Annotated in this window: 107 protein-coding genes and 1 riboswitch (2 of these 108 running past the window's edge); of the genes, 54 read left to right on the top strand and 53 right to left on the bottom strand. The window is 45.2% G+C overall.

Annotated features, from left to right (window positions below; genetic code table 11):
* Together ACUM5Y_RS09080 and ACUM5Y_RS09075 are read left to right on the top strand one after the other, a co-directional pair.
* Window positions 1-706, top strand: the 3' portion of a protein-coding gene (locus ACUM5Y_RS09080) for a BRO-N domain-containing protein (protein ID WP_445976556.1). Its footprint begins 107 nt before the window's first position; only the last 706 of its 813 coding nucleotides appear in the window; its start codon lies off the left edge, out of view; the stop codon is at window positions 704-706.
* Between the two features lie 35 nt (window positions 707-741).
* A complete protein-coding gene (locus tag ACUM5Y_RS09075; RefSeq protein WP_445976555.1) occupies window positions 742-1,122 on the top strand; it encodes a DUF8453 domain-containing protein in 381 nt (126 codons plus the stop codon).
* Between the two features lie 282 nt (window positions 1,123-1,404).
* Here the strand turns inward: ACUM5Y_RS09075 and ACUM5Y_RS09070 are convergent, their stop codons facing one another.
* Window positions 1,405-2,718: an ATP-binding protein gene (locus tag ACUM5Y_RS09070; RefSeq protein WP_445976554.1), complete on the bottom strand. Its 1,314-nt coding sequence runs from the start codon at window positions 2,716-2,718 to the stop codon at window positions 1,405-1,407.
* 208 nt (window positions 2,719-2,926) lie between these two features.
* On the opposite strand from ACUM5Y_RS09070, the gene mtgA reads away from it, so the two are divergent.
* The 3 genes from mtgA (at window position 2,927) to ACUM5Y_RS09055 (ending at window position 7,410) form a co-directional block, all read left to right on the top strand.
* Window positions 2,927-3,607 carry a monofunctional biosynthetic peptidoglycan transglycosylase gene (gene mtgA / locus ACUM5Y_RS09065; protein ID WP_445976553.1) on the top strand — a complete coding sequence of 227 codons (681 nt, stop codon included), beginning with the start codon at window positions 2,927-2,929 and terminating at the stop codon, window positions 3,605-3,607.
* A gap of 68 nt (window positions 3,608-3,675) precedes the next feature.
* The gene (locus ACUM5Y_RS09060; RefSeq protein ID WP_445976552.1) at window positions 3,676-5,604 is read left to right on the top strand and encodes a B12-binding domain-containing radical SAM protein; all 1,929 of its coding nucleotides are present in this window, start codon (window positions 3,676-3,678) and stop codon (window positions 5,602-5,604) included.
* A 186-nt stretch (window positions 5,605-5,790) separates the two neighbouring features.
* Window positions 5,791-7,410, top strand: coding sequence for a methyl-accepting chemotaxis protein (locus tag ACUM5Y_RS09055; RefSeq protein ID WP_445976551.1), 1,620 nt, complete (start codon window positions 5,791-5,793; stop codon window positions 7,408-7,410).
* Between the two features lie 27 nt (window positions 7,411-7,437).
* Here the strand turns inward: ACUM5Y_RS09055 and ACUM5Y_RS09050 are convergent, their stop codons facing one another.
* Complete coding sequence (locus tag ACUM5Y_RS09050) at window positions 7,438-9,066, bottom strand: sensor domain-containing diguanylate cyclase (protein WP_445976550.1); 1,629 nt, start codon at window positions 9,064-9,066, stop codon at window positions 7,438-7,440.
* Between the two features lie 319 nt (window positions 9,067-9,385).
* Here ACUM5Y_RS09050 and ACUM5Y_RS09045 point away from each other — a divergent pair, with 319 nt between their 5' ends.
* The 8 genes from ACUM5Y_RS09045 to ACUM5Y_RS09010 all read left to right on the top strand — a co-directional run bounded on the left by ACUM5Y_RS09045 (window position 9,386) and on the right by ACUM5Y_RS09010 (window position 16,841).
* On the top strand, window positions 9,386-10,888 hold the full coding sequence (locus ACUM5Y_RS09045) for a sensor domain-containing diguanylate cyclase (RefSeq protein ID WP_445976549.1): 1,503 nt from the start codon (window positions 9,386-9,388) through the stop codon (window positions 10,886-10,888).
* A 25-nt stretch (window positions 10,889-10,913) separates the two neighbouring features.
* Complete coding sequence (locus tag ACUM5Y_RS09040) at window positions 10,914-11,321, top strand: GFA family protein (protein WP_445976548.1); 408 nt, start codon at window positions 10,914-10,916, stop codon at window positions 11,319-11,321.
* A 384-nt stretch (window positions 11,322-11,705) separates the two neighbouring features.
* Complete coding sequence (locus ACUM5Y_RS09035; protein WP_445976547.1) at window positions 11,706-12,938, top strand: DEAD/DEAH box helicase; 1,233 nt, start codon at window positions 11,706-11,708, stop codon at window positions 12,936-12,938.
* Window positions 12,939-13,071: 133 nt separating this feature from the next.
* Window positions 13,072-14,181: a GGDEF domain-containing protein gene (locus tag ACUM5Y_RS09030; RefSeq protein ID WP_445976546.1), complete on the top strand. Its 1,110-nt coding sequence runs from the start codon at window positions 13,072-13,074 to the stop codon at window positions 14,179-14,181.
* A gap of 41 nt (window positions 14,182-14,222) precedes the next feature.
* On the top strand, window positions 14,223-14,603 hold the full coding sequence (sdhC, locus tag ACUM5Y_RS09025; protein ID WP_445976545.1) for a succinate dehydrogenase, cytochrome b556 subunit: 381 nt from the start codon (window positions 14,223-14,225) through the stop codon (window positions 14,601-14,603).
* Window positions 14,594-14,938, top strand: coding sequence for a succinate dehydrogenase, hydrophobic membrane anchor protein (sdhD, locus tag ACUM5Y_RS09020; protein WP_445976544.1), 345 nt, complete (start codon window positions 14,594-14,596; stop codon window positions 14,936-14,938). Before sdhC ends, sdhD begins: the two co-directional genes overlap by 10 nt.
* Window positions 14,939-15,143: 205 nt before the next feature.
* Window positions 15,144-15,998 carry a PA4780 family RIO1-like protein kinase gene (locus ACUM5Y_RS09015; RefSeq protein WP_445976543.1) on the top strand — a complete coding sequence of 285 codons (855 nt, stop codon included), beginning with the start codon at window positions 15,144-15,146 and terminating at the stop codon, window positions 15,996-15,998.
* Window positions 15,999-16,169: 171 nt separating this feature from the next.
* A complete protein-coding gene (locus tag ACUM5Y_RS09010; RefSeq protein WP_445976542.1) occupies window positions 16,170-16,841 on the top strand; it encodes a 7-cyano-7-deazaguanine/7-aminomethyl-7-deazaguanine transporter in 672 nt (223 codons plus the stop codon).
* A gap of 65 nt (window positions 16,842-16,906) precedes the next feature.
* Here ACUM5Y_RS09010 and ACUM5Y_RS09005 read toward each other — a convergent pair whose 3' ends face one another.
* The 14 genes from ACUM5Y_RS09005 to ACUM5Y_RS08940 all read right to left on the bottom strand — a co-directional run bounded on the left by ACUM5Y_RS09005 (window position 16,907) and on the right by ACUM5Y_RS08940 (window position 30,670).
* Complete coding sequence (locus ACUM5Y_RS09005; protein ID WP_445976541.1) at window positions 16,907-17,437, bottom strand: M48 metallopeptidase family protein; 531 nt, start codon at window positions 17,435-17,437, stop codon at window positions 16,907-16,909.
* A gap of 13 nt (window positions 17,438-17,450) precedes the next feature.
* A complete protein-coding gene (locus tag ACUM5Y_RS09000) occupies window positions 17,451-18,875 on the bottom strand; it encodes a sensor domain-containing diguanylate cyclase (protein ID WP_445976540.1) in 1,425 nt (474 codons plus the stop codon).
* 109 nt (window positions 18,876-18,984) lie between these two features.
* Complete coding sequence (locus tag ACUM5Y_RS08995) at window positions 18,985-20,730, bottom strand: bifunctional lysophospholipid acyltransferase family protein/GNAT family N-acetyltransferase (RefSeq protein WP_445976539.1); 1,746 nt, start codon at window positions 20,728-20,730, stop codon at window positions 18,985-18,987.
* Window positions 20,730-21,185 carry a hypothetical protein gene (locus tag ACUM5Y_RS08990; protein WP_445976538.1) on the bottom strand — a complete coding sequence of 152 codons (456 nt, stop codon included), beginning with the start codon at window positions 21,183-21,185 and terminating at the stop codon, window positions 20,730-20,732. The genes ACUM5Y_RS08995 and ACUM5Y_RS08990 overlap by 1 nt, the downstream gene beginning before the upstream one ends.
* The gene (locus ACUM5Y_RS08985; RefSeq protein ID WP_445976537.1) at window positions 21,185-21,628 is read right to left on the bottom strand and encodes a YHS domain-containing (seleno)protein; all 444 of its coding nucleotides are present in this window, start codon (window positions 21,626-21,628) and stop codon (window positions 21,185-21,187) included. Before ACUM5Y_RS08985 ends, ACUM5Y_RS08990 begins: the two co-directional genes overlap by 1 nt.
* Window positions 21,629-21,657: 29 nt before the next feature.
* Window positions 21,658-22,398: a hypothetical protein gene (locus tag ACUM5Y_RS08980; RefSeq protein ID WP_445976536.1), complete on the bottom strand. Its 741-nt coding sequence runs from the start codon at window positions 22,396-22,398 to the stop codon at window positions 21,658-21,660.
* Window positions 22,399-22,400: 2 nt separating this feature from the next.
* The gene (locus tag ACUM5Y_RS08975; protein WP_445976535.1) at window positions 22,401-22,961 is read right to left on the bottom strand and encodes a DinB family protein; all 561 of its coding nucleotides are present in this window, start codon (window positions 22,959-22,961) and stop codon (window positions 22,401-22,403) included.
* A gap of 47 nt (window positions 22,962-23,008) precedes the next feature.
* Window positions 23,009-24,145, bottom strand: a complete 1,137-nt coding sequence (locus ACUM5Y_RS08970; RefSeq protein WP_445976534.1) for a D-alanine--D-alanine ligase — start codon at window positions 24,143-24,145, stop codon at window positions 23,009-23,011.
* A complete protein-coding gene (locus tag ACUM5Y_RS08965; protein ID WP_445976533.1) occupies window positions 24,142-24,723 on the bottom strand; it encodes a DedA family protein in 582 nt (193 codons plus the stop codon). The genes ACUM5Y_RS08970 and ACUM5Y_RS08965 overlap by 4 nt, the downstream gene beginning before the upstream one ends.
* A 28-nt stretch (window positions 24,724-24,751) precedes the next feature.
* A complete protein-coding gene (locus tag ACUM5Y_RS08960; protein ID WP_445976532.1) occupies window positions 24,752-25,552 on the bottom strand; it encodes a DUF547 domain-containing protein in 801 nt (266 codons plus the stop codon).
* A gap of 4 nt (window positions 25,553-25,556) precedes the next feature.
* Entirely contained in the window at window positions 25,557-27,707 is a 2,151-nt protein-coding gene (locus ACUM5Y_RS08955) for a dihydrolipoyl dehydrogenase family protein (protein WP_445976531.1), read from the bottom strand.
* Window positions 27,708-27,958: 251 nt separating this feature from the next.
* Entirely contained in the window at window positions 27,959-28,831 is an 873-nt protein-coding gene (locus ACUM5Y_RS08950; RefSeq protein WP_445976530.1) for an NAD(P)-dependent oxidoreductase, read from the bottom strand.
* Between the two features lie 40 nt (window positions 28,832-28,871).
* Window positions 28,872-29,798: a DMT family transporter gene (locus ACUM5Y_RS08945; RefSeq protein ID WP_445976529.1), complete on the bottom strand. Its 927-nt coding sequence runs from the start codon at window positions 29,796-29,798 to the stop codon at window positions 28,872-28,874.
* A gap of 143 nt (window positions 29,799-29,941) precedes the next feature.
* A riboswitch (FMN riboswitch) is annotated at window positions 29,942-30,119 on the bottom strand.
* Between the two features lie 83 nt (window positions 30,120-30,202).
* Window positions 30,203-30,670, bottom strand: a complete 468-nt coding sequence (locus ACUM5Y_RS08940; RefSeq protein ID WP_445976528.1) for a hypothetical protein — start codon at window positions 30,668-30,670, stop codon at window positions 30,203-30,205.
* A gap of 234 nt (window positions 30,671-30,904) precedes the next feature.
* Here ACUM5Y_RS08940 and ACUM5Y_RS08935 point away from each other — a divergent pair, with 234 nt between their 5' ends.
* A complete protein-coding gene (locus tag ACUM5Y_RS08935) occupies window positions 30,905-33,220 on the top strand; it encodes a putative bifunctional diguanylate cyclase/phosphodiesterase (RefSeq protein WP_445976527.1) in 2,316 nt (771 codons plus the stop codon).
* A 6-nt stretch (window positions 33,221-33,226) separates the two neighbouring features.
* On the opposite strand, the gene ACUM5Y_RS08930 is transcribed toward ACUM5Y_RS08935, so the two are convergent.
* Window positions 33,227-33,460 (bottom strand): DUF1272 domain-containing protein, encoded by a 234-nt coding sequence (locus ACUM5Y_RS08930; protein WP_445976526.1) that lies wholly within the window; start codon window positions 33,458-33,460, stop codon window positions 33,227-33,229.
* A gap of 101 nt (window positions 33,461-33,561) precedes the next feature.
* Here ACUM5Y_RS08930 and ACUM5Y_RS08925 point away from each other — a divergent pair, with 101 nt between their 5' ends.
* From ACUM5Y_RS08925 to ACUM5Y_RS08900, 6 genes are all read left to right on the top strand, one after another.
* Complete coding sequence (locus tag ACUM5Y_RS08925; protein ID WP_445976525.1) at window positions 33,562-34,161, top strand: DNA-3-methyladenine glycosylase I; 600 nt, start codon at window positions 33,562-33,564, stop codon at window positions 34,159-34,161.
* A gap of 170 nt (window positions 34,162-34,331) precedes the next feature.
* Window positions 34,332-35,360, top strand: a complete 1,029-nt coding sequence (locus ACUM5Y_RS08920) for a LacI family DNA-binding transcriptional regulator (RefSeq protein WP_445976524.1) — start codon at window positions 34,332-34,334, stop codon at window positions 35,358-35,360.
* A 21-nt stretch (window positions 35,361-35,381) separates the two neighbouring features.
* Window positions 35,382-36,737 (top strand): ABC transporter substrate-binding protein, encoded by a 1,356-nt coding sequence (locus tag ACUM5Y_RS08915; RefSeq protein WP_445976523.1) that lies wholly within the window; start codon window positions 35,382-35,384, stop codon window positions 36,735-36,737.
* 139 nt (window positions 36,738-36,876) lie between these two features.
* Entirely contained in the window at window positions 36,877-37,743 is an 867-nt protein-coding gene (locus ACUM5Y_RS08910) for a carbohydrate ABC transporter permease (RefSeq protein ID WP_445976522.1), read from the top strand.
* A gap of 37 nt (window positions 37,744-37,780) precedes the next feature.
* Window positions 37,781-38,743 (top strand): carbohydrate ABC transporter permease, encoded by a 963-nt coding sequence (locus tag ACUM5Y_RS08905; protein WP_445976521.1) that lies wholly within the window; start codon window positions 37,781-37,783, stop codon window positions 38,741-38,743.
* 24 nt (window positions 38,744-38,767) lie between these two features.
* Window positions 38,768-39,880, top strand: a complete 1,113-nt coding sequence (locus ACUM5Y_RS08900; RefSeq protein ID WP_445976520.1) for an ABC transporter ATP-binding protein — start codon at window positions 38,768-38,770, stop codon at window positions 39,878-39,880.
* Between the two features lie 55 nt (window positions 39,881-39,935).
* Here ACUM5Y_RS08900 and ACUM5Y_RS08895 read toward each other — a convergent pair whose 3' ends face one another.
* Window positions 39,936-40,697, bottom strand: a complete 762-nt coding sequence (locus ACUM5Y_RS08895) for a sulfite exporter TauE/SafE family protein (RefSeq protein WP_445976881.1) — start codon at window positions 40,695-40,697, stop codon at window positions 39,936-39,938.
* A gap of 199 nt (window positions 40,698-40,896) precedes the next feature.
* Here ACUM5Y_RS08895 and ACUM5Y_RS08890 point away from each other — a divergent pair, with 199 nt between their 5' ends.
* Together ACUM5Y_RS08890 and ACUM5Y_RS08885 are read left to right on the top strand one after the other, a co-directional pair.
* Complete coding sequence (locus ACUM5Y_RS08890; protein WP_445976519.1) at window positions 40,897-42,849, top strand: methyl-accepting chemotaxis protein; 1,953 nt, start codon at window positions 40,897-40,899, stop codon at window positions 42,847-42,849.
* 183 nt (window positions 42,850-43,032) lie between these two features.
* Window positions 43,033-44,085, top strand: a complete 1,053-nt coding sequence (locus tag ACUM5Y_RS08885) for a bifunctional transcriptional activator/DNA repair enzyme AdaA (RefSeq protein WP_445976518.1) — start codon at window positions 43,033-43,035, stop codon at window positions 44,083-44,085.
* An 80-nt stretch (window positions 44,086-44,165) separates the two neighbouring features.
* On the opposite strand, the gene ACUM5Y_RS08880 is transcribed toward ACUM5Y_RS08885, so the two are convergent.
* From ACUM5Y_RS08880 to ACUM5Y_RS08855, 6 genes are read right to left on the bottom strand one after another with little or no spacing between them, the layout of a single operon-like run.
* Complete coding sequence (locus ACUM5Y_RS08880; protein WP_445976517.1) at window positions 44,166-44,645, bottom strand: phosphatase domain-containing protein; 480 nt, start codon at window positions 44,643-44,645, stop codon at window positions 44,166-44,168.
* On the bottom strand, window positions 44,642-45,205 hold the full coding sequence (locus tag ACUM5Y_RS08875) for a histidine phosphatase family protein (RefSeq protein ID WP_445976516.1): 564 nt from the start codon (window positions 45,203-45,205) through the stop codon (window positions 44,642-44,644). Before ACUM5Y_RS08875 ends, ACUM5Y_RS08880 begins: the two co-directional genes overlap by 4 nt.
* A gap of 12 nt (window positions 45,206-45,217) precedes the next feature.
* Window positions 45,218-46,291, bottom strand: a complete 1,074-nt coding sequence (locus tag ACUM5Y_RS08870; RefSeq protein WP_445976515.1) for an MBL fold metallo-hydrolase — start codon at window positions 46,289-46,291, stop codon at window positions 45,218-45,220.
* On the bottom strand, window positions 46,288-47,331 hold the full coding sequence (locus ACUM5Y_RS08865) for an ABC transporter ATP-binding protein (RefSeq protein ID WP_445976514.1): 1,044 nt from the start codon (window positions 47,329-47,331) through the stop codon (window positions 46,288-46,290). The genes ACUM5Y_RS08870 and ACUM5Y_RS08865 overlap by 4 nt, the downstream gene beginning before the upstream one ends.
* Window positions 47,319-49,001 (bottom strand): ABC transporter permease, encoded by a 1,683-nt coding sequence (locus ACUM5Y_RS08860; protein WP_445976880.1) that lies wholly within the window; start codon window positions 48,999-49,001, stop codon window positions 47,319-47,321. The genes ACUM5Y_RS08865 and ACUM5Y_RS08860 overlap by 13 nt, the downstream gene beginning before the upstream one ends.
* 51 nt (window positions 49,002-49,052) lie before the next feature.
* Window positions 49,053-50,030 carry an ABC transporter substrate-binding protein gene (locus ACUM5Y_RS08855; protein ID WP_445976513.1) on the bottom strand — a complete coding sequence of 326 codons (978 nt, stop codon included), beginning with the start codon at window positions 50,028-50,030 and terminating at the stop codon, window positions 49,053-49,055.
* Between the two features lie 155 nt (window positions 50,031-50,185).
* Between ACUM5Y_RS08855 and ACUM5Y_RS08850 the strand changes: the two genes are divergently transcribed.
* Window positions 50,186-50,935, top strand: a complete 750-nt coding sequence (locus ACUM5Y_RS08850; protein ID WP_445976512.1) for a DeoR/GlpR family DNA-binding transcription regulator — start codon at window positions 50,186-50,188, stop codon at window positions 50,933-50,935.
* 9 nt (window positions 50,936-50,944) lie between these two features.
* On the opposite strand, the gene ACUM5Y_RS08845 is transcribed toward ACUM5Y_RS08850, so the two are convergent.
* Window positions 50,945-52,360, bottom strand: a complete 1,416-nt coding sequence (locus ACUM5Y_RS08845) for a coniferyl aldehyde dehydrogenase (protein ID WP_445976511.1) — start codon at window positions 52,358-52,360, stop codon at window positions 50,945-50,947.
* A 110-nt stretch (window positions 52,361-52,470) separates the two neighbouring features.
* Here ACUM5Y_RS08845 and ACUM5Y_RS08840 point away from each other — a divergent pair, with 110 nt between their 5' ends.
* Entirely contained in the window at window positions 52,471-53,091 is a 621-nt protein-coding gene (locus ACUM5Y_RS08840) for an SGNH/GDSL hydrolase family protein (RefSeq protein ID WP_445976510.1), read from the top strand.
* 324 nt (window positions 53,092-53,415) lie between these two features.
* On the opposite strand, the gene ACUM5Y_RS08835 is transcribed toward ACUM5Y_RS08840, so the two are convergent.
* Window positions 53,416-53,874 (bottom strand): YehS family protein, encoded by a 459-nt coding sequence (locus ACUM5Y_RS08835; RefSeq protein ID WP_445976509.1) that lies wholly within the window; start codon window positions 53,872-53,874, stop codon window positions 53,416-53,418.
* A 301-nt stretch (window positions 53,875-54,175) separates the two neighbouring features.
* Here ACUM5Y_RS08835 and ACUM5Y_RS08830 point away from each other — a divergent pair, with 301 nt between their 5' ends.
* Window positions 54,176-55,585: an alanine/glycine:cation symporter family protein gene (locus ACUM5Y_RS08830; RefSeq protein WP_445976508.1), complete on the top strand. Its 1,410-nt coding sequence runs from the start codon at window positions 54,176-54,178 to the stop codon at window positions 55,583-55,585.
* Between the two features lie 67 nt (window positions 55,586-55,652).
* On the opposite strand, the gene ACUM5Y_RS08825 is transcribed toward ACUM5Y_RS08830, so the two are convergent.
* The 3 genes from ACUM5Y_RS08825 to ACUM5Y_RS08815 all read right to left on the bottom strand — a co-directional run bounded on the left by ACUM5Y_RS08825 (window position 55,653) and on the right by ACUM5Y_RS08815 (window position 59,050).
* Window positions 55,653-56,714 (bottom strand): class I SAM-dependent methyltransferase, encoded by a 1,062-nt coding sequence (locus ACUM5Y_RS08825; RefSeq protein ID WP_445976507.1) that lies wholly within the window; start codon window positions 56,712-56,714, stop codon window positions 55,653-55,655.
* A complete protein-coding gene (locus ACUM5Y_RS08820; RefSeq protein WP_445976506.1) occupies window positions 56,704-57,312 on the bottom strand; it encodes a gamma-glutamylcyclotransferase family protein in 609 nt (202 codons plus the stop codon). The genes ACUM5Y_RS08825 and ACUM5Y_RS08820 overlap by 11 nt, the downstream gene beginning before the upstream one ends.
* Window positions 57,313-57,388: 76 nt before the next feature.
* Window positions 57,389-59,050: a tannase/feruloyl esterase family alpha/beta hydrolase gene (locus tag ACUM5Y_RS08815; protein ID WP_445976505.1), complete on the bottom strand. Its 1,662-nt coding sequence runs from the start codon at window positions 59,048-59,050 to the stop codon at window positions 57,389-57,391.
* Window positions 59,051-59,270: 220 nt separating this feature from the next.
* On the opposite strand from ACUM5Y_RS08815, the gene ACUM5Y_RS08810 reads away from it, so the two are divergent.
* Window positions 59,271-59,756: a TlpA family protein disulfide reductase gene (locus tag ACUM5Y_RS08810; protein WP_445976504.1), complete on the top strand. Its 486-nt coding sequence runs from the start codon at window positions 59,271-59,273 to the stop codon at window positions 59,754-59,756.
* 3 nt (window positions 59,757-59,759) lie between these two features.
* Here ACUM5Y_RS08810 and ACUM5Y_RS08805 read toward each other — a convergent pair whose 3' ends face one another.
* From ACUM5Y_RS08805 to pdxR, 9 genes are all read right to left on the bottom strand, one after another.
* On the bottom strand, window positions 59,760-60,188 hold the full coding sequence (locus ACUM5Y_RS08805) for a copper chaperone PCu(A)C (RefSeq protein ID WP_445976503.1): 429 nt from the start codon (window positions 60,186-60,188) through the stop codon (window positions 59,760-59,762).
* A gap of 11 nt (window positions 60,189-60,199) precedes the next feature.
* On the bottom strand, window positions 60,200-60,712 hold the full coding sequence (locus ACUM5Y_RS08800; RefSeq protein WP_445976502.1) for a hypothetical protein: 513 nt from the start codon (window positions 60,710-60,712) through the stop codon (window positions 60,200-60,202).
* 39 nt (window positions 60,713-60,751) lie between these two features.
* Complete coding sequence (locus ACUM5Y_RS08795) at window positions 60,752-61,375, bottom strand: SCO family protein (protein ID WP_445976501.1); 624 nt, start codon at window positions 61,373-61,375, stop codon at window positions 60,752-60,754.
* A 2-nt stretch (window positions 61,376-61,377) separates the two neighbouring features.
* A complete protein-coding gene (cyoE, locus tag ACUM5Y_RS08790; protein WP_445976500.1) occupies window positions 61,378-62,283 on the bottom strand; it encodes a heme o synthase in 906 nt (301 codons plus the stop codon).
* 16 nt (window positions 62,284-62,299) lie between these two features.
* Complete coding sequence (cyoD, locus tag ACUM5Y_RS08785) at window positions 62,300-62,635, bottom strand: cytochrome o ubiquinol oxidase subunit IV (protein ID WP_445976499.1); 336 nt, start codon at window positions 62,633-62,635, stop codon at window positions 62,300-62,302.
* The gene (gene cyoC / locus ACUM5Y_RS08780) at window positions 62,635-63,255 is read right to left on the bottom strand and encodes a cytochrome o ubiquinol oxidase subunit III (protein ID WP_445976498.1); all 621 of its coding nucleotides are present in this window, start codon (window positions 63,253-63,255) and stop codon (window positions 62,635-62,637) included. The genes cyoD and cyoC overlap by 1 nt, the downstream gene beginning before the upstream one ends.
* A gap of 69 nt (window positions 63,256-63,324) precedes the next feature.
* Window positions 63,325-65,427, bottom strand: a complete 2,103-nt coding sequence (locus ACUM5Y_RS08775; RefSeq protein WP_445976497.1) for a cbb3-type cytochrome c oxidase subunit I — start codon at window positions 65,425-65,427, stop codon at window positions 63,325-63,327.
* On the bottom strand, window positions 65,414-66,265 hold the full coding sequence (gene cyoA, locus ACUM5Y_RS08770; protein WP_445976496.1) for a ubiquinol oxidase subunit II: 852 nt from the start codon (window positions 66,263-66,265) through the stop codon (window positions 65,414-65,416). Before cyoA ends, ACUM5Y_RS08775 begins: the two co-directional genes overlap by 14 nt.
* Window positions 66,266-66,805: 540 nt before the next feature.
* Complete coding sequence (gene pdxR / locus ACUM5Y_RS08765; RefSeq protein ID WP_445976495.1) at window positions 66,806-68,278, bottom strand: MocR-like pyridoxine biosynthesis transcription factor PdxR; 1,473 nt, start codon at window positions 68,276-68,278, stop codon at window positions 66,806-66,808.
* 106 nt (window positions 68,279-68,384) lie between these two features.
* On the opposite strand from pdxR, the gene ACUM5Y_RS08760 reads away from it, so the two are divergent.
* Complete coding sequence (locus ACUM5Y_RS08760) at window positions 68,385-69,032, top strand: pyridoxamine 5'-phosphate oxidase family protein (RefSeq protein WP_445976494.1); 648 nt, start codon at window positions 68,385-68,387, stop codon at window positions 69,030-69,032.
* 67 nt (window positions 69,033-69,099) lie between these two features.
* Here the strand turns inward: ACUM5Y_RS08760 and ACUM5Y_RS08755 are convergent, their stop codons facing one another.
* Window positions 69,100-69,315, bottom strand: coding sequence for a DUF2798 domain-containing protein (locus ACUM5Y_RS08755; RefSeq protein WP_445976493.1), 216 nt, complete (start codon window positions 69,313-69,315; stop codon window positions 69,100-69,102).
* A 125-nt stretch (window positions 69,316-69,440) separates the two neighbouring features.
* Between ACUM5Y_RS08755 and ACUM5Y_RS08750 the strand changes: the two genes are divergently transcribed.
* Window positions 69,441-70,250: a TSUP family transporter gene (locus tag ACUM5Y_RS08750; RefSeq protein WP_445976492.1), complete on the top strand. Its 810-nt coding sequence runs from the start codon at window positions 69,441-69,443 to the stop codon at window positions 70,248-70,250.
* Between the two features lie 261 nt (window positions 70,251-70,511).
* Here ACUM5Y_RS08750 and ACUM5Y_RS08745 read toward each other — a convergent pair whose 3' ends face one another.
* Window positions 70,512-73,358, bottom strand: a complete 2,847-nt coding sequence (locus ACUM5Y_RS08745) for an FAD-binding and (Fe-S)-binding domain-containing protein (protein WP_445976491.1) — start codon at window positions 73,356-73,358, stop codon at window positions 70,512-70,514.
* A gap of 286 nt (window positions 73,359-73,644) precedes the next feature.
* Between ACUM5Y_RS08745 and ACUM5Y_RS08740 the strand changes: the two genes are divergently transcribed.
* Window positions 73,645-74,412: a GntR family transcriptional regulator gene (locus ACUM5Y_RS08740; RefSeq protein ID WP_445976490.1), complete on the top strand. Its 768-nt coding sequence runs from the start codon at window positions 73,645-73,647 to the stop codon at window positions 74,410-74,412.
* An 11-nt stretch (window positions 74,413-74,423) separates the two neighbouring features.
* Here ACUM5Y_RS08740 and ACUM5Y_RS08735 read toward each other — a convergent pair whose 3' ends face one another.
* Window positions 74,424-75,707, bottom strand: a complete 1,284-nt coding sequence (locus tag ACUM5Y_RS08735; RefSeq protein WP_445976879.1) for an MATE family efflux transporter — start codon at window positions 75,705-75,707, stop codon at window positions 74,424-74,426.
* A 404-nt stretch (window positions 75,708-76,111) separates the two neighbouring features.
* Here ACUM5Y_RS08735 and ACUM5Y_RS08730 point away from each other — a divergent pair, with 404 nt between their 5' ends.
* The 3 genes from ACUM5Y_RS08730 to ACUM5Y_RS08720 are packed head-to-tail and all read left to right on the top strand — an operon-like array spanning window position 76,112 to window position 77,679.
* Complete coding sequence (locus ACUM5Y_RS08730) at window positions 76,112-76,315, top strand: hypothetical protein (RefSeq protein WP_445976489.1); 204 nt, start codon at window positions 76,112-76,114, stop codon at window positions 76,313-76,315.
* A gap of 2 nt (window positions 76,316-76,317) precedes the next feature.
* Entirely contained in the window at window positions 76,318-76,746 is a 429-nt protein-coding gene (locus tag ACUM5Y_RS08725; RefSeq protein WP_445976488.1) for a group II truncated hemoglobin, read from the top strand.
* A gap of 45 nt (window positions 76,747-76,791) precedes the next feature.
* Window positions 76,792-77,679 carry a DMT family transporter gene (locus ACUM5Y_RS08720; RefSeq protein ID WP_445976487.1) on the top strand — a complete coding sequence of 296 codons (888 nt, stop codon included), beginning with the start codon at window positions 76,792-76,794 and terminating at the stop codon, window positions 77,677-77,679.
* Between the two features lie 5 nt (window positions 77,680-77,684).
* Here ACUM5Y_RS08720 and norR read toward each other — a convergent pair whose 3' ends face one another.
* Window positions 77,685-79,265 (bottom strand): nitric oxide reductase transcriptional regulator NorR, encoded by a 1,581-nt coding sequence (gene norR / locus ACUM5Y_RS08715; protein ID WP_445976486.1) that lies wholly within the window; start codon window positions 79,263-79,265, stop codon window positions 77,685-77,687.
* 234 nt (window positions 79,266-79,499) lie between these two features.
* On the opposite strand from norR, the gene hmpA reads away from it, so the two are divergent.
* Entirely contained in the window at window positions 79,500-80,690 is a 1,191-nt protein-coding gene (gene hmpA, locus ACUM5Y_RS08710; protein ID WP_445976485.1) for an NO-inducible flavohemoprotein, read from the top strand.
* On the opposite strand, the gene ACUM5Y_RS08705 is transcribed toward hmpA, so the two are convergent.
* The 4 genes from ACUM5Y_RS08705 to lpxM are packed head-to-tail and all read right to left on the bottom strand — an operon-like array spanning window position 80,687 to window position 84,648.
* Window positions 80,687-81,835: a GNAT family N-acetyltransferase gene (locus ACUM5Y_RS08705; protein WP_445976484.1), complete on the bottom strand. Its 1,149-nt coding sequence runs from the start codon at window positions 81,833-81,835 to the stop codon at window positions 80,687-80,689. The genes hmpA and ACUM5Y_RS08705 overlap by 4 nt on opposite strands.
* 4 nt (window positions 81,836-81,839) lie before the next feature.
* Complete coding sequence (gene aroE, locus ACUM5Y_RS08700; protein ID WP_445976483.1) at window positions 81,840-82,643, bottom strand: shikimate dehydrogenase; 804 nt, start codon at window positions 82,641-82,643, stop codon at window positions 81,840-81,842.
* 31 nt (window positions 82,644-82,674) lie between these two features.
* On the bottom strand, window positions 82,675-83,619 hold the full coding sequence (hemF, locus tag ACUM5Y_RS08695; RefSeq protein WP_445976482.1) for an oxygen-dependent coproporphyrinogen oxidase: 945 nt from the start codon (window positions 83,617-83,619) through the stop codon (window positions 82,675-82,677).
* 12 nt (window positions 83,620-83,631) lie between these two features.
* Window positions 83,632-84,648, bottom strand: coding sequence for a lauroyl-Kdo(2)-lipid IV(A) myristoyltransferase (gene lpxM / locus ACUM5Y_RS08690; RefSeq protein ID WP_445976481.1), 1,017 nt, complete (start codon window positions 84,646-84,648; stop codon window positions 83,632-83,634).
* A 221-nt stretch (window positions 84,649-84,869) separates the two neighbouring features.
* Here lpxM and ACUM5Y_RS08685 point away from each other — a divergent pair, with 221 nt between their 5' ends.
* Window positions 84,870-86,336 (top strand): NAD-dependent succinate-semialdehyde dehydrogenase, encoded by a 1,467-nt coding sequence (locus tag ACUM5Y_RS08685; RefSeq protein ID WP_445976480.1) that lies wholly within the window; start codon window positions 84,870-84,872, stop codon window positions 86,334-86,336.
* Between the two features lie 47 nt (window positions 86,337-86,383).
* The gene (gene gabT, locus ACUM5Y_RS08680; protein ID WP_445976479.1) at window positions 86,384-87,661 is read left to right on the top strand and encodes a 4-aminobutyrate--2-oxoglutarate transaminase; all 1,278 of its coding nucleotides are present in this window, start codon (window positions 86,384-86,386) and stop codon (window positions 87,659-87,661) included.
* Window positions 87,662-87,753: 92 nt separating this feature from the next.
* Here gabT and ACUM5Y_RS08675 read toward each other — a convergent pair whose 3' ends face one another.
* Window positions 87,754-88,692: a LysR family transcriptional regulator gene (locus tag ACUM5Y_RS08675; RefSeq protein WP_445976478.1), complete on the bottom strand. Its 939-nt coding sequence runs from the start codon at window positions 88,690-88,692 to the stop codon at window positions 87,754-87,756.
* Window positions 88,693-88,810: 118 nt separating this feature from the next.
* Complete coding sequence (locus ACUM5Y_RS08670; protein ID WP_445976477.1) at window positions 88,811-89,374, bottom strand: TetR/AcrR family transcriptional regulator; 564 nt, start codon at window positions 89,372-89,374, stop codon at window positions 88,811-88,813.
* 136 nt (window positions 89,375-89,510) lie between these two features.
* Between ACUM5Y_RS08670 and lpdA the strand changes: the two genes are divergently transcribed.
* Window positions 89,511-90,917, top strand: a complete 1,407-nt coding sequence (gene lpdA, locus ACUM5Y_RS08665) for a dihydrolipoyl dehydrogenase (RefSeq protein WP_445976476.1) — start codon at window positions 89,511-89,513, stop codon at window positions 90,915-90,917.
* A 177-nt stretch (window positions 90,918-91,094) separates the two neighbouring features.
* Here the strand turns inward: lpdA and ACUM5Y_RS08660 are convergent, their stop codons facing one another.
* The gene (locus ACUM5Y_RS08660; RefSeq protein WP_445976475.1) at window positions 91,095-91,292 is read right to left on the bottom strand and encodes a hypothetical protein; all 198 of its coding nucleotides are present in this window, start codon (window positions 91,290-91,292) and stop codon (window positions 91,095-91,097) included.
* A 117-nt stretch (window positions 91,293-91,409) separates the two neighbouring features.
* Here ACUM5Y_RS08660 and ACUM5Y_RS08655 point away from each other — a divergent pair, with 117 nt between their 5' ends.
* Window positions 91,410-92,303 carry a LysR substrate-binding domain-containing protein gene (locus ACUM5Y_RS08655; protein ID WP_445976474.1) on the top strand — a complete coding sequence of 298 codons (894 nt, stop codon included), beginning with the start codon at window positions 91,410-91,412 and terminating at the stop codon, window positions 92,301-92,303.
* 55 nt (window positions 92,304-92,358) lie between these two features.
* Here ACUM5Y_RS08655 and fabF read toward each other — a convergent pair whose 3' ends face one another.
* Entirely contained in the window at window positions 92,359-93,630 is a 1,272-nt protein-coding gene (fabF, locus tag ACUM5Y_RS08650) for a beta-ketoacyl-ACP synthase II (RefSeq protein ID WP_445976473.1), read from the bottom strand.
* Window positions 93,631-93,766: 136 nt separating this feature from the next.
* Between fabF and ACUM5Y_RS08645 the strand changes: the two genes are divergently transcribed.
* Window positions 93,767-94,360, top strand: a complete 594-nt coding sequence (locus ACUM5Y_RS08645) for a TetR/AcrR family transcriptional regulator (RefSeq protein WP_445976472.1) — start codon at window positions 93,767-93,769, stop codon at window positions 94,358-94,360.
* Window positions 94,361-94,483: 123 nt separating this feature from the next.
* Here the strand turns inward: ACUM5Y_RS08645 and cysQ are convergent, their stop codons facing one another.
* Entirely contained in the window at window positions 94,484-95,323 is an 840-nt protein-coding gene (cysQ, locus tag ACUM5Y_RS08640) for a 3'(2'),5'-bisphosphate nucleotidase CysQ (RefSeq protein WP_445976471.1), read from the bottom strand.
* Between the two features lie 55 nt (window positions 95,324-95,378).
* On the opposite strand from cysQ, the gene ACUM5Y_RS08635 reads away from it, so the two are divergent.
* On the top strand, window positions 95,379-95,798 hold the full coding sequence (locus tag ACUM5Y_RS08635) for an Hsp15 family ribosome-associated heat shock protein (RefSeq protein WP_445976470.1): 420 nt from the start codon (window positions 95,379-95,381) through the stop codon (window positions 95,796-95,798).
* A 22-nt stretch (window positions 95,799-95,820) separates the two neighbouring features.
* On the opposite strand, the gene dprA is transcribed toward ACUM5Y_RS08635, so the two are convergent.
* Window positions 95,821-97,065, bottom strand: coding sequence for a DNA-processing protein DprA (gene dprA / locus ACUM5Y_RS08630; protein ID WP_445976469.1), 1,245 nt, complete (start codon window positions 97,063-97,065; stop codon window positions 95,821-95,823).
* A gap of 249 nt (window positions 97,066-97,314) precedes the next feature.
* On the opposite strand from dprA, the gene def reads away from it, so the two are divergent.
* The 15 genes from def (at window position 97,315) to ACUM5Y_RS08555 (ending at window position 113,726) form a co-directional block, all read left to right on the top strand.
* Window positions 97,315-97,833, top strand: a complete 519-nt coding sequence (gene def, locus ACUM5Y_RS08625; RefSeq protein WP_445976468.1) for a peptide deformylase — start codon at window positions 97,315-97,317, stop codon at window positions 97,831-97,833.
* A gap of 71 nt (window positions 97,834-97,904) precedes the next feature.
* Window positions 97,905-98,894 carry a methionyl-tRNA formyltransferase gene (gene fmt, locus ACUM5Y_RS08620; protein ID WP_445976467.1) on the top strand — a complete coding sequence of 330 codons (990 nt, stop codon included), beginning with the start codon at window positions 97,905-97,907 and terminating at the stop codon, window positions 98,892-98,894.
* Window positions 98,891-100,240 carry a 16S rRNA (cytosine(967)-C(5))-methyltransferase RsmB gene (gene rsmB, locus ACUM5Y_RS08615; RefSeq protein WP_445976466.1) on the top strand — a complete coding sequence of 450 codons (1,350 nt, stop codon included), beginning with the start codon at window positions 98,891-98,893 and terminating at the stop codon, window positions 100,238-100,240. The genes fmt and rsmB overlap by 4 nt, the downstream gene beginning before the upstream one ends.
* Window positions 100,241-100,606: 366 nt before the next feature.
* Entirely contained in the window at window positions 100,607-101,980 is a 1,374-nt protein-coding gene (trkA, locus tag ACUM5Y_RS08610; protein ID WP_445976465.1) for a Trk system potassium transporter TrkA, read from the top strand.
* Between the two features lie 43 nt (window positions 101,981-102,023).
* A complete protein-coding gene (locus ACUM5Y_RS08605; protein ID WP_445976464.1) occupies window positions 102,024-103,472 on the top strand; it encodes a TrkH family potassium uptake protein in 1,449 nt (482 codons plus the stop codon).
* 42 nt (window positions 103,473-103,514) lie between these two features.
* Complete coding sequence (gene ybaK / locus ACUM5Y_RS08600; RefSeq protein ID WP_445976463.1) at window positions 103,515-103,988, top strand: Cys-tRNA(Pro) deacylase; 474 nt, start codon at window positions 103,515-103,517, stop codon at window positions 103,986-103,988.
* A 21-nt stretch (window positions 103,989-104,009) separates the two neighbouring features.
* Window positions 104,010-104,567 (top strand): D-glycero-beta-D-manno-heptose 1,7-bisphosphate 7-phosphatase, encoded by a 558-nt coding sequence (gene gmhB / locus ACUM5Y_RS08595; RefSeq protein WP_445976462.1) that lies wholly within the window; start codon window positions 104,010-104,012, stop codon window positions 104,565-104,567.
* Window positions 104,568-104,735: 168 nt separating this feature from the next.
* Window positions 104,736-105,635, top strand: coding sequence for a GyrI-like domain-containing protein (locus tag ACUM5Y_RS08590; RefSeq protein WP_445976461.1), 900 nt, complete (start codon window positions 104,736-104,738; stop codon window positions 105,633-105,635).
* Window positions 105,636-105,726: 91 nt separating this feature from the next.
* Window positions 105,727-107,847 (top strand): TonB-dependent siderophore receptor, encoded by a 2,121-nt coding sequence (locus ACUM5Y_RS08585; RefSeq protein WP_445976460.1) that lies wholly within the window; start codon window positions 105,727-105,729, stop codon window positions 107,845-107,847.
* Window positions 107,848-107,867: 20 nt separating this feature from the next.
* The gene (locus ACUM5Y_RS08580; protein ID WP_445976459.1) at window positions 107,868-108,590 is read left to right on the top strand and encodes a siderophore ferric iron reductase; all 723 of its coding nucleotides are present in this window, start codon (window positions 107,868-107,870) and stop codon (window positions 108,588-108,590) included.
* Entirely contained in the window at window positions 108,578-109,345 is a 768-nt protein-coding gene (locus ACUM5Y_RS08575; protein ID WP_445976458.1) for an ABC transporter ATP-binding protein, read from the top strand. The genes ACUM5Y_RS08580 and ACUM5Y_RS08575 overlap by 13 nt, the downstream gene beginning before the upstream one ends.
* The gene (locus ACUM5Y_RS08570) at window positions 109,339-110,274 is read left to right on the top strand and encodes an iron-siderophore ABC transporter substrate-binding protein (RefSeq protein ID WP_445976457.1); all 936 of its coding nucleotides are present in this window, start codon (window positions 109,339-109,341) and stop codon (window positions 110,272-110,274) included. The genes ACUM5Y_RS08575 and ACUM5Y_RS08570 overlap by 7 nt, the downstream gene beginning before the upstream one ends.
* Window positions 110,275-110,279: 5 nt before the next feature.
* Window positions 110,280-112,247 carry a Fe(3+)-hydroxamate ABC transporter permease FhuB gene (gene fhuB / locus ACUM5Y_RS08565; RefSeq protein WP_445976456.1) on the top strand — a complete coding sequence of 656 codons (1,968 nt, stop codon included), beginning with the start codon at window positions 110,280-110,282 and terminating at the stop codon, window positions 112,245-112,247.
* Window positions 112,248-112,477: 230 nt separating this feature from the next.
* A complete protein-coding gene (locus ACUM5Y_RS08560) occupies window positions 112,478-112,966 on the top strand; it encodes a RidA family protein (protein ID WP_445976455.1) in 489 nt (162 codons plus the stop codon).
* A gap of 187 nt (window positions 112,967-113,153) precedes the next feature.
* Entirely contained in the window at window positions 113,154-113,726 is a 573-nt protein-coding gene (locus ACUM5Y_RS08555) for a histidine phosphatase family protein (protein ID WP_445976454.1), read from the top strand.
* A gap of 146 nt (window positions 113,727-113,872) precedes the next feature.
* Here ACUM5Y_RS08555 and ACUM5Y_RS08550 read toward each other — a convergent pair whose 3' ends face one another.
* Window positions 113,873-115,343, bottom strand: partial view of an amidohydrolase gene (locus ACUM5Y_RS08550; protein ID WP_445976453.1) — the 3' portion only. Its footprint extends 134 nt past the window's final position; the window shows 1,471 of its 1,605 coding nt (coding positions 135-1,605); the start codon falls outside the window, past its right edge; the stop codon is at window positions 113,873-113,875.

Raw genomic sequence — 115,343 nt, 5'->3', positions numbered from 1 at the left:
CACTGCTCTTAACTTAGAAAATAGAGCTTTAAATGAAAGGAATACCAAAAAATTATATACAACCGTAGTTCAAGGAATAATTCGTGACCTTGATCAAGACGAATTTTTACAGCTAGATAATTCTCCCAGCTCTCAAGATGGTGAAATATTTCTAACTCAGCCTGGTCTTTATCGAGTTTTATCTAATGATAAAACTGAAGCAGGTAAAAAATTCCAACGTTGGCTTTTTCATGAAGCTCTACCGGCCATAATAAAGTATGGTGAGTACCCTGCCCCTTTAACAACTACAAGTAATAACATAGAAGCCTCTATTTTGGCTCAAGCTGAAATACTACAAAAAACAATGAAACTGGCTTTTGAGAACTTTAAAAACATCCAGTTACACCAAAATAAAATTGACTCTCAGGACAAGAAACTGGAAGTGTTTGACCAAAAACTTGATTCTCTACATCAAGCTGTAAATGATTTTAAAGAACAGCAAGAAGAGTTCTACTCAGTAAAAGAGTACTTCTTAAAAAACAACTTTGATCGAAACGATATTCTAGAAAAGTATGTACAAGGAATGGCTTTATATTTATCAAATGAGTTCAGTAAAAGTGTTAAGCATAGTTTTCAAGATGGGGTTCAAACCCCAAAATTTCCAGAGTGGTTGATAGCTAAAGCAATTGATATAGAAAGAAAAAGGTTAGACTCGAAGAAGGCTTAGATATCTAATATTTTTTAATATATGGAGGGGTAGAAATGGAAAATAACTTTCAGGAAATAAACGCGTTTTTACAGATTATATTCTTCATAGTAAGCCCGATTATAACATTCTCGGCAGTAGCGATTGCTTATCATGCCCTATATAGACAAGCTAAACCTTCAGTAGCAATTTACTATAAACCTAATCCATATTTTAGCTCGATTATTGATTTAGTCATCAAAAATACAGGAGGATCTGCGGCTAAAAAACTGACTTTTTCTAGCCCGATCCCAATCAAGAGATTTGGTATGGAAGCCTACGGCCTAAAAGGAAATGGAAATTTCGATTGTACAATCCGTCATTTAACTACCGGAAGTGTGTCCAATTACTTGAATGTCATGATGACTGGTGAGTCTAATACCAAAGGTACAAAATAAGAGTGGTAAGGACTTTCCGTATCCATTGTTTATTAATGCCTTTCATGGCTGTAGAAGTGAAAAAACCGACACTAGGCCGGCTTATTCGTCCAACTCCAGGGGTCTGTATGTCGCCACGCGTGGAAGAAGGATAAGTTGTGTCTGTAAAATAGCCAATAATGGTTTACATTACAATATCTATACGATGTCTATTATCTTAAAAATTCACAATGAGCCGTAAGAATGCATTTCTCTAAAAAGACTCGTTCTCTTGAAGCAAGAGAACCTGTTTAACCACAACATCTACCATTTCTCTATTAAATACATCGCGTAATAAAGCGGCATGACGATGTTGGTTTGTTCTAGTTCAGATGAGCCTTGTGTTCCTGTGAGTTTGAATGTTTTATGTGGTTGGCATTTGGTTATGTAGGATTGAAGCGATTTGGCTCGTGTACGCTTTCCACTTTTCACCTCTACGGGAATGATTTTCCCTTCTTCGTTGGTTAATAAAAATTCTATTTCTGCACGAGCGTCGTTCCATGAATAGCTTGGATCGATTCCTAGTGTGGTGAGTTCTTGCTGTACAAAATTCTCTGCAATGTAGCCTTTGTATTCATAGCTTTGCTGTTTGAGCTCTTGGTACTGGGTGCCGAGCATGTGGTTTAGTAAACCAACATCAAACAAGAATAGTTTGACTAGGTTATCTTTTTTGTAAGCGGCGAGTGGTGATCTTGGTCGACCTTCTATTGGGTAGCTGAGTAAAGCAAGTCGACAACGGCTCAACCAATGTATGGCGCTTTCAAAATCACTGTAGCGTGATTTACGTTCAACAATGTTTTTAAATTTAAACCGCTTAACCGATTCATCCATCACGGAGGATAATTGAGCAGGAATACTATTAAATACCGACTCAATCAGTTGTGCATTCACCTTCCCTGAGTATTTACCAAAGTCCCGTCGATAGCCTTCAATTAGGTCTGCTTGTACTTTCGACACTTTTTCAATGCGCGCTAAGATGCTGTCATTTTTGTTAGCAAACCAAGTCGCTACAGCTTCTGGCATACCGCCGGTAAAGTAGTAATCGGTCAGTTTATCGAAGAGTTTCGAGTGAGCCGCAGGCGAGTTAGTTTGTGCTTCAAAGGCTTTTATTAAGGCTTTTTCTTCAGAGGCGTATAAAAACTCTAAAAAGCTGAGTGGTCGTAAATTGTGTTGCTCTACTTTACCAACTGGAAAGCTATTTAATAAGCCAATGTTGGAGCCACTGGCCGCGATGTAATAAGTGGGCGCTTTCTCGGCAAAATATTTGAGTGATGTGACAGCGGATTCACATTCACCGATTTCATCTAAAATGAGCAGATCTGTTTCGGGGTTAAAGGTTTGTCCCGTGATCAGCTCTATGTTCATCAGAATATCATCTGGGTGTAACGAGCCATTAAAAGCGTCTTTTAAATTAGGCGTTTCCAGAAAATCGATGCGTAGGCTATTTGGAAAAGTCTGGCCGAAGAGCTCTTGTAACAGAAAGGTTTTGCCTGTCTGCCTTGCGCCGTCAATAAGTATCGGTTTTCTCGTGGTTTGTTTTTTCCAATGGATAAGCTTATCAAGTAACGTACGCTTCATTATGGAGTATCTCCAGCGATTGAGATTGAAGAACCCATAAAGAATAACACTTTTATGCGCATTAAAAAGTAAAAATCCACACTTTTATGCGCTTAAAAATGTAGATTTGTTTAATTTTCAGCATGTTCTTCCTATACCGTAACTTTCATGAACAGCACGACGTCCAGCTTGCTATACTTAGCAGCCGTTATTCAATAAGAGACTCTAAATGGCAAAGCGCAAACAGAGTATGTTCAATAAAGCATGGGCTATCCTGTGGCGTACTTTAGTTGTGTTTACCTTGATTCTCTTGTTGTTCCGCTTTGTACCACCCCCAACTACGGCGTTCATGCTGCAAAGTGATTATCCTGTCACTTACCATTGGATCAGTATTGATAAGCTGCCACCTCAGGTTCCGTTAGCGATTATTGGTTCCGAAGATCAGCGTTTTCCTCAGCATTTCGGAGTCGATTTTGTTGCTATCACTAAAGCCCTCAGTCAATACGATGATGGCGAAGGCCTGCGTGGTGCCAGTACGATTACTCAACAAACGGCAAAGAACCTTTTCCTCTGGCCGGGGCGAAGTTTTATTCGCAAAGGGTTAGAGGCGGGGTTAGCCATGAGCCTTGAGGTCATTTGGGGCAAAAAACGTATTTTAGAAGTGTATTTGAACGTGGCGGAATTCGGTCAAGGCATTTATGGTATCGATGCTGCGAGCCAGTATTATTTTGGCCGCTCTGCCCGTCATCTAACAGGCAATCAAGCTGCGAGATTAGCCGTGTTATTGCCCAGCCCTCGAACACGCGATCCAAACAATTTAACACCAAACCTGCGTCAAAGGGTCGATTGGGTAGAGCGTCAGATGCAGCAACTAGGCAGTGGTTACCTTACCCCTATACTAGATAATTAGCAGGCTATGGCCTCTCTTTACTGCTAGAATGCCTATTATTTTTCAGTTGTTACGCTTAAAGGCAGGCTATGACCGTTCTTCTAATGACTCCCCCCATGACGCAACTCAATACGCCCTATCCAGCAACGGCGTATTTAACGGGCTTTTTACGCTCACGGGGTTATGAGGCGACACAAAGAGACCCTGCCATTGAGCTTTTCTTGGAGATGATGACAGCGCCTGCACTGGACATTATTCGCCAGCACGTTGAAGCCAATTTTGAAGCCTTCGCGGATGAAGAGTTGCCAGATGTCATCTTCAATTTTTTGGCCGAATTCGACCGCTATCGTCTTTGTGTTGAGCCTGTCATTCGTTTTTTACAGGGCAAGGACTCAAGCCTTGCCCTGCGCATTGTCTCACGACGCTTTTTACCGGAAGGCCCCGCCTTTGACACCATAGGGCAAATGGAAGCCGTGTCTGGAGACATTTTAAAAACTGCCTTTGGTAATCTGGGCATTCAAGACCAAGCCAAGTATTTGGCCACCTTATTCATCAATGATTTGTCGGCAGTCATTAGCCAAGGGGTCGATCCGGACTTTCAAGTCAGTAGCTACGGGGAGCGTTTAGCCGCCGCCAACCCAAGCTTTGATGACCTTTATAACACCTTGCTAGATGAACCAAGTTTTAGTGCAGAGATACTCGAGCAATTAGTTGAGCAGTATTTACAAGAAACCCAACCTAGTGTGGTGGCGCTCACCGTGCCTTTTCCCGGCAATATGCTTGGGGCTCTGCGTATTGCGCAAACTTGTAAAACCATTAATCCAGACTTGCCGGTGGTATTAGGTGGTGGCTTTGTAAATACCGAGCTACGCGCCCTAAAAGACCCTCGTGTGTTTGAGTTCGTGGACTTTATTTGCCTTGATGATGGGGAGCGCCCCTTCATGACTTTATTAGAATACTTTGCTGGTGAGCGCCAGTTAGACGAATTAGTACGTACTTATTTTCTTGCCGAAGACGAGCAGGGGCAGGTCTATGTGCATTTGAACGACAACAAAGAGCTGCATGATATTCCTCAGTCAGACGTAGGCACTCCAATCTACGATGGTTTGCCTTTGAGTGAATATTTATCCTTATGTGACATGCTTAACCCTATGCACCGTATTTGGAGTGATGGCCGTTGGAATAAGCTCACCATTGCCCATGGTTGTTACTGGCGTAAGTGTAGCTTTTGTGATGTCAGCCTAGATTATATTGACCGTTATGATGCCGCTGGGGCCGATTTACTGGTTGATCGTATTGAAGAGCTTATCGAGGAAACCGGCCAAACTGGCTTTCACTTTGTCGATGAAGCCGCGCCCCCAAAAGCTTTGTTTGCCTTAGCTAATCGACTTATTGAGCGCGGTGTGGTGATCAGCTGGTGGGGCAATATTCGTTTTGAAAAAACCTTCACACCAGAGCGCTGTCAGTTACTGGCAGACTCAGGCTGTATCGCAGTTAGTGGCGGCTTAGAAGTCGCCTCGGACCGATTGTTAAAGTTAATGAAGAAAGGCGTCAGTGTCGAACAGGTCGCGAGAGTCACCAAGGCCTTCAGCGATGCAGATGTTTTGGTACACGCCTACTTGATGTATGGCTTCCCAACTCAAACCGATCAAGAAACTGTCGATTCACTGGAGATGGTGCGACAAATGATGGCCCAAGGTTGTTTTCAATCCGCCTATTGGCATCGCTTTGCGGCAACCGTACACAGCCCAATCGGCATACGCCCACAAGATTATGGCATTACATTAAAGCCCCATTCCAACATCCAATTTGCCGAGAATGATGTTGATTTTACAGACCCCACCGGCACAGACCATGACATGCTCGGCAAGGGTCTTCGTAAAGCCTTGTATAACTACATGCACGGCATAGGCTTTGAGCAGCCAATGAGCTTCTGGTTTGAGCAAGCTGTACCACCAACTCAGGTAAATAAAAACCTAATTTCACAAGCTGTTTTCAATACAATTGCCACGCATTAACTCTTTGAGCCTTATGCTAAAGTACCAATTTGTTGTCTAAAAACTTCTCTTAATACAACAAATTGGCTATCTTTATCATAGCTTTTATTTGTTTGCTCTCCTTGTGTGGATAGCCCACACTACACCTCGATAATTTACGGCTACACTTAGCTCAACTCGAACCATATTGCCTTTAGGATCTCCTCCATGACGATTAATACCCGCCTTATTATAGGTTTTGGCATCACCATCATTATGATGTTAGTGCTCACTGTAATTAGTGTTCATCGTGTTAACTTCATTGATGACACCATTACGCAGATTAACGACGTAAATTCCATCAAACAACGTCATGCCATTAACTTCCGTGGCAGTGTTCATGATAGAGCGATTGCGATTCGAGACGTTGTATTGTCACGCAATGCTGAAGAATTAACTAAGTCCGTCACCATGATCGAAGAGCTGGATAGTTTCTATCAGGAGTCGGTCAAGCTGATGGCGTCACCTAAACTCACCATGACACAGCAAGAAAGCGCTTTGTACAAAAAGATTCAAGCTGTCGAGAGCAAAACCTCACCCTTGATTAAACAGATCATTCAGGCCAAACAAGGCCAAAATCTTGAGCAAGCTCAAAACTTACTGCTCAATCAAGCGAAACCCGCCTTTACGGAGTGGTTAGCCGTCATCAATGAGTTCATCAATCTAGAAGAGTCTGCCAACCAGTTAGCAACGGATGAAACCAGAGCGGTCACAGGTAACTTCCAAAATTGGATGATAGGCCTAACAAGCTTAGCAACCATTATTGCAGTGTATGTTGCTTACTTAATCAGCGTTAGAATCCGTAACTCTGTTGGTGGCGAGCCTCACGAAGCAGCCCTTGTTATCGCAGAAATCGCCAAAGGGGATTTGCGAGGCAAAGTTTCTTCATGTTGTGATGACAGCATGATGTCTTCAGTGGAAATCATGCAAAAGCAGCTGGTTTTCACCGTCAACAGCATTGTCACCTCAGCAAATGAGCTCTCTCAGCGTTCCGCTGTGGTTGCCACAGGCACTCAGCAATCACTTGTTGCGGCAGACACACAACTGGAATACACCAACTCTGCTGTTAATAAGCTTAATCAAATGAAGTTAAGCATTAACGATATTGCAGAAAAGGTTAAGCAAACAGCCAATAACTCTGACATAGCGGCTGATCTGTCTAAACAGGGTAAAGAAGCGGTACAAAAAGTCGCTAACGAAATCGAAAAAGTGGCCGGTACAGTGAACAACACGGTAGGCCAGGTGAATCGTTTGCAAGAACGCACTCGTGACATTGGCGATATTATCAACGTGATCCGTGAAATCGCTGATCAAACAAATCTATTGGCGCTTAACGCAGCTATTGAAGCCGCCCGTGCGGGTGAAACTGGTCGTGGCTTTGCTGTGGTTGCTGATGAAGTAAGACACCTCGCACAGCGTACAGGTGAAGCAACTGGGGATATCGAAAAAATGATTACCCAAGTACAAGAAGATACGTTAGCAGCTGTGAAAGCGATGGAGACCACTGTGCCGCAAGTCGAGAATGGCTTAGCACTCACCCATGAAGCCAGTGAGTTGCTAACCAATATTCAGGAGCAATCGAAAGACTCTTTGCAGCGGGTATTGGAAATTGTTGAAGCAACCTCGGAGCAAGTTTCTACTGTGGTGAATATCAACGAAGAAATTCAAGAAATTGCCAATATGTCCAAAGAAAGCAGCCTCTCTCTTAAAGCCAGCAGCCAAGAAACGTTAGCCTTAGATCAGCTATCGACTAAGCTAACCAAGGATATTAATTACTTTAAGATCTAAAGATGAGAGCGCCAAGTACGCAAAGTTTTATTGGCTTACTTGGCGCTTTGATAGTTTATGCTCGTACATGCTTTGATCCGCATAAGCTAAACACTCAAACTGATCATTGGCTTCTTCATTGGTCGAGATCCCATAACTCAAACCCGCCTCTGGCCAGCGCACCCGTAGCTTTCTATTAATCTGATGAACGATATCTTCTATCTCTGTCGCCTGCTCAGTGCTTATGGCTTCGTCGGAGACGACTAGCCAAACAAACTCATCGCCGCCCGAGCGATAAACACTACCATAGGGCCCCAAGGCGCTTTTCATCAAGTTCGCTACTTCGATAAGAAAGGTATCGCCAGCTTCATGGCCCATACTGTCGTTGATCTGCTTCATGCCATCTAAATCGATGAAGACAACCAAGTATTTTTTGTTGTCTAACGTGGCGAGCTTTTCATCCAATGAAAAGCGGTTACCCACTTTCGTAAGAGAATCTATTCGCGCTTCAAATAAGATTTGTTGGTACTCATTTTGGCGCAATTTAAGCCACTCGGATAAAGACAAAACAATACAAACACAATCAATCGCTAGAGCAACTAAAACCACCAGCTCTGGGTAGACTAAACCCTGAATAATATGGGTATGCGAAGCAAGGAAATAAAACAGTGACGCACCATAAAGCAGGTTCCCTACCAGATAATATTTCGCTCTAAAATCTCGCTTGGACAAACGGTGAAAGCCCACATACAAACTAAGAGGCACCCAAATCATAGCGATAACATGGGATAAGTAAAACGCCCACTGAAAAGGAGTAAACAGCATAAATACACCAGTACCTAGGCACATTTTAGTGAATAGCATAAGGTGTTTCGCTAAACGAGGGGCAGTCTCCTGTGTATCAAACAACTTACGAGTAAATAGCGCCGCAAAAGCAATCGCGAGTGGGAATAAATACATACCACCATAAGCTAAATTGATCGGTAAAGGCCCTAATAGGCTGCCCATTAAGCCAGCCGCCATCGCCCAACCAATACCATGTAGGCCTACATAACCAGCACATAAAATGGACAAACTTTGTTTGGTTCTCATGCCAAATGCCAGCGAGATTAATGCCAAGGTTAACATGACAGTCACAGCACCACTGGTTACAGTATTGACGATAAACTGGTAATGATAAAAGCTTTGCGCTGAATGAATGACAATGGGCGCAGGTGTTGGGTAATGCTTAGCTTTAATACGTATCCATAACCTACCGCTTTCATTTGCCTGAAGAGCCAGAGGGAAGCTTTGTACATGCATGGCTTTTGGGATGGAGAAGGCATCCAGTTGAGAGAAGTTCGCGATGTATTTCAGTTTGCCGTTTTCTGGCTGCCAATAAGCATCCCCTTCATCCATAAAATTAGCCGTTAATACCACATACCAGGTTTGCGTACGACTAGAGGTAATCGGTATATCCGTCACATAGACACCTGAATGACCCACAATCGATGCATTAGCAGTGTTTGACGTGTCGTTTTCCCAAGGAGGAAGTAAGGAGCCATTAGACGTACCATCAAGGGAACGCCATAAGCCGCTATCTTCAAATTCGATAGATTTGCCAGATAAGTTTACAGGCTCCTGCCCTACACTCTGATGGGAAAAGAGAAACACCAAGAAAAAAATTAAAAAGCGCATGGGAAAAACAAAAAACGGCATATTTTATCGAGCGAAAGCAAATGTGAAGGTACAACTTTAGTATAAAAAACAGGCAATAAATAGCCTAATCTATCGTCTTAGATTCAGTTGTTATCAAATATTGATTCAATTTCCCCAACAAACCGCTAGACTATTAAGCATAAAATAATAAAAGCGTCACCCTGCATAACTTTTATCATGACAAGGGATGAGCAGAATTATGCCTCTACGACTCGATATAAGGTATTCAAAAAAGTCCTTCTTATGCCTCAGTGCAATCATATTGCTACTCGACATTTGCTTTGTCTCGTTAAACTATATGAATGCCCGAAAAACCCTACACTCAGATATTCAACACCATGCTGAAGACCATCATAGAGCCTTCGATGTTGCCATAAAGATGTCTTACCAAAGCATGCTACAACTCGCTACTTTTATTAGTCAGCAAGAAGAGTGGAATCAAATACTATTAACGGGGAAAAAAGCCCTAGAGCAAACAGGCAATAGTAACAAAATAAAGGCAATGCAAGCTCGGCAGGCCCTTCTAAACAAGCTACAACCAGCTTGGGAGAAAATGAACCAAGCCTTCCAAGTTCGTCAATTACACTACCATCTAGCGCCAGACAATATGAGTTTTTTACGCGTCCATAAACCCGACCTGTTCGGTGATAAAATGGAGCATTTACAATGTGCCGTGGTCGATACCAATGCGGAAAGGCGCCCTCAATTTGGTTTTGAAACAGGCAAAATATACAGCGGCCTAAAAGGAGTTGCACCTATCTGGGCAAAAGACCCAGAAAGCCAACAAAAGGTATATGTTGGTGCAGTGGAAGTAGGTACCTCGTTCGATCAAATGCTACCTGTGTTAGCAAATAACTTTGATTTTGATGCCGCAGTTTTCCTTTCAAAACCCTATTTAGAAGCAAGAATGCAAAAAGAGTATTTGCAAGCTAGGTTTAACCGGTACCCTGATGCCCCCTACTACCTTGAGGCCTCATCCACGACCACAAAAATCACACAACAAGTATTCAACCAAATAACCATTAATCAGAGCTTTAACGCCCCCGAAGCACATGTGGTTCAAAATGGTCAGAAGTTTTTATCCAGCGCTTATTTTCCACTCTATGACTACCAAGGCTCTAAAAAAGCCGATTCGACTCCTGCAGGGTTTATTCTTATATGGAGCGATGTTTCGGATATGGTCTTGGCTTTTCGCAGCACCTTCGCCATGAATATCCTATACGGCATACTAGGCTTTATTATCATTGAACTTTGCCTCATCTGGGCATTAAGAAAAGAACACCAGCTTGTTAAGGCCGAACACAGTGCTACCATCGACAGTCTGACCGGGCTTTTTAACCGACGTTATTACGACATGATTTTTCAACGGGAGCTCAGTCGGATTGAACGAACCAAAGAGCCTCTATCCCTTATTATCTGCGACATAGATAAATTCAAAAATTTTAATGATTTTTATGGTCACACAGCGGGTGATGACTGTTTGAAGCGGGTGGCTCAAACATTAGAACAGCAGGCCAAACGCAGCTGTGATGTTGTCGCACGATATGGTGGCGAGGAGTTTGCCATTATTTTGCCCTCAACAGACTTAGAAGCGGCCGTTATTATTGCTGAAAATATGAGAGAAGCAGTGTTTGGTCTCAATATGACCATGGACCAGCCACTTGAAAAGCACCCACTAACGGTTTCTCTGGGTGTCGCCTGTAGTCACAATTTAGAGCCTGGTGTGAGTTTATTTGAATTAGCAGATCAGCACTTATATAGTGCTAAAAGTGCTGGGCGAAATCGTACTCAGAGTGATTAATTTATGACAAAAAAGGTATCTTAAAATGAGTAAGACCTATACTGGTTCGTGCTTATGCGGCACAGCTAATTTCGAACTGAAGGGCGAGTTTAAGAAGTTTTTCTTGTGCCATTGTAGTCGTTGCCAAAAAACATCGGGGAGTGCCCATTGCGCTAATTTGTTTGCTCCTGGGGCACAGCTTAACTGGTTGAGTGGTGCAGAAAACCTACAGTTTTATCAGCATCCAGAAACAAACTTTAGCTTAACCTTCTGTCGCAGCTGCGGTTCAAACCTGCCAACAGATCTCCCCGCTCGCGGTTTAGTAAAAGTGCCTGCCGGGAGTTTAAATACGCCTGTGGAAATTAGCCCGCAAGCTCATATTTTCACCGACAGTCGCGGTAACTGGGACCAAGGTTTCGTAGACGTACCTAGCTTTGAGAAGATGCCGAGTTAAACACACGTATTTCTTGTAACCTCTGAGAGAGTCCTTCAAACTAAGGCTCTTTCAGGTTATTAAGTGTTAATTAGGTTGTTCCCATGAAATGTCCCAACTGCCAGACAAAACTCCCCTTTTCCTCGCTTAAAAAAAGCTTACGTAGAGTGCAACCATGCCATGCATGTGATGAAGGCTTCTTAGTCACACTCAGCATGAAACGCATGCTACTGCTGATCATTCCGGTGGCGTTTAGTCTGGTGATGATCCGCCCTATTAGCCTACATTGGGGTCTTCCACCCTCCATGTTCACCGCGCTAATCATTGTTCTTTACGGACTCTCTTGTTTAACCCTGGTAAAACGATCTCCTCGTTAACCCTTCCTTCTGTAAAAGAGCATTAAAGATGAGTTTTTCAGCACTTGGCCTGCATCCCACGTTATTGGCAACATTAGAAAGTTTGCAATACCAACAGCCGACCGATATTCAACGTGAGGCCATTCCAGAAGTGTTGGCGAATCATGATGTTATGGCAGGTGCACAAACAGGCACGGGTAAGACAGCTAGTTTTGTTTTACCCCTCATACACCGTTTACTATCTGCGCCACTAGAAAACCAGATTCATGGCTTAATTCTCACCCCCACTCGGGAGTTGGCCCAACAGGTCCATCAGAGCGTCTTGAGGTATGCCCAAGATACAGAAGTAAAATCCGTTGTTGCCTACGGTGGTGCCAGCATTAACCCACAGTTAAGCGCTCTACAGGCGGGTTGCCATATTCTCGTAGCAACCCCAGGACGATTATTAGAGCTGCTAATGAAAGGTTTAATTGATGTTAGCCAGCTGCACACTCTGGTGCTAGACGAAGCAGATCGCATGCTGGATATGGGTTTTATCATTGATATACAACGTATTTTAAAAAAGCTACCCAATGAAAAACAGACCCTTTTCTTTTCTGCCACCTTTAATGACGAAGTCTTCACCCTAAGTAAGAGCCTACTTAGGCAGCCCAAGCTGATTGAAGTTAGCCAGAGAAATACTCGTGTCGATAAAATAGAACAGCGCATTTATAGCCTAGATAAGGACAAGAAAAGTGCCTTTATCTCCTATTTAATTGGTTCAAAGAATTGGCAACAAGTGCTCATTTTTACGCGCACCAAGCAAGGTGCGGACGAACTTGCCAAAGAGATGCTCAAAGACGGTATCAAGGCGCAAGCTATTCACGGCGACAAATCTCAAGGTGCACGAGACAAAGCGTTGCAAGCCTTTAAAAATGGTGAGGTACGCGCCTTGGTAGCAACAGATGTTGCAGCCCGTGGCCTTGATATCGAAGCCTTAGGTTATGTCATTAACCATGAGCTTCCCTATAATGCGGAGGATTATATCCATCGCATTGGCCGTACTGGCCGTGCAGGGGAAGCTGGGCTCGCTATTTCACTTGTGTGTGAAAAAGAACGTTACTTGTTAACGGACATTGAGAAGCTATTAGATGAGTCATTTATTTGCCAGTGGTATCCAGGCTTTGAACCTCGGCAAGATCAGCAAACAGGTAAGCCTAGCCGAGCCCCCTCTAAAAAGACTTTGCGCGCCAAAGCTCTAGGGCAAAGCCGAGGCAACAAACACAAGAATAGGCGTCGATAGTAGACGCTTATATACCCTGAGTAAAAACACTCTTATCTGTATTTCTAATGCTCAAAAAGCGCTCAACTGGTGAAAATCCTGTATAATGCTGCGCAGTTTCGCCTCTTCAGTACACGATAATAAGAATTTACTCATGCACAAACAGATAGATACTGATCTGCAAAATACCACCACCCTTAATCCGACGCTGTTTCGTCGCTTATTGCTACTCGCTATTTTTTGCTTTTCAACTATCTGGGCAGTGGATTCAAACAGCGCCATGATCGCTACATTTGATGCCCATGCTTACCCTCTGTGTATTGCGGCCTTTGTGTTTGTGTATCTTCTTAGCCTGCTTAGTAAGATGAGCCAAGAGCGCTTATTTTTATTCACCTACTTTATCGTCGCCAGTTACCTTTTAAGTTCGAGTATTTGGCATCATGCAGGCGAGGGTGGCTTGTATTCCAATGCCGCTCAATGGCTGGGGCTAAATTATGTTATCGCCTACTTATTCTTAGAAGTGAGAAGAGCCGCAACCATAACCATCATCGTCTTTGTCTTCACAGTGCTAGGGCATTATTTGGCTCTTATCCAGCATCATAATGTGTCTGACTCGATAAGCGTTGTGATGAACATAGCCGTTGCCCAGTTTGCTTACATTGTTCTGCTCTGGACAGTCGTCAAATTACGCATCAAGGCACTTCAGGTTGTTGAGAAAGTAAACATATTAGAAGACCTTGCTTATATCGACCTGGTCACTCGCATACTCAACAGACGTGGCATCGAAAATATTTTCCAAAAGCTGCAACTAGATGAAAATCATGATCAGAGCAATTACGCTATTTTGCTCATTGATATTGATCATTTTAAACAGGTAAACGACCAGCATGGCCATCTCGTGGGTGATGCGGTATTAACTAGCGTTGCTGCCAAGTTGCGTCGTATTATTCATAACACAGATGTGATTGGTCGATGGGGCGGGGAAGAGTTTTTGGTATTAACCTTGGATCGTACCACAGAGCAAACTCTTGCTCTGGCTGAGAAAATCCGCGCTGAGATCGAAAGTTTTGAACTGCCTCCTTGTTCAGGGGTTACCGTCAGTATTGGCATTGCGTTCTCATCGCAAGCCAGTTCAACCACTGAGGTATTTACTGTTGCTGACAAGAATTTATATGTTGCCAAGAACTCTGGGCGTAATAATGTTCTGCATTCTTTCCCAACCCTGAAAAAAAGCAGCGCATCAGATAAGCCCAGTGCGCTATAATCGTTTTAACTTCGCCACCTAACTCTTATTTGGAGAAATCTATGAGTAAAGAAAGACCGGTTAACCTTGATATTGCAACCATCAAGCTACCAATAACCGCCTTCGTGTCTATCTTACATCGCGTGTCGTCTGTCATTTTATGGGTAGGACTCGCTATATTTTTACCTGTGTTATTGGTTTCCTTATCTTCTGCAGATGGGCACCAGTCTATGAAAGACTTTTTCACAGGTCATTTCTTAGGGCAGTTCATTGTCTGGGGACTATTAACCGCATTGGGCTATTACGTTTGCGCCACCAGCAAGCACATCATTCAAGACTTTGGTCATTTCGAAGAACTTGAATCTGGCAAGCAAATCTCAGTTGCAGTACTGGTGGTCGCCGGTTTACTTAGTATTCTTTCAGGAGTTTGGTTATGGGCGTAACATCAGCAAGCAGTAAACGCAGTGGTACAAGGGAATGGCTTTTCCAACGCATCGCCAATGCCGCGATTTGTTTATGGGCGATTGTTTTTATTAGCCAAGTGATCTGTGTTGGCGCCTCGTATGAGGAATGGCAGCAACTGTTCTCTCCTCTATGGTTCAAGCTCTATTCTAGCGTGACCCTATTGGTAATCTGCTTAAACTCCGTTTTAGCCGGCTGGCAGATCGGAACAGACTATATTAAGTCACCAGCCATGAATGGCACATACCTGCTGGTTGTCAAAGCAGGTAGCTTAATTTATGCATTACTAGGGCTTTACATTCTCTGGGTGCTTTAAGCCTCTGGCAGATAGGAGCAAAGACGAGTTTGCTGCTATCTGCCACCTCCCGAGCTTCACTCTATCGAAGCCCTATTCCCTAAGATTCATCCAACCAACATATATCCTGAACCACTTTTCATAAGTATTTTATTGGGAACTGTTGGAGACATTTTTACTCTGTCGCCAAACTCATCTATCATCTGTCTCGTGTATAAGGAGAAGCATGAAAATCCCAAAAAGAATACAACCTCTTATTGAAGATGGTTTGGTCGACGAAGTATTACGACAATTAATGAGCGGTAAAGAAGCAACGGTTTATATCGTTCGCTGTGGCTCAGATATTCGTTGTGCCAAGGTTTACAAGGATGCAGGCAAGCGTAGCTTTAAACAGGCGGTTCAATATCGCGAAGGTCGAAAAGTACGCAATAGCCGCCGTGCCCGTGCGATGGAAAAAGGCTCTAAGTTTGGTCGAGAAGAACAAGAGTCCCTATGGCATAGCGCTGAAGTAGACGCCTTATACAAATTGGCTGACGCTGGCGTCAGAGTTCCCAAACCATACGGTTGTTTCGACGGTGTGCTGCTTATGGAGCTGATCCGAGACGACGACGGTGAAGTGGCTCCACGCTTAAACGATGTTTCCATGTCCGCGGATCAAGCAAGAGAAGACTTTGCCGACATTATTCGAGACATTGTGCGCATGCTCTGTGCAGGCTTAGTACATGGTGACTTATCTGAGTTTAATGTCTTAGTCGATGCCTATGGTCCTGTCATTATCGACCTACCCCAAGCGGTCGATGCTGTGTCTAACAACCATGCGGAATGGATGTTAGAACGAGACGTTAACAATATGCGCGATTACTACGGACAGTTCGCTCCAGAACTGCTCTCCACTCAGTTTGCAAAAGAAATCTGGGCTATCTATGAGTCAGGCAAACTGACCCCAGACACAGAACTCACTGGACTATTTGATGAACCAGAAGATGCCGCCGACGTGGACTCAGTACTTTTGGAGATCAAAGAAGCCTTTGCAGAAGAACAAGAACGCTTAGAACGCATCAGTGCGGCTAACGAAGAATAAAAAGATCGTCTGAAAAATAGACAGAAGCGCTAGTTAATGTATAATCTCGCTCCGCATTCGATCATGGATCGCATGTTTATCATGAAAGTTGGAGTTTTTGTCTAAATACTATTTTAAGCAAACACTTCCCTTTGGGTTCCCTCACCCCAAACTAACGAAAAAGGCCACAATATGAGTCAATTCAATCAAGCTCAACTGAGCAAGGCACTGCTTTACCTTGCTGGGTTTCACCTGCTAATCATTGCTTCTAGTAATTACCTAGTGCAAATCCCATTTACCATTTTTGGTTTCCACACCACGTGGGGCGCGTTTAGTTTTCCGTTCATCTTTCTAGCAACCGATTTAACGGTCAGAATTTTTGGTGCGCAACTGGCAAGAAGAATCATCTTTTTTGTTATGCTGCCTTCACTAATTTTGTCTTATGCTATCTCTGTGTTGTTTTATCAAGGCGAATACCAAGGCTTAAGTTCTCTCAATACCGTTAATTGGTTTGTGGCACGTATTGCGATTGCCAGCTTAATTGCATACTTACTAGGCCAAGCCTTAGATATCCAAGTATTTAACCGCCTACGCGCTTTGAAAGCTTGGTGGATAGCACCTGCTGCCTCGACGCTACTCGGTAACGGTCTTGATACACTGGCTTTCTTCGGCATTGCCTTCTACCAAAGCCCTGATGCGTTTATGGCTCAGCATTGGCAAGAGATTGCACTGGCGGATTACGGCTTTAAGTTGCTGATCAGTTTAGGTCTGTTCATTCCAATGTATGGCATGTTACTGAGCTACTTAGCGAAGAAACTCACTAGCATCAATGGCGATATGTCATTTAAATCTGCACGAGCGTAAAGCGAGTTTTATCAAAAAAACGACTGACATAGCCTATGTCAGTCGTTTTTTTATGCCTACAGAAACTACCAAACATCCCCTGCGACAGCTTTATGCGCCAAGTATAGTCGCAGCTCAAATTCTAGCTGGTGATAATCCTGATCCATGTGACAACACAGACGATAGAAAGCTTTGTTGTGCTCTTTTTCTTTTAAATGGGCCAATTCATGCACTAAGATCATTCTCAGCATGGCTTCTGGGGTGTTTTTAAAAAGGCGAGATATCCGTATTTCATGCTTGGCTTTTAGCTTGCTGCCTTGCACTCTAGAAACATAAGTATGCATACCTAAAGCGTTGTTGATGACGTGTATTTTATCATCGTAAACAACCTTACTGATGGGTGAAGAGCTACGCATAAACTGATTTTTAAGAGCCATGGCATAGTCGTATAACTGCCGCTCTGAACTTAGATCATGGGCTTGAGGGTATTTTTTCAGTAACCAATCTGCCGATTTACCTGATGCAATTAAGGAATGGACTTGTTGCTGGATTTGGGGACTATAGGCCCCCAAATAACGCTTAACATTCGTAGCAAGGGTTTGATCCGAAGAAGACATAGTTATTATTCTTTCACACGATAAGGAGTGGCTCAAAGGTCTCTAAAACAACACAGTTGCGGCCACCTTCTTTAGCTTTATATAAGGCTTTATCTGATTTAACCAGTAATGAATCTATCGAGCATTTATCTCCTTGCTGGGTATACGCAACCCCCAGTGAAGCAGTAAATGTAATAGCTACTTGATCATCACTGACCACACTCAAAGATGCTAACTTACTGCGTAAGCGCTCGGCAACTTCCAACACTTGTGACTGGGGTGTATTCGACAATATAACAGCGAACTCTTCCCCGCCCATACGACCGATAATGTCATCGCTGCGCAACTCTTCTGTACATGCGGAAGATAGCGCCTGTAGCACCATATCACCTACTTTATGACCGTATTGATCATTCACCTCTTTAAACAAATCAACATCCATCATGATCATTGCCAATGAATGATGGCCCACTCTTGCCGCTTCAATTGCAGCCTCTGCTTGCTCGAAGAAATAGCCTCGGTTTGCCAGCCCAGTTAGATGATCATAATAAGCACGATACTGAAGAGCTTGATGGTTTGTACGGTTTTCAATGGCTATGCTGGCAAGATTACTCGCAAAGTTAATAAGTTCAATATCTTTTTCGGAGGGTGCTGTGGGCTTAGTATGATAGATCGCGAAAGTCCCTATTACTCGCCCATTCGTTCCCCTTACAGGTTGTGACCAGCAAGCAGCTACACCAGCATCACGAGTAAGCGGCAAGTAGGCTTGCCAGTTTTCATGGTTATTAATGTCTTCAACCACTACCCGCTTATTGAGAAAAGCCGCTGCTCCGCAAGAGCCAACGTTTGCACCAATCTCAATACCATGAATCGCATTATTATAGGAGTCCGGCATATCTGGCGCAGCGCCTACCATTAGCCGCTTGCCTGATTCATCTAGTAACAGAACACTGCAAAGAGAGTCGGGAATTTCATCTTGTACTTTCTTAACGATGGCATCTAGCATTTCTGGCAGGCTTGAGCCTGTCACAACCATATCCAGCATTTCACTGCGCAAGCGTAAACGCTGAGAGGTAACCCAGTAATCCGTAATATCAACAAAATGAATAAGTCGCTTATTACCTACAATTTTGTAGCGTAAGCGCACATAACGGGCACGATTATCTTTACAGCGTACCTGAAGTTCTAACTGAGCGGCGGGTAACCCTTGATCTTGTCGCTTATCTTCTGCTTCTCGCCAAGGTAAAAAAACATCTTTGAGGAAGGTCGCATCAGGGTAAAAGCTATTTAACCAGACATTAGAGTCTTTAACATCTTCCAGTGTGTAGCCAAATAAATCGACAAAGGCGGGGTTCACATACTCAACTAGTTGCGTCAGGCGATCACTCCATGCGATCGCCACAGTCGTCGCGTTCAGTACATCATCTAACTTAAGTACATCATCTACCTTAGCATCCATATAATATTCCATTTATTGAACAACTAAGCCTTTACGGTCAGTTTGATATTGTAGGACTAATAAAATAAAACCATACCAGAATCTACAACAAAGACCATAAAATTAAAGTTTAAGGCAGTTCTAAATAACGCTCAGCTTCCTCTCTTCCCATATATTTAGCCAGTGTTTTCACCGGAACATCTTTCAAGTTCACCACGATTAAACCGTCTAGGGTATCGTTAAAATCTGGGTCCACATTAAAGCAAACCAGTTTACCGTTCATCTTTAAATACTGACGTAACAAGATGGGCAAACCTTTACCAGACTCCATTTTTGTCAGTACTTTCGACAATAACGTAACACTGGCTAAGGCAGACAGTAAATTCGGCTGCCAAAAAGGTTTTTCACTGTGTTTGAGTGGCGTTGAGGCAGCCACTAAGGCGGCTTTTTGCTGATCATAAAAATGGATTGATAGAGCTTCAGCCATTAGAGCCCTTGCACTATGGCTGTATTCATTACTGATGCTCACAGGTCCAAACAAATGCGTGTAAGTCGGGTTTCGCGATACAAAGCTAGCAATACCCTTCCACAGCATCAATAACGAGTTCAAGTTTTTCTGATACTTGGCCGAGACAACCGAGCGACCTAGCTCAATGGAATGATCTAAGCTCTCAATAAAGGCTTCATCATACTTAAACAGGCTGCGTGAATAGAGGCTATCTAGACCTCGTGCTTTGATCAACTCGTCCACCAAGCCGAGACGATAAGCGCCAACAATTTCTTGCTCTTCAGCATGCCAAACAAACAATTGATGATAGTACTCATCATACTTATCAAGATCACAAGACAGGCCAGTGCCTTCTCCGACTGCGCGGAAGTTCTCTTCACGAATACGGCCAATTTCCTGCATTAAATCGGGAATCGAGCGACTTGGCGCACAATACACCATGAAGCTACCTTGCTGGAGCAAGAGTGCAGAAGCAGGCAAAGCATCAATCTCATTTTGTAACCGCGATGGCGCCAACGCAGCAATAATTTCTTGCTGCTGCGCAGGGTCCGCTTGGCTCGTTAAGCTTTCAACTTTAGGCCCCATCAAGTAAGTATTGATGCGCAAATAGTTCACTAGGTCTTCATCATTTGTGAACTCTGCCACTTCACTATAAGGAATCGCCTCTCCCATAGAGAGTGCTATCGTTGACTCTTTTTTATTGATGAGTTCTTTCCCTAGCATGGCGGTACGCAGCATTGGGTGTATGCGTCCCGCTTGATAGAACAGAGCGCTGTTTTTACCATCGATAAAAATCGGCACAGTCGTCGCTTTAGCGCGTTTAATAAACTTAGCAGCGGAATTACTCCACTTGGCATCTGCCAATTGTGAGCTGCCTTTTGGGTAAGTCGACACTTCCCCCGCTGGGAACAACACCAATAAGCCCCCATCCGTTAAATGCTGGTTAGCATCGCGAATGGCTAAAGCATTGGTTTTCTTCGCCTGCTGCCCACCGAACACATCGACACCGATAAACAGATCCGATATTTCGGTAATGCGTTTCAACATTTGATTCGCCAAGACTTTCACATCTTGTCGATAGGTCGATAGCAACGCCGCTAACACAACACCTTCAATCGCACCCAGTGGGTGGTTGGCAACCACCACTACAGGGCCCGTTTTGGGAATATTGTCTAGACTGCCACTGACCACACTGTAGTCCACATTAAGGGCTTTCAGGGTGTAACGCATAAATTCAAAGCTGGATAGGTTCTCTGGTCGTTGCTGATAAAAAGAATCCAGCTTGGACAAACCCGTTAGCCATTCAACGAACGACTCACCAATACCAAATGGTGTATAGCGGGGCAAACGAAAAGGACTAGGACTCACTACTTCTCGCCTCTCTTTAATAATTTAAAAAGAATACCTGTATCCTTTTTTGTGTCTTGGTAAATCAAAAACAGGGCACAGAACCAAATAATACAGGCCATGGTAAATAATAAGCCGCCATCGTCTCCAACCACATCGCCTTGGGCATTAAATGCCGGCATCACGACACCTAACGGCGTGAACAGATGAAAAAAGATAGCGCCACTCATTGTCCCTAGTGCCATCACGGCACCCAAGCCATGTAAACGCGTAAACAGTAGTATGGCAGCAACCAGTTCCGCACTGCCCACTAGATAAGCCCCGTATTGCCCAAACAGCGTGATACCAGACCATTGGCCCAAGGTGCCGAAAATAAACTCCGTCTCATAAGAGCCCGTGAATTTAAAAAACAGGGACTGAACAAAAATGAATGCGATGAAAATACTTGGGATTAGAGTCAGTGCTTTGCGCTTCATTATGGTTTACCTATCATTTGAGGCCAGTTTTGATCCGCTTGGGAAATATGTAATGCTGGCGTTTCATCCCAAAGGGCTTTGATTTTTGCATCATAGTTTAGGTAAAGCTTGCCATCCACAATCGCCCACTGTTTTGGATCTGAGGGAGCGAAATCACTTTTCGCAGACACGGCCCAAGCACAATAGCCACCAAATTGTGGGGCGTATTTTTCAGGCTCGGCTTCGAACATGGCTAAATGCTTTTCGCTGGCAAACTGCCACACCGCACCCTGATAACGTGTGGTGAACTTTGAGCTGCCTTTCACAGGACGACCTTCCGTAAAATAAGCCACTGTGTCATAACCGCTAACGGCTTTGTTGCTAAAAAATCCGGTGGAGATTGGGTCCTTTGCCATCGCAAAAGAACTCAATAGCAATAGAAAAATACCGAATAAGTGTTTCATAAATCACCTCTATTAAATATGGGCTGATATTAACTGACCAAGGCAGCGGGTTTTAAAATTTGATACGTGTTCTTCACAAGTGAAGACTCATTAAGGCATCCGCAAGGAGAGCCAGCAACATAATGCATTCGCTGCTGCCCTTTCGTAACGGATATCTGGGTAAAACTAACGGTATGAGCATCTTGGCGATGCATACAAACGGACAAATGGGGCTCTGTGCTGTGGTGGTGACGATGAAAATCAATATGATCCTGCGTCGAACCTCCACATAAGGCATACGCCTGCTCTCGATAAGCCACGACACGTGGAAGGTCTACCCCAGATGAAAAGCGTGGTGCTTGAGTCAGCTTGATTTGCAACGCCTCACCATCCCACTCATAACTCCACACATCCGGATTGCTTTGCGTTAAGTCTGGCGCAAAGGCCAATAAAATAAATGGCGCAAAATGGTTTAAATTGATCTTGTTGAAACGCTCTCGCAAAGTGCCCAAGTTATTCGCACAGGAAAGTTGTTTTAACAATAGCCCTCGGCTGGTTAAGCGACCGCTTGGTAGTTGGCCTTGGTAGTTATTCAATAGACAAAGGGACAAGCCAAACTCATTGGTGCTAATCCAGCTGCCTTGTCCTGCTGGATCAATGGGCATGAGTACATCCACTTGATCCACCAACAGTTGCTGTGGCGGCAAGGCTAAAGCACGAGTCTTTTGCTCATCGCGGTTAAAAAATACCTGATAACCTTGCTCATCGAGTCGCCAAGAAACGGAACACATATTTATTGCCCCTTCAGATAGGTCAAAGTGGCGGGAGCAATGCCAAAGTTTTCATCCACCCCTTCACACTCTTGATCGAGCAGGCTGATTGTCACCTTTGCCATGGCAAAGTGATGGCTGGCATGCAAGGCCGCAAAGGTAAACTCACGCTCTAAACTCGACGTCATTTCACAGCTTTGGGTTTCGCTCAAGGTCACTTCCGAGATCACTTTCACTGGGGTTTTAAGCTCAGCACTCGACTTAGCAGATAAACACTCCATAATCGCTACCATCTCATCCATAGCAAGAGTACGTGAGGTTTCAACGGCATGACCACGGCGACGTAGGTTGTAATCAATGGTGTTAGCGCCCTTAATAATGGCTTGGAAGACATCCAGTAAATGCCGGAAGTGCTCACCAATAGAGCTGGTTACATGAGGCGCGGCCACATAGCCGTATTGCTCATCATTCAAAGAGGCTAAAAATTTATAACCTTGCTCTAGTGTATCAAGACAACCTTGCTGAACAGGCAATATCGCCTGTTGATCATCTGCTCTAGAGGTGTCGTTTAGTGCTACTAACATAGAAAATCCATTGTTTACATACGGCTTATCCAAGCCTAAAAAGATAATTAATCGGTACTTGGGTACTGTTCTGTTAACCCTTTTTCATGGCGCCAAGCGGTCAATAATGATTTTAACGTCGGTACTTTATGACCAAGCTTTCTTTGCTTTGCTCCAATCTGAAATAAGATTCGATATTGCATCAGCAAAGTAGAAAAAATCTCTTTCAGCGGTGTGTTTCTATCCCAAATATGGGCCGCTTCACTGCTGGCACCATTGATTTCTAAAATGGTGAAATCTTGCCCTGCCATAAAGCTTTCAATATCTTTGAATTTGATGTCCAACCGACCGTAGTAGAAACCCTCGACATCGCCCAATACTTCATCCAATTTTTCAGTCAGCGCAGCAGAGATATACTGGTTGCCGTCACGGAAGATAGAGCCACGGCTATGACTGCCAGCAAACGCGAGTTGAAACTCTTCCCCTGCGGCAGGAATCCAATCTAATTTATCTGTGTGCCTTGGCAGGTATAAATGACTCAATTGCCCAGCCCGTGGTGAGGCTTCGATCAACTCTTTAAGAGTGTGAATGCCGTCCCCCAGAACACTTGGCGCATACTTCAAGGTAATGGAGATGATTTTGCCTTTGCTTTCATCCGGTTGGCGCACATAAAACACACCGGCTTCGGCTTGATACGGTGCTTTTTGTTGCAATAAATAACGGGCTTGTGAAGGGAAAGATTGGATATAGTCTTCAAGTTGGCTGGCGTTCTGCAGCAATTTAACCCCAACACCTCGACAGCCTAAATCAGGTTTCGCCACCACAGGGAAAGTTAACTGAGCTTTCTCCATAGCCTCGATTGCGGCGTCTTTTTGAGTCTCGACTGACGTCTCATCTTGTTTGGTTAGTGTAATAAAAGGAGAAATCCAAGGCTGAGCAATCGGCCCAGCCAGACTCAAAATGTCATGCTTTGACTCCCCAACCATACCACTTAGATGAATGCCGGGGTTTGCGACCAAAGGCAATGCGAAGTTACCGTAACGTATACCCTGAGCCAGACTTTGCAACACAACTGGCGTGTAAAAAAACCATGCGGGCAAAAACTCATAGGGTGAAATGGTACGTTTACCGTCTTCTTCCAGAAGTGGCATACCAGCGTTAATTTTATTGGCGGCAATGTACTTATTGCCTAACATTGTGCTCATGACAAGCCTCGTGACAAAGATTGATTTACAAGTCGATTGACCAAAAACAACACCCCCAATGCGATGGGAATAATTAGCCATTGGTATTGACTCGTCTGAGACCAAACACTGGTGCCCAGATAATAAATAATGGCAAACACTACGCCGGTCCATAAGCTGGTAGCGCATAAAACGGCAGATAAAAACAAACCAACCGGAATCGAGAAAAAGCCACTTAGTGTAAAGCCCACGGTTCTTAATCCCGGTATAAAGCGAATCACAAATAAGTTCCAAAAGGCTCTGTGATGCAGCTTTTGACTGACCACTTTGAAATGCCGATTGGTGAGTGCCCGATAGCGTAAACACCGAACTTTCTGGCCATATCGGCCAAGGGCATATAAGCCTAAATCCCCACTGGCAATACCAATGAAGATCGCCAGTAACGCAAGACTTGGTAACATTAAGTCTTGCGTAGCTAGAGCCGCTGCGGTCACTATGGCTAAATCTTCTAACAAATAGGACAGCAGAATAACGCCAAGCATCAGCCAAGCTGGCGATAACTGGCCTGATAATAACCAAGCCTGTAAATCAGCGCCCACAGCCTAACCCTGCCTCAACATTGCGTACTTAGCGCTTAACATTTAAGCCCCAGTCGTAACTCAAGAAGTCGATATCGATTTTGCCGTTTGCTAACGCTTGTTCTGCTTCAGGGGTTAGCGTCATAACATCACGATAGTCGTATACAAAGGCGGCCAGAGATTCGTACCCTTTCCAGCCTTTCTCAAAGTCCTCACGGTACCATTTGAAAATCGAAGATAGCTCTAAAGTGTCGCCATCGAGTCGGTTACGTGATGAATCAGCAAGAAACAGGCGAGTTTGGCTCTCTAGCAATGCTTCTAGGTTATCCCCTTGGAAGGCCTGATTCGCAAGGGCAGGACAACCAATGCTGGCACAGTTAACCGCAAAGTGAATACGTGGTTCGTTGTAACGATCTGAACCTCGAATCAGCTTATGCTCAATATCATCCAAAGAGCGTTTGCCCCCCAACAAAGGGATAAACTCTTTACTCCAAGGAGAACTAAAAAAGCTGCCTATGTCCTTAATCGATTTCAAGTTAGGCCATTTTGTTAAAATCAACTCGACGGTCCAAGCGTTGTAAGCATTGATCAAAAACGCTAACTGATCTTGGTTTGGCCAAGCATCAAACTCACTTTGAGACACCTGCTCTAGGGCTTTTAAGTAAGTATTTAAGCTGGCTTTATCATCTGCAAAGCCTTGATAGTCAACCTGACTGGCCTTGCCGCCTTCAATCAACACAACATGCTGCTGTAACAGAGTGTCCCAAGCAGAATGATCAAATTGGTTGGCTGCTTGGGCAGCGTTCTGCAACCCAAACAACGCACAGAGAATTAACAACCAGTTCTTCATAAACTTAACCTCGACGCCAAGTGTGGTATTTTTCTAGCCAGTTCAGCACACCCTGAGGGGCATGAGCTCGCTTCCATTCACCCGCCGCATATTTATTAGATTCTGCCCAAGTTGGGTAGGTATGGATGGTGCCAAGGATCTTGTTAAGCCCAAGGCCATGCTTCATCGCTAATACAAACTCAGGCAACAAGTCACCCGCATGCTCACCAACGATGGTCACACCCAAAATTTTGTCTTTACCCGGAACTGTTAATACTTTCACAAAGCCGTGATCCGCACTGTCGGCAATGGCACGATCCAGATCATCTAGGCCATAACGTACAACTTCGTAAGCGATGCCTTGTTCTTTTGCATCCTGTTCACTTAAACCAACTCGTGCAACTTCTGGGTCAACAAAGGTTGCCCAAGGGATCACTCGATAATCCGCTCTGAACTTCTTGAAGGTACCAAACAGAGCATTCACAGCCGCATACCAAGCCTGATGTGCCGCCACATGGGTAAACTGATATGGACCAGCCACATCTCCTGCAGCGTAAATATTCGGGAACAAGGTTTCCAAATAGTCATTGGTGACTATGGTACGCTTGGTTTCAATGCCTAGGTTTTCTAGACCATAGCCTTCTAAACGCGCTTCACGACCAACGGCACATAGCAGGGCATCAAATTCAATCACACTTTCTTGCCCGTCTTTCTCAACGATCAAACGCTTCACATCACCTTCTTTTTCACAACGGATTGCATTGTGAGAAGTAAGAATATTGATGCCATCGGCACGCATGCTTTCTTGTACAAGTTCAGACACTTCTTCGTCTTCACGAATCATGATGCGTGATGAGCGTTCAACCTGTGTGACAGTAGAACCTAAGCGAGCAAAACTTTGCGCTAATTCACTGCCGATTGGACCACCACCCAATACCACTAGGCGTTTCGGTGGCTCGTCAAACTTGGCAAACTCTTCCCACAGGGTATCGCTGGTGTAGTAGCCCACATCATCAAGACCTGGAATCGGTGGTACGAATGGGCGAGCACCCGTCGCTAAGACAATGCTTCTCGCTGTTAGACGCTGAGTGCCACCGTCATTGAGCTTAATTTCTACTGTCCATGGGTCAACAATCGTTGCATAACCTTGCACCACGTCTACGCCCAAGTTGGTGTAACGCTCAACGCTGTCATGGGGCTCTACTTTGGCAATTACATCGTGAACTCGTTGCATCACCTTCTTGAAAGAAAAGTTAGGTTGACTCGCTTCTAGTCCATACTTTTCAGCATGACGCATTTGCTGGGCAACTTTGGCACTTTTAATGATCGCCTTACTTGGAATACAACCGTAGTTTAAGCAGTCTCCACCCATTTTATGGGCTTCAATCAAGGTCACTTTAGCTTTTACTGCGGCAGCAATGTAAGCACTTACCAAACCACCAGCACCGCCACCGATCACAATTAGGTTACGATCAAATTTTTTCGGTTTCGTGAAGTTGGCATAAACACGACGTGCTTTGATGACATCAAGTAGTTTCTTAGCGATCAATGGGAACACTCCTAACAATACGAAAGACAACAACAAGCCTGGTGACAAGATACCGGACAAGCTTTCAAGCTGACCTAACTGAGTACCCGCGTTCACGTAAACGACGGTACCCACTAACATGCCAAGTTGGCTCACCCAATAGAAGGTAAAAGCACGTAGTGCAGTTAATCCCATTAAAAGGTTAATCAAGAAGAAAGGGAAAACCGGTACCAAGCGTAGAGTGAACAGGTAAAAAGCGCCTTCTTTCTCAACGCCTTCATTAAAGGCTTTCAATCGATCACCGAAACGTTTTTGTACGGAATCTTGTAGTAAGTAGCGAGACGCTAAAAAGGCTAACGTTGCACCAATACTGCTGGCGAAAGAGACAATTACTGTGCCCCAGAACAAGCCAAATAAAGCGCCCGCAGCAAGGGTCATAATCACAGCCCCAGGCAGAGATAGCGCAGTGACTGCAACATATAGCAAGAGGAATACGCCTGCTACTAACACAGGGCTAGCACTGCGCCACTCTTCAAACTGAACTAAGCCAGACTTCAACCCTTCTAGGGTTAACAGCTGGTGCAAATCAAAGTAGAAAAAACCAGCGGCGATAGCCGCGATCAACACCAACAATGCAATTTTTTTCATTCGAGACTCCAAGGCAACTCGTCTTTGTCTATTTTGAAATAGACCTTAAAAACTTTAGGGATTAAAGATTAGACGTCAGAAATGAAAGAATGTTACAGATTATTTGATATTTTTTTGCAAGAAAACTTAACGACAAAAAAATACCATAAAATCAACAGCTTAAATAAAAAAGACTCCTAGAGCGGAGTCTTTGAATATAAGCGCTATGATGAAATATAAAACCACAGCAAGATTTTAGGCCTTGAGACAGCCTAAGCCTTTAAAGAACGCACCAGCACCGAGGTATCTAAGCGCCCCATGCCTTGTTGCTGCAGTGCGGCATAACGCTGATCAACAGACTCAGTTAAAGGCAATGACAAATCTTTGCTCTTCGCTTCGTCTAAACAGATCCCCAGGTCCTTTCGCATCCAGTCAATGGCAAAACCAAAATCGAACTCATCTTTTGCCATGGTTTCTAAACGATTCACCATTTGCCAAGACCCCGCAGCACCATGTTGTAATGTATCAACCACCTGCGCAATGTCTAAGCCTGACTTTTCAGCCAACAACAGGGCTTCACTTAGCCCCTGCAAAACCCCTGCAATGCATATTTGGTTAACCATTTTGCAGCGCTGGCCTTGTCCGTTATCGCCCATTCTTTGTACTTGCTGTGAGTATGCCTGCATAACCCCTTGAGCCTTAGCAAAGGCCTGCTCAGAGCCACCACACATCACCGTGAGCTTGCCATTCTCAGCACCAACTTGGCCGCCAGACACAGGCGCATCAATAAAGGCTACGCCAACTTTTTGGCAGGCCTCTGCCAGCTCTAACGCTAAATCTGCAGAGGTGGTGGTATGGTCCACAAGGATATCCCCTGCTTGCATACCAGCAAGAACGCCTTCTTCTCCGTAAACGACTTGGCGCACATCGTTGTCATTACCAACACACATAAAAACAAGGTTAGCATCCGATGCCGCCGCTTTTGGTGTTAAACCAAATGAGCCAACATAATCTTGGGTCCATTGTTCCGCTTTGCCCGCCGTACGGTTGTACACACATACTTGATGCCCTTGAGCAGATAAGTGGCCAGCCATTGGGTAGCCCATTACGCCCAAACCAATAAAGGCGGTTTTTATCTGTGTCATGCTTTTCTCCTTGCTGTGCTCTGCTGTTTAAAAATGGCGTTTAGACTTGAGAAGCCAAGGCGCTGTGCCTTAGCTCTTTCAATCGTAAGCCAATATTGCCCAATATTAGCATTAAGCCACCAACAATTTGGTAGCTCGTCAGCCCCATATCGAGAAATAACCAGTTAATCGCCCCAGCAAATACAGGGAAAGACAACTCGGCCAGAGTCGCCATTTGTGCCGGTACCGTCCTTAGCCCACGGTAGTAGAACCACATACCAATTAAGCCGCTCAATAAAGCCATTACAATGGCTAAGCCTAAGTCTTTGGTAAGCATAGGGCGAAGGCTTTCCGCATCTATTAACGCTAATGGCAACAACACCATGAGGCCAGCGAGAAAGCGCCCAGACATAATGGCATTGGCAGCAACACCTTGATGAGACAAATACTTACCGCAAACAGTTGCCGCCCCCCAAGCAATTACCGCGACCAAGGTATAGCCATAGCCTTTCAAGATACTCACGCTGTCGCTGGAGTAATGCCACTGGGCCGCTTTAAGCTTAAGTAAATCGGGCCACATCATTACAAAGCTCCCACCGAGAATGACTGCTGCCCATTGCAGGAAATTGACCTGGATACGCTCTTTTAAAAACACATAAGCCAATAAAATCGCAACGATCGGCTGCAGCTTCTGCAACAAAATCACCACCGTTGGGTTTAAATAAGCGAATGCTTGCGTGAAAGCGAGAGTACCGACAGCCGAGCCTATGCCGCCAATAAAAAACAAACAGCCATACGACGCCTTAGACAAATGACGAAAAGTATCTCGATAACGCCATAAAAGTGGCGCAGTCACTAAGACAAGGGTCAAGTGCTCTATTAGCACTATCTGTAAGGTTGAATAACCTGCTCCCAGTAATGGGTAGCGTATGAGTGTATCAAGGGCCCATGTGAAACATGCCACCATGATAAAAAATGTACCTGCCATCTTAAATTTCTCCTAGTTCAGTAAGATGTACAGGGGTGATGAGGAATATACCAAGCGTCCCACCTTCTATTGAAAGCAGTAACGAGAGCACATAACGCTCTAAGCAGCCTTATTCCCCATAGTGGGCATAAGGCTGCTTGCTTGGTCGACTTCTATCATCCGGACTGTAACCGTCGGCTCTGGAGTCACACCAGATCTGCTGACCTTAGTTCTCCATTCAATAGAAAAACTAAGCGCTCGCGGGCTGTTTAAAGCAAGGAAGCACCTTGGACAATAAAATCACCGCCGGTGGGGAATTTCACCCCGCCCCGAAGTTCGATTTATGTAAAATTTTAAGAGGTTAACTTTAATGGCACAAAGGCTAATGAGCAATGCAGATTTCGATATAATCGGCATTTATCAGATTATTGCTGGGCGAGTTGAATAATGGTTTCTAACGAACGCTTTAATAATGCGACGTCGGATGATGAAGGTGGCAGAGCTTTTTTGGCGCACCCGTTGATGACAACCGCATAGTCCGTTATCAAGGTTTGTTGTGAGTATCGGGTCGATAAGCCCGCTGTCACACTCGTTTTATAAGCATCTATCTGTTGCTGTAAAGTCGCGGCCTTTTCGGCATCATTGTTACTGTAAGCCAATAATCCGGGCGTCATGATATCTTGTTGAATGAAATCATTATAAGCCACTAAACCTTCACGCACTGCCTGCAAATCCTGCTCTGGGTAGACGCTTGCCATGTCCGATGTTTTACCCACAACAAAATCAAGCACCGCCTGACATTCTTGCATTTCATTCAATGAAGGCGCAGCTGCAACATTAAGACTTAAGACCAGTCCAGCAGTACACGCTAATATAGAATATTTAGTAATCATAATTATTCGCCCTTTAATTAAGTTGTTACTACTAAGATGCCGACCTCAAAAGATACCACTCACTCTCTTTAATTTAATGGCACAAGCCAATTTCAATACATAATATAACGACAAAGGAATTCTATTGCTTGTACAATAGGTAATTGTATTATGAATAACGAAAACAAATAGCCGCTTATTTTTGTTTCGAGCACAAGTTAACCATATATATTGCAGGATACGGATCGTTCTAATATGAAGTCAGCAAATCATAAGTCGTCGAAATATGGTTTTGTTTTAGAGTTGTCTGACGCCTACCGACACAGACAGTTTAGATTAATCGCACAACAACTGCTCATGTTTGGCTTGCTAACCTATTTGGTTGCTCCTATTGCTATGTACATCTCGTGGGAAACTGCGAATATTGTTTGTCTCATCTCTTGGTCTGTCAGTTTAATGTTGAGCGGCGCGTGGTTTTTATATATCTGGTATAGCCACAGTCGTCCATCTGAATTGCGTTTAGTAAGCAAGAAGCTGACTATCATTTCTCTCTGCTTTATTACTCTTCTCTCTACCTTATACGCTATCTTATTCACACATTTTTTCTACACTTTTTCAGACCCTCATCGAATTGTCTTAATGGCCGTCGTGGCAGGCTTTATTTCCACCGGAGCCTGGCAATTATCCAGCTTACCTTTGGCTGGAATTTTATGGACGCTACCCTTATGCATCATTTTTGCGGTCGCCATTTCGGTAATGCCAGCGCACAGGTTTGATTTAATCAGCCCCCTTACATTATTTTACGGTGCTTACTTAAGCGTTGCCGTTATTGCTTCATCCAGAAAGCAAATAGAAGCCTTTGACGCAGAAACAGAAGTGATAAGACAAAGTGAAACTGTGGGCCTATTACTCAACGATTTTGAGGAAAAAGCCAGTGATTGGCTATGGGAAACCAATGCATCAGGTACGCTGAGCCACGTCTCTGTACGCTTGACTGAAGCGGTAGGAAGTAGTGCTCAACAGCTGTTGAATCGCTCTTATGTAAACATCATCACAGCACTCGTTGATGACTCTGAGGCCGACTACAAACGTAACCTAGCGGCCTTTACGAATGCCTTAAACGGCCATCGCCCTTTTAACGACCTCATTCTACCCATTAAATCCGAGCACTCACCTCTTTGGTGGTCATTTTCTGCAAAGCCACTAAAAGATGCTCATGACAATTTTTGTGGCTGGCGTGGTGTTACCTCAGATATTACCAACAACTACGAATCTGCCCGAGAAATGCAGCGCCTCGCCAATGTAGATTCATTAACAGGGCTTGCAAATCGCCATCATTTGACGGATCAGCTAAACCGCTTTTACACCTCACCCACCACGCCTTGCGCCTTATTCTTAATTGATCTGGATAATTTCAAGGCGGTCAATGATGCCCTTGGTCATGCCGCAGGAGACGATTTACTGCGTGCGGTATCTCGCAGAATGACCAACATACTACCCGAGCAAGCTGTGTTAGCGAGATTAGGGGGCGATGAATTTGCCCTAATCATTCGTGAGCCTCTAAAGCCAGAAGAACTTGCTGAGTTTGGCCAAACCCTACTCAACCGTATTAGTAAACCCTGGAACAGCGGTGGTCATAAACTAGATGTTCATGCCAGCATAGGCATCGCAATTGCTCACCAAGATGCGCAATGTGTTGAAAATTTATTAAAGGCAGCAGACTTAGCCCTTTATGCGGCGAAAGCGTGTGGCCGCGATGCCTTACGCTTCTTCACACCTCAAATGGAGGAACAAGCGCAACTGAAAAGATCGACGCTTAATGATATGAGAAGAGGCTTAAACAAAGGCGAATTTGTGTTGTTTTACCAGCCTCAAATCAACCTAATCGATGGTAAGCTTACGGGCTTCGAAGCCCTAGTTCGTTGGCACCATCCACAACGGGGCTTGCTCTCACCTATCGACTTCATTCCTCTTGCTGAAGAAAGTGGCCTGATCGTGCCATTAGGACGTTGGATTTTGCAACAAGCTTGTACAGAAGCCTGCTCTTGGCCCAGTGATTTAAGGGTTGCGGTTAACGTATCGGCTATTCAAATCGAGCGCTCTGACATCATATTCGAAGTAAACAACATTCTTCAGAGTACTCAAATTGCGCCGAATCGATTAGAGATAGAACTCACCGAATCTACCCTAATGGGGGATAGTGCTTCGACTTTAATATTACTTAATGAGTTACGTGATATCGGCGTACGCATTGCACTCGACGATTTCGGTACAGGCTTTTCTTCTCTCGCGTATTTGAATACTTTTCCATTAGATAAGCTAAAAATCGACCGCTCTTTCGTCACCTTATTAGCCAAAGAAAGCGAAGACACCTCTTCCGCAATTGTCGACACTATTGCAAGACTTGCCCGTACCTTAGATTTAGAAACCACCGCAGAAGGGGTGGAAACCGCAGAACAATTTGAAGTACTTTCTCGGCTCGGTATCGACTATGGACAAGGCTATCTTTACGCAAAACCTATGCGTGCAGAGGAAGTCCTGGAGTTTATCAAAACGCTTGATTTAAATTAGAAAAACTTACTCACAAGGGGCGACAACACGTTTCGTCGAAGCGGGTGCTGTGAGTAATTTATTGGCAGGACGGATCGGTCTAGGGGCGAAGTTACCACCACAGTTCGGACATATTCCCTTGAGTACATCAGTTACACAGTCCGCACAGAAAGTACATTCGTAAGAACAAATCATGGCTTGTGTGGAAGCAGGTGGTAGATCTTTGTCACAACATTCACAATTGGGTTTTAGTATTAGCATTCGCAGTGCCCCTCTTTTTAACCAATGCCTCGCTTGTGTAAACGAATCGGTCAGCCTATGGTGCTATCAATATCCCAATAACTTCATTAGAAGGCAAGCTAATGGCTTCGTTACCCCAACCCAAGCGCTGCCAGTGGGCAACCAGCGCTCCCGATTTCCCCCATTATCATGATGAAGAGTGGGGCTTTCCTGTTGCCGATGATCAAAAGCTTTTTGAAAAACTCTGCTTAGAGAGCTTTCAATCCGGCTTAAGTTGGCGAACCATTTTGGCCAAGCGCGAAAGCTTTCGACTCGCTTTCGCTCAATTTGATTTCCATAAGGTCGCGCAGTTCACTGAAATGGATGTGCAAGCATTGCTGGAAAACAAAAGCATAGTACGCAATAAACGCAAAATTCTCGCCGTGATCAATAACGCTAAAAGAGCTCAAGAAATGGTGGTAGAAGAAGGCTCCCTCGCGGCTTTTTTATGGCGCTTCGAACCCGACATCAAGCCGTCTTACCAACCTAACAGTCAAACCACCTGCCCAGAATCCATCGCCCTTGCCAAGGCGTTAAAAAAGCGTGGCTGGCAGTTTTTAGGCCCCACAACCCTTTACGCTTTTATGCAATCCATGGGATTAGTTAATGACCATGAACTCCAGTGTGATTTACGTAAAACCATTGACGAAGCAAGGGATGCCTTTCAACGACCGACGACCTAACGCCGCCAGAACGCCCCAAAAAGAGGCGTAAAATAACCCTTGCACCGAAACATTTTCGCCTCTAACGTCATCCTATGCTGATCACAAACTGCACGATAAAACTTTAAAACAAGTTTTAAATGATGGACAGTAGTAATAACAACAAGAATGGTTAGAGTGCGCATGACAAGATGTCTATTAAAGAAATTGCAACACAATTAAAGCTGTCAGTTTCCACCGTTTCGCGGGCATTAAATGATTATCCGGATATCAGCCCAAGCACTAAGAAACGAGTTTTAACCGAAGCCGCGCGACAGGGCTATCAGTTAAAAGATGTGGACACAGCTCACTGGATTCAGGCGAAGCGAGTGATCACAGCGATCATTCCTCATCAGGAAGACCAGTATCTCGACCCCATTCTTTCGAAGGTATTGGCAGGTACTCGAGAGGCGCTCCAAGCAGCAGGTTATTTGTTGCAAGTTGCCGCCATTGATACCGGCCAACAAGAATTAAGCGAATTTGAGCGCTTTGTGAAAGCAGGCGACCAAGAAGGCTTTCTTCTCCTTCGCACTCGAGTAAATGACCCAAAAGTCCATCGTCTATTAAAGCTGAACGTGCCCTTTGTGTGTTATGGCCGAACGGAGCGAGCCGCACAATTTCCATGGCTTGATCTGGATAATTATCAAGTTGGTCGACTTAGCTTCAAACATTTATACGAGCAAGGCCATCGGCATATTGGCGTAGCGAGTGTCAGCGAACGCTACTTTTTTGCCAAGGAACGTTTACGCGGCATTCAGGATGAAGCCCTACAACATGGCATAGAGCTTCAAACTGAAGATTTTCTACACCTTGGTTTTGATGAGGAACAAACCTACATAGCTTGTGCTGAGTTCCTGCTACAGCGCCCCAAGATTAGCGCACTCATTTGCTTAACCAGCACAGGTGCACGCAGCGCAGCCCTTGCCGTTCTGCGCTTACATAATACAGCCCACAAAGTAGAAGTTGTGGGCTGTGATACTCCCCTAGATGAGCTATCCGCCAGCCTGGGGATCACCAGCATACAGCAAGCACCGCCCCAGCAAATTGGTCAGCAGCTTGCCCAGATGATGGTGGCACGTATTAGGGGTACTCAGGTGAAGGAATTACAAGTTCTTTTATCTCCCGGAGTGGTGACACCTGAGTTTGCCCACCCCTATAACAGTTATGACAACAACCAATAAAAACAATATGAGGAAGTCACAATGAAGAAAACCACCAAGCAACTGGTTGCCGCAACGGCTCTACTTAACGGCCTAGCCTTAAGTCAGCTTTCCCACGCTACCACCATAGAGTTTTGGACAACGCAAACTCAAACCGACAGGCTCAATAATATTGAATTGCTAACCAGCACTTTTGAGGCCTTAAATGATGGGGTGAGCATCAAGGTAGTAGCCGTGGATGAAAATGAAATGGCCACGCAAATGGCCGCCGCGGTGGCAGCCAATACCACACCTCAGCTTATCGAAGTCAACTCAGAGATCATCATGGCATTTGGTGAAGAAGGTATTGTCGATACAGCAACCCATCAAGCAGTCATTGACGACATTGGCCAGCAATCCTTCCATAAAGGGGCTCTCACCACCCTGAAATCCCCGACAGGACAATACTACGGACTGCCTTATCACGGTTGGATTCAAGGTATTTGGTATCGTAAAGATTGGTTCGAAGAAAAGGGGCTTGCTGCGCCAAATACTTGGGACAACATACTCACTGCCGCGAAAGCACTGACAGATAAAGACAACAATCAGTACGGTATTTTAGTAGGCACCAAGCAAGACAGTTTTACTGAACAAGTATTTACGCAACTGGCCCTCTCAAATAACGCTAGTGAATTTGATGCCAATGGCAATCTCATTTTCAACAGCCCCGAAACGTTAGAAACCATCCAGTTCTATCAACAACTCGCCCAATACAACCCACCAGGGCCTCAAAACTGGCGTGCACGAGATTATTACTTGCAGGGTAAAATGGCGATGTTCTTTTACTCTACCTACATTATGGACGATCTCGCTTTAGCCGAAGTTGCCATGAGCTCCCTTTCTGCAGAAAACTTTGCCGAGTTAAACGGTGGTACTTTTGATCCAGACCTCGTTAAAAACACCGCCTTTGCGCCTATCATTACCCATAAAAGCGCTGCTTCTTACGGCACTTTATCTGGCCTTGTCGCACTGAAAACTGACGATGAAGCGGCGGCTCAAGCCAGCCAAGACTTTATTAAATTCATGTACGATCCGGCCAGTTACATCACCTTCCTACACATGGCCCCAGGTGGCATGAACCCTATGCTGAAAGGCATTGCCGAAGATGACGCATATTTGAATGATCCTAATGGTGTCTTCAAGCTGTATGGCGCGGACAAAATGAAGCAGATTGTCTCTGGCTTCGATGACATTCGCTCCTTTTCGGTTGTTGAAGGCAAAACCTTTCCAGCGTCTGGTGAAATCTTCGCTAAGTCGGTCATTCCTCGCATGATCTATGACGTCACTATCGAGGGTAAAGACCCACAAATGGCTCTCGATAGCGCAGAAGCTGAGATGAAAGCCATTATTGGCCAATAGTGGAACTCTTGCACATCCTCTCATGCAGAGGGTGTGCATAGACTCATTTTTATAATTTCCCTACGAGAGCGCCATAGGACTTATCAGCCTTGTGGCGACGATGGAACGTCTGTCACGTTCAGCACAAAAGGATCGCAATATGTCGTCTATACTCGTAAAAAATGAAGCAAGACTGGGCCTCAAACTGGTCGCACCCGCTGTCGGCATTATCGGATTACTGGTGATCTATCCGATCTTGTTTAACATCTATTTAAGTTTTTTTGATGTGCAGTTAAACGGCGAAAAGACCTTTGTTGGCTTAGAGAATTACTCGGATCTACTTGGCAACCCTAGGTATTATCACTCGATTGGCGTCTCCGTCATTTACCTAATAGGCACAGTTGCCGGCACCACATTATTAGGGCTTGGGGCTGCTATTTTGATGAACCAAGAGTTTCGTCTACGTAACCTTGCTCGGGGTCTCATTCTCCTTCCCTACTTTGCCCCAGTGATCAGTGTGGTGTTTGGCTGGCAGTTCATTTTTGACCCCGTCAACGGTATCTACAACCATGTGGTTGTCGATGTTCTGCAGCTGACAAACACCCGTGAGAATCTAATTGGTGATCCAGATTCGGCCTTATTTGTCGTAATTGTTTTCGATATTTGGAAACACTTCCCGATTGCTTATTTACTCTTCCTCGCCAAATTACAAAGTGTGCCAAAAGACCTGTATGAAGCCGCGGCCATTGATGGGCAAAACGCTTGGGGGCGCTTCTGGCATGTCACCTTGCCAGAGTTACGCTTTGTCATTGCGACTGTGGTTCTCTTACGAGTGATCTGGAATTTAAACCGCTTTGAAGATGTTTACTTACTGGCTCCGAATGTCGAGACCTTACCTATATTCACCTACTACCAAGCCTTTGCAGGACTGGTGGACCAAGGCGCCGCCGCAGCGATCTCAGTGATTCAACTCTTGGTTCTAGTGGGGCTCATCTGGCTATACGTTCGCAAGGTGCTCAAATGGTAATTTTTACGACAACACACTCTTACAGCATGGTGACCTTATGATGAATAAACGCACAAACATGCAATCTATCTTACTTTATACGCTGGTCATCGCTTTAGTGATTTTCTGCGTATTCCCTTTTTTGCAAATTCTTTCAACATCCCTCAAACACCCGATTGACTGGGGAAACGCCTCGCTGATTCCGCGGGTCTTGCATCTCGATGCCTACAAAGAATTATTAGGCTTGATGCCCAGCAAAGAGGTGGAAGTACCTGCCAGCATACAGCGTTTGCTGGACAACCCAGCGCTTTCTGCCGAGAAAAAGCAGCTCTTATTGGCTAAGTTTACCGATGGTGGTGATATCTTTTCATTTGGTCGCTACATGCTAAACACCTTTTCCATCTCTTTGGTCACGGGTATTTGCTCTACCTTCTTAGCCTCTCTGGCTGCGTATGCCATTGCCCGCTTACGTTTCCCAGCTCAATCATTAATGGCTAACGGGGTGCTTTTTGTTTATATGGTGGGGGGCGTTTTATTAATGGTGCCCCTCTATCAAATGAGCGTAAACGTGGGCCTTGCCTCTTCTGCCGGCGGTACAATTTTAAGTTTGTTTTTGATTTATCTCATTCAAACCTTACCCGTTGCCATGTATATGTTGGGGAACTATTTCCGCACCATTCCTTTCTCCTTAGAGGAAGCGGCAATGATGGACGGTTGCTCTCGAGTCGAAGCCTTTTATCGCATTATTTTACCCCTCTCAAAGCCCATGCTGTTTACGGTCTTTATTTACTGTTTTGTCATTGCTTGGAACGAGTACCTCTTTGCCTCAGTGTTCTTAAAGCAATATCAAGACTTCCAAACCTTGCCGCTGGCACTGCAAACCTTATTTACTTCAAAAAATGCCATTTGGGATCGCATTATGGCCGCTTCAATGCTCACGCTACTGCCCGTCATCATTTGTTTTATGTTGGCGAATCGTCACCTCTCGGGTGGCTTAACCGACGGCGGCGTTAAAGGCTAATCCAATTAGGACAGGGAGAAATTTATGAGTTCAGTTATTTTACGCAACGTTTGTAAATCCTATGGCAATTTGCCGATCGTCAAGAATCTCAACCTCGAAGTAAAAGATGGTGAATTCGTGGTTTTAGTCGGCCCCAGTGGTTGCGGTAAAAGTACCACCTTACGCATGGTGGCAGGATTAGAAGATATCACCCAAGGTAAGGTGCATATTGGTGATACAGAAGTGAATGATCTGCCTCCTCACAAACGCAATATTGCGATGGTGTTTCAAAACTATGCCCTATATCCGCATATGTCGGTGCGGGAAAATATTGTCTTCGGGTTAAAAAAATCAGGAGCCGATGCGGACACCATTAAGAGAAAATTGGCCGATGTTTCAGAGATGCTCAAGTTGGACGAATACCTAGACCGAAAGCCCGCAGACCTTTCCGGAGGCCAACGCCAAAGGGTCGCCATGGGGCGTGCTCTTGCTCGGGATGCTGATGTCTATTTGTTCGATGAACCCTTATCAAATCTGGACGCGAAATTGCGTCACCACATGCGTACCGAGATTGCTCGAATTCAACATCAATACAATATTACGGCCATCTACGTTACTCATGACCAAATTGAGGCCATGACCCTAGGGGACAGAGTCGTCGTGATGCGTGACGGTATCGTTGAGCAAGTCGGCTCACCTATGGATATTTACCTTCAGCCGACCAACACTTTTGTCGCTACCTTTATTGGTTCTCCCGCGATGAACCTTATCGAGGCTCAAGTAGAAGGTGAAGAGCTGGTATTCGACCAATACCGAATTCCAGCTCAACGCATTGCCAATGTCGATATGCATACCCTCGCCCAACACAATCAGGTTTTGTTAGGCATCAGGCCGGACTTTTTTGAAGATAGCGCCCTCACCTCTCCCAGCGATAACTTATTTGTCTTCGATGACATTCAAGTCGATTTGGTAGAAAACCTTGGGTTCGATAAAGAAATAATGTTCAAGCTTGGAGGGGAAGATGCAAAAGCTCGCTTAGACCTACGTTCCCACGTTAAGCGCCAGCAAAACCTTTCCCTGTCCGTTGATTTAAATCGCGTGCTGTTATTCGACACTAGCCCTCAAGGTATGTTGATTAACGCAGGAATAGAGGAATAATCTAGGCATGAGCCATGGGGTAAATACAAGCCTTACCTCATGGCCATTTTGGGGTTCAGTCACTTAATAGCGCGGCAGCACTGCCACATACCGTCATGACGAAAAGAAACCACTTAAGATGCTGCGGATTAGCCTTTATGGCCAACTTCACCGCAAGGTGTGAGCCCAGCATAGTGCCACAGGCTAAAATTAAACCCGGAATCCAAAGAATTTGATCATTCCAAATAAACACCCCTAGAGCCAGAGCGGTAAACCCCAGTGTACACACCATTTTTAAGGCATTGGTACGCACTAGGTCATACCTCAGTGTGCCTGCTAAAGCCGCAATCAAAATAAAGCCGACACCCGCTTGTACAAAGCCACCGTAGACCCCGGCTATAAACAATGCCAGCCATGCGCTGGGCTTCTCTGCGACTTTAAAAGGTACTGTGCCTTCAGGGGGCGCGATCATCGCAGGGCGCACTATCATAATAATGGTCATCCCAATCATGGCGCTTAATAGTAAGGGTTTGAGCCATTGCTCCGGTGCATAACTGGCCGCAAAAGCCCCAACCAAACCACCTAAAAGCGACGGTATCATGACAGGTAAAATGTCGTGACTATCAAGCTTCTTTGCCTTACGAAACCCGAGTGTAGCAGTGATATTCTGCAGAAAAACCCCCACTCTATTCGTCGCATTGGCAATATCCGCAGGCATTCCCATAACCATTAAAGCGGGTAGTGTTAAGTTGGAACCGCCGCCTGCAAGGGTGTTAATAATTCCTGCCACAAACCCAGTGCTAATTAACAAGGTTACGGTAAAAAAGCTGTATTCCATTAACATAATTTTCCCTAGAGGCTATGCTTAAAAAGGCTGGTGCGGAATCATAATGGCTTAGATGAAAAGACACAAAAAAATTATATTTTGTAAAAAAAGTGTTATCGCGATATATATAGAATCAGAACCTTAAAACACCTAAAATCACTTAAATTTAATGCTTTAATCTCAAATATAATGGATTTCATGAGGAACACTTATGTCGGTTAAATCTAAAATTATTGCTTTAGTCGCTGCTGGGGTGATATTGCCCGTATTAATTGTCTCCGTAGTGATTATCAGTAATATTCGAAGTAATGCCTTATTAGACTTTGAAAGACAAAGCCAAACGGAAATAGGACACGTAGATACTATTTTTTCGATGTTCTTAAACAACTTGGCTGAAAATACAGAGTTTTTTGCTCGTACTGCAGCGCTAAAACAGCTCACCCCTGGAAGCATTAAAAGCTATGTAAATGCGCCTTCCAAAGAGATGACACCTCTCCAGAACTCTCAGCTAGAACAACAAGCTTTCGCACTAATGGACGACTTTGGTCAAACCCACCCAGAGTTAACCTATATTTGGCTTGGAACAAACGATACGGGTTACTTACAGTGGCCAACCGGTAAAAATGCCGAAAATTATGACCCAACAAAGCGAGGTTGGTACACACAATCTATTGATAGCTTAGAAGCTAAACGCATTCCAGCTTATGCCGATTCTTTATCTGGCGCACCTTTAGTTGACTATGTCATGCGCTTTGAAGGGCAAAACGGCCTTTACGGCTCAGTCGGTGTTGATGTCACTTTAAAAAAGCTTACCGAGATACTGTCTGATGTGAAGTTTGGTGGTGAAGGGTATGTGGTCATGGTGGAGGACACTGGTACTGTGCTGGCCGACCCTTCCGACCCAGAAAATAACTTTAAGGATATTAAAGAAGCGTCTCGTAGCTATGCAAAGCTCAACGACGAAAGCTCAGTACAAGAAATCAATATTGATGGCGAGACTTGGTTTGCCAAAGTTTATATTTCCCCAGACCTTGGTTGGAAATTTATCGGGTTAGTCCCTAGTGAGGTAGTGTTTGCTCAGGCAAATAGCTTAATCGTCACCACCGTGATTATTGCCCTTGTGATGATTGTGATCTTCATGGCGATTGGTTCAATTCTGGCAGGTGTAGTCATTCGCCCTGTAAAAGTGATGGCAGACAGCCTAACGAATATTAGCCAAGGGGAAGGAGATCTCACTCAGCGACTTGACGTGATAACCCAAGATGAATCTGGACAAATGGCGCAAGCCTTCAATCACTTTGTTTCCTCGATTGATCAAATCATTGGCCATACTAAAACCTCCTGTGAGCGTATTAGTAATGTTGCCCACCAATCAGAAAACTTATCGGCAAACTTGAGCCAAACAGTCAATCAGCAAGTTGACTCTGTCGATCAAGTATCCACCGCTTTCAACGAAATGGTCGCCACTGCCAATGAAGTCGCCTCTAACTGTAGCGCGGCGGCCCAAGCGGCGGAGAGCAGTGAAGCTCAAGTACAAGAGGGTAATCAACTTATCCAGCAAACCATGTCGTCATTGCAGAACCTTGAGACAGAGATAAACAGTTCTAACGACACCATGCTGGTACTGGCCAAAGAGTCCGACAACATTGTGAGTATTCTGGACACCATTAAAGCCATTGCTGAGCAAACCAACCTGCTGGCGCTGAACGCAGCAATTGAGGCAGCACGAGCGGGCGAGCAGGGTCGTGGCTTTGCGGTGGTTGCCGACGAAGTCCGGACTCTAGCGGGCCGCACAGCCCAATCTACCGATGAAATCGACAAGATGCTTACCCAGTTACAGCTGCAAACCAATTCCGCATCAAGCAAGATGCAGAACAGTGTAAGTGTCGCAAAAGACTCGGTAGAACTGGCCTCCAAAACCTATCAAGTTTTTGAGCAAATTCTCAGCTCAGTACTCGATATCAAAGGCATGATGATTCAAATTAGCGCCGCAGCAGAAGAGCAGCATTTGGTGGCAGAAGAAATCAACAACAACGTATTGGTCATTCATGATGGTACGGTTAAATCTGATGATTTGTCTAAGCAGGTGACGGCCACCGCCACCGCGCTAAATGAACTATCCAGCGAGCTACAAGCTATGGTGCAACGTTTTAAATCCAGCTAAACAGCTAGGCGATAACACCTCTAATAACCCATAAGGCACTTAAACATTCATCTTGTTTAGGTGCCTTTTTTATAGCTGAAAAAATACTTGTTCAGTTTTCGGTTGTTGTTTCTCCAAGCCATGTATTAATCTTTTTTAACACTGCTTTAATCTGGCTACCGTTAACTAACCGAGATGCTCTTTATGGTGATTACTGATCCGCAACAAGCTGATGATTTTTATCAGGCCTTGCTAGAAAGAAAACCCAGTTATGTGGGTAGCTTCTTTGTTGGGGTAGAAACCACCTCTATCTTCTGTATTGCGACTTGCCGAGCCCGCAAACCGAAGCGCGAAAATGTCACCTTTTACACCACCCTCAAAGAAGCCATGGCAGCAGGCTTTCGGCCTTGCAAAGTGTGTCGGCCCACTGAAAATGCTCACCAGACACCTAGAGAAGTGCAAGCTGCCATTGACCTTGTTCGAGACAGCGAAAAAGCTAAGATTACCGATCAGCAGTTACGTGAAGAGGGTATTCGGCCTATTTATGTTAGACGCTGGTTTAACCAGCATTACGGCATGACCTTTCAGGCATTTCAGCGCATGTACCGTATTAATCTGGCTTACCAAGAGTTGAAATCGGGTAAAAGTGCTACTGTCACGGCATTGGACACAGGCTATGAATCTTTAAGTGGCTTTGGCTATACCTTTAAGAAAGTATTGGGACACTCCCCAAAATATAATTCGGAGAACGCTGTGATATTAATTGACCGTCTAACAACGCCTTTGGGGCCTATGTTTGTGTGCGCCTCTGAAAGCGGAATTTGCTTATTGGAGTTTGTCGACCGACGCATGCTGGAAACAGAGTTTGAGGATATACAGAAACGCTTTAAAGCGCCCATTGTGAATGGCGAAAACCAACATATAAAGCAACTCAAACAGGAACTAGAAGAATATTTTTCTGGCCAGAGAGGTGTCTTTGATGTGCATTTGGATACTCCCGGCACAGATTTCCAGCAACAGGTCTGGCAAGCCTTACAGAAGATTCCTTACGGTCACACCGCAAGCTACCAGCAACAGGCAACCAGCCTAAACAACCCCAAAGCAGTACGGGCCGTCGCCCGAGCCAATGGCATGAACCGCGTCGCTATTGTCATCCCTTGTCATCGAGTGATAGGCAAAGACGGCAGTTTAACCGGTTATGCCGGAGGCTTAGAAAGAAAGCGTTGGTTACTCGACCATGAGAAGCAACATGCTTAACAGTCCATTAAATAGAAAAGGCCAGCAGACCATAAGCCCTGCTGGCCTCATTATAGATAGAGCGATCGCCTAATTTAGCACTAAAAATCACCTGGGGCGCATTGCAAACAAGTCAGCCCCAATGCTCGCCAATTTTCGACCACCGCATCGCGATCATCCAGCACTAGCCAAGGGTGAAAGCCATCCGCATAAATTTGCTCAAGCAAATTTTTTTTAACAACTTCATCTGGTACATGGTCTGCGTCTAAAGGGCGTAAATAAACCCCATCGAATGGCACATTATTACGCTCCATCCATTCAATCGAATGCTGTTTATGGGATTCAGGACGGCCACTGCAAATCAAGATTTTCTGACCTTGGGCTTTTAAAATATTCACCAGTCTGAGGACATTCTCAATCACAGGGGCTGTGCTCATATATTCAAAGAAAGGGTCCCATTGTTTATCAGCGCCTAACACCCATTCATGCACTTCATCTGGGTTAAATTGGGCCAAAGTTCCATCTAAATCAACGATAACCGCATTACCTTCAGGGTTTGCGTTATGTACCTTCACTGTCATAAGTTTTGTCCTTCGTAGGGAGATATTAGCCAAATAGCTGGTGTGTTATCTTCTAATGAAACTGGTTCAAAAGCCTTCGCGGCCACGTTATCAATGCGCTCACCATAAGGAGTGCCATTTATATGGTTATTCAGTACTCGATGCACGCCAGAATGCGCCACAATTAAAGGCCACTCATGCTGGGCTAAAATATCGTTCAATGCGCCAATCACTCGGGCCTCAAAATCCGCCCATGCCTCACCGTTCGGAGGCGTTTCTTCATAGGGCGTCAGCTGTGCAATTGGGCATTCTTCCAAGTCGCCCCAGTCACGCTCATTAAGACCCTCATGCACGATAAACTCTTGCTTTGGTACGGCATATCGAGCCGTGTCTTGTGCGCGAGAAAGGCCACTGGCGTAGACAGCGCTCCAAGCCACATTCAGTTGCTTGGCACCTTGCTTAGCTTGCTCTATCCCTAAAGAAGTAAGCGGGCTGTCTGTCCGACCGCCAATCAGCCCAGCGGCGTTTAACTTAGTTTGTCCGTGACGAACAAAGACAAACGGTTTTTCTATAAGTTTCATTGATACTTCTCTTTAATTTGGCAGCATGAATTGAGTTTTCGTGGTGATGCATTCCCCTAACTCACCTTGCCAAACCACTGGATCGTCAAGGCGATGAAACAAGGGCACACACAATCGACACTGCAATTGTGTAATGATCCATTTGAGGTCACTTTTTCTTGGATGAACATTCCAACGAATATAATGGGCATCACCCTTAGCCACTTGCTCACGGGCTTTAGGAGGGAGGTAACCGGTATACACAGGCAGATACCGATCCAGCTGCTGAAGCAGTGTTTCCGCTTCGCCGCCAACGCCGTCTGGGTTGCCACATAGCACCACCTTTGCCGAGGGTGTAAATGCATGGGAGGGCATGGCGGACAAAGCGTCTAAAGCTTGCTGGGTAATCGCTTCCTGAGGCCCAAAAAATGCGTCCCTAGGCCGCAAGCAGTCATGACCCAATGTCCAATCTGTCATTCCCTGCGAGGTAAGCCACATGGCAATTTCTAATGCCCGCCCAGTTTGCGGTACTGGCAATAATAGTGATTTTGGCTGATCAAGCAGGGATTTAAGCTGTGCTTTAGCCGAGGCTAATGGCTCATCATAAAGTCCATAAGAGGCATCCACTAATGCCAAATGCGCTGGCGGAGGCGGTGTTAGAGCGAATAACTCAGACTCCCGTGATATATCACCGCTGTAGAAAACACCACCCGCAACGCCTAGGTGCAGCCATACACCGCCATAAGAGTGACCGGTTTGTCCTGTGGTGACATTAACCCCCGCAATCTCCATCTCACCCAGTAGCGGTAAGGTCTTAATATTCAAATGTCTTGGTAGCCATTTTTGCACGGGGTGGGTGGCATACACAGGAACCTCGGCACCCACTTCATCAAGCCCCTGTATATGATCAAGGTGGTCATGACTAATTAAGATGGCATCTAGATCATCGGGTAACTCCCAGCCTTTTTGTTCAGGATGATCTAAAGAGCCACCAGCATCCAACAAAATACGTACAGTTTTTCCGCTACTGGTTTGATCCGTCGACACCAAGATTGCAGCAGGTGCTTTATGACCAAATCCACTTAATACTTGAACGTTCGTGCTCACTTTGCCGACTCCAACGCCCAACCCTGCTGTATGCTGACGCGTACGGTTTGGCCAGTCGTGAGAAAGCTGTCACTGTAGGTAAGCAATTGCTGACCGTTACTTAACCGAAGGGATAAATCATAGCGTTCACCACGATAAATACAGCGTTCAACTTGTGCTGCAAGCCCGGTATTTTCTTGCTGATGCAAGTGCACAGCTTGTGGTCGAACTAACACTGGCTGCTTAGGCTCAGGAGTCGAATGGGAGCTAACTTGCCTTTCAATTTCATGCCCAGACACGGGCTGTAGGGGCTGAATATCTTGCATCATGATAATGGCACCACGACCCACAAAGTCAGCTAACCAAGGAGTTCTGGGCGTATCATAAAGCCCTTGAGGAGTATCCCATTGCACCAATCGTCCTTTATCTAACACGGCTATTTTATCCGCTAAGGACATGGCCTCAGACTGATCATGGGTCACATAAACCATGGTCGAGCCGGTACGCTGATGAAAAGCTCGAAAGGTTTCTTCCATGGTGGCCCGTAAATGACGATCTAAATTCGCTAATGGCTCATCAAACAAGACCACCTCTGGCTCAGTAACCAAACTGCGTGCTAAAGCCACTCGTTGACGTTGCCCGCCACTTAATTGCGCAGGTAGACGATCGGCATAGGCTTCGAGTTGCACAATTTCTAGGGCTTCTTTAATGCGTTTTTGCTGCTCTGCGCGGGGAATTCGCTGAACTTTTAAAGGGTAAGCCACATTGTCTTTCACGCTCATGTGCGGCCAAAGGGCATAGGACTGAAACACCATACCGAAGTTTCTATCTTCCGTGGGGACATGAGTCTGGCTAGAGGAAAGGCAGATATCTCCATGATGTATTGCCCCATCCGAGACTGTTTCAAAACCCGCTAACATGCGCAGTATGGTCGATTTACCACAGCCACTTGGCCCTAACAAAGCCACAAATGCGCCCGCATCAATGGTCATACTCAAATCGCTGACAGCCTCTTGGCCATTGAAGCGCTTGTGAACTTGATCCAACACTAGTCGTGCCATGGAATCACTCCTTTGGGTAAACGCGGTGCCACCAGACTTAATAGACTCATTAGACCTGCCACCAGCAGCACGACCAGTACCGCAATGGCCGATGCCAGAACACTATCGCCGCTTTCATCAAGGTTAAAAATTAAGACACCTAGGGTTTCATTGCCGGCACTCCACAACAACGCGGAAACTGTTAGCTCATTCACCGCAATAAGGAACACCAAAAGCCCACCCGCAAAAAAAGCTGGCGCTGTCAGGGGCAGAATAATATCGATAAGGCGACGTAGAGGGCGCGCGCCGCACAGTTGAGCCGCTTCCTCTAAGGCAGGGTCCATTTGCGTCATAGCGGCCAACACGGGCTTAAGGCAAACACTCAAAAAGCACGATAGATAAGCCACAAAAATAATGCCCAAAGTGCCGTACAAACTGGCTTCAACAAAGGGGAGAGGCTTGGCAAACAATAGAATAAAAGCAATCGCGAGAACGATCCCTGGAATTGCGTAGGGCACTTCGATCAGACTGGCAATCAACGCCCGCTGACGCAGTGGCATACGCATTAAGACATAACCTAGGGGTAACGACACCAACATCAATACGAAGGCACTTAAGGAAGCCAACAGCATGCTGTTTTCAAAGGCACGAGCAGTGACACTTTGTCTGCCTAGCATTTCGTAAAAGGCCGATAATGTGAAGGTTTCTGGTGTAAGAGCAACACCTAACGCTGGCACCAGTGCGCTCACCAATAATGCTAATAACGGCATCACCAAAATAAAGCACAGCACCAAGGCAAGCAGAGTTTCTACAGGCAGTCGCCAAGCGGCGAGTCGAAATGAAATCGGCTGAGCTGTATGACCTAATAACGCATAACTACTACGTTGCTGAAGCCATTGTTGCAGCAACATGCCCGCTAACACCAACAAAGCAATGATCATTGATAAGCCAGCAACTTGACTGAGCATGTCATTACCAAACCCCGCCATTTGCTGATAAATCAGTGTTGGTAAGACAATATATCCTGCGGGGATGCCAAGCATGGCAGGAATACCAAAATTTCCTAAAGACGACACAAAAGCAAGGGCGGCGCCCGCAACGATAGCACTGCGGCAAAGAGGAACAATTATGTCTAGCCAAATACGCCATTGGGAAGCACGAGCCAGCTTGGCCGCTTCCATTAAATCTTGAGGCAAGGCGATAAGCTGGGTACGTACCGCCAAGAACACCAGTGGAGCACTTTGAATCCCCAGCAACAAGGCAATACCTTCAGCAGAATACATGGGCTGAGGGCTACCCAATGCTGGCGCTATCCCCAAAGTGTTTAAAATTGGACTCGCAGGACCGAACAGTTGCAACCAACTCAATGCTGTCACTTGCGGCGGAATCATCATCGGCAGCATGAAACAAAACACCCATAGGGAGCGGCCTCGAATGTTCGTCAAGGTCACCACAAAGGCAAAACCACAGCCTAATACAACGGCAATCACTGTGCCTAAGCCAGAGGTATAAAAGCTATTTTTTAATGCTATCCAAGTTCTTTCACTTCGTAACACATCACTTAGGGGCGATGCACTGGTTAAATGAACCTGACTCAAAGCCTCTATCAATAGCCTTAAGCTTGGTAATAAGCTCAAGGTGGCAATCAGCACAAAGAGCCCGATGGACAACCAGCGTAGCTGGCTGTCCATCTTGCTTCCATCCATGAAGGGGGCTTTCAAAAAAGATCCTTTCATTCTTACTTAACCTTCAAAGATCTTGCTGAAACGAGCTTTATTCGCTTCATTATCTTTTAGTGTTTGCGCAGCATCGAATGGCATTAAACGGATGTTTTCACGCGCAGGGAAGCCTGCTGGTACCGGCATACCTTGACGAGCAGGTAAGTAACCCTGCTCTAATACAAGGTCTTGGCCTTTTTCCGATAGCACAAAATCTACGAAACGCTCAGCCGCGGCTTTGTTCTTAGCCCCTTTCATAATGGCGACAGGCTCAGTCACCATGCTGACGCCCGTCTTAGGAAAGATAAACTCAATAGGCGAGCCTTTAGCCGCTTCACGAATGGCTAAGAAATCAACAATCACACCGTAAGGTTTGGTGCCTGAAGCAACGGCTTTTAGCACGCCACCGTTACCACCCTGAGCTTTCACTTGGTTCGCGTTAAGTTGCTCATAGTAGTTCCAGCCTAAAGAAGCGTCACTGGTTAGAGTCGCAAGATGAATAAGCGCAGCACCAGAATACAGAGGGCTCGGCATAGCCACTTGGTTTTTGTACTCAGGTTTAGCTAAGTCCACCCAATCAACAGGAGTTTGTGCTGCTTTCTGATGGCGAACAATGCCAGTGGTGATCAACTTAGTACCGTAATAATAGCCTTGCTCACTGTATAGGCTCGTTTCGTAGTGATCACGTTCCTCACTTAGATAAGGATATAGATAGTCGTCCGCTACCATTGATTCCATGGTCACACTGTCTGCGATCAGCAGTACATCAGGCTTAACCACTCCACTGGATAATTCAGCGCGTAGTTTCGTCATCAGCTTGGTTGTGCCATCACGAACCCAATCAACTTTAATATCTGGGTTAGCGGCTTCAAACGCATCCACAGTCATTTGAGCATCTTTATTAGGCTGACTGGTGTACAGCGTCAAAGTCTCTTGGGCCTGAGCAGAAAGAGGCAATGCCAACGTCGCCGCGCAAATTAACAAGGTCTTCTTAAATGTCATGGTGGAAACTCTCTTTTAAATAAGTGAGTCGCAACAATAACGCCACAATTTGACAGTACAGTGACAAGATACTTTCGTTTAAACCCTATCTACTTTCGCTTCGAAAGAAGACAGTCAAGCTAGACAGTGGCAGTTGAAATTAAGGCAATTAGGACATGAACAAGCGTCATTATGAGATCGTTCAATGGGTCAATCAGCAAGGTCGACAAAGCTTACAAGCACTGGCAGAACACTTTAGAGTATCGGTACAAACTATTCGCTCTGATATCCGTGTTTTGGCCGAAAAAGGCCTTGTGTTAAGAAGCCATGGGGAAGTTATTCCGTTTCCTAATCGGGAGAACATTAGCTTTGATCAGCGGCGTATTCGTAATGCGGTTGGTAAGCAGCGCATTGCGGATCTCTGCATAAATAAGTTGGCAGATTTTCAATCGATTTTTTTAGGCAGTGGTTCAAGCGTTGCTTATGTGGCCTCGCAACTCTCTGTTTTTAAAGGCATACAGGTGATGACAACTAATCTTCATGCGGCGCGAAACTTATGTGAGCACCCAGATTGTGAGCTGACTATTTCTGGTGGTCGCGTACGCATGCGTGACCAAGATGTCATTGGTGGTGATGCCCTGCGCTTCTTCCAGCGCTATCGAGCGGATATCGGCATTTTTTCTGTAGCGGCGGTGAATAAACAAGGGCAGTTATTTGATTTTACGGATGAGGAAGTCATGGCTCGGGAAGCCTTAGTGAACTACTGCCACTATCGAATTCTAGTGATAGATAGCAGTAAATTTGATACTGAATCCCGCTGTGTTTGGGGCAATTTGAGTGACTACCAATGCGTAATCACAGACGTTGCCCCAAGCCCATTATTGCAAAGTAAGTTGCAGTATCATGGGGTAGAGATTCTCTACTAGATAAACCGCCTACAAGTGTCGCCATATTTTAGCAAATAGCTTATGAGGTTTACGTTGATAGGGTGGCAACAGCCACGCGAGTAGATCGGGGCCTTGCTTGTAAACCACGGATTTAGCATGGGAAAAAGTAATAAAACCTTCTTTCGCATGATAAGAGCCCATGCCTGAATGGCCAGTACCACCAAAGGGCAGGTCGACCTGAGCCACTTGCACTAAAGTATGGTTAAACACCAAACTGCCACTGTGAATCCGCTCTTCACACTGCATCATTTCCAAGTTATCACTCGTGAAAACATACATGGCTAAGGGTCTAGGCCGCTGCTGAATATAGTCTAAAGCCTCGCCGAATGAATCATAGGTTAGAATCGGCAGCAGTGGGCCAAAGATTTCATCCTGCATAACTTGCAGCGCATCATTTGCTTCATGCAACACATGCAATGCGAGTTTCCCCTCTAGCTCTGCTGGGCCAGTCATTAGATTTTCACAAAGCACTTCTGCTTGCTCGGCTTCTTTAAGGTAGCCGAGCAAGCGCTCTAACTGACGCGCATTGATCATGCTCGTGTAATCTGGACTTGCAATCCCTTGAGGATAAAGTTGACCCAGCTTGGTTTTGAGTAAGTCTATCAAGGCGGATTTATGAGACTGATGACAAAGAATATAATCAGGAGCCACACAAGTTTGCCCTGCGTTCATCATTTTGCCGAAAAGAAGACGATCTGCCACCCTTTCCAGATTGGCACTTTGTGTAACCACCAAAGGCGACTTACCGCCTAGCTCTAAAGTAACGGGGGTGAGGTTCAAGGCGGCATTGGCCATGACTTTCTTGCCGACCTGACTAGAGCCTGTAAACAATATGTGATCCAGCGGCAGTTGCGTAAACTCGTTGGCAACGTCCGCTTCCCCTTCAATAAAACAGACCCAATCTTGTCCAAGCGCTTCTAATAGAAGTTTACTTAACACGCGATTGGTTGCTGGGCAAAATTCAGAAGCTTTGATCATGACCCGGTTGCCTGCGGCAATAGCACCGATTAAAGGCCCTAGAGATAAAAGCACAGGATAGTTCCATGGGGAAATAACGCCCACAATCCCTTTTGGCTGATAAAGAACCTTGCCGCGACTGGGCTGAATGCTGAAGTGCAGATGGCGCTTCGAAGGTTTCATCCAATTTCTCAAAGATTGCTTGGCATGCTTCAGTTCATGCAGGGTAGGCAACAACTCAATGAGGCGGGACTCTTCTGGTGCTCTATGACCGTAATCCGTTTGTAGCGCCTCTAGTAGCTCAACTTCATACTGCACCAGAGAATTCTGTAACGCCGATAATAACTGCTGGCGCTGTTCTAAAGAGGGGTAAGGATGATGGTTTTTCGCCGCACTCAATCGCTCTAAAGCCTCATGAAGCCGACCTTTATTATACTTTTCAGACATAATATTAACCGAATATTATAATTATTGATTATGTAATGTAACACAAAAACTCAGACTAGCATTCCCCCTTGATAGTTCGCTAAACTGAGGGAAACCTAAAGGAGTAATAGATGGCTACAATTCTTTGTTATGGTGATTCTCTCACTTGGGGATCAGTACCAAATGGTGGACGTTACCCTGCCCATTTACGCTGGCCAACCCTGCTAAACGAAGCCCTAGGGGGCGATCATCAGGTTATTAATTTTGGTTTACCGGGTCGGACGACAATCTGGAATGAACCGTTTCTTGAGGGGCGTAATGGCTTAACCTACATTCAAGCCGCCTTAGAAACCTTTGGCCCAGTAGACGTGCTTATTATTATGCTGGGCACCAATGATTTAAAACGCCATTTCAATATTGGGGCCTTTGAAGCCGCTAAAGGCGTCGAAAAGCTGATCAAAAAAGCCCGTATGCCAAATCAGCAGGTTTTTCCTTACCCTGAAATCGTCATTGTCGCCCCGCCGAATATTTTATCCCCAACAGGTGAAATGGCCGAAAGTTTCGATGGCGCCGTTGAAAAGTCTCAATATTTCCATCAGCACTATCAAAAAATAGCCTCTCAGAATAATTGTCTGTTCTTGAATTCCGCTGGGGTGTTACAACCGAGTACGATAGATGGAGTGCATTTGGATACGAAAGGCAACCAGCAGCTAGCCGCAGCCCTTGCTGAGTTGATAAAGCCCAACCTATAAATTCAAATCTTTGTTTTAAATAGATTTTTAAGAAAAATTTAAAATAGGGAAATCCGTATTCACAAAGCAAGTGTCTGAGAAAAACGCTCGGTACTTGCTTTTTTTATACCAGATAACGCCTTTCTGACCCTTGACAATGCTTATAGCTCAGAAAACATGCACACAAAGCTCAGCATTTAGCTTAAAAAATGCGCGATTTCGCCTTCTACACCCAGTTCGCATGAAAAAATCTTGCGGCTAAGTTTCGTTCACAAAGTTATCCACAGGAAATCTGCCACCTTATGGGCGCTTAATTTTCTGAAAAGTGAAGGCGAACAACCCTGTTTACGGACGAAGTTGCTTCTGTAAACCCATTAGGAAGTTTCTTAGGATCTGGTCTTTGCATTCACAGTAGTGACGGTTGCCTGGCTTACGAAAAAAAGAACTTAATTCATGCTTACTCAGGTTAAATTCGGCCTGCTGCATAATCGCCAAAATATCATCTGCCTGTAGGTTTAAGGCGATGCGCAACTTCATGAAGATTGCATTATTGGTTAACCGCTTTTCAGGCTCAGGCTGCTGACCTTCACGCTTGCCACGCTTAACATTGATCAAACCATTTAGGAATGTAGCCATTTCGATATCTAGCATCTCGACATAGCCGGCACTGTCTTCTTTTTTAAGCCAAGCATTCACCTGCTCTTGAGTTGCCGAAGCCTCAGCGCTGGAAAAAATGTCGACGATCTCCAGCTCCTTCAGATCAAGGGTATAACGAAGGCGGCGTAAAATGTCATTGTTATTCAAAATGCTTTCCTAAGGTTTGAGTGTCATGACTCGTAGGGGAGAGCTCATGACAAAGAGCGCGCAACTTTAACAGAATTACGACCAGATCCCCATGAATCATTACTAATAATTAAAGATTTACCAGTTAGGAAGTTTTCAAATAGCGACTTTTATCGTCAATACGCCTTTATTTTTCTAATTTAGGCGTGTTTTTTATGTTTTTTTGCATTGATTGAGCGCAAAACGTACTTTCTGTTTAATTTTGGTGCAAAAACCTTTAGTCTACCGCACAAATTGTTACACGAAATTTAGGATGCACTTTATGGACTCAATTATTAACTTTCTCAATAACATTTTCTGGGGCTATATCCTGATTTATGGACTACTCGCTGTCGGGATTTACTTCACCGTTAGATTGGGTTTTCTACAAATTAGACACTTCCCCGAATTTTTCCGTTCTGTGCTAAAAGCGCCTAGCAAAGATCGCGGCGGTATCTCCCCCTTCCAAGCATTATGTACCAGCCTAGCTTCTCGTATCGGTACTGGTAACCTAGCGGGTGTCGCGGTTGCTATTACCTTAGGTGGCCCAGGTGCTATTTTTTGGATGTGGATGGTTGCCCTTGTCGGCATGGCAACCGCCTATGCAGAAAGTACCTTGGCGCAGTTGTTTAAAACACGTGACGAAAACGGTCAATTGCGTGGTGGCCCAGCCTTTTATATGTCTAAAGGTTTAAACGCCCCATGGGCAGGCGCTATTTTCGCGGTCTCACTGATCATCGCCTTTGGTCTAGTGTTTAATGCTGTGCAAGCTAACTCCATCGCTGGAGCGATGGAAGGTGCTTTTGATCTTCCGCCTATCGGCGTTGGTGTCGTGGTTGCCATTTTGGCAGGCGTAGTGATCTTCGGAGGCATTCGTACCATAGCTCGCGTCGCCGAGTTTGTCGTGCCGATTATGGCAGGCTTGTACCTTTTGGTAGCACTTTACGTGATTGCCACCAACATCTCTGAAGTACCACACATTTTGGGACTGATCGTAAAAAGCGCCTTCGGTTTCGAAGAAGCGATTGGCGGGATTGCCGGGGCTATGCTGAACGGTATTAAACGTGGTCTGTTCTCCAACGAAGCGGGTATGGGTTCTGCACCAAATATTGCAGCGGCGGCAACACCGAACCCTCATCACCCTTCATCACAGGGCTTAGTACAAGGTTTGGGTGTCTTTATTGATACCATCTTAGTTTGTACTGCGACGGCTATCTTAATCCTTATGTCTGGCGTTTTAGAAGGTGGTTCAACGCTGACAGGCGTACCGCTAACTCAGGCAGCCATGGGTGTGCATATCGGTTCGATTGGTACTTACTTCATCGCCATCGCAATCTTCTTCTTTGCCTTCACCTCTATTATTGGTAACTACTCCTACGCAGAAAACGCTGTGGTTTTCCTAAAAGGCGGCAAAGCTGGTATTTTTGTGTTGCGTATTGCTGGACTACTAATGGTGGTATGGGGCGCTTACGAAAGCGTTGCAACAGTTTTCAACCTTGCAGATGCTGCCATGGGCTTGATGGCAACCGTCAACCTAGTGGCAATTATGTTGCTCTCTGGTTTGGTGGTTAAGCTAACGAAAGACTACTTCCAACAGCGTAAAACAACTGACTCGCCTATCTTTGATCCAAAAGATTACCCAGAAGTGGCTGAGAAAATTGATTTGAACATCTGGAATGAAGGTAAAAAGTAAGCGTTAACGAAGCAACACTTACCACTAAAAAGGCCCCTTTGTTCACAGAGCGAAGGGGCCTTTTTGCTTAACGTTTTTTAGGCTGACGCCCGTGATAGATTGCGAAACCTTGATCACGTAGCAAGCGGGTATGTGACCCTAGTGCAGCATCGAGTAACGGTGGGTAGCGCAAGAAATCATTCGCCACGACAAACAACTCACCATTTAACGTTAGGTGCTGTTTTACCGTCATAAAGAAGCTTTCCGCGATACTGTAATCGGTATTAATACCTGTATGGAAAGGCGGATTAGTAATCACATAGTTAAAACGGCCTTTGATGCCAGACAGTCCATTAGAAGCCACCAAGCTAAGCTGCTGACCAGCGTCATTGGCGGCAAAGGTAAGTTCCGTTGCTTTTAGCGCCAATGCACTGTCATCCAAGGCCGTTACCTTGGCGCCTGTATGTTTATAAAGCCATAAGGCAATCACCCCATCACCACAGCCAAAGTCTAAAAGGCGCGCATTGGCAACGTCACTCATGAAGCGGTGTTGTTCAAGTTGCTTGAGCAAGAGCGCCGTGCCACGATCCAACTTGCCGTGCCCAAAGACCCCAGGCAGGCTACACAAGGTTAGCTTTTGCCCAGCGATTTCAATTTCCCATGAGGTCAGCCAGTCTTCGAATACAAAGGCTTTCGCCGCTTGTTGCTTATAGCCTGTGTACAGCAAGCAATGCTTGGCACCATCTACTTTGCCCACGTCTTCTAAACCTTGAGTGAGACGCTTCATAGAGGATTTAACACCGCTTTTGTTATCGCCCACCAACCAGACTTGTCCACCGGTTTTCAATAGCGGTAAAACCGACGCGATAAGATAGTCTAGCAAGTCTTTGGCTTTCGGTTGGTAAATCACAATATGATCAAAATCACTGGCGAACGTCGAATCCCACTGGGCTGAAAACACCAGTTTTTCTTCGTTGAAACCAACTCTTAGCAATTGATCGAAAAGGGTTTTAGACTGGCTCCAAGCATAAACGTCTTGTAAACCAGATAAAGTTTGAGGGTAGCTATCCTCAGGGTTAGCAAACAATATTTTGCCTGCTAACGCGTCTTCATTACGCGCCAACAACTGACTCGTTGAGTTAAGATTCATAGGTTATAGATAACTCTTTAATTGATAAAGTAGATACAGGTGCCAATAAAGTATTCAAGCGCTCTGTACAAAGTTCGGGCTGCACTCTTGGATAACGAGGCGTCTGCCTATCGTTTAATAAGGGTCCATTCCAACCAAGGGTTAAGGTAAGAAAATCCTGAGCAAAATCTTCCCCATGCTCTAAACAACCCGATAAGATGACATCCACATAGCTCAAGGCGATGGGGCAGGTCTGATTCGGCCTAACAACTTCTTCCGTGTGATAAACCCAGTAAGTGCCTTCAGGCAGTTCATCACCATGATAGGGGCTAAGGTGCGACGCTTGGATCTGGCTTCTTTGGTAACCGCGCTCTCGTTCGTCAAATAAGGCAAGCTGATCTTCTGGCACTTCTACCAGCACACCATTACAAGCTTCACCTTCGGCCCGCAGCACCGCCACAGAACTCATACCAAACTCTAATGACATGATCGACCAATGACGCTGAAAACCTGACAGTTTCACTGGCCAAACAGACCCAGTTTCCCCCGTTTTCGCGCGACTTTCTCCATTGATAAGGCTGCCATAGCCAAGGATAAAGTGCCGTTCTCTGTCTTGCATATCCAGCTCCTAAGCTACAGATTTAAAAGAGGTGCATGATAACGTGCGAAAAATGTCAGTACCAGCTTTGTGAAGTTTATCCCCCTCGGCACACAAAGGAAGAAGCCGCACGCAGATCCCCTTGCTGATAATGTGCATAACTTGGATAAGGGCATAAAGGCCGTGAAAGACCAATCATACTAGGGGTGATTTCTGGGTTAGAGCGGCGAGTGTAGGCCGTAATCGTCCCAGCAGGTTGCTGTTGTTCGACCCATTGCACCAAGGGCTCTAAGCTATTAAAGCTATCCACGGACGAACCGCCCTGACCATGAGGCATACCGGGAATACGGTAAAACTGTACAAAGTCTGAAGCTCGCCCTTGATGATAAAAATCTAGGAAGTCGTACCAACGTACGGTTTCTTTGACCGAAAAAGCTGGGTCACTATTACCATGGAAAAGAATCATCTTGCCCCCCGCTTGCTTAAATTTATCTAAGCGCGGCCGTTGCACATCGGGCGGATTCATCAAAGCTAATGAAGAGGCCGTAAAAGGTTTTTGCTGATGGGTTAATCTGGCCACATCTTTATCAAAATCAAAACTTAACAAGAAGGTGGTTAAGGAGTAAGCGGTGCCTTTTACGTCATAAGGTGGCGTCATGTAGATGTTAGCTAAAGCCGAGGCGGTTAAAACATGATGAACGGCTTGGTAATCCCAAAAAGCGACATCACTTCTTAATCGCCATTGGCGCCAGTTTTTAGAGCGAACACCCGAATCAAACAACCAGCCAGAATACAGGGCAATGTCGTTACTGTTATGGGGGCCTCTATGCATATTAATCAGCGCCGCAAGCGTTTCTGTTTCTATACAATCCCGGTCAAACTTACCGTGACATACCAGTTCAGTCGGCTTGAACACACTCTGACAGGCATCAATCGCAAACACCAAATTATCGCGGATGCCATCCAACCCATCACACTGTGATATGACACCTTGAGCCAGTAATGCCAAATCCTTTGCGCTAACCTGCTGCTGAATTTCCTTACTTAAACGATGTAGGATTTGCACATCCCAAGGGGCCTGTAACGCAGCTCTGGGCTGATTCAACCCCGGCGCCCCCACCAGTAGACCATCAAACATGCTTGGAAATCGCGTCGCCGCCACCATGGCTAACCTGCCACCGTTTCCTTCCCCTATACCGTAGGCATAACGAATAGATGTTTGATAATAACGCTCGACTATTTGCTTGGCTAAAGGGGCTAATTTTTCAACGCTTGCATAGGCATAATCAAGGCGGGCTTGAGGGTCATGACCAAACAACGAGCTGCCTACCAAGCCTTCGTTTAAGTTGGCACTGGCATCATGGCCACCGTTACTCGATAGCACTGCAAAACCTTGATTGATGGCATATTGACTGACCTTCAAGCCTGTAATGCCACCCAGTGCAGGTTTCACATAGCCGTCATTGCCTTCGTTGAATTGATAAGCAAAACGGCCTTGCCAATTGTCGGGCATGCGGATTTCAAAATGGGTTGCGTAAGATTTACCATCTATGCCTTGTCGTGGCTCTAAAACACCTCTCACCGCACAAAAAGCACCCTTAACGTCTTTGTTGACGGTACGAACAGAACTGGTGATTTTGATACCTTGTGGGCTTTCATCCACCATATCTTGGCAATTCAAGGGGGCAGCAAAGCTCCCTGAAGCACCGACTAAAGAGACAAAAGCAGTCATGAGATAGGGGGCTAAAAGCTTGTTCACCAACAACATCCTTACGGGTTTTTACAAGAATCCAAGGTTATCCAATAAACACCTAAGTGAAGTACTCAAAATAACCAATATTGGCCAAAATAGAAAGTTAGGGGATATGACAAAGCGAAATAAAAAAGAATGCCCACTGCAAAGCCCTTGGTAAGATTTTCATCACTGCGGGGATTTGCGATAATGCCGTTTCGTTTTCACCCAGCCTAAGAGCTTCATTATGTTATTGAACAACAAATCACTTTTCTTCAAGCTGCTCGGCTGTGCCTTATTGCCCATCATTACTTTATTGGTGGTGCTAAGCTTACAGAAGAAGCCTGTTTTTGAACCTGTTTCTGGTCCGGCTTACTCTTGGAAAAGCGAACAATGGACGCTTATTAACTATTTTGCGGAATGGTGTAAGCCTTGTTTAGAAGAGTTGCCCGAACTCAACCATCTTGCTAATGCCGGAGAATTACGGGTGTTTGGTATCAGTTACGATAGCCTTTCTGACGAAGAAATTAAGGGATTAATCTCCCGCTACAAGATTAAATTTCCCGTATTGAAAACCGCCTCCCTAGAGAATCTACCGGTAAAAATTCCAGCAGTATTGCCAACGACCTACCTGCTTTCCCCAAGCGGAGAAATAGTCGACGTGTTACACGGTAAAGTGACGTTAGAGGGCATTGACGCCCTACTTGCCAAGCACGGCGCAAAAAAAAGCTGAGGGTTACTCAGCTTTTCTTGGATCAATAATATCAAACTTGAAGGTTTGTGATGTCCCGTCATCGTATTTCAGGGTGATGTCGGCTTTCTCACCATGCTTCACGCGTTTTTTCAGGCCAATCAGCATCACATGGTAGCCATTTGGGGCAAAGCGCACAGACTCGCCAGCGTCCACATCGATATACTTTTCATGGCGCATGATCATGCGATCACCGTCCATTTTATGGCTATGTAATTCAGCAAATTCTGCGACGTCCGTCGCCGCGCCAACAATGCGTACATCCTCTTTAGAAGTGTTCTCAACCAACATGTAGGCTGCAGTGTTATCACTGCCCGGTACGTTTGCTCGAACGTTTGTACGGCTAATCTCTAATTGCCCTGCGAAAACCAAAGGGCAAGCAAGTAGCATAATACTCGCGACAATCTTTTTCATTTTAAAACCTCTTAAATACCGCTGTGACGACGAGTAACTAAACACTCAGAGCCAGATTTGATGCTGGTTAGTGTGGCGTTCTTCGTTAGGCGTTCTTTATGACGCAAGAAGAAGCTATCGTCACTCAATTTGCCGACGTATTCCCATTTCTTGAAGACTTGTTCACGCACCGCAAGGCAAGTTTCCGGTAGGGCAAACACTTCTTGGTAAGATACTTCACACTCGCCATTCACCATAGGTGAGGCGTTGAAAACCACTTGTGCATCCTGGTCGTTATAAGAGATCACACCCACCACAGTAAAAGGGTATTTATCCGCATGATGCTTAGGTTGGTCGACATGTAGACGATGAGAGTTTTTACCGATGAGCTCATCTGCTATCGACAACAACGGCAGTTTGCATTGTTGGATGTCATGCTCTTCCACAATAATGGACATAGATGTCTCGGCTTGCGCCTGTAGAGATAGGAAAATACTCGGAGCAATGATCACAGTAGACAATAGGTGACGAACAATATTATTCATAACACGTCCTTTCATTTACGCAGCACAAGGAAGGCTTAATTAAGAAGCGGTCGTTTCCATGTTTTGCAATTGCTGAATGCGAGCGGCAAGCTCATTTGGCGTAGTGCTGTGACTCATGGTGGTGAACAATTTACCGTTTTTATCAATCATGTAAAAACGAGAAGAATGGTCCACTGTGTAACCAAGCGCAGAACCTTCAAGGTCCGTTAACTCGAAAAACACACCATAATCTGAGGTAACTTTATCGATTTCTTCACGAGTGCCTGTCAAAGCAAGCAGGTCATTATCGTAGTAATCACCAAAGTCATACAGGTCTTCAAGGGAGTCTCTTTCAGGATCCACACTGATAAACAAGAACTGTACATCGTCCCTTTCTTGGTCAGAAAGCTGCTTGTAAGCAGCCTGCACCACGCCAATAGAGGCGGGGCAAGCTTCGGTACAGCTTAGAAAGCCAAAGTAAACCACGCCGACTTTGCCTTTAATATCATCCAAAGAAAATGGCCCTTGCTTAGTTTGCAAGGTGAAGGGGCCACCCAGTTCACTGATTGGCTTATATTTCTCGCCTAGCGGACGGGTAGTGGTGGTTACGTAGAAAGCGATAATAAAGATAGACATTAAAATCGCAACAATGACGGAACCTTTTACAACTTTAGATTCATTCATTTTTATACCGCTATTGATACCGGTTGCACAGATGAAACAACTTCCACTTGTCCATTATCAACATAATCAACCGAAATTAAGACACTGAATACAGTGATCATAACAATGGAGAAAACAAACAGTTTACGTCCCCATACTTTCTCGTCTTGCGCTTTGGAACCCACTTTAACAAGGTAAATCCAATAGATGCTCATCAGACTGATCACTAAAGCATATAGGTTGCCTACAAAGCCTCGTTCAACGAGTAATAAGGCGGCTACAGCAAATGCAGCGATATAGACAAACATATGGTAACGGGCAGTCTGCACACCATATTTTACCGGTAATACAGGAATATCCGCCGCTTTATAGTCATCAAAACGACAAATGGCGATCGCGTAGGAGTGTGGAATCTGCCAAAAGCAGAATGTCAGCAACAAAATGGCTGCGCCAACATCAAAACCATTACTGACGGCAACATAGCCCATCACGGGTGGACAAGCACCTGATAAACTACCGACAAGCGTACCGTAAACGGAATTACGCTTATATTTCAGCGTATAGAAGCCAACGTATACCAGAATACCAATGACACCGAATAATACCGTATGAACCGTGGTATAGAGATACAGCAAGATAAAGCCAATGGCACCTAGTACCACAGACAAGGTTAAAGCAGAACTAACACTAATGCGGCCTTGAGCCAAAGCACGGTTTTTTGTGCGGCTCATTTTTAGGTCAATATCACGATCAACGTAATTATTAATAATGCATCCGCAAGCAACAATACATGTTGTGCCGATCAACACTATTAGCAATAAAAACCAATCAATATTGCCTTTTGCAGCAAGGAAAAAGCCGCTTGCAGCGGCTATAAGATTTCCGAAGATAATGCCTGGCTTGGTCAGCGAAACATAGTCTTTAAACATAATTTTCTCGACTAGGTTAGTGACCCATCAGCATATTATGATTCAAGTGTTCGAATATCCACATAGAACCAACAATGACGAAAAGTAGAATAAATAGTGCGTAAACAGCCGAGACAGTTAACCAAGTTTGCTTAGAAGATCCGTTCATATGTAGGAAGAAAACCATTTGAACAAGAACCTGAGCAATCGCCGCGGCAACAATAGTTACAACGACAAAGGTGTCACTGCCAGTACCCGTCATCACTAAGTAAAAAGGGATAACTGTCAGTACGATAGATAGAATCAGACCCGTAACGTATTCTTTAACGCTACCGTGGGCTTGTCCGCCAGGACCAGTTTTTGTTGATGACATTACATAGCTCCTCTTAAATAAACAAAGCTAAATACACAAATCCAGATAATGTCTAGGAAATGCCAGAACAAACTTAAGCAAGCTAAACGAATCTTGTTTTCGTTACTAAAGCCATCGCGGTTAAAGTGAATGAACAAGAAGAACATCCAGATTAGACCAGCTGTTACGTGCAAACCGTGAGTCGCTACCAAGCTGTAGAAAGATGTCCAGTAACCACTAGTTTGTGGCGTCGCACCTTCATGGCTGAAATGTACGAATTCGTAGATTTCCATGCCAAGGAAACCAAGACCTAAGATGGCGGTAATGATCAGCCAGAACTTAGTTTTAGCCATGTTTTCAACATTGGCGCCCAACATTGCCATACCGAAGGTGAAACTACTCAACAACAGTAGGGCCGTTTCAACGGCAACAAAGCTTAAATCGAACAACTCACCAGGGGTGATGCCGTTTGCAAAGTTTTGGCCCATTACGGCGTACGTTGCAAACAAAGTACTAAATAATAGACAGTCACTGATTATGTATAGCCAGAAGCCAAATACATAGCGATCAGCTGCTTCAGCCTCATGGTGGTGGTGATCATCATGGTCATGAATATCATGATCGTTAGTTAATGCAGTCATAAATATCTTCCAAAATTTAAGGTCAAGTTATAGCGCCAGCTGTGTGGCGCTATAACTACGGTTCATTGATTACTTAGCAACAACCGTGCTGTCATTTTGATCTGTTGGCTTCCACTTTTTGTAGTATTTAGCATTCTTCTCAAAGTAGTAGCTACGACCCGCATTACTCTTCAAGAATTCGCCTTCAATACCTTCAACTTCTGGAACTTCAACGTAGTAATCTTTATCACGTTCGAAGTTAAGTTTTACCCAGCAAGCGAAAATCGCCACTACTGATGCAATAACCATCCACCAAATGTGCCATACAAAACCGAATCCCATAGGCAGTGTTAACAAACCTAGTACTGGACCTGCCCAAGTATTCTTCGGCATGTGAATGCGGCTGTATTTCTCAGGACGCTTGTATGCGATACCTTCTTGCTTCATATCAAGCAATGGATCACGGTCTTTGATGTAAGGAACATCGCCGAAGTTGTAGAACTGCGGTGGAGATGTTGTGTACCACTCAAGAGTGTGGCCATCCCATGGATCACCGGTAACGTCTTTATATTGAGGATCGTTACGCTTGTATAGGCTCCATGCAATATTGAACACTTGAGTACCAATACCACCGGCAATCATAGCTACACCGATCAGAGCGATGTACATGCTCATTTGCCACTCTGGGTTATCAATGTACTGCAGACGACGAGTCATACCGTCGAAACCTGTGTAGTACAGTGGCAACCAAGCAAAGAAGTAACCGAAGAACCAAAGTGCTACAGACCATTTGCCTAGCGTTTCGTTCAGTTTCACACCGGTTGCTTTAGGGAACCAGTAAGTGAAGCCTGCGAAGTAACCGTATACCGCACCACCAATGATTACGTTATGGAAGTGAGCCGGAACGAACATACTGTTATGTAGAACAAAGTCGTTTGCTGGGATAGAAAGCATTACCCCTGTCATACCACCCACCGTAAAGGTGATCAGCATGGCAATTACCCACCACATAGAAGCGGTAAGCTCTACACGACCTTTATACATAGTAAAGATCCAGTTGTAGAGTTTCACACCTGTCGGTATACCGATGATCATTGTCATGATACCGAAGAAGGCGTTAACACTTGCGCCTGAACCCATCGTAAAGAAGTGATGCAACCATACTAGGAAAGACAAAATCATGATGGCAATGGTCGCCCAAATAAGGGAAACGTAACCAAATAGACGTTTTCTTGAGAAGGTCGCCGTTACTTCGGAAATCATACCGAAAGCTGGCAATACCAAGAAGTACACTTCAGGGTGACCCCAAGCCCAGATCAAGTTCACCCACATCATCTGGTTGCCACCATTATGATTGGTAAAGAAGTTGAAATCTAAGTAACGGTCTAATGTTAACTGAGCAATAGCAACCGTTAGGATTGGGAAGATCACAAGTGCGATAACGTTGGCACAGAAAGTTGTCCATGTGAACACAGGCATTTTCATCATTGTCATGCCAGGTGCGCGCATTTTCAAAATTGTCGCAACAAAGTTAACCGCCGTTAGCGTCGTACCGATACCGGAGATCTGTAATGCCCAGATCCAATAATCGACCCCGACCCCGGGACTGTATTCAATGCCCGATAGAGGCGTGTAAGCCAACCAACCAACAGCCGCAAATTCACCGACGAACAAAGAGATGTTTACTAGCAAAGCACCCACTAGGAACAAGTAGAAGCTTAACGAGTTCAAGAATGGGTAAGCTACGTCGCGAGCACCAATCTGCAACGGCATGATGACGTTCATGATGCCTATCATCAGTGGTGTTGCTACGAAGAAGATCATGATGACACCGTGGGCGGTGAAGATCTGGTCGTAATGCTCAGGAGGTAGATAGCCTTCCCCGAATGTATCTGAGGTCGACAAAGCTTGGTGGGTACGCATCAAAATGGCGTCAGAGAAGCCCCGTACCAACATCACCAAGGCGACGATACAGTACATGATACCGATTTTCTTATGGTCTACAGAGGTAAACCACTCTTCCCATAGGTAGCCCCACAACTTCTTGTAGGTTACGAACGCCACCAATAGTAAGCCGCCAAGAATCGCAGCAAACATAACCGGGGCAACAACAGGGTCATGGAAGGGGATGACACCCCAGTGCAACTTACCAGTCAGCACATGGGGATCTTTGATTAGATCAGTTTGAACCATTTTGGGCTCCAATGAAAGACTCAATAATATTCTTAAACTGCAGAGGATTTATGGATGAGAAATACTCCACTTCATGATCACGTGTCTTTTCAATTAAGCGATCATATTCAGCATCAGTTAGTACTTTGCCAGACGCTTTAACGCCTTCAACCCACTTATCGAAGTCTTCGTCAGACGTTACCTTGGCCTGAAAACGCATGCCAGCAAAACCAAAACCACTGTAGTTTGCTGATATACCACGGTACTCACCGATCTCGTTACCCATTAGGTTCATACGGTTTTCCATGCCTGCCATTGCGTAGATCTGGCCGCCTAGTTTTGGTATGAAGAATGAGTTCATTGTAGATTGAGAGGTGACCAAGAATTCAACAGGTCTATCAACAGGGAAGGCGACTTCGTTAACGGTCGCAATTTTTTCTTCAGGGAATAAGAAAAGCCATTTCCAATCCATCGCAACCACTTGAATAGTCAGTGGTTTTTTGTCGGACACAAGCTCTTTTCTAGGGTCAAGAGAGTAAGAGGTAAAGTAGGTAATAGTGGCAAGAACCACGATGATAACTACTGGCACACCCCAAGCAAAAAATTCTATTTTGCTAGAATGTTCCCACTCTGGATCATAAGACTCATCGGACTTACTTGCATGGTATTTATAGGGAATCCAAATAGACATTAAAATAGTTGGTATAACTACAATAAGCATTAATCCCATAGTAAGTAGAATAGTGTCACCAATTTGTTTACCTGTGACACCACTAGAATCGAACAAGGCTAAATCACAACCGCTGAGCAGCAGGGCAAGTGAAAGTAGCATGGTTGACTGGAACAGTTTTTTCTTCATCTGTAACCTCAGAATGTCCTAGAGCAAGTGTTGCAAGTGGACTAGGCGCTTAATGTAAACTCATAGAATTCATAAACATTAAACCAAAGTTATGAAAACTAAGTTAAATGCTTAATAAAGTTAGATCATGAGCATCTTATAGATATCACCTAATACCCACATGTTGAATGTGCCATTAGGTTAAGCCAGACAATTATATTTTTGCACTAGGGCTTTTACAATAGTCAAGGCGCATAAATCCCCCCCAGCGGCTTGTTTACACAATTCACTCGTTGAATAGTACGCTCGGCTTAATAATTTAGATCATTATTTTTCGGGTGAATGGTACACTAGGTACCCCTAAAAAACTATCGAAAGGCCGACAGATTGCCCGCCAATTGTGCTTGGAACCGCTACTTTTTTGATATAAGTCATTTAATTAGACGCGTTTACAATTGCCCAAAAAGCACTTGTTACCTTGCTGTTTGAGATCAAGTTATCGAAGGTAAAGAGTCTTCCAAATAGGGATGAAACGGTCATTTTTTCACCACAAACAAACCCTTATAGATTCTCTTTTAGCCAATCATGCATCCGCTGGATACATTGCCTCATGAGCGTCTCATCGATACCACTGAAACCCAATATGAAGCCTTGGCGTATAGTACCTTGCTCACTATAGTGGGTTGATAAACACGACAATTTCAGGCCAGTTTTGCGCAGCGCCTTCGCCATAAATTGGTCTAAAGGCTCACTCATTTTCGTACCGTAAACCTGCTTAAACTCCACCAATACATGCATACCCGAACGAGGCTTTCGCCATTCAAACCACTCGCTTAGATGGGTTTCTATTAAGGCCAACAACCTTTCTCGTTTAAAACGATAATGTCGACGCATGCGGTTTATGTGACGATCAAAGTTCCCTTGCTGCATAAAATCGGCTACCGCCGGTTGAATCGGCAAGGATGCTGATGAGCCCAAGGTATGCTGACTTTTCTGTAATCGGTCTATTTGCGAAATTGGGGCAACAATGAAGCCCAACCTTAAACCTCGAAACAGCACTTTAGAAAAACTGCCTACAAAGAACACCCGCTCCTTAGCCGTGTTATCAAGTTGCGCCAGTTGCATAAAGGGCACTTCGTTACGCCCCTGATAGACAAATTCATTGTCATAATCGTCTTCGACTAACCACCAGCTAGCCTCTGCTTGCTGTAACTTTTCTAGCCACGCAATACGTCGCTGAGGACTCATGCTAATACCCAAGGGGTATTGATTGTTAGGGGTAATTACCCCGACATTAAACGCCCCCTGCTGACTTGGTAGGGTCAATCCGTGATCATCAATTGCCAAGAAGTTACTTGGGCGATCAAATTGCTCAAACACCTTACGAATAGGTGGATACGTGGGAGACTCCAACCACCATGACGCTTGAGTACCATAGGATTGAGACAGATCGCGAAAAAGGTGCTGCAATAAAATCAAAGAGTCACGGTTGCCAGCGGTGATGACTATCTGCTCTGGTACACACTCTAAGCCCCGAACGCGATACAAATAATCCACCAAGGCTGCTTTCAGTGGTGGATAGCCTGTTGTATAGCCACCTTGGAGTACAGCAAGATCCGGCTTCAACCAGCTACGGCGCATACTCGCCGCCCATTCCTTATTCGGAAACACCGAAACATCCACTCCCGCATCAAAAGACAACATGGGTTGATGAGGCTCAGCTTTGACTGGCGAAGTTCGAGGATTATTAGAAGGTGCATTGCGGGGGCTCGATATTGGTAAAGAAGACACAAACACTCCACGTTTGGGCTCGCTGATCAATAGCCCTTCACTGATCAGCTGATCATAAACACGAGTAGTGGTACTGCGGGAGACCCCTAACGATTCTGCCAACAAACGACTCGAAGGCAATTTATCCCCCTCCAACAACCGGCCTGTCGTAACGCCTTGCTGTATTTGGCTAACCAATTGCTGATAGTAGGGTGGACCTTGTTCATCAAGGGAGAAGGCTAAACTGTTGGTCGCGCGCTGCATATCTGGCCTGCTATTTAATGTGATATCTGGCTATTTTTTAGAAATCCAGAAACGATTAGTCTCTTTTATATCCCCAGCCGATGACAAAGACAAGGAGACCCCATTCATGAGCGACTCACTGGAAACACCGCTTAGCAAGGTAAAAAGAGGCCCTAATCGGGCGCAATACGACAAAGCCACGGCTTTCGAGATTATGGATGCCTCACTCATGTGCCACATAGGGCAAACAAAAAATGGGCAGGTCTTCGTCACCCCAACCTGCCATTGGCGCGATGGCGACTACTTTTACTGGCACGCACACTCTAAAGCACGCAACGTAAAAGGCCCCATTGATGAACCTGAAAAAGTCTGCATTAACATTAGCCTGTTAGACGGCTTGGTGATGGCGCGTTCTGCCATGCACCACTCGGTTAACTATCGTTCCGTGACACTGTTTGGCGTGCCAGAGCTAATAGAAGATAAAACAGAAAAAGTGCGCCAATTTAAAATTTTCTTAGATAAAGTCAGCCCCGGCCGTTGGGAATATCTAAGACCGATCAGCGACAGCGAAATTAAAGCCACAGGCTTGGTACGTATTAAGATTGACGAAGCCTCAATTAAATTACGTGCCGAGCCACCGGTTGACGACCCTGCCGACAACGACTGGCCAGTATGGGCTGGGGTGATACCCTTGAATAGATCCTGGGGAGAGGGTGAAACAGACCCGATTCAAAGCCAAACCTACCCTAAGGCTAATAGCCCAGAAGCGTTTTAAGTCAATTGAATACACAAAAGGGGAAATAGGTAGGTGCAATAGTGCCTACCTTAAAAATATGAGCCGCTTAAAACTTGCTTACTAAATAGTGGGCAAGTTTCTGCACGGAAGGGCCAAATAAGAAAGCAATTAACGCCGCAGCCGGCCATGCCAAGCACCAAGCGGCCATCCAAGAATGAAAAAAGTCCGCCGTAAAGCCAATATTAATAAAGGTGATCCAGCCCGACATCAAAAAAGACAGCACACAAGACATTAACACCGCAAAATACAAACGAAACTTCATTTAAACTTCCTCAGCTAGCTTAAGCACAGCATAATAGCAAACTCATTGCCCTGCGACTCATTGCGAGAGCCACTTGCGCAATATAACCTTGATCCAATACCACTCTTCATTATTAAAGGACAAATATGGAACATTTACTTTGGTGGCAATATGGCTTAATCGGTCTTATTTTTATTTGGAGTGGTTTTGTCCGCAGTGGTTTAGGCTTCGGTGGCGCGGTATTGGCACTGCCATTCTTACTTTTGGTAGAAAATAACCCACTAATTTTCCTACCCATTATTTCCATCCACCTATTAGTATTTTCCAGCTGGATCGCTTGGAGCGGCGCCAAAGACGCAAAAGCCAAAGCAGCACAACAAGCGTTAACAGAAGACCAAGGCGCGCCAGCACCCACGAGCAACATTGACTGGCAATACCTTAAAAAAGCCCTGCGCATCATGATCATCCCTAAACTGATCGGCGTATTCGGCCTATTAACCTTGCCTCATGATATTGTCACAGGGGTCATCTTTATTATCGTCTCGGTATTTGCTGTGTCGTATATCATCAACAAACCTTTTTATAGCAACAACAAGATCCTCGACACCGTTTTTCTAATGTTAGGAGGCTATGTTAGCGGCACCTCATTAATTGGCGCCCCCTTAATTGTTTCCGTATTTGCCACCAAGGTTTCTCGTTATCAGCTTAGAGATACCTTGTTCGTACTCTGGTTTATCCTAGTACTCATTAAAATGTCGTCCTTTTTAATTGCTGGCGTCGACCTACAACTGATCCACCAACTTTGGCTATTACCTTGCGCGCTGATTGGTCATGTCTTTGGGCAGAAGTTCTACAACCGCCTCCAGCAAACAGAAAGCTCAGTCTTCTTCCGCTACATAGGCATCGCCTTGCTGATCGTCTGTGCTTTTGGCTTGTACTCCACCATCAAGCATTGAACCATCATTAGGTTAGGTTGAAGGATATAACAAGAATCAACTCAACTAGCGAAACAAAGACTCGCTTCGAATGGACGTTCTCGCTTTAGCGCCGAAATGAGAAGTGAGTCTTTGTAGAGCGCCTACGAATGAGTAAGACGCTCCTACGACAAGATTACACTCAACTAGCGAAGCAAGGCTCGCTTCGAATGGATGTTCTCGCTTTAGCGCCGAAATGAGAAGCGAGTCTTTGTAGAGCGATTTATAAAATACACAAACAACTTAGTGAGTAAGCTGATCCACTAGATAGACAATGGACTGGTACTCAATACCACTGTGCTGGCTTAAACCAATCTCACAGGTTCGGCTGTTAGAATACCCCGCCTCACAACCATCGACCGCTTTCGCTAAAGACTTCAACGCACTGGCATTCAATTCCGGAGTAGAGAAGCCCTTATCACCAGCAAAGCCACAGCAAGTAATGTCCGCAGGTAACACCACCTCGTCCGCTAACTGCTCAGCAAGAGAGACAAAATCATCCGCTAAGCCCATGCGAGTCGTACTACAAGTCACATGAACCGCGATTTTCGAACGTTTTTGGCTAACTTTTAGCTTCGGCATCAAGAATTCACTCACGAACGACACTTGCTCGTATAACTCTAAACATGGGTCCAGGGTTTCTTTCATGCGTAACAAACACGGGCTGGTATCACAGACTATGGGATAGCGACCATTCTCACTGGCTTCAAGCAAACGGGCATTCAGTTCATTGGCTTTTTGTCCTGCCACAGAAAATTGCCCCTTGCTTTGGAACGCTAAACCACAACAACTGCCTTCTACATCGCTAGGCATGACAACCTTATAGCCGGACTTTTCAAGCAGGCTTAGCATCACTTCCATAACTGAACGCTTGTCCGTGGCATCTGGAGAACTGCCCATGACCCGTGTGGCACAACTTGGCAAATACACCACCGTTGGCTGATGCACACCAAGGTCTTTCAGCTTAGACACTTTAGAGTGGATAGCCTTCATGGAAGGAGAGGAAGACGGCATTTCTGGATGCCAGACAGGAACCGCTCCACCAGATGTTTTATGCGCCACCTTGGTAATTAACTGCATGCCGCTATTGCCAATAACCCCTTTCACACCTTGGCCCGTCGCCAAACCAATTCGAGCCCCAGAAGTCACACTATCAAAATGATCGCCTAACCAATGCCCAACTCGGCTATCGGGGTGTCGGTCATGGCGTAATTCTCGCGTTAAATCGCCAGTGTTTATGCCTACAGGACACTGCATAGAACAAAGACCACAACCAGCACAGGTATCAATCCCTTGATGATCATAATCGGCTTTCAATTTTGCTAAGCGTTCAGGTTGCTCTCCTGATGCTTGCAAACGCTGGATTTCACGCCATAACACAATGCGCTGTCGCGGGGTGAGGGTAAGAGACTTTGAAGGGCAGGAAGATTCACAAAAGCCGCACTCTATACAGGTGTCTACTTTGTCATTCGCTTTAGGAAGCGGCTTAAGATTCTCCACATGCAAATTGGCATTGTGAGTCAAAATCACATCAGGGTTCAACAAGCCTTCAGGGTCAAAAGCGCGTTTAATTTCCCACATTAACTCGTAGGCTTCTTGGCCCCATTCTAACGCCACGTAAGGGGCCATATTACGGCCAGTGCCATGCTCAGCTTTTAATGAACCTTGGTACTTCACAGCAACCAACTGTGCCACTTCATCCATCAGCTTTTCGTATCGAGATACCTCGGCTGGGTCATCAAAGCCTTGGGTGAAAACGAAATGCAAATTACCTTCTAGGGCATGGCCAAATAAGATGGCCTCATCATAACCATGCTTTTGGAAAACCCCTTGCAGCTCCAATACCCCTTCCGCCAGTTGCTCTACAGGGAAAGCCACATCTTCAATAATGACCGTAGTACCAACCGGTCGCACGGCGCCTACGGCGGGGAATAGACCTTTGCGTATCTTCCAATAGGAGTCGTAAACCGCTTTGTCTTGGGTGAATTCAATCTCGGTGAGGGTCGCAAGCCCATCCAAAGCCTTAGACACTTGCTGTAAATTCTCTTCAAGTTCCGCGCTATCACTGGCACGCACATCCACCAGCAAACCCGCTGCTTGCGCCCCTAGGCTCGACAAAACGTCTGGCATACCTGGCTTACTTTCCACCGCACGTAAGCCTGCTCTGTCAATTAACTCAACAGCGGAAACAGGAGCACTCTTCAATGCTGTTACGGCACGACAAGTGGCTTCCATATCCTCGAAGAAGATCATAGCTGCCGCTTTAATCGGGTGGTCGATGACTGTCTGGTAAGTGACTTCACTTAAAAAGCCCAGCGTTCCTTCTGAGCCGATCATCAGATGCAATAGCACATCGAAGGGGTCTTTATAGTCAACTAAGCTATTCAGACTGTACCCTGTAGTGTTCTTTAATCGATATTTGTGTCTTATTTTTTGAGAGAGCTCAGGGTTATCTTGGGTTTTTTCTGCCAAGACTTTCAGTATTTCTAGTAAGCCTTTATGGCTTTTCGCAAAGGCTGCTCGACTGGCTTCGTCGGCGGTATCCAGCACGGTACCATCTACCATGATGATGCGCGCACTTTGAACCGTGTTATAGCTGTTCTGTGCGGTACCACAGCACATCCCGCTGGCATTATTCGCCGCAATACCACCGATCATACAAGCGTTAATGGAAGCAGGATCTGGACCTATCTTTCTTTGATAGCCCGCCAATAATTGGTTCGCTCTAGCGCCAATGATGCCAGGCTGCAAGGAGATGATTCGACCCTGTTGCTTGATACGATGCGCTTTCCAGTTATCGGACAACTGAATCAAAATAGAGTCAGTGACTGCTTGACCAGAAAGGCTAGTGCCCGCGGCACGAAAGGTCACCGGCACCCCATGCTGTCGAGCTTCATGAAGGACTAAACGAACTTCTTCTTCATTATCAACACGTACCACAAGTTGAGGAATCAAGCGGTAAAAACTGGCATCTGTACCATAGGCAAGCGTTCTTAAAGGGTCTCTTATTAGGCGATTTTCATCAATTTTAACGCTAAGAGCTCGATGGATGTCGTCGTATTGAGCACCAAGGGCAGTAGAAGAAGTCATATAAAGTCCTGCTGTAAGCCTTTCATCAAGGGCTTTGATAAGGCTTATCTTGTTATTTTTGCTGGAATAAAACTTTTTGCTAGACAAGCTTAAGACACTGACACTATATTGGTAATACCAATTTACCTAGCAAACATACACGCACAATAAGAAGCTATCATTTTTTTGTCAACTAATACTTTAGTGGTTATTTCGACGATTTTAGCGACTTTTCAATTGGTTTTACCAATTATAAACTTATCAACAGGCAGATTTAGCCACGCTATTGATACCAAGGGTTCGTGACATGGCACATTCTTATCAACGCATTAAACAGCCAAAAATCTCTGACATCATAGTACAAGAACTGGAAAATATGATTTTAGAAGGCAGCTTCACAGCAGGGCAGAAATTGCCACCGGAACGCGAGTTAGCAGCTCGCTTTGAAGTATCTCGCCCCTCCCTAAGAGAAGCCATTCAGAAGCTCGTTGCTCGCGGTGTATTGATCAGTCGTCATGGTGGTGGAACCTATGTGTGTGAGCAGCTTGGTCAGTCGTTTATGGACCCACTACAAGACTTACTTTGTGCCCATGACGAGTTTCTTTACGATCAACTCGAGTTCCGCGATGCTCTAGAAAGTCTTGCCGCCTACTATGCTGCCTTGCGCAGCACGGACGCAGATAAAGCGAAATTAACAGAGTGTTTTGAGCAGCTATTGGCCGCAAACAAAGCCCAAGACTTTAAGTTAGAAGCAAAACTGGACGCTGAGTTTCACATGGTGGTTGCCGCCGCGGCCCATAATGTGGTCCTGCAACATACCTTACGGGGGCTGCATGCCGTGTTGGCTCAGAGCATCACAGTTAACCTGAAAAACTTATTTGAGAAGAAAGCCGCACGACACAAAGTGATGGAGCAACATGAAAGGCTTTATCATGCCATTATGAATGGGCAAGCTGATGAAGCGAGAGATGCCAGCCATGATCACCTAGTGTTCGTAGAAGAGAACCTACTCAAAATGCGCCAAGAAGAGACTCGAATTGAGCGCTCCTTACGTCGCCATGCTTCTCATGAATAGAGGGTTGCGCTCTATTCAAACCATACTTTCGTTCGCATATTTCTTTGATAACACCAGTAAAGGGTAATACCACGAGCAATGAATAGCATAGCTTGGCTAAGCCATAAACCATGGTTTCCCATGCCTTGGCTCATGAACCAGACAGGAAAGAAAACGCCCAGTACACAGATAATCATGGTGTTCTGCATGGTTTTCACGCTGGTAGTGCCAATAAACACCCCATCAAGCATATAAGACCAGATTCCTAATAAGGGAAACGCAATCAGCCAAGGTAAATAATGCTTCGCTTCAAGTTGAACACTCTCCACATTGGTCAACAAATGAATAATTTGCTCACCAAACAACCAGAAAATCACCACAAGAATAACCGCCGCCAGCAGCGCCCAATAAGTCGATAAGCGAATCACTTGTCTAAAGCTGCGTTTGTCTTTACGACCGTAGGCCTCACCACACAAGGCTTCCACTGAGAACGCAAAACCATCAAGGGCATTGGAGATAATCATTAGGAAGGTCAATAAAACGGCATTAGCCGCCAAGATAGCATCCCCTTGACGAGCGCCTTGGGCGGTAAAAAATAGCATCACCAGCAACAATAAGATGGTGCGTACAAATAGGTAACGGTTCACCTGAATTAAAGCAACATATTCTCGCCACTTAAACAGCGCTGCCATGGGTAAATGGCCTGAAAAGCCACGTAACTTATGCCAAGCCAAGACACCTGCCACCATGACACCTAGATAGTGTGCAAAGACTGTTGCCCAAGCGACGCCATCACTGGCCATACCAAGTCCATAAACAGCGGCATAGTCCAATACCATGTTGGCCAAGTTGATGATCAATAGCATCCATAGCGGGCCTTTCGAATACTGTACCCCAAAGAACCATCCCATTAGGGCATAGCCTGCTAACACCGCGGGAGCACTAAAAATACGCGCTTCACAATAAAGACGCGCCCAAGGCTCAACCTCGGCACTCGGTGCCATGAGCATTATGGCCAAATCTATGATGGGTGCTCTGAATAAGATCAGTAGCAGACCAATCAATACGCCGAGTAGTACAGATTGCAGCAACAGCTCGCGCACTCTACGTTGGTTACCTTGACCTAGAGCTTGTGCCGTCAGGCCAGTTGAGCCCATGCGCAAAAAACCAAACGCCCAGAATAAAAAACTGAAAATACTCGCGCCAATGGCAACCGCGGCTAAATGAATCGCCGTACCTAAATGGCCCACCACTGCAGTGTCAACCAAGCCTAAAAGGGGCGTGGTGATATTAGAAAGCATAGGCGGCCAGGCCATTTTCCAAATTTTATTGTGGACGCTCTTATCCCGTTGGAAAGATCGCTTAAGTGTTTGAAATACTGTTTGCAAAAATAGCACCTTAATAGGCTGTTTATAGCGTTTTCTGTGGATAACTTGTTCGCAAGCCGTTTTGCTTCCATGATTACGAAGTGTGGACAATCTCTACAGTTATACACAAATATAGTGTTTTTTGGGAGGAAAACTCCCCATTATAACGTTTTTGTCGGTAATATTTTTCGTTCGACTGCGTCTTTTTTGTTATCCACAGAATGGGGGAGTTTTTTGTCCAGCCAGCCTCTTCAAAATCAAACTTGGATAACTTAGGCTTTTTTCCACAATGTGGCGCACATCGACAGGGAACTTTGCTAGAATCCACCTTATTTTATTTGCGGAGAAGTCCCATGAACAAGAAGTTAAAACCTTTTATTGAAGGCTTAGCGGTCGGGTGTGTATTTATCAGTATTACCATGCTGTTCCAAATTCCTCTTTACATGAGTTTTATTATTGGCGCTTTAGCGGCATTAGGCGGCTACCGTAACTCGATTAAAATGGATCAAGAGAAAGCAACGAAAAGGAACGGTCCTAAAGATCAAAACGGGGAGTAATCATGATGAGTGTTAAGCCGCCACAGTTCGGAGAAGGGGATGGTACGCTACAAGCTGTGGGTGGCCTTGAGGGTTTACGCACGCTGGTCGAAACCTTCTACAGAAGAATGGAAAACACTCCAGACTATCGCCCATTATTTGATATGCATCCCAGCAATATTGCCCTCAGTATCGATAAACTCGTGGCCTTTTTATCTGGCTGGATGGGAGGAGAGCGTTTGTATGCCAAACAATATGGAAAAATTCACCTTCCCCAAGCCCATGCTCACCTTAGCGTCACGGAAAAAGAAAAAGCCATGTGGCTCAACTGCATGAGGGATGCCCTAGATGAACTCGGCTACCCAGCGGACTTAAAAGACTATTTATTAACTCAGCTGCACTTTCCTGCAGAACGTATCCGTCAAGTCAGTGCCGCAAAGCGCAACCTTTAATCACCCTCATCCACAAAAGATGGTCACTTCTGAAAGGACTCCGAAATGGGTTTAAAAAGCGCGTATTACCTTGTTTCTTTAGCCGCTATTTGGGGAGCCTCATTTCTCTTTATGCGCATTGGGGCACCTTCATTAGGTGGCGCATGGCTTATTGAAGGCCGTGTAGGTTTTGGTGCCGTCTTTCTTTTCTTAGTCATGGTGCTCTTAAAAAAACGCACTCATTTTAGAGAAAACGGAAAACATTACGCCATTATTGGCCTATTAAGCGCTGCACTGCCGTTTCTTTGTTATGGCTATGCCGCCCAGTATTTATCCGCTTCATTAATGTCTGTAGTGAATGCTTTAACGCCGATTTTTGGTACGGCGATCAGTGCTCTTTATTTTCGCAAAGCGCTGGAGGCAAACAAAGTATTTGGCTTGTTACTTGGATTAATTGGTGTTGCAGTCATTGTCGGATTCGATCCAGAAATCGTCAAAGAGAACAATCTCTTAGCTGTATTTGTGGTGATGTGCGCTCCAATTTGCTACGGCATTGTCAGTGTTTACACGCAAAAAGCGAAAAAAGTAGACCCTATTACCAACTCTTATGGCTCCATGTTGATGGCAACCTTGTTCATTGCGCCATTGTTAATCTTTATTCCACCGAATTCGGCGGAAGACATTAATTGGATTGTGATCGCTTCGGTTATCGCTCTAGGCGTTATTTGTACTGGCGTCGCCTTTTTGATTTTCTACAAACTGGTGGACGATATCGGCATGCCGTCCACATTAACTGTGACTTTCTTGATCCCTATTTTTGGTGTCTTCTGGGGCGTCATTTTCTTAGATGAAACTGTCGGCTGGCATACGCTTATCGGCACTATTTTAGTCATAATAGGCACTATGAAGGTCACAGGATTCACCTTGAAAACCGTTGTTAAGCCAACAGGTTAAGTCTTTTAGGACTTAACCTGTCTCACCACTTTAATACCGAGTCGCTTAGCTAAGCGCGCTAGATTAGCTCTGTCCATAGACAGAAACTTAGCCGCCTCTGTCCAATTACCATTAGTATTGTCCAATGTGTTACGAATTAGGTTTCGTTGATAAGCCTCTGTTTCTAAACGAAAATTAATGGGTTCTTTGGCTATGCTGTGACGTTCAGCCATTACTGTGTTTTGCATCCCTTCTTTTTCACCTCTATCTATCTGTAACCCTTTTAGATGATTTTTAGAGATAACAGTAATCCCAGATGGGATATCTGCCTTGGCAAATAAAGCCGCACGAGAGATAACATGTTCCAGTTCGCGTACATTTCCAGGCCAATGATACGTTTCTAATAACCCTATGGCAGAGCTGGATAAAGTAAGTTGTTGTAAGCCTAATTTACGGCGGAATCGTTCAGCGAAGAAACCGGCTAATAGAGGAATGTCTCCTTGTCGATGCCGCAAGGCCGGAACCTGAATAGGAAACACACTGAGGCGATGGAAAAGGTCAGCACGAAAACGTTGTTCTGACACTTCGGTTTCTAAATGACGGTTGGTGGCGGCGATAATTCTCACGTCGATTTTACGAACTTGATCTTTACCAACCGCTTGGATCTCTTGGTTTTGAATGGCTCTTAGTAAGGTGCCCTGTACCTCTAATGGTAACTCACCGATTTCATCGAGGAACAAGGTACCTCCATCTGCAAGCAAGAACTTACCTTGGCGATCACGGTCTGCACCGGTAAACGCTCCTTTCACATGCCCAAATAGTTCACTTTCAATTAAATGATGAGGAATGGCCGCGCAATTCACATACACCATAGGAGAGGCAGATCGTAGGGATGTTTGATGAAGCATACGGGCGACAAGCTCCTTACCAACGCCTGTTTCCCCTTCAATCAAGATCGCAAAGTCAGAAGGTGCCACCAGCTTAATGGCTTGCTCTAGCGCTTTCATCAGATCACTCTGACCGATCATCTCACTGCCATCTTTCACTTGGCCTTGTTCATTGATGGCTTGCAATTCCTGTTGAGCTTGCCATGTTTTATCTTCCAATTGCTCCATCAACATAGCTGTATTCAAGGTCATAGCGGACATGGCGCCAATGATCTCCAACGCTCTTGCATTAATGTCATCAAATACACCAGGAGTAATACTGTCTAGGGTCACCACACCGATCAATTTGCCTTCTAAATACAAAGGTACCCCCATACAAGAATGCACCCGTAGATGATCGTCATGGCCAATGACCATGCCATCGTATGGATCTGGTAATGTAGAATCAGCAGGAAAACGGACAGGGTAATTGCTCTCGCAAATCACTTTCAGTCTAGGATGCTCTTCAATGCTAAAGCGTCTTCCCATCAGATCATCAGATAAGCCCCGCTGAGCAATCGGTGTCAGCACGTCATTATGGTTTACAAGTAATACAACCGCATCGCAATCAATGATAGAGCGTATTGCATACACCAATTCTTCAAAACGACTGGAATGAGCAACAGAGCCCGCAAGATCAAGTGCAAAGCTAAGTAGGGCGTTACTTGAAACCTTATTCATAAAAGAAATCCATTATGGCAATCAAATTTAAGTCTTATTGACTCAAAGGTATCATAAATATTTTATTTAGATAGGTCACATTGACTCTATAAATAAATCAAAAACCATAACCTTATGTTTTTATTGACTATTTTTATTTGGCACGAACTTAGCAAATAATAGAGATAGCAAACACATTAAGTGTTTATTCATTGAGAGCTTATTAACTAAGGGCTTATTCATTAAGGAGACATCATGCTATCTCAACAACATATAGACACGGTAAAAGCGACCATTCCACTATTGGCATCCGCTGGAACAGCGATTACAGAACATTTCTACAATCGTCTATTTACTCACCATCCTGAGCTACAAGATGTGTTCAACATGACACACCAAAACACAGGACGCCAGCCGGCTGCCTTGTTTAATGCCATTGCGGCCTACGCAACACATATTGATAACTTAGACGTACTCACCAGCGCGGTTATGCGTATTGCTCATAAGCACACTAGCTTTAACATCAACCCAGCTCAATACGATGTTGTCGGTCATCATTTAATCGAAACGCTTCGAGAACTCGCACCTGACGCTTTTACACCAGAGGTAGAAGAAGCTTGGGGAGCGGCTTATAAGCAACTGGCCGATATTTTCATCAAAATAGAAAACGATCTTTATGAGGAGCGCGCTGCACAAGCAGGTGGCTGGAAAGACTTCCGTCGCTTCAAAGTCATTTCTAAAATTCCAGAGTCAGAACTGGTCACTAGTTTTGTTTTTGCCCCTGTCGATGGAGGCAATGTCATTGACTATCTTCCAGGTCAATACCTAGGCGTTAAAGTTCACCCTCAAGGCAATGAATACGATGAAATTCGCCAATATTCTTTATCTACCGCACCAAATGGTAAAACATACCGCATCAGTGTGAAACGTGATGGCGAGGGTGATCTTGCCGGTGTCATGTCTCACTATCTACACGACCACCTTAACGTAGATGATGAAGTGGAATTAATGCCACCAGCGGGCGACTTCATCTTCCAAGACAAACAAAAACCAGTGGCTCTCATTTCTGGTGGTGTTGGTTTAACGCCAATGCAGTCCATGTTGGACACCTTGAACCAACAGGGTTACTCACAGCCTATTAGCTATTTACATGCTTGTGCCAGCTCACACCAACATTCCTTTAAAGACCATGTGAATAGCCTAAAAGGGTCTTTACCTTTGAGTGTACACACTTGGTATGAAAAGCCAGATAAAGCAGAAGAAGGTGTCTATGAAGGTAAGATGGCACTAGAGCCAACCAAAAATGACCTGCCTATTGAAGATGGTGATTTTTACTTATGTGGACCTGTAAATTTCATGATGTTTGCAAAACAGCAGCTGGCATCACTAGGTGTATCGTCTGATCGTATTCATTATGAGCTGTTTGGCCCACACCAAGACATTTAATTATCTTGTTTAAACGGCAAAAGTGCGTGAGTGTCTTGGTGATACTCACGCACAGCTTGGGCTTCTTCTTGGCAGTAATGATCAATCGCTTCCGCAAAGCCTGGATGCGCAATATGGTGAATACTGTAGCTAAACACCGGCTCAAAGCCTCGCGCAATTTTATGTTCCCCTTGGGTACCCGGATCAAAGTGCTGTAAGCCACGCTCTAAACAGAACTCGATTCCTTGGTAATAACAGGCTTCAAAGTGCAAACAATCCACCTCTTCGATACAGCCCCAGTAACGCCCATACAAAGAGCGCTCATCAAAGAAGCACCATGAAGCGGCAATCGCTTGTTCTCCTCGATACGCCTGCACTAAGAGCACGCTATCACCCATGGTCTGGGCCAGTTGGGCAAAGAATTCACGGCTTAGATAACCTTGTTGACCACGTTTTGCATAGGTTGACTGATAACACTGATAAAACAGCTCTATGTCATCTTCAGTAAGCTCAGAACCTAGACGACGGGTGAGGTGTATACCTTGTTGCTGTACTTTTTGTCGCTCCTTACGAGCTGCTTTGCGTTTGCGGCTGGAGAAATGACTAAAGTAGTCCTCCATGCTTTTATAATCCCGATTAAACCAATGGAACTGACAGGAAATACGCTCCATTAAGTCATCTTCAGAACGAAGCAAACTGGATTGTGGTGCAGGGCAAAACAGTAAATGCCAACTAGAAAGCTCTCTTTGCTGTCCTGTCTCTGTCATTAATTGAGCCACCACAGGGTACAGAGCATCAATGTCAGCCGACTCTAGATGGGAAAAAATTCGAGGCCCAGTCACTGGCGAAAAAGGCACCGCCCAAATGCGTTTGGGGAAATAGCGCATACCATAGCGATGGTAAGCCTCGGCCCAAGCATGATCAAAGACAAACTCACCTTGGGAGTGAGTTTTCAAATAGCTGGGGACGACAGCTAAAGGGGAGTCATCATCGGCCATCAGCAAAAGATATTCTGGGTACCAGCCAGTATTCTCACCAATACAATGGCTATCCTCTAGTGCTTGATGAAAAGCAAACTTGGCAAAGGGGTAGCTGGTATCACCTATGGCGGCTTGCCATCTGTCTTCGCCAATTTGTGTGACCGAGCTAAACCACTGGGCTTTCATCTATTTAGCCCATCGAAGCGCGCATTTGAGAGATCAATTCACTGGTATCTGGACGCACCTGACGCCATAGATAAAAAGACTCTGCCGCTTGCCCCACCAGCATACCCAAACCGTCTGCCCCTTGTGCCCCGCGCTCATAAACCCACTCAAGGAAAACAGTGCGTTCTTTGGCATACATCATGTCATAACACCAACTCTTACCATTTACTAAGGAGTCTTTTAGTGGCGGTAAGTCGCCAGATAAGCTGGCTGAGGAACCATTAATGATGATATCGAATACCCCATCAAGGTCTTCATAGGAAGAGGCAAGGCAGGAGAACTGCTCAGCCAAAGCTTGTGCTTTACTGACCGTACGATTGGCAATGGTGATCGACTCAGGGGACTGGGCCAGCAAAGGATCCAAGACACCGCGCACGGCACCACCTGCACCTAAAATCAAAATACGCTTGCCCTTCAGTTCTTGACCATGGTTCACGGTAATATCACGCACCATGCCAACACCGTCTGTGGTATCACCAAATAAATCACCGTTGCGTCCCATCATCAGAGTGTTCACTGCACCAGCTTGTTGGGCACGCTTACTGAGCACCTGACACATGGCATAGGCTCTTTCTTTAAATGGCATGGTGACATTCATCCCCTTACCACCCTTGGCGAAGAAGTCTCTTACCTGTTCTTCAAAATGGGTTTCATCCCCTAACAAAGTGGAATACTCAAGTTCTTGATGAGTTTGCTTAGCAAAATGCCCATGAATAAATGGCGATTTACTGTGTTCAATAGGGCGTCCAACAACAAGATATTTATCCACGGTATTCCTCTTATATTTTTGTTAATAGCGACTAAACTGCAGGAGCTAACCAATCTTTCGATGTTAAATAGTAGGCCGTTAACTTGGCCTCTTCACTGTCTTCAGGTACTTGATAATCGTATGTCCAACGCACTTCTGGAGGCAATGACATAAGGATAGATTCCGTACGTCCTGCACCACTTTGCAGGCCAAAATGCGTGCCTCGGTCGAACACCAAGTTAAACTCCACATAACGTCCACGACGATGTAGTTGGAAATCTCTCTGCTGAGGGGTAAATGAGATATCTTTACGACGTTGTAAAATCGGCAGATAAGCTTGGCTATAAGCATCCCCCACTGAACGCAGCATGGCAAAGCTGTCTTCAAAGCTGGCTTCATTAAAGTCATCAAAGAAAAGACCGCCAATACCTCGTGGCTCTCCACGATGTTTTAGATAGAAGTATTCATCGCACCATTTTTTGAAGCGTTGGTAATAGCCTTCACCAAAAGGCTCAATGGCATCAAAACAAGTTTGGTGCCAATGGATACAGTCTTCTTCAAAACCATAATATGGGGTCAGATCGAAACCACCCCCAAACCACCAGACTGGCTCCATACCGTCTTTATGAACAATAAATAAACGTACATTGGCATGGGAAGTCGGGGCAAAAGGGTTGTTCGGGTGAATCACTAATGACACGCCCATGGCTTCAAAACGGCCACCGGCTAATTCAGGTCGATCCGCTGTTGCAGAAGGAGGGAGATTGTCCCCCATCACATGGGAGAAGTTCACCCCCCCTTTCTCGATCACTTGTCCATCTGCAATAACACGAGTTCGGCCACTACCACCATTGGGCCTGTCCCACGCATCTTCTTTAAAACGGGCTTCAGGTTCTAGGGTTTCAAGTGAGGCACAAATGGCATCCTGAAGAGATAACAAATAGTTTCTAACGGCTTCGATATCAGCAGGTTGCACGGATTTAGCAGAAGTAGACATTAAAGGCTCCAGTTAGTAGCGTTGTGATCCATCAGGGTGACTGCGTAATAGATTCAGAATCCACATGTATTGTTCTGGATGCGCAACGATCATTTCTTCTAATGCTGCGTTCATCAGGATTGCATCTTGCGTGTCATCCCCAGTAGGGAAGTTTTCTAAAGCAGGCCATATGTGCAAATCATATTGGCCCGTCTCGCTATTATACGCTTGGAGCATGGGTACAACCTTGGCCTTGGTCAACTTTGTCAGCTTTCCAAGACCTTTCATGGTGGCTTTTTCTGCGGCAAAAAAGGGCACAAATACTGAGTTTTGTGGGCCAAGATCTTCATCCGGTAGGTAGTAACCCAAATTGCCTTCTTTCACCGCTTTCAAAAATGGCTTAATGCCGGCTTCCCGAGGATAGATTTTTCCACGACCATATTGCATACGTTGAACATGAAGCAACCAGTCCACTACCTCATTACTTTGAGGCTTCATAATAGTGGTAAGACTGTACCCTAAAGATGCCAGCATTGGTCCTGTGTAATCTAATGTCCAGCAATGGGGAGTCAGCGTAATGATCTTTTCACCATTTTCGAGTAGCGGAAACAGATTCTCACCACCGTAAATTTTATCGCGGCTTTTAAGGTACTTTTTACTCCGCACCATAAGCTCACCATAGGCTAAACAGAATTGAGCCGCCGTCTCTAGGCTGCTCAATAATATTTGATGGCGCTCGTCTGGCGTTTTTTCAGGAAAGCACTCCTCTAAGTTTATTTTTGCACGCTTAAGAGCACTGCTCTTGCGTTTAACAATGACGCCCGCAAGTTTCTTACCAAGTTTGTCACGCCAGCGATACGGCACATACGCTAACGCTAAAACAAGCAATGCCATCAACCAAGTCGGCCAATAACGAGGGGCGAGGAAGGCCCATTTGAATGTAGGGTTGTGTAACTTAGGGTCTAGCGGTGACGTATCTTTGATTTTGTTCATAAGACTTATTTGGTTTGTACACTCATAGGTAGGTGGTTCTAGTACGACTAGACTCATAATACTTCATGGGGACGGATATTTTATATAGCCCATGTAACTTTTCATGATTCATGACATATGACAATGTTTGAAGAACATCAAACATTAGGTTGATTGCGCACCATTTTTCATTCGCAAAGGCTTATTTACTATCTTTCATTAAAGCAAGCTTTCACCAGATCAAGCTGCTCAGTTTAGACACACAGCTAGGTGTCTGGTTATTTCCGTTTGGAGTTAATATGCAATCACTATTGTCGCAACCAAATTTATTGAAAGGCCATTCCTATATAGATGGCCAATGGGTGTCTGCCCAATCAGGACAAACCTTCACCATCACCAACCCTGCCAATGGTGAAGCCATCATTGAAGTTGCCGATTTAGGGGCTGAAGAAACAACCCAAGCCGTTGACGCCGCACAAAAGGCTCAAAAAGACTGGCAAGCCAAAACAGCAAAAGAGCGCGCAACATTACTACGCCAATGGAATCAACTGATTCTCGATAACCAAGCGGATTTAGCTAAGTTGATGACCTTAGAACAGGGCAAGCCTTTAGCCGAAGCCATGGGTGAAGTGGCCTATGGCGCCTCTTTCATTGACTGGTTTGCAGATGAAGCTCGTCGTTTAAATGGTGACGTAATTCCAACCTTTGCCAAAGACAAGCGAGTGATGACCATCAAACAAGCAATTGGTGTGGTCGCGGCGATCACTCCTTGGAACTTTCCGATCGCTATGATTACCCGTAAGGCAGGCCCCGCACTGGCAGCAGGCTGTACTATTGTTATCAAACCCTCTGACGAAACGCCTTTGTGTGCATTAGCCTTGGCTGAATTGGCTCACCAAGCGGGTATCCCTGCTGGGGTGTTGAATGTGGTGGTGGGCAAAGACGCCAAAGCCATTGGCGGTGTGTTAACCAGCAACCCGATTGTCCGTAAGCTTTCTTTCACAGGCTCTACCCCTGTCGGCAAACTATTACTCAGCCAGTGTGCGCAAACAGTAAAACGCACCTCAATGGAATTGGGCGGTAATGCGCCTTTTATCGTTTTTGATGATGCAGACCTAGATGCCGCGGTAGAAGGCGCGATCGCTTCCAAATACCGAAACGCGGGTCAGACGTGTGTCTGTGCTAATCGCATTTTAGTGCAAGAGGGTGTCTACGATGCTTTTGCCGAGAAATTAGCAGCAAGAGTCGCTAGCTTTAAAACAGGCAATGGCTTTGCTGAAGGCGTTAATATTGGGCCTTTAATCAACCCAGCAGCCATTCAAAAAGTCTCCGAACTGGTCACGGATGCCATCGACCAAGGCGCTCATGCTTTAGTTGGCGGTAAGGTAATGGATGAGCTTGGCAAGCAGTTTTTTGAGCCAACTATCTTAACCAATGTCACCGATGACATGGCGATTTTTTCCAATGAGATTTTTGGCCCTGTCGCCCCTTTATTCCGTTTTTCCACAGAAGAAGAAGCCATTGCCATGGCAAACAATACCCCTTTTGGTCTTGCGGCTTACTTCTATTCCCAAAATATTGCCCGAACTTGGCGTGTCTCTGAAGCTTTAGAATACGGCATGGTCGGTATTAACGAAGGCATTATTTCTTCTGAAGTGGCTCCCTTTGGTGGTGTTAAAGAGTCGGGAAGTGGCCGAGAAGGTTCCCAATACGGCATCGACGAATACGTCGAAATTAAATACCTATGTGTGGGTGGCTTAGCCTAACGCCATCACTCGCAAATACTCCTATTGTCCAATTAAAGGTAAACAGTATGAACAACTCAGATTTACAAAAGCGCAAAGAAAGTGCCATTGCTCGTGGCCAAGGTAACATGGCCCCTGTGTATGTTGATAAAGCCCTGAACGCCGAACTTTGGGATGTGGAAGGTAAGCGTCATATTGATTTTGGAGCTGGCATTGCCGTAGTCAACACAGGCCATAACCACCCAAAAGTTAAAGCGGCCGTACAAGCTCAATTGGATCGCTTTACCCACACTTGTGTCATGGTTAGCCCTTATGAGTCAGCGGTTGAGTTAGCGGAAAAACTTAATGCTGCAGCACCGGGTTCTACACCGAAAAAATCCATCTTTGTGACCACTGGCGCTGAAGCGGTTGAGAACTGTGTAAAAATCGCCCGTGCTTACACGGGCCGTCCAGGCATCATTGCCTTCAATGGCGGCTTTCATGGTCGTACTAATATGACCATGGGACTAACAGGTAAAGTGAACCCTTACAAAGTCGGATTTGGCCCTTTCCCGAGTGATATTTATCATGTGGCTTACCCTAATGAATACCATGGCATCAGCATTGAGCAGTCTCTTGAAGAGCTAAAAATGCGCTTCACCTGTGACATCGAAGCCTCTCGTGTGGCGGCGATTTTGATTGAGCCAGTACAGGGGGAGGGTGGCTTTTACCAATCGCCAGCTAAGTTCCTCCAAGCACTACGTGAAATCTGTGATGAACATGGTATTTTGCTGATTCTTGATGAAATTCAGTCTGGTTTTGCCCGCACAGGTACTATGTTTTGCCACGAGCAAGCCGGCATTGAAGCCGACTTAATGACCGCAGCCAAAGGCATTGCCGGAGGCTTCCCGCTAGCGGCAGTGGTCGGTAAAGCAGACATTATGGACGCACCAATTCCTGGCGGCCTAGGTGGCACCTACGGCGGCTCTCCAGTAGGTTGTGCGGCGGCTCTTGCCGTATTCGATATCATTGAAGAAGAAAAGCTCTGCGCTCGTGCTAACGAAGTGGGTACTCACTTTGTCCAGCACCTAAACGCCTTGCAAGCTGAATACCCTCAGTTAATCGGCAATATTCGTCATGCTGGCGCCATGATCGCTATCGAGTTGGTGCATGATGGTGATGCGAACAAGCCTAATGCAGAGCTAACCAAAGCCCTTTCAGCCAAAGCAGCGCAAAATGGCCTAGTACTGTTATCTTGTGGTATCCGAGGTAACGTGATTCGTTTCTTGCCTGCGCTGACCATTGAAACAGACATCATTGATGAAGGCATGGGGATCTTTAAACGTTGTTTTGAAGAGCTAGTGTAAAGACGCTCTCGACACCCAACCTCCCATTTGCAAAAGATTCATTGCACACAAGCCATCGGGGTTTCCGGTGGCTTTTTTTTGCATTAAGAAAGCTAGTAGGGGGCAACTTCAAACTCTTCTACCGTTTGATGCAAGACACTTAAAAACAGCTCTCTGGGTTTATTGGGTTGTGAAGTTTTTTTACAAATCACAGCAACCCCTAGTGAGTAGTGTCGGCTTTCAGGCAGCACTTTAACTACTTCACCTTTTTGTAAATATGGCTGAGCGTAGAGTTCTGGCAAAAAACCGATATATTGGCCAGATAAAATCAGGGCTAAACGGCTATCATAAAAATAAGAAATGGCTGCAAGCTTTAACGGAGCGATTTGCTCACTCATCGCCTCATGGGGTTTTAGCCCCGCATGAGTGGCAGGAAAGCTATTCACCAGCGCTTCTTGCTGGCTAGCATCCATGGCTACTAACCCATGGTTTTTACCGCAGTAAAGATGGCAAATATCATGATAGAGGTGGACATAATCCAACCCCTCTAACTTGCGATGGTAGGGTATAAAACCGATATCGGCCTCGTCATTTAGGATCATCCTTTCTATGTTCGCCATAGACGACACATTCGTGGTGATGGAAACATCTGGCGCTTGCTCTGCAAAGCGCTGTACTAACTCTGGAAAACGACTGCGTGGATCCAGGCTAATGGCATCTGACAAAGCGATACGAAGCTGGCCCGTTAAACTGGCGTTTAGGTTGTTCACCGTGGTGCGAAAGGTATCTAATGATTCCAGTAAGTTATCTGTCATCTTGTAGATGATCTCTCCCTCTTCAGTGAGAGAAAAGCCACCACGGCCACGCTTACATAGGGTCAGATTGAGTCGCGACTCTAAACTCGAAATATGCAGACTAATAGTAGAGCGACCAATATTTAACGAGGTTTCTGCCGCAGAAAAGCCACCGCAGTCAACGACGGTTTTAAACACTTTTAATTGCTTAATCTCGTAGTCGCCTACTTGGCCAAGAGAGTAGTTCTTTGCGCTCATCTTATCCTCATAAATTAATTTTCATTTTCGGATGCCACAACTAAACGATAATCATGACAGTCTACCAGAAGCATGAGCGCTCACCGGCATTCTTTGTAATAGCTGAACCTGCAGAAAATCAGCTATAAGCCGTACGCCAGTGAGACAAAGCACGATCAAAAAAGGCAGGATCATTTGCACCTTGAACTAAAATCGATGCGCCATGTAAACAGGCGAGAAATTGGCTTGCTTTCGTTAAGGCTTCATCCTCATCAGTCTGCTCTAAACGCATAAAGACTTGCGTCAGCCAATCGAGTTTTAGCTTATAAAAAATAGCCAGCTCCTGACACACGGTGTCTGGCAAAGAGGATTTATCAGACGTCAGCATAGTGCATAGACTCATGTTCATTTGGTCTACCACTTTGGCTTTGAAACCATCAATGAACCCATGTATCAGGTCTTTAGCTATAATCGTTGCATCACAAGGGTCCGGTAACATTTGGGAAAATTCGTGTGTATATCGAGCCATAACAGCCGCCACCAAGTCTCCTTTTGTGGGAAAGTGATAGTGAACACTCGCACTCTTTATGCCAACAGAGTCCGCTATATCTCGAAAGCTAAAAGCACCATAGCCTCCTTGAGAAATAAACCCTTCGGCTACATCCATAATTTTGGATTTAGTATCTACCTTTGTGTCTTTCATAACGCCATCAACTCTCTACCCATATGACTATCTATCTAGTGATAGATATTTTATTGACTTCGCTTTTATCTACAAGCTATATTTCGCCTATCAAGTGATAGATAGACTCTAAAACACTTCACAGGAGAACTTAGAAATGACATACGATCTTTTGGTATTGGGTAGTGGACCTGGCGGTTATGCAGCTGCTTTTCGAGCAGCGGATTTAGGCTTAAAAGTTGCCATGGTAGAACGCCACCCAACCATTGGTGGTGTTTGCTTGAACGTTGGTTGCATACCCTCTAAAGCGTTATTGCATGTGGCAGGCAAAATACGCATGGCAGACGAGCCTGCCCATGGTGTTCAATACGCCAAGCCAACCATTGACTTGGATGCTATTCGCCATCACCGTCAATCTACCGTAGACACCTTAACCAGCAATCTTGCTCTCATGGCAAAAGGCCGCAAGGTGGATGTGTTACAAGGTGAAGGGCACTTTGAGTCAACAACTTCTCTAACCGTCACAAAAGGCAATGACGAACAAAAGGTCTCGTTTAAACACGCGATTATCGCCGTTGGTTCACGAGCCATTAAATTACCTTTCGTTCCTTACGATGACCCACGCATTCTTGATGCTACCAGTGCACTGCAACTTGAGCGCATCCCTGAGCATTTATTAATTCTTGGTGGCGGCATCATTGGTTTAGAAATGGCTACCGTGTACCAGTCATTAGGGGCAAAAATCACTGTAGCGGAATTGGGCGATCAGATTATGACTGGCGCAGATAAAGATCTTGTGCGCGTCTTCGAGCAAGCCAATAAAGATCGCATGACGTTTTTGACAAAAACCCAAGTCACCAATATTCAAGCTACTCCAGAAGCATTAAACATCACGCTGAAAGACAAAGAGGGTGAACGAAACCTTGCGGTTGATTCAGTACTGGTGGCGGTTGGCCGCTCTCCAAACGGACGCAATGCCGGCATTCCAGACATTGGCGTTAAAATAGACGAAAGAGGCTTTGTACTGACAGATGATCAATGCAAAACATCTGTACCTAATATCTTTGCCATTGGCGATGTTACTCATGGACCAATGCTTGCCCATAAAGCTGCTCACGAAGGTCATATAGCCGCTGAAGTCATCGCTGGACATAATGTCGCCTTTCAACCTATGGCCATTCCTTCTATTGCTTACACCTTCCCAGAAGTGGCTTGGGTTGGGTTAACAGAAACTGAAGCGAAGAAACAAAAACTGCCGGTTAAAACAGCCATATTTCCATGGAGTGCCAGCGGACGAGCCATTGCTTCTGGGGTGACGCAAGGCAAGACCAAACTCATTTATGACGAGGCAACAGAACGAGTTTTGGGTGCCGGTATTGTGGGTTCTCATGCTGGTGAGTTATTAGGGGAATTGACCCTAGCCATTGAATTCGGCTCAACACTCGAAGACATTGCTCTAACCATTCATGCTCACCCAAGCCTACACGAAAGCGTTGGTCTGGCCGCAGAGCTGGGGGCAGGCACCATTACCGATCTACCAAACAAGAAGGCCGTGAAACCCTAATGCCACGGCTTTTGACTTCAATATTGGTAACTAAACACAGTCTAAAAATTAAGATTATCTAATAGCGTATTTTGCATTAAAGAAAATACCACTGTGCTCTCACAGTGGTATTGCGCAAGAATATGCCTTGCCAATGGGAGACCTTCTGATATTGATCACATAACCCAGATTAAGCTTTTATGTATTCTTCTCTTCTTGCGAATGCGTATTGTAAGGAGGAAGCCCCATATCTCGGCGTAAGTACTCAGGAAGCTGGCGAGAGAGCATCATTTGTTGGCCATGCTTCTTTTTCGCTTTATGCCTTAGATAGCACTTTTCTAATGACTGATAGCCGCTAATAATCTTGTTGTTCACCCAAACCAATAAAGTCCACATAACCACCTCCGCTTCATAAGAACTTTATTTTGTCGTCCAAAAGAGGTAAAAACGAATGATGTTTTCTAACAGGTAAAATTAGAAAACCTTATGGATTGTTATTTGTTAGGAAACATTATGAGTACACGCGTTACCCACTTAAAAGCCACTCATTATTTCTCTGTTGCTTGTAAAACTTTGAGCTATACCAAAGCAGCAGAACAACTGCATGTTTCACAAGCCGCAGTCAGTCAGCAAATTCGTCTGTTAGAAGAGTATTTAGGCGTAGCACTTTTTTATCGCTCTGGAAGAAAAATGCGACTAACTAGCCAAGGACAAGCACTGTCCGAGCATTTATCGCTGGCATTTGATCACATAGAAAGAGGGCTGGAAAGCGTCAAACTTGAGCCAATTGGAGGAACGCTCCAAGTCTCTGGGCTGCAAAGCTTTGTATCACTGTGGCTCATGCCGAAACTGTGGCGTTTTTCCGATCTACATCAAGAAGTAAGCATTAAACTTTTTTCATCTGATGAAAGAGAAGACATTCATTCTGGTTCAGTCGATGTAACCATCGATAATAAAGTAAACCATCAAGGCAATACGGTACAAACCCTGCTCTTATCTTCTGAAGTTATTCCTGTCTGCTCACCAGAGTTGGCCACCAGAAGGCAACTTGAATCGCCTTCGGATTTATTTCAATGTTGGTTAATACAAGTGGATACTTCTATTTATCGTTGGAACACTTGGTTTGAAGAACAGCAAATCCCCACTTTAGATAATAATATTCTATGCGCTGAGGTAAGCTCTTGGTATATGGGGATCAATGCCGTAAAAGCAGGGCACGGTGTTTTCTTATGCCCTAGATTTATGGTGCAAGAGGAACTAGATCAGGGCACTCTCTTACAAGCCTTTCCAAATGGATTAAAGAACCACATAGAATTTTATGTAAACTACGCCAAAAACTCTTCCAGAAAAGAAAGAATTATGGCCTTTGTAAATTGGCTAATGGATGAAGCAATACAAAACGACTAGGAAAAGGCATAGAGTTATGCCTTTTCCAAATTACGCCCAGAAGTCCATCTTAGCTTTAAACGTAGCGTTTCAGAATAATAGCCGCATTAACACCGCCAAAACCAAAACCGTTACAAAGCACATAATCTACCTGTTTTTCTCGGGCCTTCAGGGGAATAAGGTCCAGATCCGCCATGCTGTCTTCTGGGTTTTCTAGATTCAGTGTTGGTGGTAAAAGACCGGTTCTAAGGGCTTGCGCACTGAAGATGGTTTCAACGCCACCGGCAGCGCCTAACAAATGCCCAGTCGCCGATTTCGTGGAAGAAACTGGCACAGTGTTAACCGACTTGCCAAAGACACTTCTTAGGGCATTAATTTCTCCGCGATCGCCTACTGGGGTCGATGTTGCATGAGCATTCACATAGCCAATTTTTTCCACTGTAATACCCGCCATAGTCAGAGCCGCTTGCATTGCTCGAGCAGCCCCTTCGCCACTTTCAGGTCCAGCTGTCAGGTGATACGCATCACTACTGGTTCCGTAGCCCACTAATTCCACCAGAGGTGTCGCCCCACGCGCTAGTGCATGCTCTAAGGTTTCCAGTACCACTAAACCAGCACCTTCGCCCATGACAAAGCCTTCTCTGTCTTGATCAAATGGTCGTGAAGCTTTGGTTGGATCATCATTACGAGAGGACAAAGCTTTTAAGGCACCGAATCCAGCTAAAGACAAGGGATCTATGCAAGCTTCTGTACCGCCAGCAAGAGCCACTTTAGCCTCACCCGTTCGTAGCAATCGCATGGCATCGCCAATGGCTTGTACACCTGCTGCACAAGCGGTGACTGGGGTGCCTGTTGGTCCTTTAAAACCATATTTAATGGATAAATTCCCCGCTGCTAAATTCGCGAGGAAGGCAGGTACGGTAAAGGGTGAGAGTCGACGAGCCCCTTGCTTATTAAGAACGTCCTGCGCATGAGTGATCGTTGGCAAGCCACCGATACCTGTCCCTATAATGGTTGCCGTTGAAGCTTGTTCCTCAAGGGAAGTCGGGGACCAGTTTGCCTGAGCCAATGCTTCATCCGCAGCCGCCAGTGCATACAGAGTGAATAAATCGACGCGCTTTCGTTCCTTAGCCGACACATAATCTGCTTCATTTAGGCCATTAGATAACTCTTCATGGCTTGGTACTTGTCCCGCTATATGAGTGTTTAAACCTTCAGTTATATTGGTCGGTAACGCTCTGATGCCCGACTCGCCTTTAATGATTCTGTCCCAAACAGCGTTTACTCCTAGGCCTAAAGGCGACACCATTCCCATACCGGTTATAACAATACGTTGCGCTACTGACATATTTTCTCCCTCTAAATTTCTATTAGGCTTACCTCTTGATGAAATAACTGTTGTTTTCATCAGCATTCGACGGCAAGAAAGCCCTCATGTTAGAGTGGACCTTTATATGATCAAGATAATATTTAGGAGACTAAATATGCCCTACACACCAAGTCACAAAGAGCAAACTCGTCAGCGCATTCTGCAGGCGGCCGCGAAATTATTCTGTTCGAATGGCTTCGATCGCGTCACCCTGACGCAAATCATGAAAAAAGCCAATATGACCCATGGGGCCTTTTATGCTCATTTTGCGGGGAAAAGCAGCCTGTATGAGGCGGCGATGCAGTTCGCAACCTCCCACGCTTTTTGGGCGCGAGAAGATAAACAAACCGAATATAAAGCTTCTCACCTTAAAGCCTTAGTGATTCGGTATCTTAGCTGGAGTAAAAGCGATAAGGAGCATCCATCTCCATTAGAGTTTCTTGTTACGGATGCGGCGCACAAAGAAGAAAAAGTTCGTCAGGCTTATCAAATTTGCTTTGATAGTCTAGTAGATCGACTCAGCACCATTTTACAAAATCGTGGCGTGACGAATGCTAAAAGTTTAGCGGAGGAAACCGTTGTCTCTTTGGTGGGTACGGTGGCTATTGCACGCTCTATTGCTCAGCCTTTGCAAAAAGACTTTTTAAAGCGAGCACAAGAAAGAATTGTTTATCGCCTACAAAACCATGAGCACCTAACTCACGCTTAGATTTTGCTTCCAATAACATTGAATAGAGCTATCTAATTGTTCTACTTGCATATTAGTCTAGATATGTTTCACGTGAAACGTAGGGACTTTGTTTGAAACCGGATATGACGTTGTGCGACATTCCTAGACTTTCTTTTTATACCAATCCATCACGCTTGGTGCCAATTCAGGCCCAGAGACAAAGAAGTGTCCGTTCAACAATGTTTCACGCTTATTGTATTTAAAAGGTTTTCCTTTAGGCGTGACCAGCATGCCGCCAGCCGCTTCAATAATAGCCTGCTGTGCCGCAGTGTCCCATTCACTGGTTGGTCCACGGCGCATATGTAAATCGGCAATACCTTCCGCAATACGACAGCCCTTAATAGAACTTCCTTTTGGCAATTCTCTGACCTGTTCGTAGGTATGTTTTAAGGTATCTTTCAAATCTTTAGGCAGGGCAGGGCCATGGCTACGACTGGTCATGACAATGATAGGATCCCTTGGCTGGCGTATTTTAATGGCTTCGTATTCATCCCCTTGCCATTTAATAGCACCAAGGGGTAAATCTTGCCAAGGGCGGGTCACTCCAAAATAACCTTCCGATGTGGTTGGTAGATACACCATACCCACAATAGGTGCGTTATTTTCGATCAGGGCAATGTTGACGCTGAACTCACCATTACGTTTAATAAATTCTTTTGTCCCATCAAGAGGATCAACCACCCACAACATAGACCATTGCGAACGCTCTTCAAAATCGACGACACCTTCTTCGGACAGAACAGGAATGTCTGGAGTTAAACGCTCGAGTCCAGCTAAAATCACTTTATGGGCGGCTAGGTCCGCTGCAGTAACAGGGCTATCATCAGACTTATGCTCGATTTCTAAATCTGAACGTTGATAAATATCCATGATCACATCGGCGGCATCGTGTATTATTTTTTGAAGAGCTTGGAAAATGGGGTGTTGATTAACGTCCTTCATGACAGCCTCTATGACAACAAATACGGTCAACATATTTTATGAGTAAAACAGACTTATGAGTAAAGCAGAAAAGCAGTCTACACCACAAGCTGTTCGTTTAGATAAGTGGCTTTGGGCCGCACGTTTTTACAAAACCCGCTCCCTTTGCAAAGACGCCATTGACGGAGGCAAAGTAACTTACAACGGCAGCAAGGGCAAAGCCAGCCGTAATGTAGAAGTAGGCGCCATGATAGGGCTTAGATTAGGCTGGGATGAAAAGGTAATTGAGGTGAAAGCTTTGAGTGAACAGCGCCGAGGCGCACCTGAGGCTCAGCTACTATATGAAGAGACACCAGAGTCCATTGAAAAGCGTGAGCGTAGAGCTCTCGAACATAAGTCGTTTGGTGGCCGAATCATGGCCGATCACAAACCCAATAAGAAAGAGCGTCGCGATATTAAGCAGCTTAAAAAAGACATTTTCAGTGGCATGGATTAAGCCGAATAACAGCAAGAGAAAGCTAGTCTTGGCTCAATCGATATAGCCCTCCAAAATTCACAACACACCCCGTAAGTTCCAACTCCATGAGTGCTTGCATGAGCTGCGGGGCGTCTAAGTCTGAAGCTCTAATTAAAGAATCAAAGTCTAAGCCATCTGTGGACTCAATGAGTAAGTCCATTAACACCTTACCGGTACTAGAAGTCGTTTGTGTACAGACAGGCGATTTAGGAGCTGTCGGTAATTTTGAGCTTTTATCCTTTACAGTCGTTTCGGAATTAGCCTTGCTAACGTATAGAGATTGAAGAGAAGGGCATTCATTAATAATGTCATCTGCACTTCGAACCAATACAGCCCCTTGTCGCAAAAGCTGAAGGCAACCACTCGATTGCTTATCAGACAGGCGGGCTGGCACAGCAAATACTTCACGGTTTTGTTGTAGGGCATAATTAGCACTTATTAAAGATCCACTTTTAATCGATGCTTCCGTTACTAGCACCCCATGGCTCAGGCCGCTAATGATGCGATTTCTAGGTGGAAATAGATGTGGACGGGGCTCTGTAGTTAGTGGGTATTCACTTAACAGAAATCCTTGCTGTTCTACAACTTGTTTAAAAAGGGATGCATTTTGCTTGGGATAACAATGTAATAACCCTGTTCCCATGATAACCCCTGTGGGGGTGGCCTGCGCATTAAGTGAGGCTCGATGAGCGGCAGTGTCAATACCAAGAGCACCGCCACTCACGACACATACGCCATTCACTGACAATTGAGTCGCAATCTCGTGAGTAATTTGTCGACCATAAGCAGAGCACTTTCTTGCTCCGACAATACCAATTTTGTCCTGAGCTAGGGAGAGAAGGTGTCCTTCTAAATACAGCAAAGCGGGAGCCGTGCTGATCTCTTTTAACAGAGTAGGATAAGCAGAATCGCTGCGTAGAATTAAGTGATGATTACTCATCTCGAGCCATTCTAGGGTCTGATCTAATTTCTTCTGTTGCTCTTCACTCAACTTATGGTGAGTTAAATACTCCATTGCCTGTATTGCGGTTGCCTCTGGCCACTTCAACGATCTGAGCAAATCATAATTGATATCTTGTCGAGTAAGAACAGTATGATCAGTGTCTTTGAACAGACCTTGGGCTTCGTTAAGCGAAGTTAAATAATGAAATAAACGTGATAGCCTGGCAGGTCCAATTGCTGTTAAAAAACTAAATGCTATCCAGTCAGTCTTACTGAGTGAATTCGTTTCTCCCTCTTCCGCCATATAAGCCTCCATGCTCATCGTAAGACATCGATAAGAAATCTCGTTTTTCTAATCGCTCCATCCAATAGTTGCGTCTTATCAGCCCATAATTATAGTCAAGTTATATGGAGCGAATTTATTTTATTGACCAAAAAACCAGCATTGCAACGCTGAACAAAGACTGGATTTACGTTACAATATGGAAAATTAAGTTTAGCTAAAGAGCGGGCATCACATCCCCCTCACATAGATACATTATTGGAAAAGATCATGGCCGTTTTACCCGTATTAGAATACCCAGATAAGCGCTTGCGTAAGGTCGCACAGCCTATCACTGAATTCACTCCAGAATTACAAACGCAAATCGATGACATGCTCGACACCATGTACGATGAGAATGGCTTAGGGCTTGCGGCGACACAGGTGGATTACCACTACCGCTTAGTCGTTATGGATTTCTCTGAAGAGCGCAATGAGCCGATTGTTTTCATCAATCCGGAATTTGAAGTCATTGATGATGAAGCTAACGAATTCCAAGAAGGTTGTTTATCTGTTCCGGGGTTTTACGAACACATCTATCGCGCTGCAAAAGTAAGAGTGAAAGCGCTGGATAGAAATGGCAAACCTTTTGAAATGGAAGTGGATGAGCTACTAGCCGTCTGCGTGCAACATGAAGTTGACCACCTTGATGGTAAGTTAATGGTGGATTATCTTTCGCCACTCAAACGCAATCGCATCAAAAGTAAATTAGAAAAAGCCCAAAAGTTGGCGCTAAAACAAGCGAAGTAAAACAAGATTTTTCGCTAACTTCTGTATTTGAAAATCAGGCCACGGCCTGATTTTTTTGTTAAGGATTCAATATGTCATCACCATTACGCATCATTTTCGCAGGCACACCAGAGTTTGCTGCAGCCAGTTTACAAGCTTTGATAAACACCAAAGAGCAGAACAACTACGACATCGTAGCGGTTTACACCCAGCCGGATCGTCCATCTGGTCGTGGCCAGAAGCTTATCTATAGCCCTGTTAAGCAACTTGCTCTGGAACACGACATTGAGGTTTTCCAACCTCTAAATTTTAAAAATGAAGAAGACAAGGCGCAACTAGCAGCTCATCAAGCAGACCTAATGATTGTGGCTGCTTATGGAATCATTCTACCGAAAGCAGTATTAGAGACGCCAAAATTAGGCTGTATTAATGTTCATGCATCCATACTACCTCGCTGGCGTGGGGCTGCGCCTATCAATAGAGCCATCATTGCAGGGGACTCAGAAACCGGCATTACTATCATGCAAATGGATGTCGGGCTTGATACCGGTGACATGCTATTGAAAGCAAGCTGTGAGATCGGCCCTAGAGATGATTTTACAAGTTTGCATGAGCGCTTGGCGACCCTAGGTGGTGAGGCATTGATCGATGCTTTAGAACTACTAAAAGAAGATAAGCTAACACCAGAGAAGCAGGATGACACGCACACCTGTTATGCCGCCAAACTCACTAAACAAGAAGGTGATATTGATTGGAACAATGATGCCGAACTTATTGAGAGGCAAGTTCGTGGATTATCCCCTTGGCCTTCCGCCTTCACCCATACTAGCAATGGAGTAATGAAAATCCATGCTGCTGAACCTTGCCAGCAAACATCGGATACGGCCAAAGCGGGTGAAATTCTCGAGACAAGTAAAAAAGGACTCGTGGTCGCGACAGGAAAGGGCAGTGTATTAATCACTGAAGTGCAGTTTGCAGGTGGTAAGCGCATGAAGGTTCAAGACGCTTTAAACGGTAAAAACAAACTGGCGCTAACTCCCGGCCTTATCTTTACTCAAACACCTTCTACAGGCCAAAAATGATGAACTCTCCCGATAACAATGTGGTACATCACAGCGCACGCCAAGTCGCGATAAAAATTATTAGCAATGTTTTATCTCAACAAGGCTCCTTGAGCACTCAACTAGCTCGCTTCCAACAAGAAGTAGCACCAGAGCATCAGGCTCTATTAAAAGAGCTGTGCTTTGGCGTATGTCGACATTACCCAACACTTAACAGTGTTGCGCTCAGTTTGCTTAACCAGCCCTTCGAAGAAAAAGACATAGACCTATACGCCATTCTGCTACTTGGCTTGTATCAATTAACTCACATGAATACACCAGATCATGCTGCGGTTAATGAGTCGGTCGAAGCTTGTCGGTTACTAAAAAAGGATTGGGCGACCAAATTAGTCAATGCGGTATTGAGACGCTACCAACGTGAGTGTGATGAGATTATTGATAATCTTTCTGCTATGCCATCCGTTGAATACAATATGCCTAAGTGGTTGGTGAAACGCTTTAACAAACATTGGCCAGATCATTTAGAAAGCATTATTGAAGCCAGTAACATCCATCCGCCTATGTGCATCCGTGTAAACGAAGATCAAGTTTCACGTGAAACATACTTGGAAAGCTTATCTGACAAAGGCATAAAAGCAGATATTGGGGAGTATTCAACCTCTGCTATCTATCTACGGAATGCGCAAAACGTTATGCATCTACCAGGGTTTATGGACGGTCTATGTAGTGTTCAAGATGAAGCAGCGCAACTAAGTGCACATATTTTGAACCCTGAAGCGGATGAAAAGATTCTAGATGCCTGCGCAGCACCCGGTGGAAAAACAGGGCATTTACTTGAGAAAGCACCTTCTTCACAACTCACCGCCGTTGAACTTGAGCCATGGCGATTAGAGAAAATTGAATCAAACCTAGAAAGACTAGGTTATCCAGTTTCTCTTATTTGTGCTGATGCAGGTGATCTTGATGCGTGGTGGGATGGCAATACATTCGATAAGGTTTTGCTCGATGTACCTTGTTCAGCAACAGGGGTAATTCGTCGAAATCCAGACATTAAGATTAATCGAAAGCCTGCAGACATTAATGAGTTAGTTGAGATTCAAAAGCAGATAGTGGATCAAGTCTGGAAAACACTGAAGGCAGGTGGATACATGCTCTACGCTACCTGCTCATTAATGCCAGAAGAGAATGAGCAACAAGTTGCTCGGTTCCTTGGAGAGCATGAAGACGCAATGGAAGTACCACTAAACACCTTAAATTCAAGCTTAGAGCTAAATTGGGGAGAAGCGGTTTCTCATGGACGTCAGCTTATGCCGACAATTAACGGTCACGATGGATTTTACTACTGCTTAATTAGAAAAGCAGATTGAGCAATCCTTTCAGTCCAATGGGTACAGATAACCCTAAGTAAAATATGAGTTTTATAACAAAGCACCTGCCATAGTGTTTCACATGGAACACAAATGGAGGCGCTTTTTTTCCTTAAAATAAACCCGTTGATTTAACCCAAGCGGGATAATGAACTTCAAAAGGACTGACAAGGAACAGTGGTAGAACAGGAAAAGTTGTTTGAGACTATTCCTCAAAAATATTTAAAGTATTTCGCGACAACGAGTTAAATAATGGCGGAGTAAGGGGTAAAATTGTTCAAGAAAAATGCAAATCCTTTCCGGCCATAAGCCGTAACCTTTATGACAACTAAGAGCACATCCATCTATTAAGCTCTAAGGCGAAATATGAAAATTATAATTATTGGTGCAGGCCAAGTTGGTGCAACACTCGCAGAAAATCTAGCCAGTGAAGATAATGATATTACGGTCATAGATACCGACCTAGTTCGCCTTAGAGAGTTACAAGATCGTCTTGATATTCAAACAGTAGAAGGTAATGGCGCACACCCTGATGTGCTAGATCAGGCTGGCTGTAACGACGCCGACATGCTGATTGCGGTAAGTAACCAAGACGAAACGAACATGGTTGCGTGTCAGGTTGCTTACACCTTGTTTAAAACCCCAACAAAAATTGGACGCGTTCGATCCAGCGCTTATTCCAAATACCCTCAGTTATTTCAAGATCAGCACCTGCCAATAGACGTACGCATCAGTCCAGAGAAAGAAGTAACCAAACACCTAAGTCGATTGATTCGTTACCCCGGCGCACTACAGGTCATGGAGTTTGCAGAAGGTCGAGTGCAATTAGTGGTGGTTAAAGCCGAGAAGGGTGGCCCGCTCATCGGCCAACCCATTAGTTTTTTGCAAGAGCACATGCCGTCCATTCAAACCCGTATTGCCGCGATTTACCGAGACGGTAAGTCCATTTCTCCTAATGGCAATACCTACATCTACGCAAATGACGAAGTCTTCTTCCTAACGGCTCAACGGGATGTACTGGATGTCATGAGTGAATTGCGTCCACTGGACACACCTTATCGACGCATCATCATTGCTGGGGGCGGTAACATAGGTGAGAGACTTGCTCGTAGTTTGGAAAAAGAATATCGCGTGAAGATTATTGAACGAGACCCTGAACGCTGCCGTTACCTTTCTGAGAACCTAGACAACACCATAGTGTTGAACGGAGACGCCTCCAAGCAAGAACTCCTTCTAGAAGAAAACATAGAGTCTACTGACGTATTCTGTGCTCTAACCAATAATGACGAAGCCAATATCATGTCTTCTATGTTGGCCAAAGTACTCGGTGTTCGCACTGTCATGACCATTATCAACAACCCAGCCTACGTCGACATTGTACAAGAAGGCATGATTGATATTGCCATTTCCCCACAACAAACCACCATCAGTTCGCTGTTAAGTTATATTCGCCGTGGCGATGTAGTAAACGTACACTCAATGCGTAAAGGTGCAGCCGAGGCACTGGAAGCTATCGCACATGGTGATTACAAATCTTCGAAAGTGGTGGGTCGTAGCATTGCCAATTTGAACTTACCTGAAGGGGCAACAATAGGGGCTATCGTTCGAGGAGACGATGTGATCATTGCGACAGGGGAATTGGTTATTCAAGCAGAAGATCATGTCATCACTTTTGTGACCAACAAGAAACAAATCCCTGCTGTCGAGCAACTCTTCCAAGTCGGCTTAACTTTCTTCTGATACGGGCATCAACAAGCCGCGCAGGCAAGCATTAGGAATCACTATGCACTTTAAGGTAATACTTCGCGTCATCGGTTTATTGGTTATGGTTTTCAGTGTTTCACTGATACCACCTATTATTGTCTCACTGATATATTCCGATGGGGTACTCGATGCCTTTCTTTATGCATTAGCGATCAACTTAATTGGCGGTTTTTTACTGTGGATACCGGTTCATAGAGAGCGTGGCGAGCTGAAAATTCGAGATGGATTTTTGGTTACCGTGCTTTTCTGGACGGTACTGGGTCTGTTCGGGTCAGTGCCTTTCTTCCTTGCCGAAACCCCAGATTTAACCTTTACCGACGCTTTATTTGAATCCATATCAGGTTTAACCACCACAGGGGCAACGATACTGACCGGCATAGATGATCTTCCTGAATCTATCTTGTTTTATCGTCAGTTACTTAACTGGTTAGGTGGTATGGGTATTATCGTATTGGCTGTCGCCATTATGCCGATGCTTGGTATCGGTGGTATGCAGTTATACCGTGCAGAAACCCCAGGCCCAGTTAAAGATACTAAACTCACCCCTCGCATCGCCGAAACAGCCAAAGCGCTTTGGTACATCTATGGCACCTTAACTGTGGTCTGTGCGCTTGGTTATTGGATTGCTGGTATGACCTTGTTTGATGCCATCTGTCACAGCTTCTCGACCGTGGCCATTGGGGGGTTCTCTACTCACGATGCCAGTATCGGTTACTTTGATAACGCTGCCATCGAAATGATTTGTACCTTCTTCATGATCACCGCGGCATTTAACTTTGCCCTGCATTTTTACGCTTGGCGCCATAAGAGCATTTGGCATTACTTTCGTGATCCAGAAGCACGCTTCTTTATGTTCATCCTATCTTGTACGATTTCATTAACCGCTATTGTACTCATCATTACATCGACCTATGAATGGGACAGTGCGATTCGTTATGCCATTTTTGAAAGTGTCTCGATCGCAACAACCGCAGGTTTTGGTACCTCAGACTTTTCTAGTTGGCCGCACTTTCTTCCTTTCCTATTGATCGTGACATCCTTCGCCGGTGGCTGTGCTAGTTCCACAGGGGGTGGTATGAAGGTCATACGTATCTTATTGATCCTCAAGCAAGGCTTTCGTGAGATCCAGCGTTTAGTCCACCCAAGTGCGGTTATCCCCGTAAAGATTGGCGGTAAAGCCATTCATGAACGTGTGGTGTCCGCAGTATGGGGCTTCTTCTCTGCTTACTTGCTCATGTACGTGATCCTAATGGTGTTACTCATGGCCACAGGCGTAGACCAACTAACTGCCTGGTCGGCTGTCGCTGCAACACTTAATAACTTAGGTCCAGGGCTTGGCGAAGTTGCGGCCAACTATTCAAGCTTGGCTGACCCTGCCAAATGGATGCTGTGCTTCTCTATGCTACTAGGGCGTTTGGAAGTCTTTACTTTATTGGTATTGTTTACCCCGATGTTCTGGCAAAGATAACAGCCAATTGGTTAAACATTCGATATAAGGAGAAGTAGGGCAATGACACCAGCCATCAATCTACTGAAAAAGCAGAAAATTGCGTTTTCAATCCATGAGTATGACCACGACCCACAGTGTCAAAACTTTGGTGAAGAGGCAGCACAGAAGCTTTTATTAGACCCTAGATGCGTTTTTAAAACCTTATTGGTGAGTGATGATAAAAACTTCTTTGTCGCCATAGTACCTGTGACCGGCACCTTGAATTTGAAACGTGCAGCCACCGCCTTCGGTGTTAAAAAACTACGTATGGCTGAAGCAAAAGAAGCCGAACGTTTAACCGGCTATTTGGTTGGTGGCATCAGTCCACTCGGGCAAAAGAAAAGCCTAGCCACCTGTATTGATGACAGCGCCAAAAGCTTCGAAAATATTTATGTTAGTGGGGGTAAACGGGGTTTAGATATTTCCCTAAGCCCTCAAGATCTTAGTAATGCATGCCGCCATGCAAGCTTTGCCGACATTGGTGAAGCCAAATAAAAGTAATAGAAGGCTATTCTAATGACCCAAATTAAACCCATCATTTTGCTCGACCGAGATGGCGTGATCAATGCAGATTCAAAAGCATATGTTAAATCTGTAGACGAGTGGCAACCCTTGCCCGGCAGTATAAAATCCATCGCTGCACTCTCTAAAGCAGGTTTTAAGATCTTCGTGGTCACCAATCAATCTGGGATTGCCAGAGGCTATTATGATGAAGCAACCCTTGGGGCTATGCATGAAAAAATGACTCAGCTGGTTGAAGCAGAAGGCGGTCAGATTGATGGCATACAATACTGTCCCCACGGCCCAGATGATGAATGCCAGTGCCGTAAGCCTAAGCCCGGCATGATTGAGGCCATAGAAAAACAACTCGGCGTTGATTTTACTCAAACACCCGCCATCATGGTGGGAGACTCGTTGCGCGACCTGCAAGCAGGTAGAGCTCGTGGCTGTCAGCCTGTGTTGGTGTTATCGGGTAATGGTCGAGAAACCCAATACAAAGAAATTGATTTCCATTTTGATATCTACACAGATTTAGCTGCCTTTAGTATCGCGCTATTACATAAGTACCAATAGTCGAAACGCTATTAAATATAACGCAGTGCCGTAGTATTTACTCACTTACAGACCCAGAACGGGCTAGAAAAACCAAGCTTAAAACTGTTCATAAATTAAGCTTTTTTCTAGCCTGATCACTTAAATCGGGGTATTATAAATGAGAATGATTTTTAAATAGTATGCGCCATGTCTAGCTCAACCTTTGTACGAATTGAAAAAGCCCTAGAATACATCCACCAGCATTTGGATGAACCCATCAATGTGGCTCAGCTTGCTGAAAAGAGCAGCTGGTCTCGTTGGCAGTTTCAGCGCGTGTTTGGCGTCGCAACAGGTCTCACAGTGGCGCAATACGTCAGAGAGTTACGACTTAGCAAAGCCGCAGAACTCCTATTAAACACCCCAACCAAACATATCGACGTGGCGATCGCGTGTGGCTTTGAATCGGAAATTAGCTTTAGCCGCGCCTTCAAACAAATGTTTCAATGCAGCCCAAGAGAATATCGCCAGCGAGGCAAGCGAGTGGGATTGCGCACGCCTTTAAAACACTGCATCGCCAAGCGAAACTGGCAGCGCCCAACAGAATTCACCCAGATACGTATTGAAACCCGACCAGAATTTCATCTTATGGGGCACAACGATTGGATCCTCGGGCCATTCTCTAAGACCCCCAACTTTAGCCATCAGGTGCCAAAGGTTTGGCGAGACTTCGCCACCAAGTACCCAGAGCATGTGAGTGAGCTGATTAAAAGCCCCATGGGCGTCATCGACACACGTGAACGAGAAGGGCGACCAGAAGAGTTACTGTATTGGGCGGGCTACCCAATCGAGGAAACTCGTGGTGAGCAAATTCTCACCATCCCAGAGCAAGAATATGCCGTGATTCCAGTGCAAGGGGAAGTCAGCGCCCTTGAGTCTGCCATCGAGTGGTTTTTCTTTCATTGGCTACCAGAGTCCAATTACTGCAATATTCCAGGTTTCGAGCTAGAGGTCTATTCGCCGAACTACAAGCCCGACTGTAAAAACAGCTACATGGAATATTGGCTTCCAATTGAACCCCGCAAAAATTCATTATTACGCCAACATTAAGTAAATATGCCCCAAAACGTTAAGTTTTCTATTTGACAACTAAATACAATGAGATCCATTCTCAATTATATTAATGTTACCTGGAGCTATAATGAAACGCGTCCTTCCTTTTCGTCCTACTCTTCTAGCCGTCGCGATCGCCTCGGTAACTAGTTACTCCTATGCGGCTGACACTCAATCAGCAGACGTATTAGAGACGATCGAAGTAACAGGACAAACTTACCGCAACACAGCCACGAAAACTCAGCTAGACCCTGAGGAGACACCTCAAGCAATTACTATCATTACCAATGAAGAGCTTGAGGAAAAAGGCGTAAGCAGCGTAGCAGAAGCACTACGTTATGCATCAGGGGTAAATACCGAACTTCGTGGCGGTGCTGTAAACCGTCTCGATCTTTTCAACCTACGTGGCTTCAGCAACGACACCATTCTAGTCGATGGTTTACCACTGCTTTATAACGATTGGAATTTGCAGCCACAAATTGATGTAGCGGCTATCGAACAGATCGAGATTTTTAAAGGCCCAACATCTACCCTATACGGCGAAATGCCTCCTGGTGGCATGGTCAATATTATTACAAAGGCCCCACAAAGCAGCAGCAAGACAGCCCTTGAAGTGACACTTGGCAGCGACAATAAAAAAGAAGTCAGCCTAGATACAACAGGTGCGATCAATGAAGATGTAAATTACCGTGTCATTACCAAAGCCAGCCAGTCAGATGGCCAAGCTGTTACATCAGAAAACGAGCGCATACTTTTTGCGCCATCCGTTGATATCAAGCTAAGTGAAGACACTTTACTTAACTTAAACATGTACTATCAAAACGACCCAAGTATGGGGGTTTACTCCGCCTTACCAAGTAAAGGCACTGTTTACTCAAACATCAATGGCCAGCTAAGCTCAGATGCTTATGCAGGGGATGCTAATTGGGAAACTTACGAACGTGAAGTTTTATTACTGGGCGCTAAACTTGATCATCAGATCAACGACACTTGGAGCTTCTTGCAAAACACTCGTTTTACATTCGCAGATGCTTATCAAGAAAACACTTATTCCACTTCGTTAGACGCTGATGAAAGAACACTAAATCGCCGCGCTTATCTAACCGATGAAGAGTCTAAAGGTATCAATATTGATAACCAACTATCAGCAACCTTTGATACAGACAGTGCAGAACATAACGTATTAATTGGTGTAGATTACTTGAAGCTTGAATCCGATATCAAATACGAAGACGCGGTCGCACCAAGCATCGACTTGTTTAGCCCCAACTACTACCAGATCTCTGTTAGCGACTTAGACTTTGCTGCTTCAGGCTATACCAGTGATTTCACCATTGATAAAGAGCAAGTGGGTCTATACGTCCAAGATCAAATTCGTTTAGACAACTGGGTATTTTTGGCTGGTGCCCGTTATGACCAGTATGAGTACTCTGAAACAGGTACAAAATACGGCGCTGAAGCCACCACTTCTATCGACCAAAGCCAGATAAGTGGCCGTGTAGGTGCATTATATGAATTTGATAATGGCCTATCACCATTTGTGAACTATGCACAAAGTTTTGAGCCAGTCAGTGGTTCCGATAAAGATGGCAACGCATTTGACACATCTACAGCAGATCAATGGGAAACAGGTGTTAAATACCAAAGCAATGGCTTTAATGCGGGTCTTACGGCCTTCCAAATTGTTAAGAGTAATGTAAAAACAAACGATCCAGATGGCGGCACTTATGACCAAATCCAAGTAGGGGAAGTGCGTTCACGTGGCCTTGAGTTAGAACTGCAAAAAAGCTTAACTGCAGAAATCAATCTAACAGCAGCGCTAACCCTACAAGATGTAGAAGTTACCAAAGACAACAGCGGCATTCAGGGTAACACCCCGATTTGGACTCCTGAGAAGCAACTTAGCACTTGGCTTTCTTACCAACCAACGTCTGGTTCATTGGTAGGGGCTTCTTTTGGAACAGGTATTCGCTATGTGGGCGAGATGCAAGTTGATGCAGCCAACTCAGCAACTGTACCTTCTTATACTCTAGTAGATCTATCTGTAGGCTATGATTTGGCTCAACTGTCAGCAGATTGGCAAGGTGCTAGTGTGAAGTTCTCCGTAGCCAATGCGCTTGATGAAGAATATTACACTTGCTACGACACAAGTAATTGTTGGTTCGGCGCAGACCGTTCCTTTGAAATCAGCGGTCGTTATGAGTTCTAAATGGTTAAAGCAAAAATAGTATGAAAGGGCATCTAAAGGACCTTTTCATTGAGAGTAAAGGCTACATAGCAGTTTTAGAAGGAAGGCGGTTAGAAGAGCAGGAATGTACAGAAAGCCTGCTCTCTGTCGCTTCTTCGAAGCCGTTTCTAAAGCAGTTATCTCTCACTCTACAAGAGGCGCATCCGGAAACGGGTGCGCCTTATTGGCGTGTTAGGTCTTGGGGACTCGCCTGTTGGCAGCCCATCTATTTGGCGCTGATTTGTGTTTATCATTTGAAAAAGACACCCAGCACTCTCGACCAATTACACCAATATCAACAGCACAATTACATCGCTGGCTACGCGTTACCAGAAGGGGATTGGGTTGATGGGGAACATCATGAGCTGGTTGCTTACACCGCCAGTAAACTCTCCATTCTGTTCAACGCCTATGAAGCAGCTCATTTAGCCCTTCACGGAGGTCGTCAGACGTTATACCGCGCCTTATTGGCCGACCAAGTTATGGATACTGTGGTGTTAGCGGACCCCAGCGCATCAATAGAAGCCATGCGACATGAGTACGCGTTATGGGCTAAGCACTTAGATTTACCCTTAGCGCCACTGGACAGACTGCAACAGCAAGACGAGAAGGTAAGTTTCGTAAGACGAACCTGCTGTTTGCACTTTCGTCGCATGGACGGAGAGCTGTGCTCCAACTGTCCACGACAACATAAAAAGTCTCAGGAAAAGCTATGTTTGAATTAACCAAAATTTTGATCGAAAGGAACCAAAGAAAAATTTTGGACATTCCTCAACTCACCTTACCAAGTGACAAGATCACCGTCATCCTTGGTCATAACGGCTCGGGGAAAACTACCCTGATGCAATGTTTAGCACGTCAGTTAGCTCCCGATGTGGGAGAAGTACGCTTTAGTGGGCAAACCATTAGCGCTTTTTCCCAGCGAGTACTTGCCCAGAAAATCGCTTTTTTGCCTCAGCATTTGCCCACTTCTTCAGGTTTAACCGTCGCAGAACTGGTCGAGCTAGGGCGTTTTCCTTGGCGGGGCACTTGGGGCAAACAGCAAGAAGAAGACAAAGACATTATTCACAAGGCTATTGAGCAAGTCGGCATCAGTGAATACCAACAGCAATACCTAGAAGAGCTATCTGGTGGTGAGCGCCAACGTGCATGGATTGCCATGCTACTTGCTCAGCAGTCTCCCGTCATGCTGTTAGACGAACCCACTTCCGCGCTCGACGTTGCCCATCAATATGAGCTGATGAGTTTATTGCAAACTCTCAACCAAGAAACCGCTCAAGGCATGATTCTAATACTCCATGATATTAACCTAGCAGCACGATACGCAGATCACATAGTCGCCATGAAACAAGGCCAAGTATTATTCCAAGGCCCACCATCAGAACTGATGGAGAGCCAGCAATTAGAAGCCCTGTATGGGATTCCTATGTCCCTAATTCCTCACCCTCAACATGACTCTAAGGTAGCCATTGTATGTTAGTACTTACTTCTAGTTTAACCCATATAAAAAAGGCTCTTGTTGCAATTTCTTGCTGTCTTTTAAGCACGGCATACGGAGAGATTCGCATCACTGACAGTGATGGCGAAAAAACCTTTAGCGAGCATCCTACACGCATTGCCACCTTGAACTGGGAACTCACCGAAAATGCCATTGAGCTTGGCGTTACTCCTATCGCAGTGGCGGATATTAAAGGCTATAAAGAATGGGTTGCTAGACCAGTGTTACCTGATGCCAGTGACAGTATTGGCGATCGCGCCGAGCCGAATCTAACCAAGCTGGCGCAACTTAAACCCGATGTCATCTTGATCGGTGCGGCTGTAAAAAGCTTGCAGTCTCGACTGGAGAAAATAGCCCCCGTGGTATTTTTTGATACCTACCAAAAAGATCACAACAATGCCCAAGCCGCCGATGAAACCTTTCTTGCGCTAGCAAAATTACTCGGTAAAGAAGAGATTGCCACACAGAAACTCGACCAACGTACAGCCGTGTTCGCCAAGCTCAAAGCGCAGCTTGACGCCAAATACCCAGAAGGTTTGCCCAAAGTCGCCAGTATGCGTTTTGCCAGCACCACATCGGTCTATGTCTACGGCAAAAACTCCATGCCAGAATACGCCCTTGCTGCTTTGGGGATCGACAATGCCCTTTCAATCGACAATAGCCAATGGGGCGTAACACAGAAGAAAATCCGTGATTTACGAGAGGTGAATGACAATGTCTTACTGTATTTCCAACCTTTCTACGAAGAAGAGAAGCTCAATAGCTCACCATTATGGCAAGCCATGCCTTTTGTTCAACAGGGCAAAGTTGCCCCAGTAGCCGCCACTTGGACCTATGGCGGCGCCATGTCATTACAATATTTGGCTGAAGCCATCACCACAGCATTATTGGGTATTGCTAACAACCCATGAATAAAATGAGTAACAGATTACAATACATGGCCTTAATCGCTTTAGGGCTATGTTGCTTCAGCTTTTTGCAGATAGACAGCCATCTAGATCTCGCCAGTCAGTGGCAAATCTTAAAGGGTCATATTCGCCAAGACTTCACACACATTGACTGGGCTTACTCACGCCTACCAAGGCTTGCCATGGCACTGTTAGTAGGGGCTTCCATTGGCCTTATTGGCAGCGTCATCCAGCAATTAACCCTTAACCCTTTATTATCACCCACCACTTTAGGTACCTCTAGTGGTGCTTGGTTAGGGCTCATTGTGTTGTCCATCGCTTGGCCAGAAGGGCAGACTCATTATCAAGCCATGGCAGCTATGACAGGTTCTTTATTAGCACTGACCTTAGTCTTGCTGATCAGTGGAATTCGACAGCTGACAGGCTTGTCCATCGTATTATCAGGTATGGCCGTCAACTTACTGTTTGGCGCGCTCACCACAGCGTTAATTTTATTAAACGAAGAATACGCCAAAAATCTCTTCATTTGGGGAGCAGGGGATCTGAGCCAAAATGGCTGGGACAAGTTCCATTGGTTGTGGCCTCACTGCCTAATTGGCATTGCGATTTTGCTTTACGCTGGCAAACCCTTAACCCTGTTACGTTTAGGGCAGAGTGGCGCTAAGGGCCGTGGTCTAAATGTAACAGCACTGTTTCTCGTGCTCATGCTATGTGGGCTATGGATGCTGTCGGCAGCCATTACCATGGTCGGCGTAATTGGTTTCTTAGGGCTAGTCGCCCCCAACCTTGCCCGATTAATTGGCGCAAGAACCGCCACCTCAGAACTCTATTGGTCTTGTTTGCTGGGCGCACTAGTGCTGGTGATGGCAGATAATTTAGCGCTGATCATCAGTCTATTTAGTGTCGACATTGTGCCTAGTGGTTTGGCTACCGCTTTACTCGGCGCGCCAATACTTATTTACCTAATTCTTAAACAGAAAAACCAAGCGTCCCACAGCAGTTTTATGACCATGGCAGGGCGTACACGGCTTCATAAAGCCGCAGTTATTTGGGCGATGCTTGGCTTACTTGCCATTATCGCTTTAGGGGTATTTTCACACTTTGAGCTAAACAGATTTGTGTTTGCTTGGCCTGATGCCTTTAGCTGGCAATTAAAATGGCCGCGTCTATTGTCAGCTTTAAGCGCCGGAGCCGCCATGGCAGTGTCTGGGGTGATTATGCAGCGTATCATTCATAATCCTTTGGCTAGTCCAGATTTACTCGGCTTGTCGGCGGGAGCGGTACTGGCCATGGTGAGCTTTAGTGCTTACTTTGGTATTCGGATGGGACAGCTTGGGCCACTAATTGCTTTTGTGGGTAGCATGACAGTATTGGGTATTTTGCTGTTATTAGGTCGTCGCTTCCGCTTTGCCGCAGCTCCTATGATACTCACTGGGGTGGCGTTATCGGCACTTATAGAAACACTTGTGCAATTTAGTTTAATGAGGGGTACAGAAGAGGTTTACGATATTCTGCGCTGGTTAGCTGGCTCTACTTACCGAGTCACAGGGGATCAGGCCATGCTGTTGTGCGGTGTTAGCCTTGCACTCATCACCTTAAGCCTCAGTCTGCACAGAGTGTTAACCCTAATGTCACTAGGTAAGATTACTGCTGCCGCCCGAGGCCTCCCCGTGCGGCCCAGCTTTGTATTGTTACTTATGCTGGCTGCCGCCTTGTGTGCCACCGTCACCGCCTTGCTAGGTCCCATTGTCTTTATCAGTATTGTCGCCCCCCATTTGGCCAGCTTGCTCGGCGCACGCAGTGTGTTCTCGCAATTGGCATTGTCGGCTTTATTGGGGGCAGGGTTACTACAGTTTGCCGATTGGCTAGGGCAGGTCGTTATTCACCCCAACCAACTGGCCGCTGGCACCATGGTGGCTATCATTGGCGGGGCCTACTTCATTCTACTGTTGTTAAAGAATCGTCGCGGCGTCTAGCTTTTGTTAGCAAAATAAAAATTCCGAGCCTAGAAAAAATAGCAATGCCCGAAGAAATACCCCCATGTGGGACTTTATAAATAAATAATATTAGGCCTTAGTAGCCGAAATCAGGTTTTTAGAATTTAAAAAATGTGATCACCGTCGATCAGTTTTAATTGTTTGCTGTGTAGTTTGGCTTTAATTATGATGTTTTTGTCGGGTTTATTTATTAATAAGGGGAAATGTATATGTTAAGAAATAAAATGATTACCAAATTCTTTCTGGCTCTATTTAGTGCTTGTGTAATTGGAAGTGCTTACGGGTCGAGTGTTATTGAACCTGTGTACCCTAATGGAAAGCCTTCTTTACCATTTACTCCTGGTATTAAATTGTCTAATGGTATGCTGTTTGTTTCAGGGCATATTCCTTATGTAAATGGTGGTATTCCTGAGTATGCTCGTGATGGTAAGGATGATATGGCAGATCAGGCTAAAATCGTCATGGAAAGCCTTAAGACTGTTTTGGATAAAGCGGGTTATACTTTTGATGATGCTGTGAAGGTTACTGTTTTCATGACAGATATTAACAATTATAGTGCTTTTAATAAGGTATACGCCACATACTGGCCTGGCGATAAAATACCACCAGCACGCGAAGCGATAGAAATTGGTGCGTTACCTGGCGGCAAACCTGGTGCGGAAGTTTTAGTTGAAGTGTCATTAATCGCGGCAAAATAAAGCTCCCTCTATAATATTGCTAGAACTAAGAAAGCCATGCGAATTATAAAGCTGTCAGTGCTTTCTTAGTTTTTAGTATTATCTTTTCAATTCCCCGCTAAACAATCCCCCCCTTTTCCACGTTATTTACTATGAAAGCTTTTAGGTTAATATAATCGCTACTTTACCTACGCGATTGAGAACCAATATGTCAGCTGTAACCAACATATTTTTAGTCAGACACGGACAAACTGAGTGGAATAAAGAACATCGTTTGCAGGGACATAAAAACTCGCCCCTAACGCAAGAAGGTAAAGAACAAGCGATCAAAACCAAGCAGGCTTTAGGAGGCTATGAGATACATAAAGCCTATGTCAGCCCTCTGCAGCGGGCTCAAGATACGCTTGCTCTCATCATAGACCAGCAAGCTATTGATGTGGTCATTTCAAATAACTTAAAAGAAATTAACCTCGGGCCTTGGGAAGGAAAAACAAAACAGCAAACCTTGCTATCGGACCCCCAGCAATACACTCATTTTTGGCAGGAACAAGAAAAATTCAACTTAGCAGGCGCAGAAACCTACCAACAACTACAGAACCGCGTCGTCTCTGAATTACAGACTATTTTTGCGAACGAGAAAGGGAAAAACATATTAGTTGTGTCCCATTGGATTGCTATTAAAGCTGCTATCGCCCATTACACATCCACACCGCTCAGCGACTTATCATCCCTGCCTGACCCTAAAAATGGTGAATACACCATTTTATCGGAACCAAGATAATGAGGTAGCACATCATTTCAACACTGGCGCGAACCCTCAATGATGCGCTGCCTCTGGCTTGTTACATACACTGGCTTTTTGTCGGGATTTATCCCGACAAAAAGCCCAGAGAAATTAAAGTTGAAATAATTGGGGGGAAGGTAAAATTAATCCACCTCGCTTTGTGAATACACCACTTCACCACCCGTCATGGTAAGCAGTGGTATTAGGTCGGCAATTTCATCTTCTTCAACTGTCAGGTAGTCCTTGTCCAACACCACTAAGTCAGCCAATTTGCCAACCTCAAGTGAACCGATATGTTGTTCCATGAAAAGCAGTTCCGCATTGCTTCGAGTGTGCGCTATCAAGGCTTCTTCTCGACTGACGCGCTGATCTTCACTCCAACCAAGCTTAGCCGCCACGTTATCTCCCGTCACAACCCATTCAAGTGTTATAAAAGGTTGGTACGGTGCAACGATACCGGCATCAGACCCCAATCCCCACAAGGCACCCGATTTTGCAATACTGCCAATTCGAGGAGCATTGAGTACATTCACACTCATACGGGCTTGGTTGTGCACAGCGAAGGCAATACCTAGATCCGCCGCCCGAGCAATGTCTTCGTCTTTCATCCCATTGACATGCGCGAAGGTCCAACGAAGATCCTTAACTTCTGGCACCTCAGCCGAGATGTCTTCCACTAGATCAAGAAATTGAACAGCCATGACTTGGCTCATTACATGTTCGTGAACAGGCCAACCATTGCGAGCGGCAGCCAATGAAATCTGCGAGAACGGCCCCCAAACTTCTTCCTGCCACCGTTTCATGTTGCGAGGGTTATCCGTAACAGGCGAATAAATATGCTCACCTAACCCCAACAAACCAAACTGCTCATCATTCGAGCGAGGCAACACAGAATCCGATTCGATCAATTCTAAAGCACTCGCTGTGGATTCGGCATCACTAGCGCTATAACGCAATGTATGGAAAACTCGCAACGGCATATCACCACTTTGTGCAAAGGCTTCAAGTGGTGCGAGTTCACCTTCTGAAGGTCGTCCAACATCATAGACGGTAGTGAGCCCGACACGGTTAAGCTCTTTCATATAGGTACGAATCGCACTCTCATTAGAGCTTTTGTTTCGCCAGTTAACGAGGTTGATAAACTCGCTAACCGTATCGCGTCCTTTAACTTGAGCCAGGCCTCCATTGTCCATTTTCGCCAGTTCAAGCGCTCTACTATTGGCAAAACCTTCTGAATAGCCGAGCATCAAGAAAAGTGGATTATTTGGGGCAATATTATCGAGCTCTTGCAAGCTAAACCCACTATTGTCATCAAGAAACTGATTGTTGCTCCAGCCACCCATGACTGTTATCCACTTACCTTCTTCTAGCAGCTTTGCTTTCTCACGGATTTTCTTCATGGCCTCCGCCCGAGAATCTATGCCATCGAGCCGAACTTCCGCCTGAAAGTTCCAAACGCCTCGAATAAAATGAAGGTGGTTATCAATCAGTCCAGGAATGACTGTTTTCCCTTTAAGATCGATGAGCTTTGTTTGCGCATCAATCAGAGACTCTGTCGCCTCGTTACTGCCCACCGCCACTATCCGTCCATCACGAATAGCCAAACTCTGGGCA

It is taken from the genome of Marinomonas dokdonensis (genome assembly GCF_052747885.1).
Note: the sequence above shows the minus strand (reverse complement) of the source record. Positions and strands in the feature narration are given on the sequence as shown.

Excerpts from the sequence above, each read along its gene's own strand:
- ACUM5Y_RS09075 (WP_445976555.1), top strand. The coding sequence starts at position 742 with ATGGAAAATAACTTTCAGGAAATAAACGCGTTTTTACAGATTATATTC.
- ACUM5Y_RS09070 (WP_445976554.1), bottom strand. The coding sequence starts at position 2,718 with ATGAAGCGTACGTTACTTGATAAGCTTATCCATTGGAAAAAACAAACC.
- mtgA (WP_445976553.1), top strand. The coding sequence starts at position 2,927 with ATGGCAAAGCGCAAACAGAGTATGTTCAATAAAGCATGGGCTATCCTG.
- ACUM5Y_RS09060 (WP_445976552.1), top strand. The coding sequence starts at position 3,676 with ATGACCGTTCTTCTAATGACTCCCCCCATGACGCAACTCAATACGCCC.
- ACUM5Y_RS09055 (WP_445976551.1), top strand. The coding sequence starts at position 5,791 with ATGACGATTAATACCCGCCTTATTATAGGTTTTGGCATCACCATCATT.
- ACUM5Y_RS09050 (WP_445976550.1), bottom strand. The coding sequence starts at position 9,066 with ATGCGCTTTTTAATTTTTTTCTTGGTGTTTCTCTTTTCCCATCAGAGT.
- ACUM5Y_RS09045 (WP_445976549.1), top strand. The coding sequence starts at position 9,386 with ATGAATGCCCGAAAAACCCTACACTCAGATATTCAACACCATGCTGAA.
- ACUM5Y_RS09040 (WP_445976548.1), top strand. The coding sequence starts at position 10,914 with ATGAGTAAGACCTATACTGGTTCGTGCTTATGCGGCACAGCTAATTTC.
- ACUM5Y_RS09035 (WP_445976547.1), top strand. The coding sequence starts at position 11,706 with ATGAGTTTTTCAGCACTTGGCCTGCATCCCACGTTATTGGCAACATTA.
- ACUM5Y_RS09030 (WP_445976546.1), top strand. The coding sequence starts at position 13,072 with ATGCACAAACAGATAGATACTGATCTGCAAAATACCACCACCCTTAAT.
- sdhC (WP_445976545.1), top strand. The coding sequence starts at position 14,223 with ATGAGTAAAGAAAGACCGGTTAACCTTGATATTGCAACCATCAAGCTA.
- sdhD (WP_445976544.1), top strand. The coding sequence starts at position 14,594 with ATGGGCGTAACATCAGCAAGCAGTAAACGCAGTGGTACAAGGGAATGG.
- ACUM5Y_RS09015 (WP_445976543.1), top strand. The coding sequence starts at position 15,144 with ATGAAAATCCCAAAAAGAATACAACCTCTTATTGAAGATGGTTTGGTC.
- ACUM5Y_RS09010 (WP_445976542.1), top strand. The coding sequence starts at position 16,170 with ATGAGTCAATTCAATCAAGCTCAACTGAGCAAGGCACTGCTTTACCTT.
- ACUM5Y_RS09005 (WP_445976541.1), bottom strand. The coding sequence starts at position 17,437 with ATGTCTTCTTCGGATCAAACCCTTGCTACGAATGTTAAGCGTTATTTG.
- ACUM5Y_RS09000 (WP_445976540.1), bottom strand. The coding sequence starts at position 18,875 with ATGGATGCTAAGGTAGATGATGTACTTAAGTTAGATGATGTACTGAAC.
- ACUM5Y_RS08990 (WP_445976538.1), bottom strand. The coding sequence starts at position 21,185 with ATGAAGCGCAAAGCACTGACTCTAATCCCAAGTATTTTCATCGCATTC.
- ACUM5Y_RS08985 (WP_445976537.1), bottom strand. The coding sequence starts at position 21,628 with ATGAAACACTTATTCGGTATTTTTCTATTGCTATTGAGTTCTTTTGCG.
- ACUM5Y_RS08980 (WP_445976536.1), bottom strand. The coding sequence starts at position 22,398 with ATGTGTTCCGTTTCTTGGCGACTCGATGAGCAAGGTTATCAGGTATTT.
- ACUM5Y_RS08975 (WP_445976535.1), bottom strand. The coding sequence starts at position 22,961 with ATGTTAGTAGCACTAAACGACACCTCTAGAGCAGATGATCAACAGGCG.
- ACUM5Y_RS08970 (WP_445976534.1), bottom strand. The coding sequence starts at position 24,145 with ATGAGCACAATGTTAGGCAATAAGTACATTGCCGCCAATAAAATTAAC.
- ACUM5Y_RS08960 (WP_445976532.1), bottom strand. The coding sequence starts at position 25,552 with ATGAAGAACTGGTTGTTAATTCTCTGTGCGTTGTTTGGGTTGCAGAAC.
- ACUM5Y_RS08955 (WP_445976531.1), bottom strand. The coding sequence starts at position 27,707 with ATGAAAAAAATTGCATTGTTGGTGTTGATCGCGGCTATCGCCGCTGGT.
- ACUM5Y_RS08950 (WP_445976530.1), bottom strand. The coding sequence starts at position 28,831 with ATGACACAGATAAAAACCGCCTTTATTGGTTTGGGCGTAATGGGCTAC.
- ACUM5Y_RS08945 (WP_445976529.1), bottom strand. The coding sequence starts at position 29,798 with ATGGCAGGTACATTTTTTATCATGGTGGCATGTTTCACATGGGCCCTT.
- ACUM5Y_RS08940 (WP_445976528.1), bottom strand. The coding sequence starts at position 30,670 with ATGATTACTAAATATTCTATATTAGCGTGTACTGCTGGACTGGTCTTA.
- ACUM5Y_RS08935 (WP_445976527.1), top strand. The coding sequence starts at position 30,905 with ATGAAGTCAGCAAATCATAAGTCGTCGAAATATGGTTTTGTTTTAGAG.
- ACUM5Y_RS08930 (WP_445976526.1), bottom strand. The coding sequence starts at position 33,460 with ATGCTAATACTAAAACCCAATTGTGAATGTTGTGACAAAGATCTACCA.
- ACUM5Y_RS08925 (WP_445976525.1), top strand. The coding sequence starts at position 33,562 with ATGGCTTCGTTACCCCAACCCAAGCGCTGCCAGTGGGCAACCAGCGCT.
- ACUM5Y_RS08920 (WP_445976524.1), top strand. The coding sequence starts at position 34,332 with ATGTCTATTAAAGAAATTGCAACACAATTAAAGCTGTCAGTTTCCACC.
- ACUM5Y_RS08915 (WP_445976523.1), top strand. The coding sequence starts at position 35,382 with ATGAAGAAAACCACCAAGCAACTGGTTGCCGCAACGGCTCTACTTAAC.
- ACUM5Y_RS08910 (WP_445976522.1), top strand. The coding sequence starts at position 36,877 with ATGTCGTCTATACTCGTAAAAAATGAAGCAAGACTGGGCCTCAAACTG.
- ACUM5Y_RS08905 (WP_445976521.1), top strand. The coding sequence starts at position 37,781 with ATGATGAATAAACGCACAAACATGCAATCTATCTTACTTTATACGCTG.
- ACUM5Y_RS08900 (WP_445976520.1), top strand. The coding sequence starts at position 38,768 with ATGAGTTCAGTTATTTTACGCAACGTTTGTAAATCCTATGGCAATTTG.
- ACUM5Y_RS08895 (WP_445976881.1), bottom strand. The coding sequence starts at position 40,697 with ATGGAATACAGCTTTTTTACCGTAACCTTGTTAATTAGCACTGGGTTT.
- ACUM5Y_RS08890 (WP_445976519.1), top strand. The coding sequence starts at position 40,897 with ATGTCGGTTAAATCTAAAATTATTGCTTTAGTCGCTGCTGGGGTGATA.
- ACUM5Y_RS08885 (WP_445976518.1), top strand. The coding sequence starts at position 43,033 with ATGGTGATTACTGATCCGCAACAAGCTGATGATTTTTATCAGGCCTTG.
- ACUM5Y_RS08880 (WP_445976517.1), bottom strand. The coding sequence starts at position 44,645 with ATGACAGTGAAGGTACATAACGCAAACCCTGAAGGTAATGCGGTTATC.
- ACUM5Y_RS08875 (WP_445976516.1), bottom strand. The coding sequence starts at position 45,205 with ATGAAACTTATAGAAAAACCGTTTGTCTTTGTTCGTCACGGACAAACT.
- ACUM5Y_RS08865 (WP_445976514.1), bottom strand. The coding sequence starts at position 47,331 with ATGGCACGACTAGTGTTGGATCAAGTTCACAAGCGCTTCAATGGCCAA.
- ACUM5Y_RS08860 (WP_445976880.1), bottom strand. The coding sequence starts at position 49,001 with ATGGACAGCCAGCTACGCTGGTTGTCCATCGGGCTCTTTGTGCTGATT.
- ACUM5Y_RS08855 (WP_445976513.1), bottom strand. The coding sequence starts at position 50,030 with ATGACATTTAAGAAGACCTTGTTAATTTGCGCGGCGACGTTGGCATTG.
- ACUM5Y_RS08850 (WP_445976512.1), top strand. The coding sequence starts at position 50,186 with ATGAACAAGCGTCATTATGAGATCGTTCAATGGGTCAATCAGCAAGGT.
- ACUM5Y_RS08845 (WP_445976511.1), bottom strand. The coding sequence starts at position 52,360 with ATGTCTGAAAAGTATAATAAAGGTCGGCTTCATGAGGCTTTAGAGCGA.
- ACUM5Y_RS08840 (WP_445976510.1), top strand. The coding sequence starts at position 52,471 with ATGGCTACAATTCTTTGTTATGGTGATTCTCTCACTTGGGGATCAGTA.
- ACUM5Y_RS08830 (WP_445976508.1), top strand. The coding sequence starts at position 54,176 with ATGGACTCAATTATTAACTTTCTCAATAACATTTTCTGGGGCTATATC.
- ACUM5Y_RS08825 (WP_445976507.1), bottom strand. The coding sequence starts at position 56,714 with ATGAATCTTAACTCAACGAGTCAGTTGTTGGCGCGTAATGAAGACGCG.
- ACUM5Y_RS08820 (WP_445976506.1), bottom strand. The coding sequence starts at position 57,312 with ATGCAAGACAGAGAACGGCACTTTATCCTTGGCTATGGCAGCCTTATC.
- ACUM5Y_RS08810 (WP_445976504.1), top strand. The coding sequence starts at position 59,271 with ATGTTATTGAACAACAAATCACTTTTCTTCAAGCTGCTCGGCTGTGCC.
- ACUM5Y_RS08805 (WP_445976503.1), bottom strand. The coding sequence starts at position 60,188 with ATGAAAAAGATTGTCGCGAGTATTATGCTACTTGCTTGCCCTTTGGTT.
- ACUM5Y_RS08800 (WP_445976502.1), bottom strand. The coding sequence starts at position 60,712 with ATGAATAATATTGTTCGTCACCTATTGTCTACTGTGATCATTGCTCCG.
- ACUM5Y_RS08795 (WP_445976501.1), bottom strand. The coding sequence starts at position 61,375 with ATGAATGAATCTAAAGTTGTAAAAGGTTCCGTCATTGTTGCGATTTTA.
- cyoE (WP_445976500.1), bottom strand. The coding sequence starts at position 62,283 with ATGTTTAAAGACTATGTTTCGCTGACCAAGCCAGGCATTATCTTCGGA.
- cyoD (WP_445976499.1), bottom strand. The coding sequence starts at position 62,635 with ATGTCATCAACAAAAACTGGTCCTGGCGGACAAGCCCACGGTAGCGTT.
- cyoC (WP_445976498.1), bottom strand. The coding sequence starts at position 63,255 with ATGACTGCATTAACTAACGATCATGATATTCATGACCATGATGATCAC.
- ACUM5Y_RS08775 (WP_445976497.1), bottom strand. The coding sequence starts at position 65,427 with ATGGTTCAAACTGATCTAATCAAAGATCCCCATGTGCTGACTGGTAAG.
- cyoA (WP_445976496.1), bottom strand. The coding sequence starts at position 66,265 with ATGAAGAAAAAACTGTTCCAGTCAACCATGCTACTTTCACTTGCCCTG.
- pdxR (WP_445976495.1), bottom strand. The coding sequence starts at position 68,278 with ATGCAGCGCGCGACCAACAGTTTAGCCTTCTCCCTTGATGAACAAGGT.
- ACUM5Y_RS08760 (WP_445976494.1), top strand. The coding sequence starts at position 68,385 with ATGAGCGACTCACTGGAAACACCGCTTAGCAAGGTAAAAAGAGGCCCT.
- ACUM5Y_RS08755 (WP_445976493.1), bottom strand. The coding sequence starts at position 69,315 with ATGAAGTTTCGTTTGTATTTTGCGGTGTTAATGTCTTGTGTGCTGTCT.
- ACUM5Y_RS08750 (WP_445976492.1), top strand. The coding sequence starts at position 69,441 with ATGGAACATTTACTTTGGTGGCAATATGGCTTAATCGGTCTTATTTTT.
- ACUM5Y_RS08745 (WP_445976491.1), bottom strand. The coding sequence starts at position 73,358 with ATGACTTCTTCTACTGCCCTTGGTGCTCAATACGACGACATCCATCGA.
- ACUM5Y_RS08740 (WP_445976490.1), top strand. The coding sequence starts at position 73,645 with ATGGCACATTCTTATCAACGCATTAAACAGCCAAAAATCTCTGACATC.
- ACUM5Y_RS08735 (WP_445976879.1), bottom strand. The coding sequence starts at position 75,707 with ATGGCCTGGCCGCCTATGCTTTCTAATATCACCACGCCCCTTTTAGGC.
- ACUM5Y_RS08730 (WP_445976489.1), top strand. The coding sequence starts at position 76,112 with ATGAACAAGAAGTTAAAACCTTTTATTGAAGGCTTAGCGGTCGGGTGT.
- ACUM5Y_RS08725 (WP_445976488.1), top strand. The coding sequence starts at position 76,318 with ATGATGAGTGTTAAGCCGCCACAGTTCGGAGAAGGGGATGGTACGCTA.
- ACUM5Y_RS08720 (WP_445976487.1), top strand. The coding sequence starts at position 76,792 with ATGGGTTTAAAAAGCGCGTATTACCTTGTTTCTTTAGCCGCTATTTGG.
- norR (WP_445976486.1), bottom strand. The coding sequence starts at position 79,265 with ATGAATAAGGTTTCAAGTAACGCCCTACTTAGCTTTGCACTTGATCTT.
- hmpA (WP_445976485.1), top strand. The coding sequence starts at position 79,500 with ATGCTATCTCAACAACATATAGACACGGTAAAAGCGACCATTCCACTA.
- ACUM5Y_RS08705 (WP_445976484.1), bottom strand. The coding sequence starts at position 81,835 with ATGAAAGCCCAGTGGTTTAGCTCGGTCACACAAATTGGCGAAGACAGA.
- hemF (WP_445976482.1), bottom strand. The coding sequence starts at position 83,619 with ATGTCTACTTCTGCTAAATCCGTGCAACCTGCTGATATCGAAGCCGTT.
- lpxM (WP_445976481.1), bottom strand. The coding sequence starts at position 84,648 with ATGAGTCTAGTCGTACTAGAACCACCTACCTATGAGTGTACAAACCAA.
- ACUM5Y_RS08685 (WP_445976480.1), top strand. The coding sequence starts at position 84,870 with ATGCAATCACTATTGTCGCAACCAAATTTATTGAAAGGCCATTCCTAT.
- gabT (WP_445976479.1), top strand. The coding sequence starts at position 86,384 with ATGAACAACTCAGATTTACAAAAGCGCAAAGAAAGTGCCATTGCTCGT.
- ACUM5Y_RS08675 (WP_445976478.1), bottom strand. The coding sequence starts at position 88,692 with ATGAGCGCAAAGAACTACTCTCTTGGCCAAGTAGGCGACTACGAGATT.
- ACUM5Y_RS08670 (WP_445976477.1), bottom strand. The coding sequence starts at position 89,374 with ATGAAAGACACAAAGGTAGATACTAAATCCAAAATTATGGATGTAGCC.
- lpdA (WP_445976476.1), top strand. The coding sequence starts at position 89,511 with ATGACATACGATCTTTTGGTATTGGGTAGTGGACCTGGCGGTTATGCA.
- ACUM5Y_RS08660 (WP_445976475.1), bottom strand. The coding sequence starts at position 91,292 with ATGTGGACTTTATTGGTTTGGGTGAACAACAAGATTATTAGCGGCTAT.
- ACUM5Y_RS08655 (WP_445976474.1), top strand. The coding sequence starts at position 91,410 with ATGAGTACACGCGTTACCCACTTAAAAGCCACTCATTATTTCTCTGTT.
- fabF (WP_445976473.1), bottom strand. The coding sequence starts at position 93,630 with ATGTCAGTAGCGCAACGTATTGTTATAACCGGTATGGGAATGGTGTCG.
- ACUM5Y_RS08645 (WP_445976472.1), top strand. The coding sequence starts at position 93,767 with ATGCCCTACACACCAAGTCACAAAGAGCAAACTCGTCAGCGCATTCTG.
- cysQ (WP_445976471.1), bottom strand. The coding sequence starts at position 95,323 with ATGAAGGACGTTAATCAACACCCCATTTTCCAAGCTCTTCAAAAAATA.
- ACUM5Y_RS08635 (WP_445976470.1), top strand. The coding sequence starts at position 95,379 with ATGAGTAAAGCAGAAAAGCAGTCTACACCACAAGCTGTTCGTTTAGAT.
- dprA (WP_445976469.1), bottom strand. The coding sequence starts at position 97,065 with ATGGCGGAAGAGGGAGAAACGAATTCACTCAGTAAGACTGACTGGATA.
- def (WP_445976468.1), top strand. The coding sequence starts at position 97,315 with ATGGCCGTTTTACCCGTATTAGAATACCCAGATAAGCGCTTGCGTAAG.
- fmt (WP_445976467.1), top strand. The coding sequence starts at position 97,905 with ATGTCATCACCATTACGCATCATTTTCGCAGGCACACCAGAGTTTGCT.
- rsmB (WP_445976466.1), top strand. The coding sequence starts at position 98,891 with ATGATGAACTCTCCCGATAACAATGTGGTACATCACAGCGCACGCCAA.
- trkA (WP_445976465.1), top strand. The coding sequence starts at position 100,607 with ATGAAAATTATAATTATTGGTGCAGGCCAAGTTGGTGCAACACTCGCA.
- ACUM5Y_RS08605 (WP_445976464.1), top strand. The coding sequence starts at position 102,024 with ATGCACTTTAAGGTAATACTTCGCGTCATCGGTTTATTGGTTATGGTT.
- ybaK (WP_445976463.1), top strand. The coding sequence starts at position 103,515 with ATGACACCAGCCATCAATCTACTGAAAAAGCAGAAAATTGCGTTTTCA.
- gmhB (WP_445976462.1), top strand. The coding sequence starts at position 104,010 with ATGACCCAAATTAAACCCATCATTTTGCTCGACCGAGATGGCGTGATC.
- ACUM5Y_RS08590 (WP_445976461.1), top strand. The coding sequence starts at position 104,736 with ATGTCTAGCTCAACCTTTGTACGAATTGAAAAAGCCCTAGAATACATC.
- ACUM5Y_RS08585 (WP_445976460.1), top strand. The coding sequence starts at position 105,727 with ATGAAACGCGTCCTTCCTTTTCGTCCTACTCTTCTAGCCGTCGCGATC.
- ACUM5Y_RS08580 (WP_445976459.1), top strand. The coding sequence starts at position 107,868 with ATGAAAGGGCATCTAAAGGACCTTTTCATTGAGAGTAAAGGCTACATA.
- ACUM5Y_RS08575 (WP_445976458.1), top strand. The coding sequence starts at position 108,578 with ATGTTTGAATTAACCAAAATTTTGATCGAAAGGAACCAAAGAAAAATT.
- ACUM5Y_RS08570 (WP_445976457.1), top strand. The coding sequence starts at position 109,339 with ATGTTAGTACTTACTTCTAGTTTAACCCATATAAAAAAGGCTCTTGTT.
- fhuB (WP_445976456.1), top strand. The coding sequence starts at position 110,280 with ATGAGTAACAGATTACAATACATGGCCTTAATCGCTTTAGGGCTATGT.
- ACUM5Y_RS08560 (WP_445976455.1), top strand. The coding sequence starts at position 112,478 with ATGTTAAGAAATAAAATGATTACCAAATTCTTTCTGGCTCTATTTAGT.
- ACUM5Y_RS08555 (WP_445976454.1), top strand. The coding sequence starts at position 113,154 with ATGTCAGCTGTAACCAACATATTTTTAGTCAGACACGGACAAACTGAG.